This is a genomic window from Pseudomonas flexibilis (assembly GCF_000806415.1).
Taxonomy (GTDB): Bacteria; Pseudomonadota; Gammaproteobacteria; order Pseudomonadales; family Pseudomonadaceae; genus Serpens; species Serpens flexibilis.
Genome location: NZ_JTAK01000001.1, coordinates 110,348 through 218,149 on the forward strand (window position 1 = coordinate 110,348; position 107,802 = coordinate 218,149).

Here is a 107,802-nt window from a genome sequence, read left to right on the forward strand (position 1 = left end):
GCGATGAGCGTTACAGCGGCGAGCGCCAGCTACACCCGGGTTTGGGGGCGGTGCAGATGGGGCTTATCTATGTGAACCCCGAGGGCCCGAACGGCAAGCCCGATCCCAGGGCCGCGGCCATCGACATTCGCGAAACCTTTGCGCGCATGGCCATGAACGATTACGAAACCGTGGCGCTGGTGGCGGGTGGTCACTCCTTCGGCAAGACCCACGGCGCGGGCGATCCGTCCATGCTGGGGCCGGAGCCGGAAGGGGCGGTGATCGAGGATCAGGGCCTGGGCTGGCGCAGCAAGTTCCAGACCGGCATCGGCGCCGACACCATCACCTCCGGTGTGGAAGTGATCTGGAGCCAGACCCCGACGCGCTGGTCCAACTACTTCTTCGAGAACCTGTTCAATTTCGAATGGGAGCTGACCAAGAGCCCGGCGGGCTGCTTGCAGTGGGAAGCCAAGGACGCGCCGGCGATCATGCCCGACCCGTTCGACCCCAACAAGAAGCGCAAGCCGACCATGCTCACCACGGACCTGGCGCTGCGTGAGGACCCCATCTACGAGAAGATTTCCCGGCATTTTCTCCAGAACCCGGACGAGTTCGCCGACGCCTTCGCCAGGGCCTGGTTCAAGCTCACCCACCGGGACATGGGGCCGCGTGGTCGCTACCTCGGGCCGCTGGTGCCCCAGGAACAGTTGATCTGGCAGGACCCGATTCCCGAGTGCGACCACCCGCTGATGGATGAGGCGGATATCGAGGCGCTCAAGCAGAAGCTGCTGGGCCTGGGGTTCAGCGTGCCGCAGCTGGTGTCGGTCGCCTGGGCGTCGGCCGCCACGTTCCGTGGCTCGGACAAGCGCGGCGGCGCGAACGGCGCGCGGATCCGCTTCGCGCCGCAGAAGGACTGGGAAGTGAACAATCCGCCGCTGCTGGCCAGTGTGCTGCAGAAGCTGGAGCAGGTGCAGGCCGAGTTCAACGCCTCGGCAACCGGTGGCAAGAAGGTCTCCATGGCCGACCTGATCGTGCTCGCCGGCTGTGCCGCGGTGGAAAAGGCGGCGCGGGATGGCGGCGTCGATATCAAGGTGCCGTTTACCCCGGGGCGCATGGATGCCCTGGAGGAGTGGACGGACGCCAAGTCCTTCGAGGCCCTGCGCCCGGTCGCCGACGGCTTTCGCAACTACTACCACGAGGCCAACTTCATGTCCCCGGAGGAGGCGCTGGTCGACAAGGCGCAGCTGCTGCGTCTCAGCGTCCCGGAAATGACCGTGCTGGTCGGCGGCATGCGGGTACTGGGCACCAACGCCGACGGCGGTTCGGAGGGGGTGTTCACCCAGCGGGTCGGCACGCTGTCCAACGACTTCTTCGTCAACCTGCTGAACATGAAGAACGAATGGATGGCGACCGAGCACAAGAACCGCTTCCAGTGCCGGGACCGCAAGACCCACCAGCCCACCTGGACGGGAACCCGCGTGGACCTCATCTTCGGTGCCCACTCGGAGCTGCGCGCGCAGGCCGAGGTGTTCGGCTCGGCCGACGGCAATGCGTTCTTCGTGCGTGAGTTCGTGAAGGCCTGGGACAAGGTGATGAACGCCGACCGCATGGACGTCGGCCACCCCGCCGACACCTTCAGTCAGAAGCTGTCGGCGTAACCGCAGGGGCGGTCGGCGCTTTCCGGCCGGCCGCCGATGCGGCTTGCATGATGCTTCGTCTGGCGGCCGAGGGGCCGTCACTCACGAGGCGGCTGCATCAGCGGATGCCGCTGGAAGAGCACCGCGACGGTCACCGCGATCAGCGTGGCGAAGGTGCAGAAGGTGCACAGGGCGGCGCTCATGCCCCAATGGTCGGCAATCCAGCCGATGCCCATCATCGGCACCATGCTGCCGATGTAACCGATCACCAGGTAGCTGGAAAACAGGCCGGCGCGGGTATCCGGCGTGGCGATGCGGCCCACCATGTTCATGCCGGCCAGCTGGCTCAGGCCGTGGCCGATGGCGGTGAGCGCCACACCCAAGGCAAACAGACTGGCCGATCCCGCCCACAGGTTCGCCATCAGCAGAAGATTGCTCACGCCCAGTGCGACCAAACCCAGGCTGCCGCCCCAGTGGGTGGACAGGCGCCCGCTGAGAATCTGGGTAAACGCCGAGCCGAACAGGATCGCGGCGATGGCGGTGCCGCTGGCCACCGGGCCGTGCCAGGGCACCAGCTGGTCAAGGAAGAGCGGCGACAGGGACGCGTACAGGCCGAAGCTGGCGAAGGCCAGGAAGGCCAGGCAACTGGTGAGGATGAAGGCGAAGGAAGCGCTGGGGGCGGGCCAGGTCAGCCGCGGCAGGGCGTCTCGCCACTGGAAGGGCTGGCCGGCGTCATCAGGCAGTTCCAGGCGGAGGAAGATGCCCAGGGCCAGGCTGCACAGCACCAGGGTGGGCAGGTAGGTGGTGATCAGCGGATGCGGCACCCACTGCCCGAACAGGCCGCCCACCAGCGGCCCCAGGCCGAAGCCGAACACCATCACGATGCTGGTGATCATCGCCAGGCGCGGCTTGCGGTGCGCCGGCACCAGCCGGGCCAGGCCCAGCGTGGCGCTGGTGGTCAGCAGGCTGGACGCGATGCCGACCACGAAACGCCCGGCGCACAGGCTGACCAGGTCCCAGGCGGCGAGGGTGATGAGGGTGCCCAGCAGGGCGAGGATCAGCCCCAGCCGCAGCATGGGGCGAAAGCCCAGGCGATCGGGCAGGCGCCCCAGAAACAGCAGGCCACAGAGCGCGCCGGCCATGTAGATCACATAGATCAGCGAGATATCGCTGGCCTTGAGCTGCCAGGCGTCCTGGTAAAGGGCGTAGAGCGGGCTGATGAGCGCGGTGCCCATCACACCCACGACCATGGCGAAGCTGACCCAGAAGAAGGGTGAAGCCTTTACTCTCATTGGCGATCCGTGGCGGCTGATCTGTTTGCGTGCGAATTATTGTGCGCCTAATCACTGCACCGAAATAGCCAGCTTCGCGTCGCGGCCGTACGCCGTTACAGCGGCTGGCTGATGAACAACGCGTAGCTCTCGATGCCCTCGTTGGGCATCTTCAAGCCGGCGTTGGAGTAGTGGATGGCCCGCACGCCCAGGCGGGTACCGCTGGCCAGCTGCACGCCGGCGCCCAGGCGGTCTTCGAAATGGAAGCCCGAGCTCATGTTGCGGTGACCGACCCGGGTGCTGGAAAACAGCGAGACACCCACACCCGCTTCGATGAACGGGCGGGCGCCTTCGCCGGTGAACTGGTAGACGAACACCGGGCTGAAGGACAGGGTATGCGCTGCGCGGTGCTCGCCGGCTGACCAGTGGGTGTAGCCGGCATCCCAATAGCCGGTCAGGGACCCCGTTTCGCTGGCCAGCCATTGCCGGTTCCAGTCCCGGGACATGCCCAGGCGATAGGTCAGCTCGCCCTGCGCGGTGGTGCCCAGGGCAGCGGACAGGTCCAGCGCGAACGCCGACGGCGCGAGCAACGTGGTGGCCAGGGAGGCGGAGAAAAGCAGGCGGGTCATTTCGGCTCCTTCACATCGCAGCGCCGAGGCGCAAGCATGTATCACTATGCAGGTCGCTGTATCATGATGCGGAATTTAATGACCCGGATGGCCGAGCGTCAACCGCCTGCTCTGTGCCGAGGGTTTGCCGGAACGCCTGAAGGGTTATTACAGTAGGCGCCCTATCAGTACCCGTATGTGAACCAGCATGAATGTTTCCGATGAGGCCTCGGACTGCGGCCGGCAGTCTGGGATCCAGGTCATCGCACGCTCCGCAGCCATCATGCGCGCCCTCGGCGAAAACCCGCAGGGGCTCAGCCTGGCCGCCATCGCCCAGCGCGTGGGGCTGCCGCGCTCCACGGTGCAGCGCATCATCAACGCGCTGCAGGAGGAACTGCTGGTCGAGCCCATGGGACCCGCCGGCGGCTTTCGCCTGGGCCCGGCGCTGGGGCACCTGATCAACAAGACCCAGTGCGACATCATCAGCCACACCCGGCCCCTGCTGGTGGAGCTCTCCGACCAGTTGGGCGAAACGGTCTGCCTGTGCCGGCGTTCCTACGATCAGGTGCAGATCATCGAGCGCATCGTGGCCGAGCGGGAGTTGCGGGTGGTGGTACCCATCGGCGCCCATGGCCCGGCGGTGCAGACCGCCTCCGGCCAGGTGTTGCTCGCCCTGGAAGCGCCTGAATGCGTGGAAGCGCTGGTCGGCGACATGAACGTGGAGTGGCGAGCGCGACTGGGCGCCATACGCGCCCAAGGCTGGGCCAGCGGGTTCGATGAGGTGGTGCCCGGCATCAGTTCCTGCGCCATGGCGGTGGATACCTACCTGGGCATGTTTGCCATTGCGGTGGTTGCGCCGACGGTGCGGGCCCGTGATCACCAGGACGCCTTCCGCGCTGCGCTGCAGGCCTGCAAGCGCGGCATCGAGCGCGCCATAGGCCGCCAGGGCTGAGCAGCGAATCACCCCGGCGCAAGGCCGGGGTTGTCCATTACGACTTGCGCACCGTCCATTCCACCAGCTTGCCGACGATGGGACGTACCAGCAGTACGCTGCAGAACGCCACTGGCATGGTCATCGCGTACACCTTCAGCACCGTTTCCAGGTAACCCGCGCCGAGGCCGCGGTTCAGCGCGGTGATCACGCAGGTCATCACCGCAGCCATCAGGCCAGACATGTAAAAGGCGAACACATAGGGGGCAAGGCGCAGGGGAAGCTTGGGAAGTTTCATGGCGGACAGCTACAGCGTGAAAAAAGGCGCGACAGGGTAGCAGAAGCTCGCCCCGAGCCGAGCAGTCAGGGGACGTCGAAGGACGGGAGAGGCGGCAGGCGCCGATCGAAGCGCCTGCCTGGAAGGAATTACTCGATGGTCAGCTGCTGGGACGAGCCGTTCTGCTTTTTCGGCAGGCTCAGCTTCAGCACGCCGTTCTCGTAGCGTGCCTTGCACTGGCTCGTGTCAATCTCCGCCGGCAGCTGGAAGCTGCGCGACACCGAGCCGAAATAGCGTTCCGAGCGCAGTACCTTCTCGCCTTCCTTCTGCTCGTCGAGCTGCTGGACCTCGGCGCGCAGGCTGACCTGGTTGCCTTCCACGGACACCTGGATGTTGTCCTTGCTGACGCCGGGAATCTCCGCCTCGACGTTGTAGCCTTCGGCGGTCTCCTTCACGTCGACCTTGATCTGCGAGGGGGAGGGGAGCGCGTCCCCGTGCAGCGGCTGGACGAAGTAGCCGGGGGATGCGAACTCCTTGAAGAACTCATCGAACAGGTTTCCGCGTGTCATCAGTGATTTCATGCTGGAGCCTCCTCTGTCGGTGGGATGCGGCCCGCTCGCTGAACAGTCCGGGCCTGCATTCCATATGAGCCTGGTTTGGCGCAATTCAAGGGCCGATCCGACGGGCGACCCGACCCCACCAGAATGGAGTGAACCTCAGTCCAGCCCCAGCTTCTTCAGCCGGTAGCGCATCGAGCGGAAGGTCAGGCCCAGGCGCTGGGCAGCGGCGGTGCGGTTCCAGCGGGTTTCCTCCAGGGCCTGGAGGATCAGGGTGCGCTCGATGGTTTCCAGGTAGTCTTCCAGGTCGGTCACCTGGGCCAGACTGCCGCCGACGGGGTCCGTCGCGGCGGGGGCGTCGGCGAAGCGCAGGTCGCTGGCGCGGATCGCATCGGCCTCGCAGAGGGTGTAGGCGCGCTCGAGGATGTTCTCCAGTTCGCGCACGTTGCCCGGGAAGCGATAGCCGCGCAGTTTTTCCAGCGCGTCCGGATGCAGGCGCGGGGGCTGGCCGCTGCCTTCGGCCAGGCGCTGCAGCATGCTGTCGGCCAGCAGGCCGATGTCCTCGCGGCGCTCGCGCAGGGGCGGCACGCGTTGTTCGATGACGTTGAGGCGGTAGTACAGATCCTGGCGGAAACGTCCGGCGGCGACTTCGGCGGCCAGGTCCTTGTGGGTGGCGCTGAGGATACGCACGTCCACCGCGATCTCCTGCTGGCCACCCACCGGGCGCACGGCCTTTTCCTGGATGGCGCGCAGCAGCTTGACCTGCATGGCCAGCGGCAGGTCGGCCACTTCGTCGAGGAACAGGGTGCCTCCGTTGGCGGCCTGGAACAGGCCCTGTTTGTCCTCGATGGCACCGGTGAAGCTGCCCTTGCGATGGCCGAAGAATTCACTCTCCATCAGCTCGCTGGGGATGGCGCCACAGTTGACCGGCACGAACGGCCGGTCGGCCCGCGGCCCCAGGTCGTGGATCTGCCGTGCCACCAGCTCCTTGCCGCTGCCCGATTCGCCGCTGATGTACACCGGCGCCTGGCTGCGCGCGAGTTTTTCGATCTGCCGGCGCAAGGCCTTCATGGGCGGCGAATCGCCGAGCAGGCGGGTGTCCACCGGGCGCTCGGCCGGGGCGGCCTGCAGGCGAAGCGCAGTGTTCACCAGCTCGCGCAGGCGAGCCAGGTCCACCGGCTTGGTCAGGTAGTCGAAGGCACCGGCCTTGAGGGCATTGATGGCGGTGTCCAGGCTGCCGTAGGCCGTGATCATGGCTACCGGCACCTGCGGGTGACGCTGCTGGATGTACTGCACCAGCTCCATGCCGGTGCCGTCCGGCAGGCGCATGTCGGTCAGGCACAGGTCGATCCGCTCGCGGGCCAGGCAGTCGCGGGCTTCCTTGAGGTTGCGCGCACTGCAGGTGTCGAGCTTCATGCGCCCGAGGGTGATCTCGAGCAGCTCGCGGATATCGGGTTCGTCGTCGACGATCAGGGCTTTCTGGCGACTCATGGACTGGTCTGGCTCTTGTTGTTAAGGCTGGGCGTTGGCGTCCAGCTCATCTTGCGGGGATGGGCAAAGGTGATTCGGAAACAGCTACCCCCCTCGGGGCGCGGGTAGTAGGCGAGGTGGGCCTGGTTGCTCTCGCAGAGTTCGCGGGAGATGTACAGGCCCAGCCCGGTGCCCTTGCTGTCGGTGGTGAAGAAGGGTTCGAAGATGTGCAGTTGCTGGTCGCTGCCCACGCCGGGACCGTCGTCGAGCACGTCCAGCACCGGCAGGTCGCTGTCCGGATCACGGTACAGGCGCATCCACACCTGGCCCTGCGGGTTGTGCCGGGCACTGTAGCGCAGGCCATTCTGCACCAGATTACTGAGGATCTGTGTCAGTTGATGGGGATCGAAGCGGGTCTGGATGCTGCCGCTGGCGGTTTGCAGGTGCAACTGCTGTTCGGATGTAGCGCTTTGGCGGAATTCGCTGGCGAAACGGTGCAGCCAGTACTTGAGGTCCAGCAGCTGCGGCGCGGCCTGGCGGCGCCGCGACAGCTGCAGCACGTTCTCGATCACGTGGTTCATGCGCCGCGACTGGTCCTGGACGATCTGCGCCAGGCGTCGGTCGGGCGGCGGCAGCTCCTCGGATTCGAGCAGCAGTTGTGCGGCGTGGCTGATAGCGCCCAGCGGATTGCGGATCTCGTGGGCGATGCCGGCGGTCAGGCGGCCGAGGGAGACCAGTTTCATTTCCTGGGCGTGCTGGGTGATCTCGGAAATGTCCTCTATGAACACCAGGGTGTTCAGCGCCTGGCCGTGTTGCAGGCTGGCGAAGCTCGGCTGCAGGGTGCGTGCGTCCTCGCCGAGGCACAGGCTCTGCGGGCGGCGGGTGGGGTTGTAGCTCCACTGGCGAAGGCGCTCCAGCAGCTCGGGGCAGATATCCGCCAGGGGCTGGCCGGCGGCTGACTGGCCGAGCATCTGCGTGGCGGCGGGGTTGGCCAGCAGCACCTGATGCTGTGGGTCGAGCACCAGGATGCCGGTGCGCATGCGTTGCAGGATAAGACTGTTGAGCGCTTCCAGGTTGGCCACGTCGTCGGCGCGCTGGCGGGCCAGCCGTTCGCTGATCTGCAGGCGGCGGACCAGGCTTTGCACGGTGAGCGCAACGGCGAAACACAGGGCGCCCAGCGCGCCGGCCTGGATGAACTGGCTGCTGGCCGCCGGCTGGCTGAGGCTCAGCTGGAAGGTCAGGAGCACGGTGGACAGCGCGGCCACGGCGGCGATCAGCAGCCCGCTGCGGCCATTGAGCAGCAGGTTGGCGATGGCCACGGCGATGATCATCAGGCTGGCCAGGCCGCTGGGCATGCCACCGGCGGCGTAGAACAGCGCCCCCAGCAGCAGGATGTCGAGCAGCGCCAGGGCAAAGAACTGCTTGCCCCGGGCACGTTGGATCAGCAACGTGGCGACGATGTTGATGATCAGGTAGGTCCAGCTGCCGAAGCGGAACAGCCGCACGTGGGCCAGGTCCAGCAGACGGTCGTCCAGGTTGCTGGAGATCAGCAGCACCAGCAGCAACCCGACGCTCAGGCGATAGAAGTGGTACAGGCGTAGCGCCCGTTGGCCGGGGTCAAGGCCAAGCGTGACGCCAAGCGCAATCACGGCTGACGGCGATCCTGTTCCAGGTGGGCCTGGCTGCAGAACCAGCGGTCACCGTCCTGCAGCGCCTGGGACTGCGGCACATGCGTCTGGCAATGGGCGCAGCGCACCATGGGGCGGGGATCGGGAGAAGGCGGCGTCTGTTTCTGTGCGCGCAGGGCGGGACGGATGTAGCGACGCCACAGCCAGAAGGCCGCGACGAGCAGGGCAACGAACAACAACAGGCGAACCAGACCCATGAACTTTCTCGATGAACGCGGAAGGCGTGAAGTGTATCCAAGCTGAAGGTGCAGGCACAGCGGCCAATGGCCACGTTGTGCGTTGTTTCCAGGGCCGGCGTTGCGGGACAATGCCGGCCACGGCGCCGGCCGGTGCCGGGATCTTTGGATGGAGACGGCCATGAGCCAAACCCTGCGGGTCGTGATGGCCCAGCTGAACCTGCGCGTGGGTGATATCCACGGCAATGTCGAACGCATCATCGAGGCGGCAATCAGCGCCCGCGATCAGCGTCAGGCGGACGTCATCCTGTTTCCCGAGCTGACGCTGTGCGGTTATCCGCCGGAGGACCTGCTGCTGCGCTCGAGCATGCAGCTGCGCATCGAGGCGGGCCTGCGCCGTCTGCGCGACGAGGTGCGCGGCATCTACCTGGTGGTCGGTTATCCCTGGCTGGAAGACGACAAGCGCTACAACGCGGCGGCGGTGATCGCCGACGGCGAGCTGCTGGCCACCTACTACAAGCAGCAGTTGCCCAATTACCGGGTTTTCGACGAGAAGCGCTACTTCGAGCCGGGCCAAGAGGCCTGCGTGGTGGACATCAAGGGCGTGCCGGTGGCCGTCAGCATCTGCGAGGACATCTGGTTCCCGGAGCCAATGGCCCAGGCGCGCGAGGCCGGCGCGCAGCTGATGCTCAGCCTGAATGCCTCGCCGTTCCACCTCGACAAGCAGCGCGAGCGCGAGGAGATCCTCGCCCAGCGCGCCCGCGAGGGTGGCATGCCGGTGGTCTATGTGAACCAGGTGGGTGGCCAGGACGAGCTGGTGTTCGATGGCGGCAGCTGCGTGGTGGATGCCGATGGTCGCGTCTGCCAGCGCGCGCAGATGTACGAGGAATGCCTGTTCCCGGCGGACCTGCGCTGGGACGGCACCGGCGTGGCGGTGCACCAGAGCCATCCGGCGCCGCTGCCGGAGCTGGAGGCCAGCGTCTACCAGGCACTGGTGGTCGGCGTGCGCGACTACGTGGCCAAGAACGGTTTCAAGGGCGTGGTGCTGGGGCTGTCGGGCGGCATCGACTCGGCGCTGACCCTGGCGGTGGCGGTGGACGCGCTGGGCGCCGAGCGGGTCGAGGCGGTGATGATGCCCTACCACTACACCGCGCAGATGAGCCTGGAGGACGCCGAACAGCAGGCGCGCACCCTGGGCGTCACCTATCGCGTGCTGCCCATCGCGCCGATGGTCGAGGCCTTCATGGCTGGCCTGGCACCTGTGTTTGCCGGGCTGGGTCGCGACACCACCGAGGAGAACCTGCAGGCGCGTTGTCGCGGCACGCTGCTGATGGCGATCTCCAACAAGAAGGGCAGCCTGGTGTTGACCACCGGCAACAAGAGCGAGGTGGCGGTCGGTTACTGCACGCTGTACGGCGACATGGCCGGCGGTTTCGATGTGCTCAAGGACGTGCCCAAGACCCTGGTGTTCCGCCTGTGCGAGTACCGCAACAGTCTGGGGCAGGGCGAGATCATCCCGCAGCGGGTCATCGACCGGCCGCCGTCAGCGGAGCTCGCGCCCGGGCAGAAGGACGAGGATTCGCTGCCGCCCTATCCGGTGCTCGACGAGATCCTCAAGCTGTACATCGAGTACGACCTGTCGGCCAACGCCATCATCGCCGAGGGCTTCGACGCCGACACGGTGCGGCGCGTGCTGCGCCTGGTCGACCTCAACGAGTACAAGCGCCGTCAGGCCGCCGTCGGCCCGCGCATCACCCAGCGCGGCTTCGGCCGTGACCGGCGTTACCCGATCACTTCGGGGTGGCGGCTGGGGGATTAGTCGCCCAGAAGCTCGCGAATGAATTCGCTCCCACAAGGTGCCGGTTCTGTTCCTGTGGGAGCGAGGGCCTGCCGTCAGGCCCAGTTCGCCTTGTCGTTGACCACATCCAGCAGCTCGCGCAGGCGGCCGTGGTCGCGGGCGTTGAAGGTGAACACCAGGCGCGGCAGGCGGCACAGCTCGGCGTCGTCCTCGTCGGTCTGGCAACCGTCCTGCTGTTCGAAGCCGCCGCTCAGGCACAGGTCGGCGAACTCCTCGTGCAGGCGGCCCAGCGCCGCGTCGCTCAGGGCGTGGTTCATGCGCAGGATGTACTGCCCCTTGAGCCAGCGGCTGGAATGGTAGTTGCCGTAGAAACGGGCGATTTCCTCCACCGCGTCCTCGGCACTGTGCACCAGGCGCATCAGGTGCATGTCGCTGGGCAGGATGTAGCGATGCCCCAGCAGCTGGCGCTGCATGAAGCCCATGGCGTCCTGCCAGTAGGTACCGCCCGGCTCGTCGAGCAGGATCACCGGCACCAGCGGGCTCTTGCCGGTCTGGATCAGGGTGAGCACCTCCAGCGCCTCGTCCAGGGTGCCGAAGCCGCCGGGGCAGAGCACCAGTGCATCGGCTTCCTTGACGAAGAACAGCTTGCGGGTGAAGAAGAAGTGGAACGACAGCAGGTTATCGGTGCCATCCACCGTAGCGTTGGCGTGCTGCTCGAAGGGCAGGGTGATGTTCAGGCCAATGCTGTTTTCCAGCCCGGCGCCCTCATGGGCAGCGGCCATGATGCCGCCGCCGGCGCCGGTGATCACCATCAGGTCGCGCTTGGCCAGCAGCTCGCCCAGCTTCACCGCCAGGGCGTACAGCGGGTGGTCGACCGGCGTGCGCGCCGAGCCGAACACGGTGACCTTGCGGCGTCGCTTGAACTTGTCCAGCACGCTGAACGAGCGCTCCAGCTCGCGCAGCGTCTGGGCCATGATCTTGGCGTCCCAGCGGTTGCGGTCGGCCTGCGCCATGCGCATCACGGTGGTGAGCATGCCCTTGTACAGCTCCAGGTTGGGACTGGACTCGGGCACGATCAGGCGGGTCAGTTCATCCACCTTGGCACTCAGGTCGATGCCGCTGGCGCGGAACGGGCGGGACAGGTAATCGTCCGATTCGAAAGCCATTGAAACTCTCCGTTGCGAATTCGGGTGGGGCCGTTAAAGGGCGATGCGGTCGCCGGGTTCGGGAATGCTGGCCTCCCAGCCCAGGCGATGACGCAGCGCGCCCTGTAGGGCCAGCATCTTTTCCAGCTCGCCGTGCACCAGGTGCAGTTCCGGCCGCTGGCTGAAATGGCTGGCCCAGTTCAGCAGTTGCGACTGGCCGGCGTGGGCGGAGAAGCCGCCCAGGGTGTGTACCTTGGCCTTGACCATGATTTGCTGGTGCAGCAGGCGCACGCGGTCGGCGCCGTCGACGATGGCGCGACCCAGGGTGCCGCGCGCCTGGAAGCCGGTGAACACCACGTGGCATTCCGGGCGCCAGAGGTTGTGCTTGAAGTGGTGCAGGATGCGTCCGCCGTTGCACATGCCGCTGCCGGCGATGATGATCGCGCCGCTGGTCACTCGGTTGATGGCCATGGACTCCTCGGGCGTGGCCGTCGAGCGCAGGATCGGCAGCAGATCGGCGACCTTGTGCACGCCCATGCCACGCAGGCGCTCCAGTTCTACGGGGTCGAGCTGTTCGAGGTAGCGACTGTAGATGGCGTTGGCGCGGATCGCCATCGGGCTGTCGAGGAACACCGCCTGCTGCGGCAGGCGGCCTTCGTGGTAGAAGCGCCCCAGGTGGTAGATCAGGTCCTGGGTGCGGCCGATGGCGAAGGCCGGGATCAGCACGTTGCCGCCATCCTTGTGGGCCTGTTGCAGGACGCCGAGAAATTCTTCGAGCGTGTCGTCGCTGCAGCGGTGGTCGCGGTCGCCGTAGGTGGACTCCATCAGCAGCACGTCGGCCTGTTCGAGAACCGCCGGGCTGCGCATCAGCGGCGTGCAGTCGTTGCCCAGGTCGCCGGAGAACACCAGGCGCCGAGTGCGGCCCAGGTCGTTGACATCCAGCTGGACGATGGCCGAGCCGAGGATGTGGCCGGCGTCGTGAAAGGTCAGGCGCACGCCGGGCACCACCTCCTCGCTCTGCTGGTAGCTCAGCGGTCGGCACTGGCGCAGCACCTGGTCGGCGTCATCGCCGGTGTACAGCGGGGCGATGGGCTTCTGGCCGCGCCGGGCGCGCCACTTGTTCTCCCACTCGGCGTCCTTTTCCTGCAGGTGCGCGGCATCGTGCAGCATCAGCTCAAGCAGCGCGCAGCTGGCCTCGGTGGCGAAGATCGGGCCGCGATAGCCTTCCTTGGTCAGGCGCGGCAGCAGTCCGCTATGGTCGATATGGGCGTGGGAAATCACCACCGCGTCGATGTCTTTCGGACGAAAGGGAAAGGCTCGCCGGTTGTTGCTTTCCTCCTCGCGCCTGCCCTGGTGCATGCCGCACTCAAGCAGGACACGCTTGCCTTCGTGGGTTTCCAGCAGGTAGCAGGAACCGGTGACCTGCCGGATGGCGCCGAGAAAACTGAGTAAAGCCATGATGTGAACCTATTCCTTGCCTACAGGGTTACAGTCTGTGCGGAGCGAGGCCGGGCGGTCTTGATACATGTCAGCCCCTCCGGCGCGGGCGCCCCTTACACTAACCGAACTTGACGAGATGACGGAGCCTGTTGCCATGCATCAACTTCTGCCGAGCCCTGCCGAGCTGGCCGAGCATGCCCGGAACGAGCCGGAATTCGCCCGCTGGAGCGAGGGTTATGGTCCCTTCACGCACAGCGATGAAACCCGCGCAGCGGCCTTCCGGATGGCCCATCAGTTGGTGCAGGCCGGCCTGCAGCCGGACCTGGCCAGCGTATACCGGCTGCTGCAGGGCCTGGACCGGCTGAGCGCCGCCGGGCTGTGGCTGGTGGTGCACATGACCTACGCCCGCCGCGTGCGCCTGGACGGTACGCCGCTGGGCGAGGACGATTTCAAGGCGCAGCCCGAAGGCCATACCGGCGGCGCGCTGAACATGGTGCCGGCCTATGCCGGCTATCTGGGCCTGAACGCGCTGACCGGCCAGACCCGCGGCTGGATGATGGGCCAGGGCCACTGCGTGGCCGCCATCGAGGCGATAAACCTGCTGGTGGGCAACCAGCACCCCGAGCAGGCCGAGCGCTACAGCTTCGACGAGGCGGGCATGAGCCGTCTGGCTGCCGACTTCTACAGCTATGCGCAGACCCCCGAGGGCCTGCCGGGCGTGCCGCTGGGCAGCCACGTCAACCCGCACACTGCCGGCGGCATCGCCGAGGGCGGCTACCTGGGCTTTGCCGAGCTGCAGTACGCGCACATGCCGCTGCCGGGCGAGACGCTGGTGACCTTCCTCTCCGACGGCGCCGCCGAAGAGCAGCGCGGCAGCGACTGGATTCCGCGCTGGTGGCGCGCCGAGGACTGCGGCACCGCCCTGCCGGTGATGATCGCCAACGGCCGGCGCATCGAGCAGCGCACCGAGCTGGGCACCCACGAGGGCCTGGAAGGCTTCGTCCAGCACCTGCGCCGCTGCGGCTTCGACCCCATGCGCCTGGACGGCCGCGACCCGGCCGCCTTCGTCTGCACTCTGTGGGAAATGGAGCAGCGCCTGGCGCGCCGCGTGGACGAGAAGAACCGGGGCATCCTGCGCTACCCGCTGCCGATTCCCTATGCCATCGCCGAAACCACCAAGGGCTTCGGTTTCTACGGCGCGGCCAGCAACGCGGCCCACAACCTGCCGTTGCCGGGCAACCCATCCCGCGACGAAGCCGCCCGCGCGCTGTTCAACGCGCATGCCGCGCCGCTGCATGTGCCCTTCGACGAGCTGGACCAGGTCCGCGCACTGTTCGCCGCACGTGGCCAGCGCCCGCTGGAGCGCGACCACGCCCTGGCAGTGCGCCATCCGGCGACCCCGACGATCCCCGAATTGCACTACCGCGACGACACCTGTTCGCCGATGACCGCGCTGGATCGCTTCTTCGTCGACCTGACCGCCGCCAACCCGCAGCTGCGCCCGCGCGTCGGCAACCCGGACGAGCTGGCCAGCAACCGCCTGGGCGGTGTGCTCAAGGCGCTCAAGCACCGGGTCAGCGAGCCGGAAGGCGAGCTGGAGGCGGTGGACGGCAAGATCATCACCGCCCTCAACGAGGAGGCCGTGGTTTCCGCCTGCCTGGCCAACCAGGGCGGCCTGAACCTGGTGGCCAGCTACGAGGCGTTCTGCGTGAAGATGCTTGGCGCGGTGCGCCAGAGCCTGATCTATGCGCGCCAGCAGAAGGAAATCGGCCGCCCCGCCGGCTGGCTGGGCTTCCCGGTGGTGGCCACCTCGCACACTTGGGAAAACGGCAAGAACCAGCAATCGCACCAGGACACCACTTTCTGCGAGGCGCTGCTGGGCGAGATGAGCGACGTGTCCCGGGTGCTGTTCCCGGCCGACCACAACAGCGCCCTGGCGCTGCTGCCCGGCATCTATCAATCGCGTGGCCAACTGGCCTGCATGGTCATTCCCAAGCGTGACCGGCCGACCTACTTCAGTCGCGCCCAGGCCGAGCAGTTGGCCCGTGACGGCGCCATCGTCGTCGAGGAGGTTACCGGCAACGATCCGCTGCTGCTGATCGCCAATGGCAGCTACCAGCTGGGCGAGATGCTGCGCGCCTGCCAACGCCTCAAGGAAGCGGACTGCGCCTATCGGCTGGTCTATCTGCAGGAACCGGGACGCTTCCGCGCGCCCAGGGATTCCTGGGAACTGGAGGCCATGGCCGACGCCGAGCTGTTCGAGCAGCTGTTCCCGGAAAGTCACCCGCGGCGCATCCTGCTCACCCACATGCGCCCGGAAGTGGCGCGCGGGGTACTCTGGCCGCTGTTCCCGGACACCCGCCTGAGCGGCGTGCTGGGCTACCGCAACCGCGGCGGCACCTTCGACGAGCCCGGCATGCTGTTCGCCAACCGCAGCACCTGGGCCAACGTGCTGGCCTCCTGCGCCCGGGTGCTGAACATGCCGCGTACCGCACTGCTGACCAGCGAGGAAGCGGCGACCCTGGCCGGCAAGGGCGATCCGCAGGTGCTGCGCCCGAACTGATGCACGACCTGCAGGAGCGGTCAGCCGCGATGCTTTTTGGCCGCGCGGCTAACGCCCCTCCTGCCGATCGGCGCAATCCTCGGCCATGAAGCTTTCGCTGGCCACCGGCCAGTTGCTGCTGTCCTCGCTGAACTGGTAGCGCAGCACGGCGCCGTGGGACAGCAGCAGGCGGAAGTTGGCATTGGTGCAGACACTGGTCGCCAGCTGGCGCCTCACCGCGGCCGGATTGCGGCGCATCTGTTCGGCATGCGCCGGACGCACACTCAGGTGGTTGATCAGCGTGCGCCCGTCCACGGTGAAGCCCTGGTCGGTGATGTCCGGACTGATCGCCCGCGGTGTGCCCTGGTTGCTGTCGCGGGCAATGCGCTGCAAATCGCGGATCAGGCGCTCCTCCGCAGGCGTGGCGGCCAGGGCAGGCAACCACGCGGCCAGCAGCAGAACCATCAGCAGGACAGGCATCGCACAGCTCCTCGACCGGACCCGCTCATTCGACCCGGGCGGACAACGGGCGTTCGGCACCATCTGGTAGACTGCGCGCCCTTCGAACCCAGCGATAGCCGACCCCCACCCATGCATGCCGTAGCCCGACTGCGCGCCGAGCGCCTGGCGCGCAGCCTGAAACCCTTCGTCGCGCGCGGCTCGCGCATCGAGCGCTGCCCGCGCTGCCGGGTCGCCCCCGCATACTGCCTTTGTCCCTGGACGCCGCACGTCGCGACCCAGGCCGGCATGTGTCTGGTGATGCACGACATCGAGGCGCTCAAGCCGACCAACACCGGCTGGCTGATCGCCGACGTGGTGCCGGACACCTTTGCCTACGGCTGGTCGCGGGTGGATGTGGATGCACGCCTGGAAGCGTTGCTGGCCGATCCCCAGTGGCAGCCCTACGTGGTGTTCCCCGGTGAATATGCCGAGCCGGGCAGGGTGGTCGAGGCGGTGGAGCCGCAGCCCGGCAAGCGACCGCTGTTCATCCTGCTGGATGCCACCTGGACCGAGGCGCGCAAGATGTTCCGCAAGAGCCCGTATCTGGACCACCTGCCGGTGCTCAGCCTGCAGCCGGAGCAGCTGTCACGCTACCGGCTGCGCCGTTCGACGCGCGCGGAGCACCTGTGCACCGCCGAGGTGGCGGCGCTGTGCCTGGAACTGTCCGGGGATTCGGCGGCCGCCGAGGCGTTGGGCGACCACTTCGAGCTGTTCACCGAGCATTACCTGGCGGCCAAGCATCACCGGGGGGTGAACCCCGATGATGCGTTGCATCGCCGCCTGCGCGAACGCTAGCGGGCGTCGGCCGTACCGGCGATGCCTTGCTGCGGCTTATGGTGCGGCCAGAGCTGCGCCAGCAGCATGCCGGCCAGCATGATGGCGGCACCCAGGTAGCTCTTGAGGGTCAGGCTTTCATCCAGGAACAGCCAGCCGGCAATGGCGGCGAACACCGCCTCCAGTGACAGGATGATGGCCGCGTGGGAGGGAATCGCGTCCTTCTGCGCCACCACCTGCAGGGTGTAGCCGACGGCGACCGCGAAGCAGCCGCCATACAGTACGGCCGGCGCGGCGGCGACGATGGATGCCCAGACGATCGGCTCCAGCGCCAGGGCCAGCAGCAGGCTGACCACGGCGCAGACCAGGAACTGCAGGATGGACAGGCGCAGCGGGTCGTAGCGGCTGGCGAAGAAGCCCACCAGCAGCACGTGCACGCCCCAGACGAAGGCGCCGGCCAGTTGCAGCCAGTCGCCGGAGGCCACTTGGAAGTCCTCGCCTACGCTGAGCAGGAACATGCCGAACACGGCCAGCAGCGCGCCCAGCCAGATGCCCAATCCGGCGCGCTGGCCAATGAACAGGCCGAGTAGCGGGACCACGATCACGTACAGCCCGGTGATGAAGCCGGAGTTGGTCACCGAGGTGAACAGCAGGCCGACCTGCTGCAGGTTGATGCCCACAGTCAGGGCCAGGCCCATCAGCACACCGCCCAGCAACAGTGGCCGGTGTGCGAAACCCGGCCCCCGGACCTGGCCGAGCGATCGCCGTTGCAGAAGCAGCAGGGGCATCAGCACCAGCGCCCCCAGAAGGAAGCGCAGGCCGGTAAAAAGGAAGGGTCCGATGTTGTCCATGCCCACGCGCTGGGCGACGAAGGCGGTTCCCCAGATCATGGCAGTGATCAGCATCAACAAATCGGCGCGCAGGGCTTTGGATTGCATACGGACATCTCGAAAAAAAAGGCGCAAACTTTGCCGCAAAGTGTGACGCTTGACCACTCCCCCCGGGGGCGGCATGCTTCCCGCCTGCCCGAACCAGCATAAAAAATAGGGACTTGCAGTGGCTGCCTACGACATTCTCATTGCTGATGATCACCCGCTGTTCAGGAGCGCACTGCACCAGGCTCTTTCGCTCGGACTGGGTAGCGAGGCCCGGCTGGTGGAGGCGGCCAGCATTGCCGAGCTGGAAGCCCAGCTCTCGGCCAAGTCCGACTGGGATCTGGTGCTGCTCGATCTGAACATGCCCGGCGCCTATGGCTTCTCCGGTCTGGTGCTGCTCCGCGGCCAATACCCTCAGGTGCCTGTGGTGATGATTTCCGCGCAGGAGGAGGCCGCTGTGGTTGCCCGCTCGCGCGAGTTCGGCGCCAGCGGCTTCATCCCCAAGTCCAGCTCCCTGGAAACCATCCAGGAAGCCGTGCGTGCGGTCCTTGATGGCGATGTGTGGTGGCCGAACCTCGGCGAGGAGCCGGTGGCCGTCTCCGCCGAGGAGCGCGAGGCCAGCGCCGGCCTGGCGAGCCTGACGCCCCAGCAGTTCCGGGTGCTGACCATGGTCTGCGAAGGCCTGCTGAACAAGCAGATCGCCTACCAGCTCAACGTTTCCGAGGCCACGGTGAAGGCCCACGTCACCGCCATCTTCCGCAAGCTCGGCGTGCGTACCCGCACCCAGGCGGCGCTGTTGCTGCAGCAGCTGGAAACCCTGCCGGGACAGTAGTCCGGCGACTCCTCGCCTCAGGCGACCGGCGGCAGCTGAATCAGGTCGCTGCGGGTCACGCCTTCGGTCAGCTCTCGGCACTGCTCGATGAATTCGCGCATCGCCGCGCTCTGGTGCTTCTGGCGATGCCAGACGAAGCAGAACTGCCGGCGCAGGTCCAGCTCCGGCACCTCCACCGCCACCAGGCTTCCGCGCCGGAAGGCATCGCGCAGGGCCAGGCGCGAGATGCAGCCGATGCCCAGCCCGGATTCCACCGCGCGCTTGATCGCCTCGGTATGTTCCAGCTCCAGGCGCACGTTCAGATTGCCGTGCTGCTGGCGCAGCGCCCGGTCGAAGCTGGTGCGCGTCCCCGAGCCCTTTTCGCGCAGGATCCACGCCTCGCCGCGCAGGTCTTCCAGCGTGGCCTGGCCGCGGCGCGCCAGCGGGTGGCTGGGGGCGCAGAACACCACCAGCTCGTCCTCTACCCAGGGAGTGACTTCCAGGTCCGGGTGTTGGCAGTCGCCCTCGATCAGGCCGAGATCCAGCTCGAAATGGGCGACCATCTGCACGATCTGCACGGTGTTGTGCACGTGCAGGGCCGCGCGGCATTCCGGATGACGCTGCAGGAAGCGCCCGAGCAGCAGGGTGGCCAGGTAGTTGCCGACCGTCAGGGTGGCGCCCACCTCCAGCGAGCCGAAACCGGTGTTGCCGTTGAGCAGGCTCTCGATTTCCTGCGCCCGCGAGAGCAGCGCCACCGCCTGGGGCAGCAGGGTGTGGCCCAGGGCATTGAGTTTCAGGCGTTTGCCCAGGCGGTCGAACAGCTGACAGTCGAACTGGCGTTCCAGCTCGGTCAGCGAGGTGCTGGCCGCCGACTGGGACAGGGCCAGCGATTCGGCTGCACGGGACACGCTCTCGTGCTGGGCAACCGCCACGAAGACTTCCATTTGCCGCAATGTGAAGCGCATATCTATATAACCAATAAGTGTTATCTCGATAATCAATTTAACAGATATTTGTGGCGTCGCTAGAATCCCGCGCATTCCTGCCCGCCTGGCTGTCGGCATCACTTCGAGGAAGACCATGAGCAATCTGAACGTCGAGCGTGTGCTCAGTGTTCATCACTGGAACGAAACCCTGTTCAGCTTCAAGACCACCCGTGACCCCGGGTTGCGCTTCGAGAACGGCCAGTTCGTGATGATCGGCCTCGAAGTGGAGGGCCGCCCGCTGATGCGCGCCTACTCCATCGCCAGCCCCAACTACGAGGAGCAGCTGGAGTTCTTCAGCATCAAGGTGGAAAACGGCCCGCTGACCTCGCGCCTCCAGCATCTGAAGGAAGGCGACAGCATCATGATCAGCAAGAAGCCGACCGGCACCCTGGTCCTCGATGACCTGCGCCCCGGCAAGCACTTGTATCTGCTGAGCACCGGCACCGGCCTGGCGCCGTTCATGAGCGTGATCCAGGACCCGCAGACCTACGAGCGTTTCGAGAAGGTCATTCTGGTGCACGGCGTGCGCTACGTGAGCGAAGTGGCCTACGAAGACTTCATCACCCAGCAACTGCCGGAGAACGAGTACTTCGGCGATGCCGTGCGCGAGAAGCTGATCTACTACCCCACCGTGACCCGCGAGCCGTTCCGCAACCAGGGCCGCCTGACCGACCTGATGCGCAGTGGCAAGCTGTTCGCCGACATCGGCCTGCCGCCCATCAATCCGCAGGATGACCGCGCGATGATCTGTGGCAGCCCGAGCATGCTCGAGGAAACCAGCCAGGTACTGGACAGCTTCGGCCTGCAGGTTTCCCCGCGCATGGGCGAGCCCGGCGACTACCTGATCGAGCGTGCCTTCGTCGAGAAGTGACGGACCCGGCGGCCCTCGCCGAGGGCCGCTACGCCCGCCTACAGCGGGGCGCGATCCAGCGCCGAGAGCTCCACGTTCACCTCGAACAGCTTGGCGTTGATCTTCACGAAGCCTTCGGCGGCGAGCCGCTCGCGGTGTTTCTCCAGGTACATCTCCGCCGCATCCAGCGTCTCGAACAGGTAGATGCCGCCGGCCTCGCCCAGCTCGCGACTCTCCGTCCATATCTTCCACTTCAGGCCCGGCTCGACCGAGATGTTCTCCGCCATGTGGCGGAAGTCGGCGGTCATTTTCGCGCCCCAGGGGCCGGGGTAGGGAAAGTCGATCTGCAGCAGCACGGGCATGGGGACATCCTCCGGAAACGGGTTGCCCCCCAAGCGTAGTCGCTACGCCGTGGGTACCACCTCGAGCACCCGGATCAGTCCTGGTTGCGGGTAATGCCAGCGCACCTGCACGTCCCACAGGCCCACGCCGTAACGCCGTTCGGGCTGGGGCTGCTGGTAGGCGGGGCGGGGGTCCTGTGCCAGGCACTGCTCGATCAGCGCCACCAGCGGTTCCGCCAGGCGCTGCCCGTGCCATTCGGCCTGCTGGCGCGCTTCGGGCGTCCAACGCACTTCGATGGTGGCGGGCGCGTCGGCGGCAATGGCGTTCACCGCTTCGGGCCGGCTGTCGGCGTAGGGTACGTAGGGTTTGATGTCCAGCACCGGCGTGCCGTCCAGCAGGTCTATGCCGGACAGCCACAACCGCCCTGGCTCCACCTTGTCCAGTCGCACTACCGACTGACCGATGCCGTTGGGGCGGTGCGTGGCGCGCGTGGCGAACACGCCGAGGCTGCGGTTGCCGCCCAGGCGTGGCGGTCGCACCTTCAGGCGCGGCGTGTCTTCCAGTGCCTGATGGAACAGGAACAGCAGCCAGACATGGCTGACCTGTTCCAGGCCATCGACCGCTTCCGGCTGATCGAACGGCGGCAGCAGCTCCAGCACCCCGCGGGCAGCCGGCGCCAGGTGGGGCTGGCGCGGAATGGCGAATTTCTCCCGGAAGCAGGAACGCAGGATGCCGACGGGGCTGACCTGGTAGGACATGGGCGGACTCATCGCGTCGGATAGGGCGCCGCGCGACAGGCGGCGTTGCGGTAGGGTCCGGCGACCTTGCGCCAGGCTGCGCCCGGACTGGTCTGCGCACAGACCCGGTGCTCACTGGACGGGCTGGCCCAGACGTACCAGGGCGCCGGAGCAGCCTCGACGGGCGGGACCGCCAGGGCGAAGAGCAAGGGCAGGGCGAACAGCATGACGGTATCCGGTGGGTGCGACCGGGCGATGATACCAGCCGGCTCGCCCGGACCGTTCGCCCCATGCCGGGAATTCCGCGCGCCGGCGAGGCTCTGAGCTGAACCCGCCAGGCCGATCCGACCTGCGGTCATCGTTCCGAATGCCGGGAGGAGGGCGTCATGATCCTGAACCGTTTTCCGCCAGTGACCCTGGGCGATCCGGAGGAACCTGGCAAGCCGCCGTTGCCCAACCAGCCGGGGGAGCCCGGCGAGCCGACCCTGCCCGACCGCGCGCCGCCCGACCCGGTGGCCTGACAGTCCGGCGGGAGCAACTAGTCTTGTCAGGCATCCTGTCGTGCATCCACCAAGGAGATCTGCCATGACACGTTGGGTCATCACCTACAACAAGGACAACAACACCTCGACGTTGGAAATCGAAAGCCCGAACAAGCCCAGCATGGAACAGGCCGTGCGCCACACCCTGAAGATGGCCCGCCAGCGCTATGAAGAACAGGAGCCCAGTGAAGTGGATGAGGACCTGCGCGGGCCTGCCGTACTCCTGGCTGAACGCTTCGGCATCACCATAACCGGCATTACCCAGGCGTGACCCGCCGACCGGCTCCTGCCCGTGCGGGAGTCGGCCGGATGCGGGTGCGGCCACTGACGAGGAGTCGTGCATGTTCGGTCTGGATGCACTAGAGCTCGCGCGAATCCAGTTCGCGTTCACCGTGTCCTTCCACATCCTGTTCCCCGCCATCACCATCGGTCTGGCCAGCTACCTGACCGTCCTCGAGGCGCTGTGGCTGAAGACCGGACAGACCGTCTATCGCGACCTCTATCATTTCTGGCTGAAAATCTTCGCGGTGAATTTCGGCATGGGCGTGGTGTCCGGCCTGGTCATGGCTTACCAGTTCGGCACCAACTGGAGCGTCTTTTCCGACTTCGCCGGCAGCATCACCGGACCGCTGCTGACCTACGAGGTGCTGACCGCCTTCTTCCTCGAAGCCGGCTTCCTAGGCGTGATGCTGTTCGGCTGGAACCGTGTCGGGCCGGGGCTGCATTTCTTCTCGACCGCCATGGTGGCGCTGGGCACGCTGGTGTCCACCTTCTGGATCCTGGCTTCCAACAGCTGGATGCACACGCCCCAGGGCCACGAGATCGTCGATGGTCGGGTGATTCCGGTGGACTGGCTGGCGGTGATCTTCAACCCTTCGTTTCCCTACCGCCTGACCCACATGGTCATTGCCGCCTTCCTGGCCACCGCCTTCTTCGTCGGCGCCTCGGCCGCCTGGCACCTGTTGCGCGGCAACAACACCCCGGAAACCCGCACCATGCTGTCCATGGCCATGTGGATGGCACTGATCGTCGCCCCGATCCAGGCGTTGGTAGGCGACTTTCACGGCCTCAATACCCTGGAGCACCAGCCGGCCAAGATCGCCGCCATCGAGGGCAACTGGGAAAGTACGCCGGGCGAGCCCTCCGGCTTGGCGCTGATCGGCTGGCCGGACATGCAGCGCGAGGAAACCCGTTTCAAGGTCGAGGTGCCCTACCTGGGCAGCCTGATCCTGCGCCACAGCCTCAGCGAGCCGATTCCGGCGCTCAAGGACTACCCGCCCGAAGACCGCGCCAATTCCACCCTGGTGTTCTGGACGTTCCGGCTGATGGTAGGCCTCGGCGTTCTGATGATCGTTGCCGGCGTGTGGAGCCTGGTCCTGCGCCGGCGCGGGCGGCTCTACGATTCGCGTCCCTTCCTGCGCTTCGTGCTCTGGATGGGCGCGTCCGGGCTAGTGGCCATCCTGGCTGGCTGGTTCACCACGGAGGTGGGGCGCCAGCCGTGGGTCGTGCAGGGACTGCTGCGCACGGCGGATGCCGTGTCGCCCCACGGCGTGGCGCAGATGAGCCTGTCGCTTGCCCTGTTCGTCGTCATTTATTTCGCGGTGTTCGGCGTGGGCTTGCTGTACGTGCTGCGCCTGGTGGCGCGCGGCCCGGTCAGCGACACGGGTCGCCCGGCCGAGGGCGGTGGCCCCGGCCGGCCCCGCACGCCGGCGCGCCCCTTGTCGGCCGCCGACCAGGCCTTGCCGGGCGGGCGCGATCAATTGGGCGAGGGGGGCTGAATCATGGGTATCGATTACTCGCTGATCTGGGCGGTAATCATCATCTTCGGCGTGATGATGTACGTGGTGATGGACGGCTTCGACCTGGGCATCGGCATCCTCTTCCCGTTCGTACCCGGCAAGCAGGACCGCGACCTGATGATGAACACCGTGGCACCGGTCTGGGACGGCAACGAGACCTGGCTGGTCCTTGGCGGGGCGGGCCTGTTCGCGGCCTTCCCGCTGGCCTATGCGGTGGTGCTGTCGGCCTTTTATTTGCCCATCGTGTTCATGCTCATCGGTCTGATCTTTCGAGGCGTGGCCTTCGAGTTCCGTTTCAAGGCGGACGAACGGCATCGGCCTTTCTGGGACTGGGCCTTCATTGGCGGCTCGCTGACCGCGACCTTCTTCCAGGGGGTGGTACTGGGCGCCTTCATCAGTGGCTTGCCGGTGGAAAACCGCGGCTACGCCGGTGGCCCGCTGGACTGGCTGACCCCCTTCGCGGTGTTCTGCGGGCTGGGGTTGATCGCCGCCTATGCGCTGCTGGGCTGCACCTGGTTGATCATGAAGACTGGCGGCGAACTGCAGCGTCGCATGCACGACATCGGCATCCCGCTGCTGGGCGTGTTGCTGGCGGTGATCGGCATAGTAAGCCTGTGGACGCCGCTGGCCCATGGGCGCATCGCGGAGCGCTGGTTCAGCCTGCCGAACCTGTTCTGGTTCCTGCCGGTGCCAATCCTGGTGCTGTTGTGCAGCTGGGCGTTGTATCGGGCGATCCAGCGTTACGCCCACTACTCGCCGTTCCTGCTTACCCTGGCGCTGATCTTTCTGGGTTACAGCGGGCTGGGCATCAGCCTGTGGCCGAACATCATTCCGCCAGCGATCAGCATCTGGGACGCCGCCGCGCCGCCGCAAAGCCAGGGCTTCGCGCTGGTGGGCGCGCTGTTCATCCTGCCGTTCGTGCTGATCTACACCGCCTGGAGCTACTACGTGTTCCGCGGCAAGATCACGCCGGACAGTGGTTACCACTGATGACGGAGCGCGCCTGGTGGCGGCGTCTGGCCTGGCTGGCCGGCCTGTGGACGGCCAGCGTGGTGGCGCTGGCGCTGCTGGCCTGGCTGCTGCGTCTGTTGATGAGCGCGGCGGGGTTGAGTACGCCGTAGCGTGCCGGTGGCCTTAGCGGCAATCGCGCGCACTCGCCTCGCGGTACTCGAGCACTTCTTCAAGGTGGAGGCTGCCGGGGAAATCGCGGCACCAGGGACAGTCCAGCGCGGGGCCTACCGTACCGCGCACCCGGGCGAAGGCTTCTTCGCCGGGCTCATCCACCAGCTCGGCGTAACGCGTCTCCAGGCGCTCGCGCAGGGCATCGTCTGCCACGACCCACAACGGTTCCTCGGCCTGGCAGCCAATGAACACCTGCATGCGTGGGGCCATCACCAGATGACCCGCCAGCGTGTCGGCGGGCTGTTGCGGGGGCGGTGCGGCGCAACCGGCCAGCGCGCCGAGCAGCAGGGCGAGTAACGAACGTTGCATGGGCAGCTCCGTGAGGCCGGTCAGGCCGGATCAGAAGGAGAAGTTGACCCCGAAGCTCATCAGATCGACCTCATCCACCAGGTTGATCCATTCCATGCTGGCGCTGAGATTCGGTGCCAGGTGCAGATCGACCCCCAGGCCGGCGCTGAAATCGTGTTCGGACCAGGTATGCACCGGGCTGACGCGGTTGTAGATCTTGCCTTCCGCACGGGAATAACCACCGATGATGTAGGCGGAGAACTGTGGGTTGAAGGGCATGAGCAGCTTGGCGTAAGCACCGACGTAGTTGTCGATCTCGTAGGTCAGGCCGTTGATGCTGTCATCGGTCAGGCCGGTACCCAGGCGGGCTTCCAGGGCGAGGTTCTGGCTGGCCTGGAAGCCCAGCTTGTAGCCGAGGGAGGTCAGGTCGGTATGGTCGATTTCCGCGCGGGAAATCATCACCCCGCCGTAGGGGCCGATCTGGGCCTGGGCAAGGGTGGTGGCGGCGAATGTCGACAGCCCGACAGCGAATACGGCGACTTTCAAAGCGCTTTTCATAACGGCCTCATGGATAGAAAACCCGCGGATCATAGCGTGGGGCCATTAAGCGCTTCAATGAACGGCTGCCGATTCGCTCAGGTCAGCACCCGATAACGGTTCTGTACAAAGCCGAATGGATAGGATTGCGAGGCTTCCAGCTGCAGGCTGGCCGCCACACCGGAGCGTCCGAACAGCGAAACGCCATTGCCCAGCAGCATGGGCACGGTGGTGAGGGTAATGGTGTCGATGAGCCCCTGACGCAGGCAGCCGCGAATCAGCGATTCGTCGTCCAGAAAGGCGTGGCCGAAGCCCTGCTTCTCCAGTAGCCGCGCCAGCTCCCTGGGTGAACGATTGGTCAGCGACACGCTGGCCGGCACTCCGTCGGGCAGGCTCGCCCACTCCGGACACACTACGAAGACCGGCTTGTCGCCGTAGGGCCATTCGGGGAAGCACAGCGCCTGCTCCAGGGCGCGGCGCCCGAAGACCAGCGCATCCATGCCGGCAAGAAACTCCTGATAACCGCAATCTTCACCCTCCGGCACCTGGCGGGTGAGATCGAGCAGCCAGCCGATGCCGCCATGGGCATCGGCGACGTAGCCATCGAGACTGGTGGCAACAAAGACGGAAAATTTCACGATCACTCCCCGGTGGGTGGACACGCGAATCAGCGTAGCCGTCGATTCGCCAGGGAGCGTTCGCCGAAAGGCGGGGCGCATCAGGGGACCGTCGGACGGCCCCCGAGATCCATTACAGACCCAGCTTCTGCGCCACGTAGTCGGCGTCCTTGTCGCCGCGACCCGAGAGGTTGACCAGGATGTGCTGGTCCTTCGGCAGCTTCGGTGCGGCGCGCATGGCCCAGGCCACCGCGTGTGCGCTTTCCAGCGCCGGGATGATGCCCTCGGTACGCGACAAGGTCATGAAGGCGTCCAGGCATTCCTGGTCGGTGACCGATTGGTAGTCCACCCGGCCGATGTCCTTCAGGTAGCTGTGTTGCGGGCCGACGCCGGGATAATCGAGGCCGGAGGCGATGGAGTGCACGGCGGCCGGGTTGCCCTCGGCGTCTTCCAGGACGTAGCAGGCCATGCCGTGGATCTCGCCGGGCTTGCCGACCGACAGGGTGGCGGCGTGCCGACCGGGCTTGTCCACGCCTTCACCGGCCGGCTCGACGCCTACCAGATGCACGCCCTCGTCACCCAGGAAGGCGGTGAACAGGCCCATGGCGTTGGAGCCGCCGCCGACACAGGCGGCCGCATGATCGGGCAAGCGGCCATGCTTGGCGAGGAACTGCTCGCGGGCCTCGCGGCCGATGATCGACTGGAAGTCGCGGACCATCTTCGGGAACGGGTGCGGGCCAACCACCGAGCCAATGGCGTAGATGTAGTTCTGCGGGTCCTTGAGGTATTCCTCGAAGGCGCTGTCCACGGCTTCCTTGAGGGTCGCGGCGCCACGGGTCACCGGCACCAGCTTGCAGCCGAGGATCTTCATCTTGGTGACGTTGGGGTGTTCCTTCTCGATGTCCACCTGGCCCATGTGGATCTCGCACGGAATGCCCACCAGCGCGCAGGCGGTGGCCAGGGCCACGCCGTGCTGGCCGGCGCCGGTTTCGGCGATCACCTTCTTCTTGCCCATGAACTTGGCCAGCAGCGCCTCGCCCAGGCAGTGGTTGATCTTGTGCGCGCCGGTGTGGTTCAGGTCTTCGCGCTTGAGGTGGATCTGCGCGCCGCCCAGTTTTTCCGACAGGCGCCTGGCATGGAAGATCGGGCTCGGCCGGCCGACGTAGTCGGCGAACAGGCTGGCCAGTTCCTCCTGGAAGTCCGCGCGCTGGCGGATTTCCTCGTAGGCGGCGTCGATGTCGTCCATCGCCTGCTTGAGGTGCGGCGGCACCAGTTGGCCACCGTAGGGGCCGAAATAGCCGCGGGCGTCGGGCATGGGGGCGAAGCGCGAGTCTTGGGTCATTGGCAGAGGTCCAGGTTGAGGTCGTATGGGTGTGGCAGTTTATCGGGCGAGCTGCCGCGCCGGTCTGCGGCAAATCAGCATGCGGGCAACTCCTGCGCATCGGCGCTGGCGATTGCCAGGCCGCGCGGATCGTCCGGCAGTGAGCGCAGGCTGACCGGCATCCGGCTCAGCCGCTCCAGCAGCCGGCTTTCGCGGCGCAGCGGCCACCAGTCGTACAGGTACATTTCCACCGGGCGCCAGAGCGCGACCCAGCCGATCACCATCAGCCCTTCGGCGAGGGTCTGGGCCAGCAGGTTGTCGAGGACGCCGATCAGGTTGTACAGCAGCATGCACACGGCCATGAAACACAGGCCCAGCAGGGTGGTGCGGTGGGCCATGCGCAGGTGCTCGCGCAGGCGGCGCTGGCTGTTCTCGGCTTGCCAGGCGAAGTGGAAGCACACGGTGTGGCGCGCGCGTTCTGCAGTTTCGGCGGACAGCTCGTGGGAGGGCAGCCAGAGGTTCAGGGCCAGCGGTTCATGCGCCGGCAGCTCGCGGCAGGCGTCGAGGATGTAGCGTTCGGCGTCCGGGGCCAGGTCACGCCGGCTGAAGGGCGACGGATCGCGCGTATCGGCCAGCTGTTGCAGGCGATCCAGGCGCAGGTCGATCTGCCAGGTGTCGCCTTCGCGGCGATAAGGCGTGTTCATGGAGAGTTCCGGTCGGGGATCAGGGCGAATTCTACGTCGGCGGACCCCGGTCACAGCAATTCGCGGATGGTCAGAGGCAATCCTAATGCGCGCGATTGCCCATGAAAAAGCCCCGCACAGGCGGGGCTTCCTTGTAGCGGCGACGCTTAGATTCGCTCGGCCCACAGGTCGTATTCATCAGCATCGACCACCCGTACGCGCACCTTGTCGCCGGGCTTGAGGGTCGGGTCGGCGATGAACACGCTGCCATCGATTTCCGGCGCGTCGGCCCAGGAGCGCGCCACCGCGCCTTCATGATCGACCTCATCGACCAGCACCTCGATCTCGGTGCCGATCTTGCGTTGCAGGCGTGCGGCGGAGATTGCCTGCTGGTGCGCCATGAAGCGCTCCCAGCGCTCCTGCTTGACCTCGTCCGGCACCGGCTCCAGGCCCAGTTCCTCGGCTGGCGCGCCTTCCACGGGCGAGTACTGGAAGCAGCCAACACGGTCGAGCTGGGCTTCGGTCAGCCAGTCGAGCAGGTACTGGAAGTCTTCCTCGGTCTCGCCGGGGAAGCCGACGATAAAGGTGGAGCGGATGGTCAGCTCGGGGCAGATCTCGCGCCAGGCCTTGATGCGCGCCAGGGTCTTGTCCTCGAACGCCGGGCGCTTCATGGCCTTGAGCACCTTCGGGCTGGCGTGCTGGAAGGGGATATCCAGGTAGGGCAGCAGCTTGCCGGCGGCCATCAGCGGGATCACGTCGTCGACGTTCGGGTACGGGTAGACGTAATGCAGGCGCACCCACACGCCCATCGCCGAAAGCGCCTCGCACAGCTCGAGCATGCGGGTCTTCACCGGGCGGCCGTCCCAGAAGTCGGTCTTGTACTTGAGGTCCACGCCGTAGGCGCTGGTGTCCTGGGAAATCACCAGGATCTCCTTGACGCCGGCCTTGACCAGGCGCTGCGCCTCGGACAGCACATCGCCCACCGGGCGGCTGACCAGCTTGCCGCGCATGGACGGGATGATGCAGAAGCTGCAGCTGTGGTTGCAGCCTTCGGAAATCTTCAGATAGGCGTAGTGGCGCGGGGTGAGCTTGATGCCCTGCGGCGGCACCAGGTCGACGAACGGATCGTGGTCCTTCTTCGGCGGGATCACCTCGTGCACGGCATTGACCACCTGCTCGTACTGCTGCGGACCGGTGACGGCCAGCACGCTGGGGTGCACGTTGCGAATGCTGTCCTCGTTGACGCCCATGCAGCCGGTGACGATCACCTTGCCGTTCTCGGCAATCGCCTCGCCGATGGTGTCCAGCGACTCGGCCTTGGCACTGTCGATGAAGCCGCAGGTGTTGACCACCACCACGTCGGCGTCTTCGTAGGTGGGCACGATCTCGTACCCTTCCATGCGCAGCTGGGTAAGGATGCGTTCGCTATCGACGGTTGCTTTCGGGCAACCAAGGCTCACGAAGCCGACTTTGGGCGTGGAGGTGCTGGACATGCGGGTGAAACCTCTGTGGCGCTGACGGGCGCCTCTGATCAAAAAGTGCGCGATTTTAGCGGCAGGTTGGAAACCTGAACAGACGGAATCACGGTTTTTTTCCTGAGCGGCCAGGCCCATGCGGTGAATCGCGCGCAAACGAAAAAGGCCACTCGATTGAGTGGCCTTTCTGCGTGATTCTGGTTGCGGGAGCAGGATTTGAACCTACGACCTTCGGGTTATGAGCCCGACGAGCTACCAGACTGCTCCATCCCGCGCCGGCCATTCTACTTATTAATAAGAGGCTGTCAATCAATAGTTTTAAAATCAGCCGCCAACCACGTTTCCGGGTGCTGAAACGAAAAAGGCCACTCGATTTGAGTGGCCTTTCTTCGTGATTCTGGTTGCGGGAGCTGGATTTGAACCAACGACCTTCGGGTTATGAGCCCGACGAGCTACCAGACTGCTCCATCCCGCGCCGGCCATTCTACGCGCCGAAGGATGGCTGTCAACCTTTGATTGCGAAAAAGCCTTTTGCCATCAGCCTCTTGCGCGTTCGCCGGGGTGGTAGACTGCCGGCTCCACGCCACACCTGGCGGCGCTTTCGGCCCTGAATACCGTGCGCAAGATCATCCATATCGACTGCGATTGCTTCTACGCCGCCATCGAGATGCGCGACGATCCGCGCTTGGCTGGGCGGCCGCTGGCGGTGGGTGGTTCGCCGGAGCAGCGCGGCGTGGTCGCCACCTGCAACTACGAGGCGCGTGCCTGGGGCATCCATTCGGCAATGCCGATGCGCACCGCGCTCAAGCTGTGCCCGGACCTCAATGTGGTGCGCCCGCGCATGGACGCGTACCGGGAAGTGTCCCGGGAGATTCACGGCATCTTCCGTGACTACACCGAGCGGATCGAGCCGTTGTCGCTGGATGAGGCCTATCTGGATGTGTCCAGCGCGACCCATCACGGCGGGAGCGGCACCCTGATCGCTCGCGAAATCCGCCAGCGGGTCTGGGAACAGTTGCGCATCACCGTGTCCGCCGGGGTGGCGCCCAATAAGTTCCTGGCCAAGATCGCCAGCGACTGGCGCAAGCCCAACGGCTTGTTCGTGATTACTCCGGACGAGGTGGAGGCGTTCGTGGCCGAGCTGCCGGTCGGCAAGCTGCACGGCGTTGGCAAGGTGACCGCCGAGCGCCTGACACGCCTGGGTATCCGCACCTGCCGGGAGCTGCGCGAGTGGGACCGGCTGGCGCTACTGCGCGAGTTCGGCAGTTTTGGCGAGCGGCTGTGGCATCTGGCGCGCGGTATCGACGAACGCCCGGTGCAGGTGGACAGCCGTCGCCAGTCACTGAGCGTGGAGACTACCTTCGATCAGGACCTGCCGAACCTTGCGGCCTGCCTGGCCGAGCTGCCCGATCTATACGACGAGTTGCAGCGCCGGCTGACGCGCCTGGACCAGAGCTACCGGATCGGCAAGCCGTTCGTGAAGCTCAAGTTCCACGACTTCACCCAGACCACCCTCGAACAGGCCGGCGCTGGCTGGGACCCGGACAGCTACCGGTTGCTGCTCGGCCAGGCTTTCGCCCGAGGCGACAAGCCGGTGCGGCTGATCGGCCTGGGCGTGCGACTGGTGGATCTGCAGGGCGTGCAGGAGCAACTGCGCCTGTTCTAGTCGAAGGCGAAATGCTCTGCCGGCAGCTCCATGATCTTCTCCGCTGGGCTGAGCATGGCGGCGGCATGAGCCTTGGCGCGCGGCAGCAGGCGGCTGAAGTAGAAGTCGCTGGTGGCCAGCTTGGCCTGGTAGAAATCCAGCGATTCCAGCCCGCCGTCGCGCATGCGCTGGCGGGCGGCGCGCTCCTGCAGGGCCCAGGAATACGCCAGGGTCACGTAGCCGGCGTACATCAGAAAGTCGTGGCTGGCGGTGCCGACCAGGTCGCGCTGCTTGCGGGCGATCAGAGCGATGCGCAGGGTCAGCCAGTTCCATTGCGCGCAGAGCCTGAGCAGCGTCAGCGCCTTGCCGCGCATGCCCGGCTCCTCCTTGAGCAGCGTCCAGGCCAGCGCGGCGATGTCGCCGGTGAACTGGCGCACGGCCTTGCCCCGGGTCATCAGCAGCACCTTGCGACCCAGCAGGTCGAGGGCCTGGATCCCGGTGGTGCCCTCATAGAGCGTGGCGATGCGCGCGTCGCGGACGATCTGTTCCATGCCGTGCTCGCGGATGTAGCCGTGCCCGCCGTACACCTGCATGCCCAGGTTGGCGGCTTCCAGGCCCAGCTCGGTCAGGCAGCCCTTGAGGATCGGGGTGAGGAAGCCCAGCTTGTCGTCCCAGTGGGCCTGCTTGGCGCTGTCGCCGGCGAGGATGCCCTCGATCATGCGATCGGCGTACTGGGCGGCCAGGTAGACCAGCATCCGGCCGCCTTCGGCGACGGCCTTCTGGACCAGCAGCATGCGCCGCACGTCGCCGTGATGCAGCAGGGCGTCGGCGACCTGCTGTGGTTCCTTGGTGCCGGACAACGCGCGCATCGAGCGGCGCTCGCGAGCGTAGGCCAGCGCGCCCTGGTAGGCCAGCTCTGCGGTGGCCACGCCCTGGATGGCGGTGCCAATGCGCGCGCTGTTCATGAAGGTGAACATGCATTCCAGGCCCTGGTTGGGCGGGCCGACCAGGTAGCCGGTGGCGGCGTCGAAGTTCATCACGCAGGTCGCCGAGGCCTTGATGCCCATCTTCTTTTCCAGCGCGCCGCAGGTGACGCAGTTGCGCGCACCCAGGCTGCCGTCGGCATCGACCAGGAACTTGGGCACGATGAACAGGCTGATGCCGCGGGTGCCCTTGGGCGCGTCGGGCAGGCGCGCCAGCACGATGTGGATGATGTTCTCGGTCAGGTCGTGCTCGCCGCTGGAGATGAAGATCTTGGTGCCGGTCAGTGCATAGCTGCCGTCCGCGTTGGCTTCGGCGCGGGTCTTCACCTGGCCGAGGTCGGTGCCGCACTGCGGCTCGGTGAGGCACATGGTGCCGGCCCAGCGCCCCTCGGTGAGCGGCGGCAGGTAGGTGGCCTTCTGTTCATCGCTGCCGTGCATCATCAGCGTGTTCATGGCGCCCAGGGAAAGCCCCGGATACATGGCGAACGGCCAGTTGGCGGTGCCGAGCATCTCCTGCTTGATGGCGCCGAGGCTCATCGGCAGGCCCTGGCCACCGTACTCGACCGGGTGCGACAAGCCCTGCCAGCCGCCTTCCACAAAGGCCTGGTAGGCCTCCTTGAATCCCTGGGGCGTGCGGACTTCACCGTTCTCCCAATGGCAGCCTTCTTCGTCGCCGGAATGGTAGAGCGGGGCGATCACGTCCTCGCAGAGGCGGGCGCATTCGCCCAGGATCGCCTCGACCACATCGGGCGTCGCCTCGGCGCCGGCAGCCAGGGCGCCATAGTGGGCGGGGTAATCAAGCACTTCGTTGAGCAGGAAACGGGTGTCACGCAGCGGAGCTTTGTAGGCGGGCATGTTCGGTCTCGACGGGTGGAACGACGCGGCGAGTTATACGAGCGTGATGTCCGGCATGCCTTGGCTTGCGGTGCGCGGGTGCGTGGCAGATCGGTCAGAAGGTGGAGATCGCGGGAATGGCTGCGGCGGGAGAGGACGTGTCCGCGAAGGTGCACGCCGGACCGGAAAGCTCGCGAATGACTTCGTTCCCACGTTCACTCCGAGATCTGCAGCTCCCGTGCCTTGCTGTACACGTAGCGCACCTTTTCATATTCGAACGGCGAGTTGACCTGGCCGTAGCGGAAGCTGGTCTGGTAGCGCAGGTCCACCACGCGCAGGCCATAGATTTCCGGATGGCCATAACTGGCGGCTTCGCTGACGCCCAGGTAGTCGATTTCGCCTTCGACCCAGAAGTCGGCCGCCAGGCCGGCGGTGTCGCGCAGGTTGGAGGGGCCGAGGAACGGCAACACCAGGTACGGCCCGGACGGCACGCCGTAGGCGCCGAGGGTCTGGCCAAAATCTTCCCGGTGGCGCGGCAGACCCATTCGGCTGGCGACGTCCCACAGGCCGAACACGCCGAAGGTGCTGTTGAACAGCACGCGCGCGGTGATTTCCATGGAACGCTGGCCCTTCAGCTGCAGCAGGCTGTTGAACAGGTTGCCCACGTCGCCGATGTTGTTGAAGAAGTTGCTCACGCCGCTGCGTACGAAGCGGGGCGTCACCGCCTGGTAGGTGTTGACCACCGGCAGGAAGACCCACTCGTCGAAGCGCTGGTTGAAGTGATAGACCCGGCGATTCCAGGGCTCCAGCGGGTCGTAGACATCCAGGGCGAGCAGGGTGGAGCGCTCGAATTCGCGCTGGTCCAGGCCCGGGTTGAAGGTCAGCCGCTCCAGCGGTCGGGTGAAGCCGTCCTCGTCGGTGGCGAGGGTCTGCGCCTGGCTGATCGGCATGGCCAGTATGAGCAGGGTCAGCAGGGTGAAACGCTGTCGAAGCATGGGCAGTGATCCGTTACGGGCGCATGAAGTCGAGCATGGCCTGGGTGTTGACCCGGTAATTCATGTTGCCGCAGTGGCCGCCGCGCGGGTACAGCGTCAGCCGCGAGCCGAAGGTGCGGCGCAGGAAACCCAGATCGCCGGGGCCGAGAATGATGTCATCGGCGTTGTGCATCACGGCGACCTTGTCGCTGTTGCGCAGGTAGTCCTCCAGGGCATAGAGGCTCACCGCATTCACCAGCTGCGGCAGGCTGCCGCCGTCGAATCGCTTGCGCCACATCGGCACCAGTTGCTCGGCCATGTAGCAGTCGAAGTCGCAGAGCAGCGCGCGGCGGAAGAACGGAGTGATCTCGGTGCCCTCGTCGATCGGGTAGCCGGGCGGGGTGATCAGCCCGCGCCGGTTGATCAGGTCCGAGGTGAAGACGATGTCGGCGGCCGAGAAACGAAACGAGGCGCCGATCAGCATCGCCATCTCCTCGTCACTCAGGCGTTGCTGCGACTGCTGGAAGTCGAACAGCAGCGCCGCGCTCATGTCCAGGCTGCCCTTGTGCTGGAAGTAGTGGGTGAGCTTCTCGAACATGCGCTCGTAGAAGGAGGCGGCGTCACGAATATCGGCCACCTGCGTCTGCACCAGGCGGTCGAGGTTGGTCACCGAGGTGTAGAGGTTGACCGGCGGGTTGATCATCAGCACTCGCTGGAAGTTGAAGTGGCGCCGCTGTTCGTCCAGGTGGCTGACGAAGGCGGCATGCAGGCCGCCGAGGCTGTAGCCGGTCAGGTGGTAGCCGGTGACGTCAAGCTGTGGGTGGTTGGCCATCACCGCCTGCATGACCCGGTAGAGGTCATCGGCATCCTCGGCGGAAATACCCGGCGTGGCGAAGCGCGAGGCGGCGGCCATGAAGTCGTAGCTGGTCGGCGAGGACAGCTGCACCACATGGAAACCGCCCTGGTAGAAGACCTTCTTCAGCAGTTCCATGTTGCCGCTGGCGTAGTGGGCACCGGTGCCGGCAATGATGAAGATCAGCGGCGCCGGGCCGTCCTGGGTGGCGAGTCGATAGCGCAGCTTCTTCACCGCCCAGAAGTTGGCCGGCAGCTTGTACTCGCGCTCCGGGCGCAAGAGCAGGCTGTAGTCGCCCTGGCTGATCTCGTCATCCCCGGGCAGTTCCGGCCGCAGGTCCGGCGGCGTGCCGGCGATGGTGGCCTCGAACGGGTTGCTCAGCGGAAAGCCATAGGCGTCGGGGGAAAGGTCGGCGGCCGGTGCGGGGCCAGCAAGCAGGCCGAGCAGGAGGGCGAGCGGAATCAGGTGCGGCATGTTCAGTCCGGTGCGGCAGGGGAACGAGGCTTTGACAACGAAACGGCCCGCTGGGTGCGCAGTATGCCGGCGGCGCCGCACGGCAGACCAGTCGGTGCTGGCTATTCTTCAGGGCCAGGCACATTGCGGGGAGCCCACGATGAGTTCGACACGGCCGTTCGCCATCGGTGAAGCGTCAGCGCGCTATGGGGGGCTGGTGCTGGGCCTGCTGGTCTGGGTGCTGGCCTGTGGGGTACTGCGTTTCTTCTTCCTGGAAGACGAGCGCTGGCTCGGCTGGTGCGCCGAAGCGCCGTCCAGTCTCGCCTGTCGCGCGCGGGGCTGGCTGGGCTGGGCCATCCACCTGCGCGTGCTGGCGTGGCTGGCGCTGCCGCCGGCATTGCTCGGCTTCTGCCTGCCGGGTGTGCCCGGTCGTTGGCTGGCCGGCCTGGCCCTTGTGCCGGCACTGGGCGGCCTGGTGCTGTATGCCGTCACGCCGGCGTCCTTCGCCACGCTGCTGGCCCTGCTGCGCCTGGTGCGCGACGAGCGCCTCAGTGACGCCAGAACGCGTGGGTGAACAGCACCAGCACGGTGATGATTTCCAGACGCCCCAGCAGCATGCCCAGCGACAGCAGCCACTTGGCGGCATCCGGCAGGCTGGCGAAATTGCCGGCCGGGCCGATGATCGGACCCAACCCCGGACCGACGTTGCACACCGCGGTGGCGGCGCCGGTCAGCGCGGTCAGCGGGTCCAGGCCCAGCAGCGCCAGGCCGAGGGCGACCACGCCGATGGTGATGGTGAAGAAGAATGAGAAGGTCAGGATCGAGCGGACGATTTCCTCGTCCAGCGGATGGCCGTTGTACTTCTGCTGGATCACCGCACGGGGGTGGATCAACTGCTGGATGTTGGCGCGCAGCAGTGCGAAGGCCACCTGGAAGCGGAAGATCTTCAGCCCGCCAGTGGAGGAGCCGGAGCAGCCGCCGATGAAGGTCAGGTAGAAGAACGCCATGATGGCGAAGTCGCCCCACTGGCTGTAATCGCCCAGGGCGTAACCGGTGGTGGTGATGATGGAGACGGTGTTTACCGAGGCCAGGCGCAACGCATCGTTCCAGGCGTAATCGGAGTTCAGCCACAGCCAGCCGCTAAACAGCAGGCAGGCGGCGACCAGCAGCTTGAGAAAGCCGCGAACCTGCTGATCGCGCAGCAGCGCCTTGTAATTGCCGCGCAGGGTGGACACATACAGCATGAAGGGCAGACTGCCGAGGACCATGAGCACCACCGCGACCCAGTGCGAGGCGGGCGGGAAGGCGGCCAGCGAGGCGTCCGAGGTGGAGAAGCCGGCGGTAGCCACCGAGGTCATGGCGTGGTTCACGGCATCGAACCAGCCCATGCCGGCCAGGTGGAAAGCCAGCGTGCCAAGCAGCGTGAACAGCAGGTACACCCCGACGATGTACTTGGCCACCATGTGCGAACGCGGCAGCACCTTTTCCGACCAGTCCGAGGACTCGGTCTGGAACAGGCGCATGCCACCGACGCGCAGCAGCGGCAGGATCGCTACCGCCATGGCGATGAAGCCGATGCCGCCCAGCCATTGCAGCAGCGAGCGCCACAGCAGCAGGCCGGGCGAGGCATCGTCCAGGCCGGTGAGAACCGTGCCGCCGGTGGTGGTAATGCCCGACATGCTCTCGAAGAAGGCGTCGGTGTAGCTCAGGTCGCGGATCATCAGCATTGGCAACGCGGCGAACAGTGCTACCACCAGCCAGCTCGCGGTGGTCAGCAGGTACATGTCGCGCGGACGCAGATGCGCCTCGGCCGGGCGGCCGGGCAGCACCAGGGCCAGGCCGGTGCCGAAAGTGATCAGACTCGACCAGAGAAACGCCTCCAGCTCATCGGTGCGCCCGTACCAGAGCTGGGCGAACAAAGGCAGCAGCATGCTGGCGGCCAGGGTGATGAGGAAGATCCCGAGAATGAAACCGATGATGCGCAGTGTCGGCAGGGCCATGGGGTGGCTCGGACGGGAAAAGGAGGGGCGCATTCTAACCTTGTGAACCCGCCTGTAAACCGAGCGGTGAGGGCTGACGAAATTCTTTCGCAGCCCTCTTCACAGCCGGAATGCGATGCATAGAATAGCCGCCCAGCGCCGGCTGCTCTGCCGGTTTCCGAGTCTGCTCCCCATGTCTCAAGAGAACCCCTGCCTCACGTGCGGCGCTTGCTGCGCGTACTTTCGTGTGTCCTTCTACTGGGGCGAATGCCGTTCCGCCGGCGGCAGCGTGCCAGATGATCGGGTCGTGCAGATTTCCCCCTATCACGCCGCCATGATCGGCACCGACGCCAAGCCGGCGCGCTGCGTGGCGCTGCTCGGCGATGTCGGCTGCTCGGTGCGCTGCACCATGTACGAACAGCGCTCCAGCACCTGCCGCGAGTTCGAAGCCTCGTGGGCCAATGGTCAGCACAACCCGAACTGCGATACCGCCCGCGCCGCCCATGGCCTGCCGCCCGTGACGCCCCCGCTGCAGCCGGACCTGTCCCCCGATCGCGTCGCCTGAGCGGGCGCGGCGCGCGCGACATCCCCTTTCTGGCGCCTGGGCCACTAGAATGGCTGCCTGTATCGATTCTGGAGGTGGCCCATGGAGGCTCTTGACGCTCTGCTGACCCGCGTGTCCGTGCCGCGGTTGCATGACCCGGCGCCGGACGCGGCGCAGCGCCAGCTGCTGTTCCGCGCGGCGTTGCGCGCCCCCGACCATGGCCAGTTGCGGCCCTGGCGGTTCCTGACCATCGAAGGGGCCGCCCGCGAGCGCCTGGGTGAGCTGTTCGCCCAGGCGGTGTCGGCCAGCGGCGCCAAGCCGGAGATGCTCGCCAAGGCCCGCGCCATGCCGCTGCGCGCGCCGCTGCTGGTGGTCGTCATCGCCTCGCCGAAGACACACTTCAAGGTGCCGGAGAGCGAGCAGTTGCTCTCCGCCGGCTGTGCCGCCCATGGCATCGTGATCGCCGCCCATGCGCTGGGCCTCGGGGCGATCTGGCGCAGCGGCGATCTTTCCCACGACCCCCTCGTCAAGGCCGGCCTGGGCGTCGGCGCGAAGGAACAGATCGTCGGCTTCATCTACCTGGGGCGTGCCGAAGGCGAACGCCGCACCCCGCAGGAGCTGGATCCCGGCGACTTCGTGACCGCCTGGCAGGGCTGATCGCAGGGGCAGAACCCGTCCGGGGTGGTCCGGTCTCAACAGTTCCGGCAGCGCCATGCTGTCCTGAACCGTCGGAGGGCACCCATGATCAATTCCCGCTACCAAGACTGCGTCCAGGCCTGCACCCGGTGTGCCGAGGCCTGCGAACATTGCGCCACCTCCTGCCTGCGCGAGGAGGATGTGAAGATGATGGCCCGCTGCATCCAGCTGGATCGCGATTGTGCGGACCTGTGTCGGCTGTGCGCCGTGCTGATGATGCGGGACAGCGAGCAGGCCGCAGCGCTGTGTCGGGTGTGCGCCGAAGCCTGCCGCGCCTGCGCCAGCGAATGTGCCGGTCACGAACACGACCATTGCCAGGCCTGCGCTAAGGCGTGCACGGCCTGCGCCGAGGCCTGCGAGCGCATGGCGGCATAGGGTGGCATGCGTTCGTAGGGTGGACAGCGTTTTTCTGTCCACCGCTTGTGTGCGGGCTGCTTGGTGGACAAGAAACGCGTTGTCCACCCTACAGAAAATGAAAAAGCCGGACCCAAGGGTCCGGCTTTTCGTTACGCCACAGCCGCTTAGAAGCGGTAGGTCAGCTGGGCTGCCAGGCCGTGGGCGGAGTTTTCGTACTCGGCGTTGTAGCCGGCCTGGTTCACCTCACCCTTGTCTTCCTTCAGGTAGGAGTAGGCCAGGTCGAGGGTCATGTCGCGGTTGATGTTCCAGCCGGCGCCCAGGGACAGGATGGTGCGATCCGATACCGGAATACGAGTGGTGCGGTGCTCGTCGTTGGTCGGCGACTCGTCGAGTGCCAGGCCGGCGCGCAGCACCCACTGCGGGTTCAGCTGGTAGGAGGTGCCGACGGCGAACGACCAGGTATCGCTCCACTTCAGTGGTTCTTCGACGCGACCGACGACACCCGCCTGGACGGGGTTGCTGGTCTGGTTCTCGATCACCAGGCTTTCCAGGCGACTCCAGCGGGTCCAGGTGGCGCCACCGTACAGGGTCCACTGGTCGTCCAGGCGGTAGGTCACCGAGGTGTCCACCGACTCCGGCATGGTGATGTCCACGGCGGCATCGTAGGTGGTGTTCAGCGAGCCGAGGGCAGGGGTGGCAGCGGTAATGCCGCTGACCTTGGTATCGCCTTCCAGGTTGTACTTGACCTTGGAGTGGTAGGTCAGGCCCCAGCTCAGTCGCTCGGTGACATCCACCAGTACGCCGAGGTTGTAGCCATAGGAGACATCGTCGCCTTCCACATCGGAATGGCCGTCCGGCAGACCAGCCAGTAGCGGATCGAGCTTGCCCATCGGGATGGAGCGGGTCAGCTTGCCGTAGATGCGGCTGATCACCAGGCCACCACCCACCGACACCTGGTCGTTGATCTTGTAGCTGAGGGTCGGCTGCAGGTTGACCACTTCAACTTCGCTGTTCAGGCCGTGGTAGCGGCCCATGTGGCCGTTCTCGTAGTCGCTGATGACCGCGAACGGCACGTACAGGCCGAGACCGAAGTGCAGCTTGTCGTTGATCGGGGTGACGTAGTAGCCGAACGGCACGGTGGCGAAGGGCACCATGTCGCCATCGGTGCTGCCGGTGCCGCCGGTCGCTTCGATATCGGTGAGTGCATGGATGAACGCCAGGCCACCGCTGACCTCGCGACGCTCAAGCTTGGACATGCCGGCCGGGTTGCCGGCCACGATGCTGGCGTCCAGGACATTGGAGGAACGGCCGGCGAAGGCGGTTCCCATGCCGCTGGCGCTGTGCTCGTTGATGGCCAGTCCGTTTGCCAGTGCCTGGCTCGACAGGGCGCCAATCGCCAGAGCCAGTGTTGTTTTTATCCAGGCTTGTTTCATCGGTAACTCCGGTTTTTCAAGTTGAAGCGAGCGGGCGACGCTAACAGGAAGAATCCCCCCGTTCTAGGTGCAAACCGCTCTGTATCGCGGCTTTCGCAGGTTTTATGCGTGCCGTGAATGGGTTGCGATAAAGCATGCTAAAAAAACCGGGTTACCAATGTAACTATTTGTTCTCTAAGGAAATATAGGGTCCCTGAGTGACTGTTCAGTCACCTCTGGCCACCGGGCGTGCCGGATCGGTGATCCACTCGCTCCAGGAGCCGGCATACAGCGGCGCCAGCGGCAGGCCGGCGAGGCTCAGGGCGAACAGGTTATGGCAGGCGGTAACGCCCGAGCCGCAATAGGCCACCAGTTGTTCGGGGTTGCGTCCCGCCAGCAGGTTTTCGAAGCGCTGGCGCAACTGTTCGGGCGGCAGAAAGCGTCCGTCGGCGCCCAGATTGTCGGTGAAGGGAGCGCAGCGGGCGCCGGGGATGTGGCCGGCGACCGGGTCCAGCGGCTCCACCTCGCCGCGAAAGCGCGGCAGGGCACGGGCATCGATCAGGGTCAGGCCAGGCTCCGCCAGACGCCGGCCCAGTTGATCGGCCTCCACGACCAGGCAGGCGTCCGGGCGAGCGGTGAAGTCCCCGCGTGCCGGTTCGGTGACCTGCGCGGTTACCGGCAGGCCGGCGGCCTGCCAGGCCTGGAAGCCGCCGTCGAGCAGGAACACGCCGTCACGCTTGCCGAGCCACGCCAGCAGCCACCAGGCCCGCGCCGCGAAGGCGCCGGGGCCGTCGTCGTAGAGCACGATGGTGCTGTCCTGATCCACGCCCCAGGCGCGCAGGGCCTCCTGCAGGCGGGCGGGGTCCGGCAGCGGGTGGCGACCGGTCACCCCCTTGATGATCGGGCCGGACAGGTCCCGCTCCAGGTCGGCGAACTGGGCCCCGGGCACATGCCCCGCGGCGTAGCGGGTACGACCGTAGGCGGGGTCGTCGAGGGCGAAACGGCAGTCCAGGATGCGCAACTCCGGCGCCGACAGGCGTTCGGCAAGTTGGGGCGCAGTCAGCAGGCGGGCAAAGGACATGGGTGGCTCCTGTGTCGCGAAGGGCAGGGCAGGCATCATAAGGTGGCTGTCATATTTCGCCAGTCGCCTGGCATAGACCCGTCAGAGAAATGGGAGCGTTCATGTCTAATCTGGCTGTCATCACCGAGAGCGCCACGCTGGCACGCCGCGTGGGGGTTGTCCTGGGCAGTGTGCTGCTGACCGCCTATCACTGCTGCGTCATCCTGATGCGCGCCGCCGTGGGCCGGCTGCGCCGCGAGCACATCGACCGTTATGCGCGCAGCTGGGCCCGGGTGCTGCTGCGCATGGCGCGCATCGACATTCGCGTGCAGGGGCAGGCGCCGGATTTCTCCGACGGCCGCCGCTACATCATTCTCTGCAACCATTCCAGCCACTACGACATCCCGGTGAGCTTCGCCCACCTGCCAGGCTCGATCCGCATGCTGGCCAAGAAGGAACTGTTCTCCATTCCGCTGTTCGGCCAGACCCTGCGCGCCGGTGAATTCCCTTCCATCAATCGCGGCAACCGCCACCAGGCCGTGCGCGACCTGCAGAACGCGCGTCGTCTGATGGAAAGCGGCATCGTGCTGTGGGCCGCTCCGGAAGGCACCCGTTCGGCCGATGGCCGGCTGCTGCCCTTCAAGAAGGGCTGCTTCCACCTGGCGCTGGACACCGATGCGGTCATCGTGCCGCTGGCGATCCGCGGCATTCACCAGGTGCTGCCGGCACGTACCTGGAGGCTGAACCTGGGCATGCCGGTGGAGGTGGAAATCGGCGAGCCCATCGACGCCAGCCAGTATTCCGTGGAGCGCCTGCCCGAGCTGATGGCCGAAACCCGCGCGCGCCTGCAGGCCATGCTCGACAAGGGCGTCGCCCCGGCCGGGACGGTCAGCGAGGAGCTGACCCTGGCCTGAACCCGTTTCCCGGTTCTGTCGGCCGGCGTGCAGCCGGCCCCGCCGGGCGTGCCGCCGTCCCGAGCGAGCCGTATTTGCGACGCCGCGCGCAAAACGCGACGCGCTGTATACTGCGCGCCCGCAATCGACGTGCCGGCAATCGAGGAGACCCGCGTGGCCATCGACATTCACTGGATCCGCGACGACGCCGAGCTGGCGCAGCAGTGCGCCGCCTGGCGCGCGCAGCCTTTCGTGGTGCTGGATACCGAGTTCATGCGGGTCGACACCTTCTATCCGATCGCCGGCCTGGTGCAGGTCGGTGATGGCCGGCAGGCCGCGCTGATCGATCCGCTGTGCATCCGCGACTGGTCACCGTTCGCCGCGCTGCTGGATGATCCCGCGGTGGTCAAGGTGCTGCATGCCTGCAGCGAGGACCTGGAAGTGTTCCAGCGCCTGACCGGCACCCTGCCGCAGCCGTTGTTCGACACACAACTGGCGGCGGCCTACCTCAACCTGGGCTTTTCCATGGGCTACTCGCGCCTGGTGCAGGCGCTGCTGGGCGTGGAGCTGCCCAAGGGCGAAACTCGCTCCGACTGGTTGCAGCGCCCGCTAAGCGACATGCAGGTGCGCTACGCCGCCGAGGATGTGCAGCACCTGGTCGAGGTCTATCGCGCGCTGGACGAACGGCTCAGCGCGGAAAAGCGTGGCTGGCTGCTGGAGGATGGCGCCGAGCTGGTCGCCAACCTGCGCCGCGAGGTCGACCCGGACGAGATGTATCGCGACGGCAAGCTGGCCTGGAAGCTGTCCCGCCAGCAACTGGCGGTGTACCGGGCCCTGTACGCCTGGCGCGAGCGTGAGGCGCGCCGTCGCGATGTGCCGCGCAACCGCATCCTGCGCGAGGCCTCGCTGTGGCCGCTGGCGCGCTACCAGCCCGCGGAGCTGGGCGCGCTGTCGCGCATTGAAGACATGCATCCGCGCACTGTGCGCCAGGATGGCGAAACCCTCCTGCAGCTGATCCGCCAGGCGGCGGCGCTGCCGCCCGACGCCTGGCCGCAGCCGGTGGACGAACCGCTGCCGCTGGAAGTCGGTCGCCTGCTCAAGAAGCTGCGCGCGGTTGGCCAGGCCGAGGCGGCGCGCCTGGACATGGCGCCCGAGCTGATGCTGCGCAAGAAATCCCTGGAAGCCCTGCTGCGCAGTGGCTACCCCAACGGCCCCTATGAATTGCCGGACAACCTGCGCGGCTGGCGCCGTGAACGCCTCGGACAGGCGTTGCTCGAGGCGTTGTCCGCTCCCGGAGAATCGGCATGAAACGCATCTGTTCCATCTACAAGAGCCCGCGCAAGCGCGAGATGTACCTCTACGTATTGAAAAGCGACGCCTTGGCGCGAGTGCCGGAAGGTCTGCTCGCCGCCTTCGGCACGCCGCAGCTGGCCTTCGATCTGGTACTGCACCCCGAGCGCCAGCTGGCCCGCGAGGACATCCACCAGGTGCTGGAGAACCTCGACAAGCAGGGCTACCACCTGCAGATGCCGCCGCCCGATCTGGACGATGACTACATCGAGCATCTGCCCGACGAACTGCTGCGCATGAACGATCCGCTGTAAGCGAAGGGCTCCTTTCGGAGCTGGCATGTGCAAATCAATATGCTATCGTCGCGCCACTAAGTGACGAAATCGACGTTTTTCGGGGCGGCCGGGGTGGGCCGTCTCGTCGGTGTGCGCCACCGTCCACTTTCCGACAGCCTGTAGCGCAAGCAAAACTCTCGCTCAATCAATGACTTGGCCCTTGGCACTGATGTTGCTATGTCTGGGCTCTGTGATGTGGGGCGTCAAATCTATGCCGCCAGTAAGAGGAAATGACACATGAGTCAGGGTGTGCAGTTCAATCGTTTGCTGATGGACATGCGTTCCATGCAGGCGGACGCCATGGCCCGTTTCAAGCCGGCACAGCCCGAGGCGCCGGCCAACGGCATGCCGAGCTTCGCCGATCTGCTGGGGCAGGCGGTCAACAAGGTGAGCCAGACCCAGAGCTCCGCCAACCAGCTCGCCACCGCCTTCGAAATGGGCCAGGGCGGGGTGGACCTGACTGATGTGATGATTGCCTCGCAGAAGGCCTCGGTGTCCTTCCAGGCCATGACCCAGGTGCGTAACAAGCTGGTGCAGGCCTACCAGGACATCATGCAGATGTCGATCTAAGGACGGATGATCCATGTCTGACGCTGTAGCGAAGGTTCCCGCCCATTCCAACGAGGCGGAAGCCCCGGCCAAGAAGCCGCCGCTGTTCGGGCTCGCCTTCCTGGAAAACCTTTCCGAAATGTCCATGCTGCGCCAGGTGGGCCTGCTGGTCGGGCTGGCCGCCAGCGTGGCCATCGGCTTCGCCGTGGTGCTCTGGTCCCAGCAGCCGGACTACCGCCCCCTGTACGGCAACCTCAACGGTATGGACGTCAGCCAGGTGGTCGATGTCCTCAACACCGCCGGCATCCACTACACCGTCGAACCCAATTCCGGCGCCCTGCTGGTCAAGGCCCAGGACATGGCCCAGGCGCGCCTGAAACTGGCCACCGCCGGCGTGGCGCCACGCGACAACAGCGTGGGCTTCGAGATCCTCGACCGCGAGCAGAGCCTGGGCACCAGCCAGTTCATGGAAGCGGCGCGTTACCGCCGTGGTCTGGAAGGCGAGCTGGGGCGCACCATCGCCAGCCTCAACGGCGTCAAATCGGCGCGCGTGCACCTGGCCATTCCGAAGAGCTCGGTGTTCGTGCGCGACGAGCGCAAGCCCAGCGCTTCGGTGCTGCTGGAGCTATTCCAGGGACGCAACCTGGAGCCCGGCCAGGTCCAGGCGATCATCAACCTGGTGGCTACCAGCGTGCCGGAGCTGAACAAGTCCCAGGTCACCGTGGTGGACCAGAAGGGCAACCTGCTCTCCGATCAGCAGGAGCTGTCCGAGCTGACCGTCGCCGGCCGCCAGTTCGAGTACAGCCGCCGGGTGGAAACCCTGCTGACCCAGCGCGTGCACAACATCCTGCGTCCGGTGCTGGGCAACGAGCGCTACAAGGCGGAAGTCTCTGCCGACGTGGATTTCAACGCCGTCGAGTCCACCACCGAGACCTTCAACCCCGACCAGCCCGCGCTGCGCAGCGAGCAGGCCGTCAAGGAACAACGCCAGAGCAGCCTGCCGCCGCAAGGTGTTCCGGGCGCGCTGAGCAACCAGCCGCCGGCCCCGGGCGCCGCGCCCGAACAGCTGGGCTTCGGCGCCGCGAATGTCGGCGCGATTCCGCCCGGCCAGCCGCTGCTGGACGCCAACGGCCAGCAGATCATGGATCCGGCCACCGGCACGCCGATGCTGGCGCCGTATCCGGCCGACAAGCGCGAGCAGGCGACCCGCAACTACGAGCTGGATCGCTCCATCAGCTACACCCGCCAGCAGCAGGGCCGCGTTCGCCGCTTGTCCATCGCCGTGGTGGTGGACGACCAGCAGGTCGTCGATCCGCAGTCCGGTACCGTCACCTACCAGCCCTGGAGTGCCGAGGACCTGGCGCGCTTCACCCGCCTGGTGCAGGACGCGGTGGGCTTCGATGCCAGCCGTGGCGACAGCGTCAGCGTGGTCAACACGCCCTTCGTCGCCGACCGTGGCGAAGTGTTCGAGGAGATCCCGTTCTACGCGCAGCCCTGGTTCTGGGACATCGCCAAACAGATCATCGGCGCGCTGTTCATCCTCGCGTTGGTGTTCGGCGTGCTGCGTCCGCTGCTCAACAACATCACCGGCAACAAGAAGGGCGAAGGCAAGGATCTGGTGCCGTTCGAGCGCGACCTGCAGCCGTTGTCCTCCGAGCTGGATGAAGACCAACTGAGCCTGAGCGGTTCGGCCCAGCAGATCATGCTGGCCAACCCCAATGACGGATTCGAAGCCCAGCTGAACGCCATCAAGAACCTGGTGGCGGAAAACCCGGCCCGCGTTGCCGAAGTCGTCAAAGAATGGATCAACGGGGACGAGTGACCGTGAGCAAACTGAGCAAAGTCGACAAGGCCGGCATCCTGCTGCTCTCCCTGGGCGAGACCGACGCCGCGCAGGTACTGCGTCATCTGGGCCCCAAGGAAGTGCAGAAGGTCGGTGTGGCCATGGCCCACCTGGGCAACGTGCACCGCGAGCAGGTCGAGGAAGTCCTCAGCGAATTCATCGTCATGGTCGGCGAGCAGACCGGCCTGGGCGTGGGTACCGACGGCTACATCCGCAAGATGCTCACCCAGGCCCTGGGCGAGGACAAGGCGGGCAGCCTGATCGACCGCATCCTGCTGGGCGGCAGCACCAGCGGCCTGGACAGCCTGAAGTGGATGGAGCCGCGCGCCGTGGCCGACGTGATCCGCTACGAACACCCGCAGATCCAGGCCATCGTGGTGGCCTACCTGGACGCCGACCAGGCCAGCGAGGTGCTCAGCCACTTCCCGCACAAGGCGCGCCTGGACATCCTGCTGCGCGTGTCCTCGCTGAACACCGTGCAACCGGCGGCGCTCAAGGAGCTCAACACCATCCTCGAGAAGCAGTTCTCCGGCAACACCAACACCAGTCGCGCCACCCTGGGCGGCGTGAAGCGTGCCGCCGACATCATGAACTACCTGGACAGCACCATCGAAGGCCCGCTGATGGATGCCATCCGCGAGCTGGACGAGGAGCTGGCGCTGGAGATCGAAGACCTGATGTTCGTCTTCGAGAACCTGGCCGACATCGACGACCGTGGCATCCAGGCGCTGCTGCGCGAGATCTCCTCCGACGTGCTCACCCTGGCCCTCAAGGGCGCCGACGAGAACGTCAAGGAGAAGATCTTCAAGAACATGTCCAAGCGCGCTGGCGAGCTGCTGCGCGACGACTTGGAAAGCCTCGGCCCGGTGCGCGTCAGCGATGTCGAGACGGCGCAGAAGGAAATCCTCGGCATCGCGCGTCGCATGGCCGAAGCCGGCGAAATCGTCATCGGCCCGAAGGGCGCCGAAGAAATGATCTGATCCCGCTTGCCGGGATAGCCAGACCCCTGGCGGGGCGAGAGTCGAGTCACCATGCAGAATGGCCAAGGCGAATACGAAAGCGATCTGATCCGCGCCAGCGACCTGCCGCCGTTCGAGCGCTGGCTGCTGCCCAGCTTCGATCCGCTCAAACCGGCGCCCGCGCCGGAGCCGCTGCCCGAAGTGGAGCCGGAGCCGGAAGTCCAGGCCAGCATCGAGGAAGTGCCGGTCGAGGCGGTGCAGCCGATCACCCTCGAAGAGCTGGAGGCCATCCGTCAGGAGGCCTACAACGAAGGCTTTTCCACGGGCGAGAAGGACGGCTTCCACGCCGGCCAGTTGCGCGCCCGCCAGGAGGCGGAGGCCCGCCTGAACGAGCAGCTGGCGCGCCTGGAACAGTTGATGGGTCACCTGCTGGAGCCCATCGCCGAGCAGGACCAGGCGCTGGAGCTGGCGCTGGTCGACCTGGTCGCCCATGTCAGCCGCGAGGTCATCCAGCGCGAGCTGCGCACCGATTCCAGCCAGCTGCAACTGATCCTCTCCGAAGCGCTCGGCCTGCTGCCCATGGGCGCCGGCAGCCTGCGCATCCACGTCAATCCCCAGGACTTCGAGCTGGTCAAGGCGCTGCGCGAACGCCACGAGGAAAGCTGGAAGATCATCGAGGACGCCAGCCTGCAGCCGGGCGGCTGCCGCGTGGAAAGCCAGAACAGTCTGGTCGATGCCACCGTGGAAACCCGCCTCAAGCAGGCGCTGGCGCAGCTGTTCGAGCACAAGCGCGAGCAACGCCTGCATCCGCCGGCGCCCGACCTGATCGTCGAGCTGCCCGGCGGGGAGCAAGCCGATGCGCCTTGAGCGCACCACCTTGGCCCGCCGCCTGGCCGGCTACCAGCAGGCGGTCAGCCTGCCCAGTCGTCCGGTGGTCGAAGGGCGCCTGCTGCGCATGGTCGGCCTGACCCTGGAAGCCGAAGGCCTCAGTGCGGCTGTGGGCAGCCGCTGCCTGGTGATGAACGGCGACCGCCATCATCCGCTGGAGATCGAAGCCGAAGTCATGGGCTTCGCCGGCAGCAAGACCTACCTGATGCCCGTTGGCAGTCTGGCCGGTATCGCCCCGGGCGCCCGCGTGGTGCCACTGGCCGACAGCGGCCGCCTGCCCATGGGTATGAGCATGCTTGGCCGGGTGTTGGACGGCACCGGCAAGCCACTGGACGGCAAGGGCCGCATGCGCGCCGAGGACTGGGTGCCGCTGGTCGCGCCGGCGATCAACCCGCTGCGCCGCCATCCCATCGACCAGCCGCTGGACGTCGGTATTCGCAGCATCAACGGCCTGCTCACCGTTGGACGCGGGCAGCGCCTGGGCCTGTTCGCCGGCACCGGCGTGGGCAAGTCAGTGCTGCTGGGCATGATGACCCGCTTCACCCAGGCCGACATCATCGTGGTTGGGTTGATCGGCGAGCGGGGCCGCGAGGTGAAGGAATTCATTGAGCACATCCTCGGCGAGGAAGGTCTCAAGCGCTCCGTGGTAGTCGCCTCGCCGGCCGACGAGGCGCCGCTGATGCGCCTGCGCGCCGCCCAGTACTGCACACGCATCGCCGAGTATTTCCGCGACCAGGGCAAGAACGTCCTGTTGCTGATGGACTCGCTGACCCGCTATGCCCAGGCCCAGCGCGAGATCGCCCTGGCCATCGGCGAGCCGCCGGCCACCAAGGGTTACCCGCCCTCGGTGTTCGCCAAGTTGCCGGCGCTGGTCGAGCGCGCCGGTAACGCGGAGCAGGGCGGCGGTTCGATCACTGCCTTCTACACCGTGCTGTCCGAAGGGGATGACCAGCAGGACCCGATCGCCGACGCGGCGCGCGGCGTGCTCGACGGCCATATCGTGCTGTCGCGCCGCCTGGCCGAGGAGGGGCACTACCCGGCCATCGACATCGAAGCGTCGATCAGCCGGGTGATGCCGCAGGTGGTCACGCCGGAGCATCTGCAGCTGGCGCAGCGCTTCAAGCGCTTCTGGTCGCGCTACCAGCAGAGCCGCGACCTGCTCAGCGTCGGCGCCTACGTGCCCGGCGGCGATCCGGAAACCGACCTGGCCATTGCCAAGCAGCAGCAGATGGCCCACTACCTGCGACAGGGCCTTAACGAAGGTGGCCAGCAGCTGGGGCAGAACGCCGCGCAACTGGCGGCCGTCTTCCAGTGACCCTGTACTGAGCGCGGCCACCGGCAATGAGTGATCGGCGCATCCAGCGGCTGGCGCCCGTGGTGGACCTGGCCACACGGGCGGAACGTGATGCCGCGCGCGTGCTGGGGCAAGCCCAGCAAAAGCTGTTGCAAAGCGAGAATCAGCTTCGCGATCTGCAGCGCTATCTCAGCGATTATCAGCAGCAGTGGCTGACCTCCGGTCGCCAGGGTGTCTCCGGCCAGTGGATGGTCAACTACCAGCGCTTTCTCGGCCAACTGGATACCGCCATCGAGCAGCAAGGGCGCAGTGTCGAGTGGAACCGCGACAACCTGCGCAAGGCGCGTGAGCGCTGGCAGCAGTGCCACATGCGACTGGAAGGGCTGCGCAAACTGGTGCAGCGCTATCAGGACGAGGCGCGGCGGGTAGCCGACGCGCGCGAGCAGAAGCAGTTCGATGAACTGGCGCAGCGGATGCTCGTTCGTCGGGAAGACTGACCTGCGTCTGGAGGCAGCGTTCGCAGGCCGCGCATAATGGCGCAGTGACACATCCGGCTAAGGACAAGCAGATGTACGGACGATCGCATATCGACAGCGCGGTGCTGCAAAGCCTGCAGGATGTCATGGCCGAGGACTACCCGGCCCTTCTCGATGCTTACCTGGCCGATTCCGAGGAACGCCTGCATTCCCTGCGCCAGGCCCTGCGCGGTGGCAACGCCGAAGCGCTGAGCAAGGCGGCGCACAGCTTCAAGGGCAGCTGCAGCAACATGGGCGCGGTGACGCTGGCCCAGCTCTGCCTGGAGCTGGAGCGTGCCGGCCGTGACGCTGCCCTGGAGCAGGCCGCCGGTCTGCTGCGTCAGGTCGAGCAGGAGCTCTCCGTGGTGCGCGTGCTGGTCCGCGCCGAACGCCGCCGCTTCGCCTGACGCCTCCCCCGCACAGCTGCCTGGACGGCTTTTCTTGGATTGGCCCGCTGCTTGCACTCTGCCTGGCACTACTAGATTTCAGCGGAGTCAGCCATGAGCCTTGGTGCCGATTTCCTTCTGCCGAAGGTGTCTTCGGTGCACGCCGACCAGAATCTGCGCAGCTCGCCAAAAGAAGCGGGCCAGAGCGGTTTCTCCGGGATTCTTGCACGAGCACGCGAAGGCGGCGAAGCGGTCGCCGGCGAAGAAGCCAGCAGCCTTGGTGGGCACACCCAGGCCGCGAACGATCAGTCGTCGCTGGCCGCCGATGAGCAAGCCGTTGCCGTCCTCGGCAACGAATTGCCGGGCAGCGGACTGCCGCCCGAGGAAGAGCTGACGTTGGCCGCCGAGCCCGAAGCGGTATCCCTGGAGTCGCTGATGCTGTTCGGGCGGGACAGTGCAGCGCCGGCGTCGGATACGCCTGTTGCCGCCGCCGAAGCGCAAGCCGTGGATGAGTCTGCCGCTGCGGTCCTGGGTGCCGACGCGACGGCTTCGCCCGATGCGCAGGCGGATATTGCCGAACAGACGCTGGCGGTGGCCAATCCGATGGCGCCTGCCAGCGCCGCGGCCTCGCAGACGGCCGGCGTTGCCCAGGCAGCCGCCAGCGCCCTGGGCGCACGGCAGATGCAGCCGACTCTGGCCGAGACCCGTGCGCGCCAGGCAGCCCTGCCCGAGCTGCACCTTGCCAAAACCGAGACGCTCTCCGAAGCGCTTCCCGAAGGGGGGCTCGCCGCCGACGACGAGCAGGACTTCACCGAGTTACTGCGCAGCAGCCTGAGCGCGGCGGCGGGCAGTTCCGCGCAGCACGCGGCCGAAGGCCCCGACAGTCCAGTCAATCCTTTGACTCAGGCCGTGCAGCAGGCCAGCGCGGCGCAGCGTGAGGTGGCCGCCAATGCCCTGCAGCAACCACTGTCCATGCGCCAGCCCGGCATGAGCGAGGCGGTGGTGGAGCGCGTCATGTGGTTGTCCAGCCAGAACCTGCGTAGCGCGGAGATCCAGCTGGATCCCGCCGAGCTGGGTCGCCTCGAGATCCGCATCAGCCTGAACCAGGAGCAGACCCAGATCAGCTTCGCCAGTCCGCACGCCTCGGTGCGCGAGGCGCTGGAAGGGCAGATGCACCGGCTGCGAGAGATGTTCAACCAGCAGGGGCTGGGGCAGTTCGACGTCAACGTGTCCGACCAGTCCCTGGCCCGTGGCGAGCGCCAGGCCGATGAGCGCGGCGCTTATGGCCTGGCCGGTGGAGGAGCCGAGGCGGAAGAGGGCCTGGAAGCCGAAAGCCTGATCGCGACCACGCCGCTGGAGAGTGGTCGTGGCCTGGTGGATTTCTACGCCTGAGGCAAGGGAAACGTCGCGGCTGAAGCCCCTCCTGCATGAGGGCTGAAGCCGCTCCTGCCAGCAGCGCAGCGCCGCGAGGCTCGTCGGGTCAGGCAATCGACTGGCATAAGACTTGCTGAATCGCTGGCTTGACTGTTGTAGCGCCGCAAGGTGACGGATATTTGGCATGGCAAAGTCTTTCAGGCTTGAGAACAAGAAGCTCCTCCTCATCATTCTCGGGGTGCTGACCCTCCTGCTGGCGATGGTCGCCGCGGTGGGCATTACCTGGTACGTCCTTACCTCCTCCAACGCGTCTACCAGCCCGGATACCAAGCCGCTGTTCGTGAGCCGCGACCGCGGCGCGGTGTACGAAGAGCTCAAGGAACCCTTCGTCGTCAACTACAACGCCAATGGCCGCGCCCGCTACCTGCAGGTGAGCGTTTCCCTGCTCGGGCGCGACAAGAAGAGCATGGATGCGCTGCGCGAGCACCAGCCGCTGCTGCGCAACGAGCTGGTCATGCTGCTTTCCGCGCAGAGCTTCGAGGCCATGCTCACCGCGCCCGGCAAGGAAGCGGTGCGCGTCCAGGCCACCGAGCGCGTCCAGGAGATCGCTCGCAACCTGCTGGGCCAGCCGGTCGTCGAGCAGGTGCTGTTCACCAATTTCGTTTTGCAGTAGGACCCTTCCATGGCCACAGACCTGCTGTCACAGGATGAGATCGACGCGCTGCTGCACGGCGTCGATGACGGACTCGTCTCCGTCGAGGAAACCGCCAGCCCCAACGGGGTCAAGAGCTACGACCTGACCAGCCAGGACCGCATCGTCCGCGGTCGCATGCCAACCCTGGAAATGGTCAACGAGCGCTTCGCCCGCTACACCCGCGTCAGCATGTTCAACCTGCTGCGTCGCTCCGCCGACGTCGCCGTCGGTGGCGTGCAGGTGATGAAGTTCGGCGAGTACGTGCATTCGCTGTACGTGCCCACCAGCCTCAACCTGGTGAAGATGCGCCCGCTGCGCGGCGTGGCGCTGTTCATCCTCGATTCGCGACTGGTGTTCAAGCTGGTTGACAACTTCTTCGGCGGCGACGGCCGTCACGCCAAGATCGAAGGCCGCGAGTTCACCCCCACCGAGCTGCGTGTGGTGCGCATGGTGCTCGACCAGGCGTTCGTCGACCTCAAGGAAGCCTGGAACGCGCTGATGGAGGTGGACTTCGAGTACCTCAATTCCGAGGTCAACCCGGCCATCGCCAACATCGTCAGTCCCAGCGAAGTGGTGGTGGTCTCCACCTTCCACATCGAACTGGACGGCGGCGGCGGGGACCTGCACGTGACCCTGCCGTACTCGATGCTCGAGCCGATCCGCGAGATGCTCGACGCCGGCTTCAAGTCCGATGTCGGCGACCAGGATGAGCGCTGGTCCAAGGCCCTGCGCGAGGACATCTTGGACGTACAGGTGCCGCTGGACGCCATCGTGGCGCGTCGCCAGCTGCGCGTGCGCGACATCCTCTACATGCAGCCCGGGGACGTGATTCCCGTCGAGCTGCCTGAGCAGATGCTGCTCAAGGCCAACGGCGTGCCGACCTTCGAAGTGAAGCTCGGCTCCCACAAGGACATGCTGGCCCTGCAGGTAATGGGGCCGCTGGAACGCAATCGCTGAGGCAACTCTTTTCCGCTCGGACCTTCCGCCGCGTGCGGAACGTTCGGCCAGACAGTCAGCTGAGGACACGCAATGTCAAACAACACCCCGAAGTCTCCCGAGGAACAGGCCGCCGAATGGGCCGCCGCCCTGGAAGAGGGTGACAACCAGAACGCGATCGACGAGCTGCTGGCCGAAGGCCCGGCGCGCGCGCCCATGGAACAGTTCCCCACGCCGGCCAAGGGCGAGCCGGTGCACGGCCTGGAAGGCCCGAACCTGGACGTGATCCTGGATATCCCGGTGACCATTTCCATGGAAGTGGGCAACACCAGCATCAGCATTCGCAACCTGCTGCAGCTCAACCAGGGCTCGGTGATCGAGCTGGACCGCCTCGCCGGCGAGCCGCTGGACGTGCTGGTCAACGGCACCCTGATCGCACACGGCGAAGTGGTGGTGGTCAACGAGAAGTTCGGTATCCGCCTGACCGACGTGATCAGCCCCACCGAGCGCATCCGGAAGCTGCGCTGATGCGCCGCCTGATCCTGGCGCCGCTGCTGCTGGCCGGCGAAGCCGTCGCCGCCACGCCGGGACCGTCCACCGAGGGCATGGTCGACCAGCTGGTCCAGCTGGTGCTCGGCCTGGGCCTGGTGGTCGGCCTGATCTTCGGCCTGGCCTGGCTGCTGCGGCGCATGCAGAACCAGGCCGGGCCGCGCGGCAACCAGGCCATCCAGCTGCTGGCCAGCCAGTCGCTGGGCACCCGCGAGCGGCTGCTGCTGGTGCAGGTCGGCGAGGAACAGGTGCTGCTCGGCCTCACCGCCGGCCGCATCACCCCGCTGCATGTGCTCAAGCAGCCCGTGGTGCTGCCCGCCACGAATACCGCCACCCCGGAATTTGCCCGCCGCCTGCAGGACCTGCTCGGCCGCGACAAGACCCCGCCCGCCGAGCACTGACCCGATGAACGCGACCGCCCTTGCCCCGTTGATGTTCGCCCGCGCCTGGCTGGTGCTGGCGGGCGTGCTGCTGTGGCTGCTGGCCGGCCCGGCCATGGCGCAGCAGGCGGCCGGCGATCCGTTGGGCATCAAGGCCATCACCCTGACCACCAACCCGGACGGCGAGCAGGAGTACTCGGTCAGCCTGCAGATCCTGCTGATCATGACGGCGCTGAGCTTCATCCCGGCGTTCGTCATGCTGATGACCAGCTTCACGCGGATCATCATCGTGTTCTCCATCCTGCGTCAGGCGCTGGGCCTACAGTCCACGCCGTCCAACCAGATCCTGCTCGGCCTGGCGCTGTTCCTCACGCTGTTCATCATGGCGCCGGTGTTCGAGAAGGTGAACGAACAGGCGCTGCAGCCGTATCTGAACGAGCAGATCGGCGCCCGTGAAGCCATCAGCCGCGCCGAGGTGCCGCTCAAGGACTTCATGCTGGCGCAGACTCGTGAGAGCGACCTGGACCTGTTCATGCGGCTGTCCAAGCGCACCGACATCGCCACCCCGGCCGACACGCCGCTGACCATCCTGGTGCCGGCGTTCGTCACCTCCGAGCTGAAGACCGCCTTCCAGATCGGCTTCATGATCTTCATCCCGTTCCTGATCATCGACCTGGTGGTGGCCAGTATCCTGATGGCCATGGGTATGATGATGCTCTCGCCGCTGATCATCTCGCTGCCGTTCAAGATCATGCTGTTCGTGCTCATCGATGGCTGGAGCCTGATCATGGGCACCCTGGCCGCCAGTTTCGGGACGTTATAGCCATGACCCCTGAAGTCGCCGTCGACCTGTTCCGCAGCGCCCTGTGGCTGACCGCCGTGACGGTGGCCATCCTGGTGGTGCCCAGCCTGATCGCCGGTCTGATCGTCGCGGTGTTCCAGGCCGCCACGCAGATCAACGAGCAGACCCTGAGCTTCCTGCCACGCCTGATGGTGATGCTGGTGACGCTGATGTGGGCCGGCCCCTGGCTGGTGCGCCAGTGGCTGGAGTACACCGAGACGCTGGTGCACAACATCCCGTTTGTCATTGGGTGATGCGTAGTGCTTGAGCTGACCGACGCACAGATCGGCGGCTGGGTCAGTGCCTTCCTGCTGCCGCTGTTCCGCATTGGCGCACTGCTGATGGTCATGCCGGTGTTCGGCGGCAACCTGGTGCCGGTGCGCGTGCGCCTGTACCTGGCGCTTGCCATCACCCTGCTGCTGTCGCCCAATCTGCCGCCGATGCCCGAGGTGGATGCGCTTAACCTGCGCATGATGCTGCTGATCGCTGAGCAGATCCTCATCGGCGCGGTGCTCGGCTTCCTCCTGCAGCTGTTCTTCCAGATCTTCGTGGTGCTCGGCCAGTTCGTCTCCATGCAGATGGGCCTGGGCTACGCCTCGATGATGGACCCGGCCATGGGCGTTTCGGTGCCGCTGCTCGGCCAGTTCCTGCTCAACATGGCGACCCTGATGTTCCTGGCCATGAACGGCCACCTGGTGGTGTTCGAGGTGCTGGCCGAGAGCTTCATTACCCTGCCGGTGGGCAGCGGCTTCCTGGTCGAACACTACCGCGAGATCGCCGGCAAGCTCACCTGGGTGCTCGGCGCCGCGGTGCTGATCGCCCTGCCGGCGGTCACCGCACTGCTGGTGATCAACATGGCCTTCGGCGTCATGGCCCGCGCCGCGCCGCAGCTGAACATCTTCGCCATCGGTTTCCCGCTCACCCTGGTGATGGGCATGATCATCTTCTGGCTCAGCCAGGCCGACATCCTGGCGCATTTCCAGGCGCTCACCGTCGAGGCCCTGCAACTGCTGCGCGACTTCGCGCACGCGAGGTAATCCATGGCCGAGAACGAAAACGGCGCGGACAAGAGCGAACAGCCCACAGAGAAACGGCTCAGTGACGCCCGCAAGAAAGGTCAGATAGCCCGTTCCAAGGAACTCAACACCCTGGTGGTGATGCTGGCCGGCGCCGGCGGCCTGATGGCGTTCGGCGCCAGCCTGGGGCTGGGCATCCTGGATGTGATGAACGGCAGCTTCAGCGTCCGCCGCGACAGCCTCTACCACACCGACAGCATGGTCCTGCTGCTGCTCACCGCCGGCGAGCATGCGCTGATGTCCTTGCTGCCGCTGCTGATCCTGCTGCTGCTGGCCTCGATCGTCGGCCCGGTGATGCTCGGCGGCTTCCTGTTCTCGACCGAATCGCTGATGCCCAAGTTCAGCCGCATGAACCCCTTGTCCGGCCTCAAGCGCATGTTCTCCAAGACGTCGCTGGTGGAGCTGTTCAAGGCGATCGGCAAGTTCCTGGTGGTGCTGGCGGTGGCGCTGGTGGTGCTCAACCTCTACCAGGACGACATTCTGGCCCTGGCCCACCAGCCGCTGGAGGCCGCCATCCTCAACACCATCCTGATCGTCGGCTGGTGCGCGCTGTGGTTGTCCCTGGGGCTGATCTTCATCGCCCTGATCGACGTGCCGTACCAGATCTGGGACCACACCCAGAAGATGATGATGACCAAGCAGGAAGTGCGCGACGAATACAAGGACAGCGAAGGCAAGCCGGAAGTGAAGTCGCGCATCCGCCAGCTGCAGCGCGAGATCTCCCAGCGCCGCATGATGGCCGAAGTGCCCAAGGCCGACGTGATCATCACCAACCCGACGCACTTCGCCGTGGCCCTCAAGTACGACGAATCCCAGGCCGGCGCGCCGCTGCTGCTGGCCAAGGGCGTCGACCAGATCGCCCTGAAGATTCGCGAGATCGGTAACGAGCACAAGGTGACCGTGGTGGAATCCCCGGCCCTGGCGCGAGCGGTGTACTACTCCACCGAGCTGGAACAGGAGATTCCCGCCGGACTCTACATGGCCGTGGCCCAGGTGCTGGCCTACGTCTACCAGATCCGCCAGCACCAGGCAGGGCAGGGCAAGAAGCCCGGCCCGCTGCCCGACCTGCCCATTCCGGACGAGCTGCGCCGGGACAATTGAGGCATGACAAACCGCCGGCGGCTGGGTAACATTCCGCCCGCCGCGCAACCCGGCACCCCTCCCGCGTCCCCTTAGTTCAACGGATAGAATAAGCCCCTCCTAAGGGCTAGATGCTGGTTCGATTCCAGCAGGGGACGCCATCAGCTCTTCCGCTGACTTCCACCGACTTCCGCTCAACCGCTCTAAATCGCTGCTTTCAAGCAAAAAAGCGAATTTATGGGTTTCAGATTTCCAGTCGCTTCCAGAAATTGATCACCGGGGCTCATAGACCAGGCGGTTCGGCTTCCTCAGAACAAACCCGCGCGTGCCGCAGTCCGATGGAAGGCTTTCGAATCAGAAGTGCAGCAGTCTCTGGCAAAACCCTGAACCTGGACTGACGCATGCGCACTGTGTCTAACACCCTTATCGAGCTGAGCCGGCGCCCCTTCGTGCGCAATGTGTTGGCCGTGGTCACCGGGACCGCCACTGCCCAGGCGATCACCATCGCCTTTGCGCCGGTGATCACCCGCCTGTACGGGCCCGAGTCATTTGGGCAACTGGGGGCGTTCATGGCTCTCCTGAATGTTCTGGCCCCGATAGCCGCTCTCACCTATCCCATTGCGATTGTGCTCCCCAAGAAGGATGAGGACGCGCTGGCGATTGCCAAGTTGTCGGTATTGCTGGCCTTGAGCGTCACGGTGCTGGTTGCGCTCGCCTTGTTTTTCTCGGCGGAGCAACTGGCCGGGTCACTCGGCTTGCAGGCCATCGCCGATTTCCTGATGTTGATTCCCGTGGCCATGTTCTTCGCCGCCTGCATGCAGGTGGCTGAGCAATGGCTTATTCGCAAGGGCAAGTTCTCGGTCACGGCGCGTGTGGCGATCATTCAGTCACTACTGCTGAATGTGGGTAAGGCGGGCCTCGGCGTTTTCTACGCAGGGGCCGGTGTGCTGGTGGGCCTGGCCGTCGCGGGGCGCGTGCTGCATGCCGCGATGCTCGCAGCCGGGGCGGGGCTGTTCTCGGGCCGTTCAGGCGGCAGAACAACACTGACGGAGCTGTTGGGCTGCGCTCGTATCCATGCCGACTTTCCATTGTTCCGAGCGCCGCAAGTCCTGCTGAACGCGCTGTCGCAAAGTTTGCCCATCGTGCTGCTGGCCAGCCTGTTCGGACCGGCGTCGGCGGGTTTCTACACCTTGGCCAGAACCGTCATGGCGGTACCTTCCATGCTGATTGGCAAATCGGTCAGCGATGTCTTCTATCCGAAGTTCACCGAGGCCGCCCATGCGGGCAAGCCGCTTGCGGGGCTGATATACAAGGCAACGGCAGCGCTGGCTGTGGTCGGGGTCTGTCCTTTCCTGCTTGTGGTGTTGCTGGGTCCCTGGTTGTTCGCGCTGGTGTTTGGCAGCGAATGGCGGGTTGCGGGGGAGTACGGCCAATGGCTGGCTTGCTGGCTGTTCTTTGGATTCATCAATCGGCCCAGTGTCGCGGCCATCGCGGCGTTGTCGTTGCAGAAATCTTTCCTGCTCTATGAGATCGCGCTCGTGGTCATTCGGGTCGTGGCGATCTATGCCGGCTTCTTCGTGTTTGAGAGCGACCGGGTTGCCGTGGCTGCCTTCAGCCTGACAGGGGCGATCATGAACGTGCTGCTGATCAGCGCCACGATCATGGCCTGCTCCAGGAAATCCGCAGCCGGCGGACTCGTGCAAGGTGCAACGGGATGATGGGTCGACTGCTGAACAGGCTTATCGAGCATTCGCCGGATTGCATTTTCTATCGCGCCCGCTATTGGCAGCACCACGGGCGCTTGTGTGATTTTCAAAATCCTCGATATTTCTCCGAAAAGATATTCCACAGGATGCGCTATCCGCACCCTGCCTATTCTTATCTGGCGGACAAGTTTGCGGTGAGGAATTATCTCGCTGCGACGGTGGGCGAGCAGTATCTGGTGCCGGTATATCTCGTTTGCGAAGACGTTTGCGCCGAAACGTTCGAAGGATTGCCAACGGCATTTGTCATGAAGGCCAATCACAGTGCTGGCCAGGTGAAAATCGTTCATTGCAAGGACCAGGAAAATCCGGAGACGCTGGCCCGTCTGGCCAGGCATTGGCTCGCCTCGGACTTTTCGACGCGCTACCGAGAAAAGCATTACAGAGACATCAAGCCAGCGATTCTCTTTGAACAGCCGCTGCTCACCGACGGCCAACCGCCGGACGACTACAAATTCAATGTATTCAATCCGGGTGACGGGGCTGAGCCTTTTGTTTTCATACAGCATATACACGGGCGTTTGGCAAATCCCACGCAAGGCCTCTATCTGGAGGACTGGAGCGTGGCCTCGTTTCTGCGCAGGGGTAAAAATGCCAGCGCCGAACCCGTTGCCAAGCCTACGTGGCTCGAGGAGATGTTGCGTATTGCAAAGCACCTCGCGGCCCCCTTTGGCTATCTGCGGGTCGATTTCTATATTCATCAAGGGAGGGTTTACATCGGCGAGCTCACTTTCACCCCAGCCGCGGGCTCGTATCGCTTTGAACCGGCGGAATGGGATGAGTGGCTGGGTAGGCAGTTTGGATGGCCGGAAAAACCCAGGCTGCCGCCTTTACATCAAGGGACCGCGTTCCGGGGCGAGTGCTTATGATGACTTTCGAATCAAAAAGCCCATGAAAGATCCTCTGGTTTCGATTTTGATCCCGGCATTCAATGCGGAGCGATATGTTTCCCCCTGTGTGGAAAGTGTGCTCTCGCAGGAATATGGAAAACTCGAAGTCATCGTGGTGGACGATGGATCCAGCGACGGAACTCTGGAAGCGCTTTCCAAATATAAGAATATAAAAGTTATCACGCAGTCTAACCAGGGCGCTTGCGCTGCACGCAACCAGGCACTGGGCGCGGCAAGGGGGACGTATATAAAGTTTCTGGATGCAGACGATTTTCTGCATCCAGGCGCTATACGCTCACAAGTGGACGTGATCCTGCGGCTGAATTCAAGTTCCATCGTGTATGGTGACTACAGCATCCTGCGAGAAGGCGCAGTAAAAACTGTCAGCAATGTTGTCATACAGCAAGACAGCGAGCAGTTGGCGCAGTTGGTCATGGCCAATCTCATGACGTCTACACCGCTGCATAGAAAAACCCTGCTGGATAAGGTTGGCGGATTCGATGTCAGGTTCAAGAGTAGCCAGGAATGGAATCTGCACGTCCGTCTTGCTGCCTTGGGCACCCAGTTCGTCTATCACCCCCAGGAAATATATATGCACCGTGTGCATTTCTCGGAAGATCGCATCAGTATCAAAAGGAGAAAGTCCCCCAGTCGCCTGGAATATGAAAAGCAGAAGATGCTGATGACGCTGCATTCGGTAGAGCAACATGCCTCGGCAAAAAGCCGTGCGGCGTTTGCTGCACGCCTGTGGGATATAGGCCGTGAGGCCCTGCGGGAAGGGCGGGAAGACTTGGCGAGCGAGTGTTTCGATCTGGCCAGGCAACTGTCGATAAGCGACCTAAAACTGTTCTGGCCGACCTTGTATAAAATCAATCACCGCCTGTTTGGTGTCAGGGGCGCCGAGAAACTCAGCCAGCTCACCCTGCGCTTCAAAAAAAGCCTGTTCTATTGAGCCAGGGGGGATGCCGGACAACTTGATATTGGACACCCGACATGTTGGCCGGGGCTGGGAACATGTTGGGCGAGCTGGTTCCTTCTGAAGAACCTGCTCATTTCGCTGGGAGCGCTGCTGCCCCACTGAAACGGACGACCGGCCTGTCGCGGCGCTGCTTTGCGGCGCGACCTCCGCCATTCGTCGCGCTAGGCGCTGGGAAGTGCCCAAGGCACACTGGATGGCAGCTTTTTCCCATCCGTTGTCGTTATTGGAGCACGCATGAAGTCCGCACCCAAGGTCACCGCCGTCCGCTTCACCAGTGCCGCTTATAAAGGGTCACTGATGGCCTTTCTGGGCGTGCTGTTTCTGCTCAACTCCCTGGCGTTGCTGGTTGGCGTGATGAGTTCTCTGGTGCCGGTAATCGTTCAGGGCGCATTGCTGTGGCTGATCGTCGGCAACCACCGCAAGGTTCGTCTGTTGGTGCAGGTATGGTGCGGCGTGCTGGTGATCTCCGGGCTTTACGGTGTGGTGTCCCGGCTGCTGGCGCCCGAGTTCAACGGCGTCGCGATGGGCAAGGATTTCCTGGTGGGAGTGTTTGCCGCCTACTTCCTGGTTTATGCGAGCCGGTACATCGAAGACGTGAAGGTGTAGACGCGAGACGGAGCGGCAGCTTTGCCACGCTGTTTGCGTCAGGGTTGTTTCGCAAAAGGTAAGCTCGGTCTGTAACCAGGGATGGTGTAGATACATGGCTCGTTCTTTCCCCGTTCGCTCGCAGTGCCGGTTCGATACCACGGGCGAGCGCCGTTTCGCCGAGCGGCTGGATAAGCTGCTCGAAGACGATTACCTGTGCTGGTACAACGTGCCGATTGGCCCGAAAGTTCGCTATCCGGACTTCGTGGTGCTGCATCCGCGGCGTGGCGTGCTGGTGCTGGAGGTCAAGGACTGGAAGTTGTCCACCATTCAGTCCGCCGACAAGAGCAGCGTGGTGCTGCTGACCCACGAGGGCATCAGACGCGCCAGCAACCCGCTCACGCAGGCCCGTGTCTATGCGCTGGAGCTGCAGGTTCTGCTGAAATCCGACCCCTTGCTGCGCCAGGGCGCGAAAGCGCCGAGGCCGGGGGAGCTGATCATGCCCTGGGGCTGGGGCGTGGCGCTGACCAACATCACCCGGCGCCAGTTCGAGCAGACGGACCTGGGCGAGGTACTCAATCCGCAGCAGGTGATCTGTCAGGACGAGATGACCGCGTCGGTGGATGCCGAAGCATTCCAGCAGCGCCTGTGGGGCATGTTTCCCCAGGTGTTTCCCTGTGCGCTCAGCCTGCCGCAGATCGACCGAGTGCGTTTTCACTTGTTCCCGGAAATCCGCGTCAGTGCCCAGCCGGGGCAGTTCGGCCTGTTCGGGCCTGGGGAGGCGGAGCTGCCCAGCCTGATCAAGGTGATGGACTTCCAGCAGGAGCAACTGGCGCGCTCGCTGGGGGATGGGCATCGGGTGATCCACGGGGCGGCGGGCAGCGGCAAGACGATGATCCTCGGCTACCGCTGCGCACATCTGGCCAAGGCCACTGTTAAGCCGATTCTGGTGCTCTGTTTCAACCGCTCGCTGGCCGGGCGGTTGCGCCAGGTTATGGTTGAGAAAGGACTCGGCGAGAAGGTTTCGGTACAGCACTTCCATGGCTGGTGCAAGGAAATGCTCACCGCCTACAACGTCGGGCTGCCGGCCGGAAATCGCAACGTCAATGTCTATCTGGCGGCGCTTGTGGAAAAGACCATGGAGGCCGTGGAGCGGGGATTGATCCCCCGTGCGCAGTACGCGGCGGTGATGATCGACGAGGGCCACGACTTCGAGCCGGACTGGTTCCGGCTGGTAGTGCAGATGGTCGACCCGAGCAGCAATTCCCTGCTGGTGCTCTACGATGACGCCCAGTCGATCTACCGGAGCAAGAAGCAGGGGCTGGACTTCAGCTTCGCCAGTGTCGGTGTCCAGGCTCAGGGACGCACCACGGTGCTCAAGCTCAATTACCGCAACACCCTGGAGGTGCTGACGGTGGCGCGTGCCTTTGCCGACGATCTGTTGTGCGGACGCGAAGCCGGCGATGACGGCGTGCCGATCATCACCCCGCAAAGCGCGGGTCGGCGCGGTGCGTTTCCGGAGCTGATCGCGTGTGCCGGAGATCGGGAGGAGGGGGAGCTGATCGTGGCGCGGCTGCGCGATGAGCAGGCTGCGGGCCGGTCGCTGAGCGACATGGCCATTCTCTATCGCTACACGCGGCAGGCGGCCGTTCTTGAGCAGGTGCTGGAGCGGGCCAACATTCCCTTTGCTTCCGGTGCGGACAACGGCCTGGCGCGTGATGAGCTGTTCGGGTCCCAGGACAGCGTGAAGATTGTCAGTATGCACTCCAGCAAGGGCCTGGAATTCGGCCTGGTGGTCATTCCGATGCTGGGCCAGATGCCCGACTCGAGGAAGCCTGAAGCCGACGAGGCTCGCTTGTTGTATGTGGCCATGACGCGTGCCATCGACCGGTTGCTGATGACGTATCAGCAGCCTTCGGAGTTTACCCAGCGGGTGCAGAGGGCTATCAGCGGGGTAACGAGCGAGTTGGGTGAGGTGCTGGAGACCACCTGAGCAGGGCCGCTGCTCAGGCACAGTCTGGATACGGGCACCCGGGCAGCTGGACAGGCGTTGAGCGAGCGGTGGTGGGTTACTACCAAAAGCCCTACGCCAGGTGCACCGCTTCAGGGCGCATCGCCGCCGGGCTCCTGAACGGCTGCGGTGCTGCGCCTCGCCGGGCTGTCTTGGCATGTGTGATACGGGCTCCTAGAATCTCGCCACATTCACTCTTCGAGGTATTGCTCCCATGCGCCATTGATGCCGCCGTCGACAGGACGGCCGTTGAACCGCCCCGTTCCTGGCATCTCCGGAGGTCGCATGACGAGTCCCTTTCTTGCGCTGGAAAGCGTTTCCCACGTTCTGCCGGACGGCAGAACGCTCTTCTCCAATCTGTGCGAACAGTTCGACGCCCGCCCGACGGGGTTGGTCGGACGCAATGGCGTGGGCAAGACGGTCCTGGCGCGCATCCTGGCCGGCCAGTTGCAGCCCAGCGCCGGGCGCTGTGTGGCTTCCGGTCGCGTGCATTATCTGGCTCAGCAGGTGGCGGCACCGGAGGCCACGGTGGCCGATCTGGTCGGTATGCGGGAAACACTGGAGGCCCTGGCGCGCATCGAGACGGGCAGTTGCGCGGCCGAGGATTTCGAGGCGGTGGGCGAGCGCTGGGATGTGCGTGAGCGATTGCGGCACGAGCTGGAGCGCAATGGCCTCGGCTATCTGGACGCTGCGACGCCCGCCACCGCGCTCAGCGGCGGCGAGGCCATGCGCGTCGCGCTGATCGGTGCGCTGCTCTCGGAGGCGGACTTCCTGATCCTCGACGAGCCCAGCAACCACCTGGATCGGCCAAACCGACAGGCGCTGATCGGGCAGTTGCAGCGCTGGTCGCGCGGTTTGCTGGTGGTCAGCCATGACCGGGAGCTGCTGAACGCGATGCAGCACATCGTGGAGCTGTCAGCGCTAGGCCTGCGCAGCTACGGCGGCAACTACGACTTCTACGCCCAGGCCAAGGCCCGGGAGCGCCAGAGCGCAATTGAAAGCCTTGAGCAGGCCAAGACGCAGCGCCGCCGTGAGGAACAGACCTTGCGCGAACAGCGCGAACGCCAGGAACGCCGTCAGGCTCGCGGCAACCGGCAGGGCAGGGAAGCCAACCAGGCGAAGATCCTGCTGGATCGCCAGAAGGAACGCAGCGAAGCGTCGGCGGGCAAGCTGCGCCAGCAGCAGGCGGCCGCCCGAGAACAGCTTGCCCGGCGTGTGCGCGAGGCCGCGCGGCAGGTGGAGGACGAGACGGTCGTCGTGCTGCATGCCGTGCCGGTCCCCCAGGCGGCGCAACGGCGGGTGGCGGAGTTGGAAACAGTAACGCTGCCGTTCGTTGCGGCCGCCACCCGTCACATCAGCCTGACGATCACCGGACTGCAGCGGATCGGTGTGTTGGGGCCCAACGGTTGTGGCAAGTCCACGCTGCTCAAGGTGCTCGCCGGGCAGTTCGAACCCCTGGCAGGAAGCTGCAAGATCGCGGCGCAGAGGGTTTATCTGGATCAGCGGCTGGCCACCCTCGACCCGCAACGCCCGGTGCTCGATCAGCTGCGTTCGGCCAACCGCGTGGCCAGCGAAAGCGCACTGCGCATGTGGCTGGCGCAGCTTGGCCTGGATGCGCAGCGGGTGACGATGCCCAGCGGGACGCTCAGCGGCGGGGAACGCCTGAAGGCGGCGTTGGCCTGCGCGCTGTACGCCGAACCGGCGGCGCAGCTGCTGCTGCTCGATGAGCCGAGCAACCATCTGGACCTGGCCTCGACGCAGGCGCTGGAAGCCATGCTGCGCGGCTACGCCGGTGCGCTGCTGGTCGTTTCCCACGATGAGGTTTTCCTGGAAGGGCTGGCGCTGACCCATCGCCTGGAAGCCACCGAGCAGGGCTGGGTGCTGGGGTTCTGGTGAAGCGGAGCAGGGGAGGTTACCGCTGCGTAAACCGCATAAGCTAGCTGCCTCCATTTGCATCAGCGCATACGAGACCCAGCATGCATATCATCAGCGTCACCCCAAACGAAGTGGGGCTTGTGGCCCCGTTGTTCGACCAGTACCGGGTCTTCTACCGGCAGCCCAGCGATCCGGCGCTGGCCCAGGCATTCATCGCCGAGCGGGTGGCCAACCGCGAGTCGGTAATCTTCCTCGCCCTGCAAGACGGCGAGCCCGTGGGCTTCACCCAGCTGTACCCGAGCTTCTCGTCGGTCTCGGCGCGGCGCACCTGGATTCTCAACGACCTGTACGTGGTTCCGTCCTGCCGCGGGCAGGGAGTGGGCAGCGCATTGCTGGAACGGGCCAGGGCCCATGCGCAGGCGACCGGCGCCAAGGGCCTCGGTTTGCAGACGGCAGTGGACAACCTCAACGCCCAGCGGCTGTACGAGGCGCTGGGTTATCGGCGGGAGGAGGGGTTCTACAGCTATTTTCTTGCCGTGTAAGCCGGCCAGGCTGCGCGGCCAATCCGCTACGCCCCCTCCGCCCCGCGCTTGCGGAAGAACAGCGTGATCTGCCCGACCTCGACGCCGAACTTGGTCATGAACGAGCGATTGGCCAGGGTGTGTTCGTCGATCAGGTACATCCAGTCGTCCAGCTTCACGTCGTAGACGCTGTCGCCCACCGGCAGGCGCAGGGTGTAGCGCAGGCGCAGGGCGTTGCCGGCGACCTGCAGGTGGCCTTCGCCGACCACGTCGTGGGCGGTGCCGCGCCAGTGATCGGGGCCGTCCGGGGTGAAGGTCCACACGCGGCGGTCGGTGCTGCCGTCGCTGAAGGTGAAGTCCTCTTCGAGGATCAGTTGCTCGCCGCGCGAGTAGCCGTTGATCGCCACGCTGAAACGCTTGACCACCTCGCCCGAGCGTTTCTGGAACATGCCCCAGGCGTCCACCCGGCCGGTGAAGTACTGGCGCAGGTCGAGGGGCGGGGTCTGGTCGCGGTAGTGGTCCACCTCCACGGCGCAGCCGGCCAGGGCGACGGCAAGGGACAACAGCAGGGCAAGGCGCTTGAACATGGCGGTCTCCGGTCAGGGGCGGGCGTCGCCCAGCAGGCGGGCGCGCAGTTCGGGGTTGCGGGTGCGCGGGTCGAGCCAGATGGCGAAGAACGCGCGGGCGAATTCCGGGTCGGCGATCTCGTGCTGCAGGCGTGTGCCGGCATAGAAGCGCGCGCCCTGGTCCGGCAGGTGTACGCCGATGATGCGCTCGCCGGGCTGCACATCGACGAACGCCCGCCGCATCTGCGCCTGCCAGCGCTGCAGCTGGGCGGCATTGATGGCATCGCCATTCAGGCGACGGATTTCCTTGAGGCTGGCCTCGACCAGGTCGTCGCGCTCGATGCTGCGGTGATAGGTGAGTTCCAGGGCGAACGGCGCATCGGCGCGAAACGGCTCGGTGGGACTCCACAGCCGCGCGGTGTAGATGCGGAAGCCGAACAGTCGCAGGTCGCCACCGCCGATCAGACGCGCCTCGGGCAAGGCGTCCTGCCAGCTGGCCTGTGCGGCGCCGGCGAGCAGCAGCAGGCTGAGCGCACAGGAATGGGCGATGTGGCGCAGTGCAGAGAGCGTGATCATCTTGGGAGCCCGCAGCAGTCGATACCTGCCCATAAATCTATACGAATACTTAAAAATGTACAGGTTTTGCGATGACCAGCAGGCGATGAACAGCTGTGCGCATTGACGCTGCCGTCCGGGATCACTACCCTGCGCGCCAGCTTCAGGTGCCCCCGTTCGCGGGGGTGAAACAGGGAAGCCGGTGCGCCACGCTCTGACCGTGGCAATTCCGGCGCTGCCCCCGCAACGGTAGGCGAGTCTAGAAACCGCAGTTGGCCACTGTGCTCCGGCATGGGAAGGCGCGGTATTCGGGAACCCCCACGGGTTCCGCTCGCAAGCCCGGAGACCGGCCTGGCGCATTTCCACGGCAGTGCGGCGGGCGCTGGGCTGATGGGCGTGCCCTGGCGCGCGTCCGCATCTTTCGTTCTCCGTCTGTGGTCGTCGACCTTGAGTCGTGCGGGTAGGCACGACGGAGTTCATCCCTTGATTCGCAAGCCTGTTGATCGTCCGGCCGCCGGTGTGCTGCTGGGCGTCGTTTCGCTTTACCTTTCTCTTTCCTGTGTGTCCCTGGCGCTGGCCGCCGAGCCGCTGCTGCTGGCCGAGTCGGTGGTGACCGCCACCCGCACCGAGCAGGCGACGGTAGCGATCGCCTCCAGCAGCGTCATCACCCGCGAGGACATCGAGCGCCAGCAGCCGCGCGACGTGCCGGAGCTGCTGCGCAGCCTGGCCGGCGTCAACGTGTGGAGCAACGGCGGCAGGGGCAAGGCCACCACCGTGTCGCTGCGCGGCACCCACGACAAGCACCTGCTGGTGCTGGTCGACGGCATCAAGATCGGCTCCGCCACCTCCGGCAGCGCGGCGTTGCAGAACATCCCGGTCGAGCAGATCGAGCGCATCGAAGTGGTGCGCGGCCCGCGCTCCAGCCTGTATGGCTCGGAGGCCATGGGTGGGGTGATTCAGATCTTCACCCGCCAGGCCCAAGAAGTCGGGTTCACGCCGGGTTTCGCCGTCAGCGCCGGCAGCCGCTCCACCTACCGGGGTAGCGCCGGACTGCAGGGCAGCAACGGACCGGGCTGGTTCAGCCTCGGGCTGGTGAGCGAGTCCACGGACGGCATCAACGCCCGCAGTTTCCGGCCGGCCGCGCCGGCCGCCTACGAGCCGGACGCCGACGGTTTCCGCGAACACTCGGCGTCGCTGCGTGGCGGCTACCGCTTCGCCGGTGGACTGGAGCTGGACGCCAACTGGCTGCAGAGCGAAAACCGCAGCGAGTTCGACAGCCGCAACACGCGCGGCACCTCCGGTTTCGACGCCTACAGCGAAGGCGATCTGCAGGTGCTGGGGTTGCGCGCGCGCTTCACGCCGCTGGCGGCCTGGAACGTCACCCTGCAAGGCGGGCACAGCGAGGACCGCAGCGAGAACTTCCAGGACGATCGCCTGTACTCCCGCTTCGACACCCTGCGCGACAGCCTCGCCTGGCAGAACGATATCCGCCTGGGCGCCGGTCAACTGCTCAGCCTGGGGCTGGACTACCAGCGCGACCGCATCGACACCACCAGCCGGTACGCCGAGGACTCGCGCTTCAATCGCGGGGTGTTCGCGCAGTACCAGGCGCGCTTCGGCCGCCACGGCCTGCAGGCCGCGCTGCGCCACGACCGCGACGAGTTCTTCGGCGGTCACGGCACCGGCAGCCTGGCCTGGCGCTATGCGCTCAGCGACGCGCTGAGCCTCAGCGCCTCTTACGGCACCGCCTTTCGCGCACCGACCTTCAACGATCTCTACTATCCGGCCAGCGCGTCGACCGCCGGCAACCCGGATGTGCAGCCGGAAACCTCGCAGAGCTACGAGCTGGGCCTGGAAGGCGGCCAGGCGTGGGGCGAGTGGAGCCTGCATGCCTTCGAGAACCAGATCGACGACCTGATCGAGTGGCAGGGCCGCAGCCCGATGCGCCCCACCAACATCAGCAGTGCGCGGATACGCGGACTGGAGGCCTTTGCCGGCACCGAGCTGTGGGGCTGGCGGCTGACCGGCAACCTCACCCTGCTCGACCCCCGCGACCTCAGCCCGGAGAACCGCGGCCACCTGCTGCCGCGTCGCGCCAAGCGCAGCCTGAACCTGGACCTGGAGCGCCGCTTCGGCGCCTTCGGGGTGGGCGCCGGGGTGTTCGCCAACAGCTACCGCTTCGATGCCGAGGAAAACAGCGACGACCAGCGCCTGCCCGGCTATGCGCTGGTCGATCTGCGCGCCGACTACCACCTCAGTGCCGAGTGGAAGGCACAGGTGAAGGTCAGCAACCTGCTCGACCGCGACTACCAGACCGCCCAGACCTACGAGCAGCCGGGCCGTGCCGTGCTGTTCAGCGTGCGCTACCAGGCGCTTTGACCCCATCCCAACCTGGCCCGGGTTTGCCGGGCCTTCAACAAGGAGTAGCGAGATGCCCCATCTGTCGCCCCGTGTCCAACTCATCGTGGGCCTGGCCCTGGCCGCCTTGCTGGCCATGACCCGCGGTCACCACTTCGCCAGCGTGGAAAGCCTGCCCAGCGCCTCCTGGGCGGTGTTCTTCCTGGCTGGTGTGTTCGTGCGTTCGCGCTGGGCGTTCCCGGCGCTGTTTCTGGAAGCAGTGGCGCTGGACTTCGGCGCCCTGTGGAGCGGCGCGGTAAGCGACTGGTGCCTCTCGCCGGCCTACTGGATGCTGGTGCCGGCCTACGGCGCGCTGTGGTTCGGCGGCCGGCTGTTCGCCAGCCGCGCGCAGCGGGGCGTGCGGCAACTGCTGTGGCTGGCGCTGTGTGTGGCCGGTAGCGCCCTGGTCGCCCATCTGGTTTCCAGCGGCGGCTTCTACTACTTCTCCGGTCGCTACCCTGAACCGACCTTTGCCGGGCTGATCGAGCGCCTGACGATCTACTACCCGCGCTACCTGTCCACCCTGGCGATGTACGTCAGCTTCGCGGCGGTGCTCTACGTGGCGCTGTCCACCGGCATGCGCGGCGTGGCGCGGCGGGCCGCATGATGGGCGAGTCCGCCGAACGCGATGCCCGCCACCAGGCGCGCATGCAGCGCAAGAAGGCAGTGGTCGACGAGAAGATCGCCGCCGCCCGCGACGAGTACGGCCTGCTGCTGGTGCACACCGGCAACGGCAAGGGCAAGAGCAGCTCGGCCTTCGGCATGGTCGCCCGCGCCCTGGGTCACGGGCTGAAGGTCGGCGTGGTGCAGTTCATCAAGGGTGCGGCGAGTACCGGCGAGGAGGCGTTCTTCCGGCGCTTCCCCGAACAGGTGCGCTACCACGTGATGGGCGAGGGCTTCACCTGGGAAACCCAGGACCGCCAGCGCGACATCGCCCGGGCCGCTGAGGCCTGGGCGGTGGCCCGCGCGTTGCTGGCCGATCCGGACATCGCCCTGGTGGTGCTCGATGAGCTGAACATCGCCCTCAAGTACGGCTACCTGGAACTGGACGCGGTGCTGGCCGACATCCAGGCGCGACCCGCGATGCAGCACGTGGTGGTCACCGGGCGCGGCGCGCCGCCGGGGCTGGTCGAGGCCGCCGACACGGTGACCGAGATGGCGCTGGTCAAGCACGCCTTCCAGGCCGGGGTGAAGGCGCAGCAGGGGATCGAGTTTTGAATGCCCGTCGCTGCCCGGCCCTGCTGATCGCCGCCCCCGCCTCGGGGCAAGGCAAGACCACCGTCACCGGCGCGCTGGCGCGCCTGCATCGTCGCGCCGGCCGCCGCGTAAGGGTGTTCAAGTGCGGGCCGGATTTCCTCGACCCGATGATCCACGAGCGCGCCAGCGGCGCGCCGGTCTACCAGCTCGACCTGTGGATGGTCGGCGAAGCGGAGTCGCGGCGTCTGCTCTGGGAGGCGGCCGGCGAGGCCGATCTGATCCTCATCGAGGGGGTGATGGGCCTGTTCGACGGCGCGCCCTCGGCCGCCGACCTGGCGCGGCGTTTCGGCGTGCCGGTGCTGGCGGTGATCGATGGCAGCGCCATGGCGCAGACCTTCGGCGCGCTGGCCCACGGCCTGGCCAGCTTCCAGCCGGACCTGCCGTTCGCCGGGGTGATGGCCAACCGGATCGGCAGCCCGCGCCACGCCGAGATCCTGCGCGACAGCCTGCCGGCCGGGCTCACCTGGTACGGCGCGCTGCCGCGCAGTGCCGCGCTGGAGCTGCCCAGCCGCCACCTCGGGCTGGTGCAGGCGGCGGAGCTGGCCGATCTGGACCAGCGCCTGGACGCCGCTGCCGAGGCCATCGCCGCCACCGCCGGGGCGCAATTGCCCGCGCCGGTGGTGTTCGTCGCGCCGGTCACGCAGGCGCTGGAGCCCCTGCTGGCCGGGGTGCGTATCGGCGTGGCGCGCGACGCCGCCTTCGGCTTCCTCTACCAGGCGAACCTCGATCTGCTGCGCGCGTTGGGCGCCGAGCTGGCGTTTTTCTCGCCGCTGGCTGACGCCACGCTGCCGGCGGTGGACAGCCTGTACCTGCCTGGCGGCTACCCCGAACTGCACCTGGCGCAACTGGCCGGCAACCCCAGCATGCTGGACGCCATCCGCGCCCACCACGCGGCCGGCAAGCCGATCCTCGCCGAGTGCGGCGGCATGCTCTACCTGCTCGAACGGCTGACCGACCGGCACGGCGCCAGCGCCAGGCTGGCCGGCCTGCTGCCAGGCCAGGCGACCCTGCAGCCGAAACTGGCGGCACTGGCCCTGCAGGCGGCGGCGCTGCCGGAGGGCACCTTGCGCGGGCACACCTTCCATCACTCCGTGCTGGATTGCGCGCTGGCGCCGCTGGCGCGCGGCGAGTGCCCGAACTACCGGCGCACCGCCGAGGCGGTCTATCGCCTCGGCCGGCTGACCGCCTCCTACATCCACTTCTACCTGCCGTCCGACCCGCAGGCGGCAGCCGGGTTGCTGCGGCCATGAGCCTGCTGCTCGGCGCGCTGGCCGGGGTGGCGCTGGATGCCCGCTTCGGCGAGGTGCGGCGCTGGCATCCGCTGGTGGGCTTCGGCCGGCTGGCGCAGTGGCTGGAAGGCCGGCTGAACGGCGCGGGCGGGCGCGGCGGGCGGGCGCACGGGGTGCTCGGCTGGTGTCTGGCGGTGCTGCCGCCGGTGCTGCTGGCCGGCTGGCTCGGTACGCGGTTCGGCGGGTGGTGGGATGCGCTGGCGCTGTATTTCGCCCTCGGCCTGAACAGCCTGGCGCAGCACGCCCTGCCGGTGGCGCAGGCACTGCGCCTGGGACAGCTGGACGAGGCGCGGCGGCGGGTTGGCTACCTGGTCAGCCGCGACACTACCCAACTGGACGCCGCCGGCGTGGCCCGCGCTGGCACCGAGTCGGTGCTGGAGAACGGTTCGGACGCGGTATTCGCCGCGCTGTTCTGGTTCCTGGTCGGCGGTGCGCCGGGGGTGGTGCTCTACCGGCTGGCCAACACGCTGGATGCCATGTGGGGCTACCGCAACGCGCGTTTCGAGCGCTTCGGCTGGGCCGCGGCGCGCATCGACGATGCGCTCAACTACGTGCCGGCACGGCTGGTGGCGATCACCTATGCGCTGCTCGGTGACACCCGCCGGGCGCTGCGCTGCTGGCGCCGTCAGGCGCCGCAGTGGGACAGCCCCAACGCCGGCCCGGTGATGGCCGCCGGCGCCGGTGCGCTGGGCCTCAGCCTGGGCGGCGCGGCGAGCTACCACGGGTGCGAGGAACAACGCCCACGCCTCGGCGAGGGGCCGCCGGCGCGGGCGCGAGACATCGAACGTGCGCTGAACCGCGTCTACGCCGGGGTGCTGCTGTGGCTGGCGCTGCTGTTGGCCGTCGGAGGCGTGCTCCATGCTTGAGCACGGCGGACGGCTGCGCCAGGCCGCGCGGCACCATGGCATTCCGCTGGCGGACTGGCTGGACCTGTCCACCGGACTGGCGCCGCAGGCCTGGCCGCTGGGCGAGCTGCCGGCCGACGCCTGGGCGCGCCTGCCGGAGGACGACGACGGCCTGGCGGAGACCGCCGCCGCCTGTTACGGCGCCGCGCGCGCCCTGCCGGTGGCCGGCAGCCAGGCGGCCATCCAGGCGCTGCCGGGCCTGCGCGCCGCGTGCCGGGTCGGCGTGCTCGAGCCCTGCTACGGCGAACATGCCCACGCCTGGGCCGGGCACGATCTGCACCGGCTCGCCGCCGAGGACATCGAGGCCCGCCTCGACGCACTGGAAGTGCTGGTGCTGGCCAATCCCAACAACCCCAGCGGCCAGGTGTTCGCCCCGGCGCAGCTGCTCGACTGGCACGCGCGACTGGCGAAGCGAGGCGGCTGGCTGCTGGTCGACGAGGCGTTCGTCGACTGCACGCCGGAGCTGAGCCTGGCCGCCCAAAGCCAGCGGCCGGGGCTGATCGTGCTGCGCTCGTTCGGCAAGTTCTTCGGCCTAGCCGGCATTCGCCTCGGCTTCGTGCTGGCCGAGGCGACCCTGCTGGACCGCCTGCGGGCGCGGCTCGGCCCCTGGACGGTCAGCGGCCCGGCGCGGGTGCTGGGCGTGCAGGCACTCGACGCGGCGCAGGCCGATGCGCGCCGGCAGCGGGCCGCCGCGTTGCGCGCGCAGGGCGACCGGCTGGCGGCGTTGCTTGGCCACCACGGCTGGCCGCCGAGTGGCGGCTGCGCGCTGTTCCAGTGGGTCCGCACGGCGCGCGCTGCGAAACTGCACGCGTTTCTGGCCCGGCGGGGCATTCTCGTTCGCCACTTCGCTCAACCGGCCAGCCTGCGTTTCGGCCTGCCGCCCGACGAGCCCGGCTGGCAACGCCTCGAAACCGCCTTGAAGGAGTTCTCCCGATGCCCACCCTGATGGTGCAGGGCACCACGTCCGATGCCGGCAAAAGCACCCTGGTGACCGCATTGTGCCGCTGGCTGGCGCGCCAGGGCGTGGCGGTGGCGCCGTTCAAGCCACAGAACATGGCGCTCAACAGCGCGGTGACCGTCGACGGTGGCGAGATAGGCCGCGCCCAGGCGGTGCAGGCCCAGGCCTGTGGGCTGGCGCCGCACAGCGACATGAACCCGGTGCTGCTCAAGCCCACCACCGACATGGGCGCGCAGGTGATCATCCACGGCCGCGCGGTGGGCAACATGCACGCGGTGGCCTACCACGACTACAAGCGTATCGCCCGCCAGACGGTGCTGGCGTCACACCGCCGGCTGTGCGACGCCTACCCGGTGGTGTTGGTGGAGGGGGCGGGCTCGCCGGCGGAAATCAACCTGCGCGCCGGCGACATCGCCAACATGGGGTTCGCCGAGGCGGTGGACTGCCCGGTGATCCTGGTCGCCGACATCGACCGCGGCGGGGTGTTCGCCCATCTGGTCGGCACCCTGGCGCTGCTTTCGCCGGGCGAGCAGGCGCGCGTGCAGGGCTTCGTCATCAACCGCTTTCGCGGCGACCTCGGCCTGCTGCAACCGGGCCTGGACTGGCTGGAGCGGCACACCGGCAAACCGGTGCTGGGCGTGCTGCCGTACCTGATGGATCTGCACCTGGAAGCCGAGGACGCGGTGGACGCACGCCAGGCCGACAAGGCCGAGGAGCCGCTGCGCGTGGTGGTGCCGGCGCTGCCGCGCCTGAGCAACCACACCGATGTCGACCCGCTGCGCCTGCACCCGCAGGTGGACGTGCGCTTCGTCGGTCCCGGCCAGCCGATCCCGCCGGCCGACCTGATGATCCTCCCCGGCTCGAAGAGCGTACGCGCCGACCTGGCGTTCCTGCGCGCCCACGGCTGGGAGGCGGCGATCCAGCGCCACCTGCGCTACGGCGGCAAGCTGCTGGGCATCTGCGGCGGCCTGCAGATGCTTGGCACGCGCATCGACGACCCGTTGGGCCTGGAAGGGGAGCCAGGTTCCAGCGCCGGCCTCGGCCTGCTGGACTTCGCCACGGTGCTGGAGGCGGACAAGCAGTTGCGCAACGTGCGCGGCGTGCTGGCGCTGGAACAGGCTGAAATCACGGGCTACGAAATCCATGCCGGGGTCAGCCACGGCCCGGCGCTACGGCGGCCGGCCGTGCGGCTGGACGACGGCCGCCCGGACGGTGCGCTGAGCGCCGACGGGCAGATCATGGCCACCTACCTGCACGGCCTGTTCGAGCAGCCAGCGGCCTGTGCTGCGCTGCTGCGCTGGGCCGGGCTGTCTCAGGTGCAGGCGGTGGATTACCCGGCGCTGCGCGAGCGCGATATCGAGCGCCTGGCCGATCTGGTCGAGGCGCACCTGGACACCGACCGGCTGCGGGCGCTGTGTGGGTTGAGGCATGTGTAGCGTGAGGAAACGAACCGGAATTCAAGGTGGAAAAGACCTGCGGTCGTTTTCCACCCAGCCCAGGATTTCACCCATCGAGAGGCTTGACGATGCTTGAACTGATTCTCGGCGGCGCCCGCTCCGGCAAGAGTCGGCTGGCCGAACAGCGCGCCGCCGGCAGCGGCCTGGCCGTGACCTACGTCGCCACCGGCCAGACGCTGGACGGCGAGATGGCCGCGCGCGTCGCCCATCATCGCGCGCGCCGGCCGGAGCACTGGGGGCTGGTGGAGGAGCCGCTGGCGCTGGCCCGGGTGCTGCGCGAGCAGGCGGCGCCGGACGGCTGCCTGCTGGTCGACTGCCTGACCCTGTGGCTCACCAATCTGCTGATGCTGGACGACCCTGCGCGCCTGGCCGTCGAGCGCCAGGCGTTGCTGGAAACCCTGCCGGAGCTGCCGGGGCGGATCATCCTGGTCAGCAACGAAACCGGCCTGGGGGTGGTGCCGCTGGGCGAACTGACCCGCCGCTACGTCGACGAGGCCGGCTGGCTGCACCAGGCGCTGGCCGCCGCCTGCCAGCGCGTCACCTTCACGGTGGCCGGTCTGCCGATGGAGCTCAAGGGCGACTGAAAGTGTGCCGCTGACAGCAAAACCGGCCGTCAGACACCAAGCACTGATTATAAAGTGCCATCATCCTCTCTAAGATGCATACCCGTCGCGGCCGGACCGGCCGCGTACCCAGCCCCGAAGGGCTTCTCTACCCACGATTTCTAAGGAGAACGACAGATGTCGGACGCAGTGGCAGCGCCGCAGGACGCACGGATCGAGGGCGCAACCGCCCGCCGGCAGGCGCGCAACCTGCCTTTTCAATTCAATGGCAACGGATTCGAGTTCTTCCGCATCTGGATCGTCAACATCCTGCTGTCCATCGTCACCCTGGGCATCTATTCGGCCTGGGCCAAGGTGCGCACCCAGCGCTACTTCTACGGCAACACCCGGCTGGATGACAGCAGCTTCGAGTACCTGGCCAATCCGGTGGCGATCCTCAAGGGCCGCGTGATCGCCTTCGCCTGCCTGGTGGCCTACAGCGTGGCGAACCAGGTGTCGGTGACCCTCGGCCTGGTGGCGCTGGCGCTGTTCCTGCTGGCGCTACCGTGGATGCTGGTGCGCGGCCTGAGCTTCCGTAACCACAACAGCGCCTGGCGCGGAGTGCGTTTCGGCTTCGATGGCACCTACGGTGGCGCGGCGATGGCCTTCGTGGTCTGGCCGCTGCTGGGCGCGCTGACCCTGGGCCTGCTGATTCCGCTGGCCGTGCATCGCCAGCAGCGCTTCATCGCCGACAACAGCCGCTTCGGCACCACGCGCTTCGAGCTGAAAGTGGGCGTCGGCCCCTTCTACATGGCGTTCCTGGTGGTGCTGGCCATCGCCATCATCGGCGGCCTGCTGGGCGTTCTGCTGGGCACCGCCGTGCCACTGCTGATGCCGGTGCTGATGACGGCGGCCTACCTGGTGCTGTTCGCCTTCATCAGCGTGCGCCTGACCAACCTGACCTACGGCAACCTGCATCTGGGCGCCAATCGCCTGCAGTCGCGCTATGACCTGGGCAGCTACCTGCTGCTGATGCTCGGCAACCTGCTCGGCCTGGTGCTGACCCTCGGCCTGTTCTACCCGTGGGCCAAGGTGCGCAACGCCCGCTACGCAGCCGAGCACATGAGCCTGCAGGCGGGTGATGACCTGGAAGGCTTCGTTGCCGCGCGTCAGCAGGAAGTCTCGTCGCTGGGCGGCGAGATGGGCGAGCTGTTCGACGTGGGCGTCGGCCTGTGAGTGGTTCGGCCAGCCCGCCGATCCTCGGTAGCTACTATGCGGGCTCGTCCCGTCCGACCCCGGCTCGCCTGCTGGTGGAGGAGGGCGCGGTGCAGGTACGCGATGGCGATCAACTGCTGGCCGGGCCCGTGCCGCTGGATGCGGTGGCGATCAGCTCGCGGCTGGGCAATACCCCGCGCATGCTGCGCTTCGCCGACGGCGGCAGTTTCGAGACGGCCGATAACGCGGCTGTCGATCGCCTGCTGAGCGGCAGCGGCCGGCGGCACGGACTGGTGCACCGGCTGGAATCCAGCCTGCGCTACGTGCTGCTCGGTGTGCTGGTGACGGTGCTGTTCGTCTGGGGCGGGGTGCGCTACGGCATTCCGGCGCTGGCCGAGGGGGTGGCCTTTGCGCTCCCCGAATCGGTCAGCCGCCAGGTGGGCCAGGGCGTGCTGGACGTGCTCGACCAGCAGGTGCTGTTTCCCAGCGAGCTGGCCGAGGATGAGCGGGCCCGCCTGCGCGAGCGCTTCGCACCGCTGCTGCAGCGTGACGGTGCGCCGATCCGCCTGGAATTCCGCAGGGCCGCCGAGCAGATCGGCGCCAACGCCTTCGCCCTGCCGTCGGGCACGGTGGTGTTCACAGATCAGTTGGTGACGCTGGCCGGGCACGACGAGGAACTGCTGGCGGTGCTGGCCCACGAAATCGGCCACGTCGAGCGCCGCCATGGGCTGCGCCAGGCGCTGCAGGGTTCGGCCCTTGGCCTGGTGGTGATGACCGTGACGGGGGACCTGTCCTCGGTGTCGTCGCTGGTCGCCGCGATCCCGGTGCTGCTCACCCAGCTCGGCTATTCCCGCGACTTCGAGCACGAGGCCGACCGCTTCGCCGCCGAGCTGCTGGCCGAGCAGGGCATCGACGCCCGGCGTCTCGGCGAGATCCTGGCGCGCCTGGAGCGCGCCGCGCGTACTTGCCCGCCCGACGAGGAACCCTGCCCGCAGGAGGCGGGCGGCTGGACGCGCTACCTGTCCACCCACCCGCCGACCGCAGAGCGCCGGCGCCTGCTGGGCGATTTCTGAGGAGACGTGCCGGCCGGGGTAATCCGGCCGGTCTCGCCGGTCACTGCGCTGGCTGGGCGGGTGTATTACCCCGGTACTGCTGGTGCAGCATCATCTGGTCCATCATCTGCTGCTGCATTTCCAGGCGCCTGTCCATCATGTACTGGCGCTGGGCCTGCTGTTCGGGCGTAAGGTTCGAATATCCCTGCCAGCCCATCCGGTGGCCGGCCCCCATCATGGGGCCGCCCATTCTTCCAGGGCCGCCCATTCCGCGCATCGTCTGCATGTTCTGGTGCAGGGTGTTCCAGTGTTCCTGAAGGAGCCGCTGGCGCTCGTTCGGGTCCTGGGTCTGCTGGATCTTCTCCATCTGGGCCTGCATTTTCTGCAGGTTCTCCTGCATGCGGTCCATCTGTTTGTCGAACTCGCCGATGTCCGGGGCGTTCGCGGCTGGCTGCTGCGCCTGGGGAGCTGCGTCCTGGGCAGGGGCCGGGTCTGCGGCGGCGACCCAGGCCGGTGATAGCGACGTGGCGATCAAGAGTAAGGCCTGAGGGATGTTGTTCATGTCGAGCGACCTGTGTGGTGTGGGTTGGGCAATGCGACGGTGAACCGCACGCATTGATTCGACCCTGAAAACGCCAGGCCGTGCACCATCGGTCGATTCGGCAATGCCCGGCCGCTGTGCCGGCGTGCATGGCGCGCGGGCCGGCGGCGGCCTATGGTGAGCCCATCGCCGATTGGCGCCAGACGAGTTTCTGCTCATGTCGTCCTCCCTGTCCGTTTCCCTGGACCCGCGCCTGGCGGGTGTCGAAGCCGTGGAATGCGTTACCCCGGATCTCAATGGGGTTCCGCGCGGCAAGGTCATGACCCCGGAAGGCTTCCTGGAAGGCCGGCGGCTGCAGATGGCGCGCGGCGTGCTGTTCCAGTGCGTGATGGGCGGCTACCCGCCGCCGCGTTACTACGGCGGCGACGATGGCGACATGGTGCTGGCGCCAGACCTGAGCCAGCTGCACCGCCTGCCCTGGACCGCCCAGCCGCGCGCGCTGGTGATCTGCGATGCCGAGGAACCGGACGGCACGCCCTGCCCGCTGTCCAGCCGCAGCCTGTTGCGTCGGGTGCTGGATGACTATGCCGCAGAGGGCCTGTCCCCCGTGGTGGCCAGCGAACTGGAGTTCTTCCTGTTCCAGCCCAATCCCGATCCATTGCGGCCGTTCGTGCCCCCGTGCGGCCTGGACGGCCGGCCTTCCGGCGCGGCGGCGGCGTTCAGCGTGGGCGCCAACCACAGTCAGCAGGCCTATTTCGATGAGGTGTACGCCGCCATGCGCGCCTTCGGGCTGCCGCGCGATACCTTCCTGCACGAGATGGGCGCCAGCCAGTTCGAGATCAACCTGCTGCACGGCGACGCCTTGCAGGTGGCCGACCAGACCTTCCTGTTCAAGCACCTGCTGCGGGAGATCGCGCTGCGACACGGGCTGATCGCGGTGTGCATGGCCAAGCCGCTGGCCGAGACGCCGGGCAGCTCCATGCACCTGCACCAGAGCGTGGTGCGCCGCGACGATGGTACGAACCTGTTCAGTGACGAGGAGGGCAACGAGACCCCGGCCTTCCGGCATTTCATTGGCGGCTTGCAGGCCGCGCTGGGTGAGCTCACGTTGCTGTTCGCGCCCTATGTGAATTCCTATCAGCGCCTGTTCCATCCCTTCGCCTCGCCCAACAACGCCTGCTGGGGCTACGACAACCGCGCCGCCGGGCTGCGCATTCCGCTCAGCGAGGCGTCGGCGCGAAGGGTGGAGAACCGCTTGCCGGGCGCCGACGCCAATCCCTACCTGGTGATCGCCGCCAGCCTGGCGGCGGGGCTGCGCGGCATGCGCCTGGGTCTGGAGCCGACGCCACCGGCGCGGGGCGCCTTCGAGGCGCCGCCGGCCTTGCAGCTGCCGTTCACCCTGTCGGCGGCGCTGGAGCGCCTGCGGCACAGCGTGCTGGCGCGCGAGCTGTGCGGGGCGGATTTCATTGAGTGCTATGCCGCGGCCAAGCTGATGGAGCTGGGCAGCTATTACGACGAGATCACGCCGTGGGAAAGGCGCCATCTGGCGCCCTGGGTGTGAGGTAAAGCGCCGCGTGGCGCTTTACTCGTCTTCGAAGTCCAGACGGCGGCTTTCGCGCTGCAACTGGAACACGTAGCGCTCGATCTGGCGCTGTTCGTAGCCGCTGATCTCGTAGAAGCGCAAGCCGACCATGCTGGATTCGCGGCTGCGGTCGAAATACAGGTGGCGCAGCTCTACGGCCACCACCAGAGTGGCGTCCGGCAGGGCGATGCTCAGGCGTTCGTAGACGGTGCCGCTCTGCAGGTAATCGGTGAGGTTGCCGGGGAATTGCACCTTGCAGCCGGTGGCGGAGATGTCCAGCAGCTTGCCCACCAGCGAAGGCGACAGCTTGCTGCCGGCCAGGTTGACGTTGGGCGACTGGGTGCGCTTGAGCGGTGCGCGGTAGGCGTCGCGGCGCTGGTGGTACTCCAGTTCGTCGGGCAGGTCGATCCAGAAGCACGGCGTCCCTTCGAGACTGCCGCGCTTGACCCGGTAGTTGCGACTGGTCCAGGCCATGCGCACGCCTTCGTGGTAGCCCTCGGCGGAGAAGGTCTGGCCGTCAAGCAGGTGGCGTTCGCTTTCCAGGGGCAGCACTTCGTCGAGCGCCATCAACTTGCGTTCGCGGTCCACCGCCAGCAGCACGGTGTAGCCGTGGCGGGTCACCGGCAGTTCATCGAAGGAGATGTTGACCCGTTCCTTGTGGGTGGCCAGGGTGCGCAGATGGCCGGCCACTTCGATGGGCTCCCTGTAGGTGACGGGCCCCTGGTCGGGCTTTTCTTCGATGTTGAATTTCGACACTGTCCGCGTACTCCAAAACCAATCCTGCGGGACGCCGTGCTACGGGGTGGGTCAGGCCTGGGAAAGGGGACGCTGACGGGCGATGCTGGCGGCGCTTTGACCGAGGCGATTGTACAGCCCTGCGGCGTCGTTTTTGCCACGCACCACCATCAGCAGTCCTTCGACATTGGTCTGGCCGTTCTGGATCAGGCGGCCGTTGCGCTGATTGAGCCCCTGGCAGCTGTCCAGCAGCTCGGCGAGTTGCGTGGCGGCCTCCAGCAACGCTTCGCCGTCGGAGGAGCGGGCGGCCAGCGTTTCCAGGCCGGCGCGATCGGCGCTCAGGCCGCTGGCGCGCAGCAGGTCGCTGCGCTGGTGACGCTGCCGGTCCAGCTCGTCGAGCAGGCGGGTCTTATCACCCAGCAGGCTTTCCAGCACGGCCAGTTCGCAATGACAGAGTGCGTGATGCTCGCTTTCCAGCAGTTCGAGCAGGCGTTGCGCCTGCTCGATATCCGCACGGAAGCTGTTCAGAAGTTGGGCGACGGGCATGAGCACCTCAGGAAGACGTGGCGTCCGCTACTCCCGGTGAGGCGTGTCAGCGTTGCGATTCGAAGGCGAGCAGCTTGCCGGCCAGGCGCTGGCTGTCCACCTGGTAGCTGCCGTCGGCGATGGACTGGCGCAGGCGTTCGACTCGCGCGGCGTCGACTTCGGGCTGTTCGCGCAGCTGATCGGTGATCTGCTGCAAATGCTGGACTTCCGCGCTGAAACGCACGGATTCGCCGCTCTCGGCCGCAGGCGCGACGCTGGCGGTTTCGCTGATCGGGGCAGTGGGCTGCGCAGGGTTGCTGCGGGTAATGCCGGCCGGCGCGGAGGCGCTGTTCGGCCGCTGAAAATCGATAACCATGATGTGCTACCTCGAACGGAGCAGTGGACGCTTGCCACTAGTTTCGGCCGTTCGCGTCAGAACTTTAACGCCTGTTGTCGGCTTTTTGCGTTTCGGCTCACAGTTTCTGACGGTGGGCGCGTCGCATGTGAGACTAGAGGTCCACGACCACCTGTCCCGGCCCGCTGATGCGCGCCTTGATGATGCGCTGCGAGCTCAGGTTGCGAACCCGCACCTGCTCGCCGATGGCGCCTTCCTGGAGGGCTTCGCCGGGCATGCGCACGGACAGCGCCGCGCCGCCGGCACTGATTACCACATGATCGCCCTTGCGTACCACCGGCGCGCGTTCCAGATGGTTGGGGGTGAGCACCTGATCGATGCTCACCGGGCGGGTCAGCTTGCTGCCAAGGGCTTGCTCGGGCTCGGTCAGGTAGCCCTGGGTGAGGGTGCCCACGTCGCGCTCGCGCCAGTCGATGTCCTGGGCCTCGAGGATGGCGCCGCGCGCCAGCGGACGCTGGGCAACCACCACCTGGCGGAACAGGCGCACCTGCGCCGGCACGAACAGGCTCCAGGTCGAACTGCCCTGGCAGCCAACGCGCACGGTGACCCGGCCCACCGGCTGGGCCGGGCTTTCCAGGCTGGCCACCAGCGGCTGATCGCAGGCCGGCATGCGCAAGCGCGAGTCGAGGCGGTTGACCTGGATCTCGTAGCGTCCGCCGATACTGGCCCGTTGCAAATAGTTCGCTACCTGTTCCTCAAGAAATGCCTCGGTGGCGCCGATAAGGTGCTCAGGTAAGGTTTGCGCCGCCGCGCCGGCGACGGCGGGGATTTGCAGGGCGGCCGTGGTCGCCAGGGCAAGGCCCAGGCCACGCAGGCGTCGGAAAACTGTCGTTATCAGGATCATGTTCGCGAAGTAGCAAGGGACGTGCCGGCGCTTTGTCGGCGTGGCTTGCGACAGGCGCGCCGGGCCGGGCGACGTCCCGGCGTTCAGGTCCCATTTTCAAGAAGGAGTCCGGCATGGCCGGTGTACTGGATTCGGTAAACCAACGGACTCAGCTGGTCGGACAGAATCGTCTGGAACTGTTGCTGTTCCGGCTGGACGGTTCGCAGCTGTATGGCATCAACGTTTTCAAGGTCAAGGAAATCCTGCCCTGCCCGCGCCTGAGCAACATGCCCAAGTCGAGCAGCGTGGTGTGCGGCGTGGCCAACATTCGTGGCGGCACCATCCCGATCCTGGACATGGCCCTGGCCACCGGGCGGCGCCCGCTGGCCGACCGCCAGAACAGTTTCGTGATCATTGCCGAGTACAACACCCGTGTGCTGGGTTTCCTGGTGCGTTCGGTGGAGCGCATCGTCAACCTCTACTGGGACGAGATCCATCAGCCGCCCAAGGGCACCGGCCGCGAGCACTACCTGACCGCGGTGACCCGCGTGGACAACGTGCTGGTGGAGATCATCGACGTCGAGAAGATCCTCGCCGAGACGGTGCCCAGTCGCACGCAGATCGAGCAGCCGGTGTCCGCCGATATCCAGGCCCGCGCGCTCAGCAAGCACGTGCTGGTGGTGGATGACTCTTCGGTGGCGCGCAAGCAGATCCTGCGCTGCCTGGAGGGCGTCGGCGTGGAGGTCACCGCCCTGTGCGACGGGCGCCAGGCCCTGCAGTTCCTGCAGAAGATGGCCGACGAAGGACGCCGTCCGGAAGACGAGCTGCTGATGGTCATCTCCGATATCGAAATGCCGGAAATGGACGGGTACACTCTGACCGCCGAGATTCGCCAGGACCCGCGCATGCAGGGCTTGCACGTGCTGCTGCACACCTCGCTTTCCGGCGTGTTCAACCAGGCCATGGTGCAGAAGGTGGGGGCGGACGATTTTCTCTCCAAGTTCCGTCCCGACGAGCTGGCCGACCGGGTGATCGCCCGAATCGAAGCACGAGACTGATGGCCGTTCGTTCAGGCTCGGCGTACTTATTTATGGTTAAGGCGGGTTAGGTGTCTTCAGGTAATTTGGATTTCGAGCTGTTCCGGGATTTCCTGGAAAAGACCAGCGGCATTCAATTGGGCAGCAACAAGCAGTATCTGGTGTCCAGTCGCCTCAACCGGTTGATGGAGCAGCGCGGCATCAAGACGCTCACCGAGCTGGTGCAGCGCATCCAGGCACAGCCGCGTGGCGGACTTCGCGAGGAAGTGGTGGACGCGATGACTACCAACGAAACGTTGTGGTTCCGCGATGGCTACCCCTTCGAGGTGCTCAAGAGCCGCGTGCTGCCGGAGCTGCTCAAGGCCTCGCCCACGCTGCGCCCGCGCATCTGGTCGGCGGCCTGTTCCTCGGGCCAGGAACCCTACTCGCTGTCGATGACCATCGACGAATTCGAGCGGGCCAACCCGGGCATGTTGCGCATGGGCGCGCAGATCGTCGCCACCGAGCTTTCCGGGGCGATGCTGGCTGCCTGTCGGGCAGGTGTCTACGATGGCCTGGCCATGGCGCGCGGCCTGTCGCCGGAGCGTCGCGAGCGCTATTTCGACCAGGTGGCGCCGGGCCAGTGGTCGATCAAGCCCGCCGTGCGCAACCGGGTCGAGTTGCGTGCGCTGAACCTGCTGGACAGCTATGCCGCGTTGGGCAAGTTCGACATCGTGTTCTGTCGCAACGTGCTGATCTACTTCTCCGCCGACATCAAGCGCGACATCCTCACCCGTATCCATGCCACCCTCAAGCCGGGCGGCTACCTGTTCCTCGGGGCTTCCGAGGCGCTCAACGGGCTGTCCGACCTGTACCAGATGGTGCAGTGCAACCCGGGCATCATCTACAAGGCGCGCTAGACGCCTTGCCAAGCGGCGGCGCGCTTCCGTAAGGTGCGCGCCTCGTCATTGCACAGTGATATCCATGCCTACTCGTCATCTCTGGGCCGCCGCTGGTCTTCTGCTTTCCAGCCTGCTGTGGGCGGGCAACGCCCTGATCGGCCGTGCAATCGCCGGGGAAATCCCGCCGCTGACCCTGTCGTTCTGGCGCTGGCTGGTGGCGCTATGCATCCTGCTGCCGTTCGTGGCCGGCACGTTGTGGCAGCACCGCGCGACCCTGCGCCGGGCGGGCTGGCGCCTGCCGGTGATCGCCGCGCTGGGCATCGGGGCGTACAACTCGCTGCTCTACACGGCGGCCAAGAGCACCACGGCGATCAACATCACGCTGCTCAATACCTGCATCCCGCTGGCCACCTTCCTGTTCGCCGGGCTGCTGCTCAAGGAATGGCCCAAGCGCCGTGCCTGGCTGGGCATGGGCATCGCCGTGGCCGGACTGCTGGTGCTGATCAGCCAGGCCAGTCTGGCCAATCTGCTGGGCCTGTCCTTCAACCCCGGTGACCTGGTGATGATCCTCGCCGTGCTGGCCTGGGCGTTGTACACCGTGCTGCTGCGCCTGTGGGCACCCTCGCTGCCGCTGCCGCCGCTGGCCCTGCTGGGTGCGTTCGTGTTGATCGGCGTGCCGGTGATCCTGCCGTTCTATCTGCTGGAATTCAGCCAGCTGGGCGGTTTCGAGCTGAACGGGCGCACGCTGGGCGCCATCCTCTACACCGCCATCCCGGCCTCGCTGATCGCCTACCTCACCTGGAACCAGGGGGTGAAGATCCTCGGTGCTGCCAAGGCCTCGCTGGCGCTGTACACGATGCCGGTGTTCGCTGCGGTGCTGGCCTACCTGCTGCTGGGTGAAACCTTGCAGGGATTCCACTGGGTCGGTGGGGCGCTGATCTTCGGTGGCCTGCTGTTCGCGACCCGTCCGGGGCGCTGAGCCCAGGGTTCGGGCTCTTGACTTCAGTCAGCGCGGCTCGACGTATCGTTATATACGCTGGTATATAGCGATTACTTCTCCGGAGAGTCCGTATGCGCCTTTTCCTGAAACAGCTGATGGCCGGCATCCTGCTGGCCGGCCTCGGCGGTCTCGTGCAAGCCGCCGAGCTGACCGTCTCCGCCGCCTCCAGCCTGACCAACGCCTTCCGGGAGATTGCCCGCGACTACCAGGCCGCCCATACGGACGTGAAGGTGCAGCTGAACTTCGGCGGCTCCGGGGCGCTGCTGCAGCAGATCGCCAAGGGCGCGCCGGTCGACCTGTTCGCCTCCGCCGACCAGGAAACCATGGACCGGGCCGAGCGGCAGGGGCTGATCGCCAGCGACACGCGCCAGGACTTCGCCCGCAACGCCCTGGTGCTGATCGTGCCGCACGACAGTGTGCTGCCGCTGACGCGCCTGGCCGACCTCACCCGGCCGGGCATCGAGCGCATCGCCATCGGCAACCCGGCCAGCGTGCCGGTCGGCCGCTACAGCCGCCAGGCGCTGGAGTCCGAACAGCTGTGGGAGGTGCTGCAGTCCCGGCTGATCAACACCCAGAACGTGCGCCAGGCGCTGGACTATGTGGCGCGCGGGGAAGTGCAGGCCGGTTTCGTGTACGCCACCGACGCTGCGGTGATGCCGGACACGGTGCGGGTGGCCTTCGCGGTGCCGCTGGCGGCAACCATCAGCTACCCCATTGCCGTGACGCGCGATGCCGCCCAGGCGGACGAGGCGCGTCGCTTCCTCGCCTACCTGCGCTCGCCGGCCGGCCAGGCGCTGCTGGCCCGCCACGGTTTCCAGGTGCCCTGACATGGACGCGATCTGGGCCGCCCTGGCGCTGTCGCTGAAAGTTGCCGGCTGGGCCACCGCCATCAGCCTGGTGCTGGGCGTGGCTGTTGGCTATCTGCTGGCGCGCGGGCGCTTTCCCGGTCGCGACCTGTTGGACACCCTGCTGACCCTGCCGATGGTCATGCCGCCCACCGTGCTCGGCTACTACCTGCTGGTGTTGCTGGGGCGACGCAGTACCTTCGGCGCCTGGCTGCACGACAGCTTCGGCATCAACCTGATCTTCACCTGGCAGGGCGCGGTGATCGCCGCCGCAGTGGTGGCCTTTCCGCTGGTGTTCAAGCCGGCGCGAGCCGCCTTCGAGGCGGTGGACGGCCAGCTGGAGCAGGCCGCGCGCGTGCTTGGCGTGCGCGAGCTGGGGGTGTTCTTCCGTGTCACCCTGCCGCTGGCCTGGCGCGGCATCATGGCCGGCGTGCTGCTGGCCTTCGCCCGCGCGCTGGGCGAGTTCGGCGCCACGCTGATGGTCGCCGGCAGCATTCCCGGCAAGACCCAGACGCTGTCCATCGCCGTGTATGAAGCCGTGCAGGCCGGCCAGGATGACACCGCCAACCTGCTGGTGCTGATCACCTCGGCGCTGTGCATCGGCGTGCTGCTGCTTGCCGGTCGCCTGGCCCCCGGACGCATCGCCAATCGCTGAGGAATCGCCCGTGCAGCTCGATCTGGATATCCGCAAGACCCTGCGCGCCGCTGATCGCCGCTTCGACCTTGAGGTTGGCCTGCGCAGTGACAGCCAGCGGCTGGTGATTCTCGGCCCCTCCGGCTCGGGCAAGAGCCTGCTGCTCAAGGCCATCGCCGGGCTGATGCGTCCCGATCAGGGCCACATCCGCCTGGGAGGCACCACGCTGTTCGACCAGGCCGCGCGCATCGACCTGCCACCGCAGCGCCGCGAGGTGGCCTACCTGTTCCAGGACTACGCGCTGTTCCCGCACCTCAACGTGCGCCAGAACATCGCCTTCGGCCTGCGGCGCGGGCTGCTCAACCCGCGCCCGCGCAACCGCGAGCCGGCCGTCGAGCACTGGCTGGATGCTTTCCAGTTGCGTGCGGTGGCCGAGCAACTGCCGGCGCAGCTGTCCGGCGGGCAGCGCCAGCGCACCGCGCTGGCCCGCGCGCTGGTTGCCGAACCCCGGGCGCTGCTGCTGGACGAGCCCTTTTCCGCCCTCGACCCGTTGCTGCGCGCGCACATGCGCCGTGAGCTGGACGAGCTGCAACGACGCCTGCGGGTGCCGATGCTGCTGATCACCCACGACCCGGAGGACGCCGAGGTGTTCGGCGACCAGGTGCTGTATCTGCGCGAGGGGTTGATCGAACAGGCCGGGACGCATTCCGCGGCCGGCTATGCCGCTCAGTACAGGGAGCAGCCATGACGGGGAACGACAAGAGCCTTGAGCTGCATGGCTCGCTCTGGCTGACCGTGGGCGGCGAGCGCTTCGGGGGCGAACAGCGCATCGCGCTGTTGGCCAGCATCGCCGAGTGCGGCTCGATTTCCCAGGCCGCCAAGGCCATCGGCATGAGCTACAAGGCGGCCTGGGACGCCATAGACAGCATGAACAACCTGGCCGGCGAAGCGCTGGTCGAGCGCCTGGCCGGCGGCAAGGGAGGCGGTGGCACACGCCTGACGTCCCGCGGCGCGCAACTGGTGGCGAACTTCCGGGCCATCGAGGAGGAACATCGACGCTTCGTCGAACAACTCGGCCGCCAGGCCGACGATTATTTGCTGCTGCGGAGAATCAGCATGAAGACCAGTGCGCGCAACCAGTTCCTCGGCACCGTCACCCGGGTGCAGATCGGCGCGGTCAATGACGAAGTCGAGCTGGCCATCGCCGGAGACCAGCGGCTGGTGGCCATCGTGACCCGCGAAAGCTGCGAGTCCCTCGGCCTGCGGCCGGGCGTGCAGGTCTACGCGCTGGTGAAATCCTCGTCGGTGATCCTGCTGGCTGACGACGAGCCGGTGCGCGTCTCGGCGCGCAACCAGTTGAGCGGCACGGTGGTCCGGGTGCTGCCTGGGGCGGTGAATGCCGAGGTGGTGCTGGAGCTGCCTGGCGGAGCGCACCTGGCGGCGGTGGTCACCCAGGCCAGCTGCGACGCCCTGCAGCTGGCTCCGGGGCGTCGGGTGATGGCTATCTTCAAGGCGTCCAGTGTGATCCTGGCGCTGCCGGCCTGAGGTGCTTCAGCGGCCGGGTGCCCATTGCCCGCCCCAGACATTGCAGCCTTGGGGCAGGGTATCGAGGTCATCGGTCGTGCGCGCGTAGTAGTAGGCGTCCCGGCCGCTTTTCATGAAGTTCTTGCAGATGCCCTGCGCCGGCAGCTCGCATTGCGCCATGTAAGTCACGGTTCCCGGGTTGCCACCCAGCGCGGCGGAGGTCTTTGCCAGCTCGCTGCAGGAGCGACGGAACGCGGTTTCGTCCGTTTCCGTTCGTCCGGCCTGCATGCAGTCCTTGGAGTAGAGGGTTTGACCCAGCAGATTGAAGTTGCCTTCGATCATGCAGGCCCGCTGCGTGAATCCTTCGTTGGCCAGGGCTGCGCTGCTCAGGAGGGCGGACAGGCAGGAAATGAGCGCGGCTCTTTTCATGGTGCGTACTCGTGGACTGGATATGGCGTCGCACTCTAGAGCAGTTGCCTGCGTACGCCTGAGACGCGGTCGGGCTTTCTGCTCCGCGACGGCTGAAACGCTGATTTGACGAGAGACCCCATGACGTACCGGATCGATTCATTGCCCGCGCTGCAATTCCCGCTCCTCGACAAGTTCTACCGGGCGCAGCGCAGCCACATGCGTGTCGCCCGGGCGGAGGTCGCCTGGGTCGCCCGCGAGCAGGAAATCATCGCCGGCGTCTGCCTGACGCCGGTTGCCGCCGGCCATTGGCTGACCAGTCTGCTGGTCGCCCCGCAGGCCCGGCAGCGCGGCGTGGCAGCCGCGCTATTGGCTCGGGTGCGGGCCGACACGGCGGGGCCGATCTGGCTGTTCTGCCATCCCGAACTGGAGGGTTTCTATCGGGGCCGGGGGTATCAGGCGTGTACGGCACTGCCCGAGGACCTGGCGAAGCGGCTGGAGCGCTACGGAAGAACCAAGTCGCTGCTGGCCATGGTGAATGACGGCGAGGCGTCGAGCCGCGTTGCGAGCTGAACGGAACGCGTCACGGAAGGCGCGGCATTTCGGCACGCTCAAACCATCGCTCCGGGCAGCACAGGTGAACCCTGCACGCCATTTGCCCTCCACTGGATACGGCTGCTCGACCCTCGGGAGAAAGGTGCTCAGGCAAGCGATTCATGCAGTCGGAGGGCAAACGCGATGCGGCTTTCTCTCGGCTCCGGAGGACTGACATGCTCAAGTTCCTGACAAGCGCCATCGGCATCATCTTCCTGATCGGCCTGATCGTGGTGATCGGCATCCTGATGCTCATCTTCTGAACCGGTATCGGGTTTGCCAGGGACGGCAGCCAAGGAGGCTGGGAGAAGCGGGTGGATCGTGCCGGCAGCTGCAGCCGGAAGACAAAAACAAGAAAGCCCGCGTTAAGCGGGCTTCTTGAATATGGTGGCTACACCGGGACTTGAACCTGGGACATCAGCATTATGAATGCTGCGCTCTAACCAACTGAGCTATGTAGCCGGAATGGCGCGCATTATTCCTATCGGGCGGAAGCCTGTCAACACCTTTCCCTGAAAAAAATCTCGTTGCTTTCAAGTGCTTAGCGAGCGCGCGCGTGAGCGCCCGCAGGCCGGCGTGTGGCTGACGCCACCGGCCATTACTTTGATACCATTGCGCGCCGGCCTTCGCTCAACGCTCTGGGTTGCGAATCGCCAGAGGTGGCAAAGGGATGGCCTGTCAGTGGTATATTTCGCGCGTTTTTTTCTCAGCGGGCCGGATCATGGATCTATTGGAAGTACATCATCTTGCGCGCAGCACCCATCAGGGAGCGAAGCTTCATGCCCAACTGGAAGGGCGGTTGTTCAGGGTCAGCGCCGGCGTCGTCACTCTGCACACCGACCAGGGCATGTGGGTGGTGCCGCCGGGCTACATGGCCTGGGTGCCGCCCATGCAGCTGCACCTGCCGGTCAGCCATGGCGACATGCGCGGGCTGCGGCTGAACTTCGCGGAAGCCTGGAGCCGTGGGCAGATGCCGGCGCAGCCCCGGGTGATTCGCCAGAGCCAGCTGCTGGTGTCGCTGCTGGACGAGATGCCTCTGGATCCGAGCCTGAACACCATCTATCTGCAGGTCTTCGCCGACGCCTTCGCCCGCAAGCCGGCGCAGGACCTGTTCCTGCCGGTTCCACAGGATGAGCGGCTGCGCCAGATCACCCAGGGGTTGTTCGACAAGCCGGACAGCGATGCCGATCTGGATGACTGGGTCGAGATCATCGGCATGCCGCGCCGGACGCTGACCCGTCGCTTCCAGAAGGAAACCGGCCTGAGCTTCGCCCAATGGCGCCAGCAACTGCGACTGATGCTGGCCATGGAGCAGTTGGCCGCCGGCGAACCGGTTGCCGAGGTTGCTCCCCGTGTCGGCTATCAGAGCGTCAGCGCCTTCATTCAGGTGTTCCGCCGTGCCCTGGGCGAAACGCCCAAGAGCATGTTTGCAGCATGATGCGACAGACTGCCGGATAGCCAAGCCGGCAGGTTGCCATTTCTCCTTCTCCATCTAGGCTTACGGCGCTCTATCCTGCCGGTTCCAAGAGAACCGGCGGGGTAGCGGCTGCCCGGCATTCCCTTTCTTTCTCTGCCGGGCACCTCAGTCAGCATGTGTAAGGAGACCATCATGACTGCTGTCTTTCGCAACATTGACGAACTGCTGGCCGCCGAGGGCCGGGAACTGGGCCATACCGAGTGGCTGGAGATGACCCAGGAGCGGGTCAACCTGTTCGCCGAAGCCACCGGGGATCACCAGTGGATCCATGTCGACCCCGAGCGCGCCGCCAGAACGCCGTTCGGAGGCTGCATCGCCCACGGCTACCTCACGCTGTCGCTGGCCAGCCTGTTCATCAATCAGCTGATGCGGGTGGAAAACCTGGCCATGGGCGTCAACTACGGCTGTGACAAGGTGCGCTTCCCGGCGCCGGTGAAGGTGGGCAGTCGGGTGCGCGGCCAAGCCGTGGTGCAGAAGGCCGAACGCATCGGCGACGCCGTGCAGCTGGCGGTGCGCGTGACCGTGGAAGTCGAGGGGCAGGATAAGCCCGGCTGCGTGGCCGACACCCTGGCGCGTTTCGTCTTCATGCCGGCCCGCTGACCCGCGCCAGCAGCCGCAGCAGATCGTCACAGCGCCTGGCCACCTGCTGGCGATCTTCCTCGTCGTTCAGGCACTCGCCGGCGCGTCGGGCAACGCGCCGCCCATGTCTGGCGAGGCAGTCCCGCTGTTGCGGGCTGCGCAGGGCTGGGGCCACCACGGCGAGGGTATCCAGCAGTTTCAGGCTCACCGCCACACTCGAACAGCCGTATTCCCGGATCGGGTCGAATGCCGCATCGGCCACGGCACAAAAGGTGAGCGGCGGGGCAATCAGCCGCAGCGTTCCGTCGCCGTCCAGCCGCTGCGGCGCCGGTGGCTGCCGGCCGGCGACCTGCACCAGGCCGATCCCCAGCCGATCCAGGCAGGCCATGGCGGTAAACGGGTCGTTGATGCCCGGCGACAGGGCGCGCACCGCGATTTCCACCAGTTGGTTGACCACGAACAGCAGGTCCTGCCCGGCGGTGCGCTGATTGCCCAGCACGAACGCGGCGTTGACCGCATCGGTCAGTGACGCCGCGTCAGCGCTGGGTGGTTGAACCCACAGCAGCGGCTGTCCCGTGATCAGGTGCTCGCCGGGGCGACAGGCGAGGCGCAGGACCAGGTCGTGCTGGCGGGCCAGTGCCAGCAGCGCCTCCAGGTCAATGAACTGCAGGTAGCCCGAGTGCTGCGCCGGTACCGGCACGCCCTTCTCCGCCGCAGGTTCTGCCGATAGAGGGGCGGGAGTGCCGGCGGGTTCGGGAAACAGCTGCTCGATACCGGCGCAGAGCTCCTGGCTGAGGCGGGCGATGATTTCGTTGGCCTGGATGGCGACCGAGACGTGGTGAATGAAGTAGATCAGCACGCCCAGGCTGAAAACCGCTAGCAGCACACCGAGGGTGACGGACAGGTGCGGTACGAAGGCCTCCACCCCCTCGGCGTGGCGGATGGTGCGCAGCACCAGCAGGCAGTACAGGAACGTGGCCACGAAGATGCCCAGCACCAGTTGGTAGGTGGTGTCGCGCATGAAGTTGCGCAGCAGGCGCGGGCCGAACTGGGACGAGGCGAGGGACAGGGTCACCAGGGTCATGGAAAAGACGATGCCGACGATGGTGATCATCGAGCCGGCGATGGTGCCCAGCACCGTGCTGGCGCCCTCGGCGCCGCCGGTGAACAGCCAGCCGTCGGCACGCAGGGCGCGAAGGGTGTCGCCACGGTCCAGGGCGGTGGTGGCGAGTGCCAGCCCGACCGCAGCGCAGGCCATGAGAATGGGCAGGAACCAGAAGCTGGAGCGCATCCGGTTCCAGTAACTGAACAGCTGTGCTTTCACGCCGGAGACCGTACTCTGAGCATCCACTGCATCGGAGTGTGCAAGCGCGACGGTGTTCCGCAGGGGGACGACCCGGCAGCCTGGAATTTCCCCTTGCGCTGCGATCAAAGGAAAGTCTGTAGGAACCTACACGAGGAGAGCGAGATGGAAACGCAGGAGCTGCATCGCGGGCGGTTGATCGACCATATCCAACTGGTGGTGAGGGACCTGCCCGCCAGCCAGGTGTTCTACCAGGCCGTCTGCGCCGCCCTGGAGATTCCCATGGGAGGGGTGGGGGAGGGCTACTTCTGGATCGACGAGCTGTTCGTCTCGACGGCCGACAGCCCGGCGGCGCTGGGGCAACTGACTGGGCGCCATCACCTGGCCTTCCAGGCGAAGAGTCCGACCATGGTCGATGCCTTCCACAAGGTCGCCCTGGCCAGCGGTGGCACCGACAACGGGGCGCCCGGCGAGCGCGAGTACCACCCGGGTTACTACGCCGCCTTCGTCCTCGACCCCGACGGCAACAACATCGAAGCCGTGTACCACGGGCCGGCGCAGCGCAGCGCGGAGTCGGTGCTGATCTCGTTCTGAAGAAGGTGGCCGCCCTCACTTCACCCGGCACTAGGCAGAGGACGCCGGGTGGACAGGGCAGTGCGCCATCCGTTCGCCTCAGTCAACGCAATGGGGCTGTTGTCCAACCTGCTTATTCCACCGTGCAGACCGCTCTGGCCTGGTGGCGCGAGCTCGCCGACAATGCCGCTACCCTCTCATCCTTGCAGGCATGCAATGTACAACCGATATGGAAAACTCGCCTCCTGGGTTTACAACCTGGACAAGCCGGTAGGTCGGTCATTCGGTGACCTGGAGTTTTATCGCCATCGCCTCGAACAATGCGATGGCCCTATTCTGGAGCCTGCCGTCGGCAACGGGCGCATTTACGTCCCCTTGCTGGAAGCTGGCTTCCCAATCGAGGGCTTCGATGCTTCCAGTGAGATGCTCGGTTATTGCGATGCAGCGTGCCGCAAGCGAGATCTACCGGCGGCGTTGACCCGGCAGACATTTGAGAACTTCTCCTACGACAAGCGCTTTGGCGCCATCATCATCCCGGCAGGGTCGTTTCAATTGCTTACCGAAAGCGCTTCAGCCACTTCTGTGCTGGAGCGATTGCATTATCACCTCGCACCCAGCGGTCGTTTGATCATCGATCTTGACCCGATATGCAGCTTTCTCGAACCCTCAGCAGCCTCTACATCTGTTCGAACCTGGGTGACTGAAGAAGGCGATCTGCTGACGTTGACCGATCAGCGGGTTGAGACTCGCTATCTCGCCCAGACGACCCTTTCCCACCTTCGCTACGAGCACTGGCGTGATGGCCGCTTGCTACGAACTGAGCTCGATCTGTTCAAGCTGCGCTGGTGGGGCGTTGAGGAGTTCGCTCTTGCGCTGCGTGCTGCGGGCTTTGTGGATATTGAGATTTCGGGCAACTACCAGCACGGCCAGGGACCGCTTGAGGGCCAGACGATAATCAGCTTCGAGGCGAGGCGCGCGGCGTTTTGAGGTTGCCACGATGGCCATGACCGTCAACTTGTCTCGGCCGTAACCAGCGACTTTCTTGCGGCTGTTTCATGGGGGGCTTTGCACCGTTTTCAGTGTGTCAAAGTCCTCCGCCGAAACGATATTGCCAAACAATGCCTACGGCATCGTATTGACTGCCCGTACGGGTAAAAGCGCCATTACTGGCGAACAGTTTCAGCGAATGGTTCCGACTCAACGGCAGCGTGAGCGTGCCACCGTAGCGTGTATTTTCCTGAAAGTCGCGGTTGCTGGCCCCGTCGATTGAGGTACTTCCACCCGCGAAATAGGTCATGTCCAGTGCTGCCCAAATACCATTGCTGAAGGAATAGATAATATGACCTTGGACTTGATAAATAGGGTCCTGAGAAACCGTGCGATTTCCGAGGAAATCATCATTGTCGGTGAAAAAAGTTCCTGCGCCAGACAATTCCAGTGTTAATGCGCCCAGACGCTTGGAAATCCCCAGCTCGGGTTTGAATGACCAGCGATTGTTGCCGAGGTTTATGAGCCTGTCCGAATCGTATTGGCCCAGCGGCGCCGTGATCGCCAGGCTGGCGCCAATAATCAAATCCTGTTGATACCGGGCGAACTCATTCAGGGGCAGAGCTGGGGCGCCATATAGGTTAACCGAGAAGCGAAACCTTGGATCGATAAGTCCCGTGACATAGCGCTCTACGGGCTCGCCGTCAAAAAGAGCAGTGCCCTGCAGTTTTGCCTGGGGGACAACAATATCGAACTTTCCGGAGCGACCCCACACGTCCAGGGATCTGGCATAGGCAAACACGATTGTGTCGATATCGATCTTGCCATCTTCGAGCGGTACCGAAGGGTTGGCGGTCACGCTGCCCTCAGTCTTGCTGTAACCCATGAGCAGGAAATTAATCCCGACAGGTGTATTGGCGTAAGACCTGGGCTCGAGATCTTCTGCTTCTGCTCCGTAGGCGACTAACATGAGCGACGCGCATAGTAGATATCTCATCCGCTTGCTTCCTACGCCCTGAGATTTTCCTCAGCGTTGTTTTTGAATGTAGAGCATCTCTATGCGCCTGGCCGCTACCACCACAGCAGCCGGTAGCATGACTGCTCCTGACGGCAGGCTCGGCTTTCTGCCACCTGCCTATTTTGCAGGTGCATAAGAAAAAACCCCTTGCAGCCAATGACTGCAAGGGGTTCGGTGTCCACCAAGGTCCGCTGAGAGCCAGCGCAATCCTCAAACGTTGAAGCGGAAGTGCATCACGTCGCCGTCCTTGACGATGTAGTCCTTGCCTTCCAGGCGCCATTTGCCGGCTTCCTTGGCGCCGGCCTCGCCCTTGTACTGGATGAAGTCGTCGTAGGCGATGACTTCGGCGCGGATGAAGCCCTTCTCGAAGTCGGTGTGGATCACGCCGGCGGCCTGCGGGGCGGTGGCGCCGACCTTGACGGTCCAGGCGCGTACTTCCTTCACCCCGGCGGTGAAGTAGGTCTGCAGGTTGAGCAGCTGGTAGCCGGCGCGGATCACGCGGTTCAGACCCGGCTCCTCCATGCCCATGGACTCGAGGAACATCATCTTTTCCTCGTCATCGTCCAGCTCGGCGATTTCCGCCTCGATCTTGTTGCACACCGGCACCACGATGGCGCCTTCTTCCTCGGCGATGGCCTTCACCACGTCCAGGTGCGGGTTGTTCTCGAAGCCGTCCTCGGCGACGTTGGCGATGTACATCACCGGCTTGCTGGTCAGCAGGTGGAAGCCGCGGACGATGCGCTTCTGCTCGTCGTCCATGTGCTTCATCAGGCTGCGGGCCGGCTTGCCCTCGCTGAAGTGCGGGATGAGCTTTTCCAGGATGGCCTTCTGCGCCAGGGCTTCCTTGTCGCCGCCCTTGGCGTTGCGGGCGACCTTCTGCAGTTGCTTCTCGCAGCTGTCCAGGTCGGCGAAGATCAGTTCCAGGTCGATGATCTCGATGTCGCGCTTGGGATCCACGCTGTTGGCCACGTGGATGACGTTCTCATCCTCGAAGCAGCGCACCACGTGGGCGATGGCGTCGGTCTCGCGGATGTTGGCCAGGAACTTGTTGCCCAGGCCCTCACCCTTGGAGGCGCCGGCGACCAGACCGGCGATGTCGACGAATTCCATGGTGGTCGGCAGCACGCGCTCGGGCTTGACGATCGCCGCCAGGGCATCCAGGCGGGCATCGGGCATCGGCACGATGCCGCTGTTGGGCTCGATGGTGCAGAACGGGAAGTTCTCCGCGGCGATGCCGGACTTGGTCAGGGCGTTGAACAGGGTGGACTTGCCGACGTTGGGCAGGCCGACGATGCCGCAATTGAATCCCATGGTGTATCCCTCGCGAATCGAAAAGGGGAGTGATCAGGCTTTCTGGCTGTGCAGCGTCTGCATGGCCTTGGTCCAGTCGCCAGCCAGGATCTCTGGAACAACGCCCAGGGCGTGGTCGATGCTCTTGTCCAGCAGCTCCTGCTCGCTGCGCGGCGCGCGGCTGAGCACGAAGCCGGACACCAGGCTGGCGTGGCCGGGATGGCCGATGCCCAGGCGCAGACGATGAAAACCGTTGTTGTTGCCGAGCTGGGCGATGATGTCGCGCAGTCCGTTGTGCCCGCCGTGTCCGCCGCCTTTCTTGAGCTTCGCGACGCCGGGGGGCATGTCGAGTTCGTCGTGGGCCACCAGGATCGCATCGGGCTCGATGCGGTAGAACCGGGCCAGCGCGGCGACGGCCTGTCCGCTGCGGTTCATGTAGGTGGTGGGGATGAGCAGACGAACGTCCTGACCCTGATGGGTGAACTTGCCCACCAGGCCGAAATACTTCTTGTCGAGAACCAGGCGCACGCCCTTGGCGTCGGCAAGGCGCTCAACGAAAAGGGCCCCTGCGTTATGCCGGGTCTGGTCGTATTCGGGGCCTGGATTACCCAGGCCGACGATCAGTTGTACGGCAGTCACGTCAGGGGCCCTTCCTTAAGCGGCTGCCGCGCAACGCGCGGCAGCGCCAGTTGCATTACTCGGCGCGCGAGGCGTGGATGTTGGCCACGGCCAGGTTGTTGCCGTGGGCCAGGGCCACCAGTTGAACGCCCTTCGGCAGCTTCAGGTCGGACAGGTGCAGAATCTGGCCGACTTCGACGTTGCTCAGGTCAACTTCGATGAACTCCGGCAGGTCCTTGGCTTCGCAGGACACTTCCACTTCGCTGATCACGTGGGACACTTCGCCGCCTTGCTGCTTCACGCCCACCGAGTTTTCGGCGTTGATGAAGTGCAGGGGAACGCTGGTGGTCATCTTCTGGCCGGCAACGACGCGCACGAAGTCGGCGTGCAGCACGAAGCTCTTGGCCGGGTGACGCTGCAGGGCCTTGATGACCACGTCTTCGGCCTTGCCGTCGATGGTCAGGCTGATGACGCTGCTGAAGGTGGCTTCGTTTTCCAGCGCCTTGGCGAAGTCCTTGGCCAGCAGGCTGATGGATTGCGGAGCCTTGTCGCCGCCGTAGACAACGGCGGGAACCAGGTTGGCGTTACGACGCAGGCGGCGGCTCGCACCTTTCCCCAGGTCGGAACGCGCTTCGGCATTCAGGGTGATCTTGGTCATGTTGTATCTCCAGATATACGTGTCGCCCGCACGCTTGCGACCAGCGTTTGGGCGACTCGGAAAAGCCCCGCGTCAGGCGGGGCGTTTGTGTTCAGCGCGATAGCTGGCGGCAGGGCCGTCAGCTGCGAAACATTGCGCTGATCGATTCTTCGTTGCTGATGCGGCGTACCGCTTCGGCGACCACCGGGGCGATGTCCAGCTGGCGAATGCGCGGGCACGCCTGCGCCGCCGGGGACAGCGGGATGGTGTTGGTGACCACCACTTCGTCGAGCGCGGAGCCTTCGATGTTCTCGATGGCGCGGCCGGACAGCACGGGGTGGGTGCAATAGGCATAGACGCGTTCGGCGCCGTGGTCCTTGAGGGCCTTGGCGGCCAGGCACAGGGTGCCGGCGGTATCGACCATGTCGTCGACCAGCACGCAGGTGCGGCCTTCGACATCGCCGATGATGTGCATGACTTCGGACACGTTGGCCTTGGGGCGACGCTTGTCGATGATCGCCAGGTCCACACCCAGGCTCTTGGCCACGGCGCGCGCACGCACCACGCCACCGATATCCGGGGACACGATCAGCAGGTTCTCGAAGCGCTGGTCTTCGATATCGTCCACCAGGGTGGGCGAGCCGTAGATGTTGTCCACGGGGATATCGAAGAAGCCCTGGATCTGGTCGGCGTGCAGGTCAACGGTGAGCACACGGTTGACGCCGACGTTGGCCAGCATGTCGGCCACCACCTTTGCGCTGATCGCCACGCGGGCGGAGCGGGGGCGGCGATCCTGACGGGCATAGCCGAAGTAGGGGATCACGGCGGTGATGCGCGACGCGGAGGAGCGGCGGAAGGCGTCGGCCATTACCACCAGCTCCATCAGGTTGTCGTTGGTGGGCGCACAGGTCGGCTGAATCAGGAAGACGTCCTTGCCGCGAACATTTTCATTGATTTCAACGCTGATCTCGCCGTCGGAGAACTTGCCTACGGCAACGTCGCCGAGCGGGATGTGCAATTGCTGAACGACGCGACGCGCCAGATCGGGGTTGGCGTTCCCCGTGAAGACCATCATCTTGGACACGCGCAGTACCTGCCTGGATTGGGTCCGATGAAATTGAAAAGCCGTTCAAAAAGGCGTGCTTTTTGAACAGCTCTGGAATATGGCAGGGGCGGCTGGATTCGAACCAACGCATGGCAGGATCAAAACCTGCTGCCTTACCGCTTGGCGACGCCCCTGTAGGGTTTTACTCGAATGTTCTGACCGGAACTCGCAACCCGTGAGGGTTAATGGCAGGGGCGGCTGGATTCGAACCAACGCATGGCAGGATCAAAACCTGCTGCCTTACCGCTTGGCGACGCCCCTGTATCGAATTCCCGAAATCAGGCATTCACTTCCTGTCCAAGTTCTCCAGCGCGCGGTGCAGCGGAGACCGGTTGCAACCGCGAGCGATGAAGCTCGGCAGAGTGGCTGGAAGTTGGCGCGAGACTTTAGCAGCCTCATCGCGATTTGGGAAGCTCCCAAACACACAAGCTCCAGTGCCGGTCATGCGTGCCTGAACAAAATTGTTCAACCACTTCAAAGCGTTACGAACTTCGCTGTAGCGCTTCTCAACCACCGGCTGACAGTCGTTATGACCGCCCCCCTCAGGAAGGCTGCGAACTCTAATGGCCGGAGTATCACGTGTCAACTCCGGGTCGGAAAAAATTTCTGCTGTACTAACAGACACTTGCGGCGCAACGACCAGGTACCAGGGTTCCTCCGGGGTAACCGGGGTGAGCTTTTCACCTACCCCTTCGGCGAACGCCGCGCGACCGCGCACGAAGACCGGTACATCCGCACCCAGGGTGAGGCCCAGCTCGGCCAGGCGGTCCTCGCTCCAGTCCAGCCCCCAGAGGTGATTGAGGCCCACCAGCGTGGTGGCGGCATCCGAACTGCCGCCGCCGATGCCGCCGCCCATGGGCAGGCGCTTGTCCAGCCAGATATCGGCGCCCAGACGCGTGCCGGACTGCTCCTGCAGACGCCGTGCGGCGCGGACGATCAGGTTGCTGTCGTGGGGTACGCCGGGAATGTCGGTATGCAGGCGGATCTGCCCGTCCTCGCGGCAACGGAAACCGAGTTCGTCGCCATGGTCGAGAAACTGGAAGAGTGTCTGCAGCTCGTGATAACCGTCCGGGCGGCGGCCGAGGATATGCAGGAACAGGTTGAGCTTGGCCGGGGCGGGCAGGATCAGTTGGGCGTCATGCATGGGGTTGGTTCGGTTCGGGGAGTCATTTCTCTCTCCCTCGTGGGGAGAGAGGGGGTGTCGGCGCTAGCGGCCCAGCAGGCGCGGACGCCAGTCCTTGATAACCAAGGTGATTTCCAGGTCCTTGCCGTACAGCTTCATGCGCGAGGGCAGGGCGAAGCCGTCCTGCTCCAGGTAATCGAGATAGTCCACCCGCCAGTCCTCCTGGGTCAGTCTCGCCAGGCGGCTGTCGGCGTCTAGCGTCAGCTGGCTGCGGCTGTCGGGTTCGGGGAGGCCGCGTATCCACCAGAGCAGGTGGGAGACGGGCAACTGCCAGCCGAGCTGTTGTTCCAGCAGCGCCTCCGGCGATTCGGCGCTGTAGCGCCCCTGATTGGCGATTTCCAGCTCGGTGGCGCCGGGGCGACCGATCAGGCGGCTGGCGCCCTGGCCCAGCGGGCCGGAGAGGCGGATGTCGAAATACGACTGGCGCTGCAGCCACTGCAGAGTAGCGCTGCCGGAATCCTCAGGCGTCTTTAGGCCGAGCTTGCCGGTGATCTGCCAGCCGTCGATCTGGCTGATCTGCACCTTGTGGGCCTGCCACTGGGCAGGGTTGCCCTGGCCTTCCATGAGTTCGCGAGGCTGCTTGGCGGCGCAGCCGGCAAGCAGGGTGAGGATGGCAAGCAGAGTCGTCAGGCGTTTCATGGCGTCAGGGCTTCTCCGATCCGGTCAGGCGTTGCAGCGTGCGCAGCAGGGTGGTGTTCTCCGGGTCGCTCTTGAGCGCCTCGGCCCACACCTTGCGTGCCTCGCGCTGCTTGCCGCGCACCCAGAGCACTTCACCCAGGTGTGCGGCGATTTCTGCGTCGGGCATCTTGTCCATGGCCAGGCGAAGCAGGCGCTCGGCCTCTGCCAGGTTGCCCATGCGGTAGTTCACCCAGCCCAGACTATCGATGACCGCCGCGTCGTCCGGACTCAGTTGATAGGCCTGCTCGATCAGGCGGCGGGCTTCCTCGTAGCGGTTGGTGCGATCGGCCAGCGTGTAGCCCAGGGCGTTGAGGGCCATGGCGTTGTCCGGTTCCTGTTCGAGGATGAAGCGCAGGTCGCGCTCCAGTTGCGCCAGGTCACCGCGCTTCTCGGCCAGCATGGCCCGGCTGTAGAGCAGGTTGAGGTCGCCGGGATATTCGGCGAGGGCCTGGTCGATCAGGCGGCTGGCGCGTTGCGGCTGGTTGTTGCGCCCCCAGGCTTCGGCTTCGATCAGGTAGAGCTGCACCGCGTATTCCGGATAGCTGGCGCGGGCTTCGCGCAGCAGGCGCGCCGCCTCGCTGCCTTGCTGGCGTTCGAACAGCAGCGTGCTCTGGCGCGCCAGCGCGGGCAGGTACTCATTGCCCGGCTCGATCTGGGCATAGGCCTCCAGAGCCTCCTCGGGTTCGCCGAGCTCCTCGTAGACGCGCCCCAGATGCAGCAGAGCAGCGTTGCGATGAGCGTCGCGTTCGAGCAGCTCTTCCAGCAATTCACGGGCACCCTGCCAGTCTTCGATTTCCATGCTGACCAGGGCCAGGGAGAAGCGCAGGTCGTCGTCTTCCGGGTGCTGCTCCAGCAGTTCCGAGAACGCCTTGTGCGCCTCGGGTAGCTTGCGCTGGTCGACCAGCAGGCGTGCCTCGGCCAGGCGCAGGCGCTTGTCGTCCGGGTGCTGGCGGATGCCCTTGTGCAGCAGCGGCAGGGCTTCGTCGCCGCGATCCAGGCTCTGCAACAGCCGGGCGCGCAGCAGCAGGGCGCCGACGTCACCCTTGCGCAGCGCCGGGTGGTCGAGCAGCGCCAGAGCCTCTTCGGGCTTGCCGTCCTGCTGCAGCAGCAGGGCCTGGCCGAACAGCAGCTGGGCGTTGTCCGGGTACTTCTGCAGCAACTGATCGAAGCTGGTCATCAGCCCGGCGCGGGTGTCCGGGTCGGTCTCCGCCGCGGACAGCGCGAGGAAGTCGAAGTGCGGATTGCCCTTGTGGCGCAGGATGTTCTCCATGTGCACGAGGGATTGCTCGAAGCGCCCGGCACGGGCCAGCTGGATGGCTGCGGCGCGCTGTGCCTCGATATTGCTCGGGTCGCTGTCAGCCCAGATGAGTGCGCTGTCGAGGGCCGCCTGGGTGGCGCCCAGGTACTCGGAGATGCGGTAGGCGCGCTCGGCCACGCCGGGGTCGCGGGTGGCATGGGCTTCGCGCAGGTAGTTGGCCAAGGCGATGTCGAAGCGGCCGCGCTGGCCGGCCAGTTCGGCGGTCAGCAGCGCAAACAGGGTGTCCGGCGTGAACGAGGCATATTCCACCGGCTCGGGTGCGGCGGCGGTTTCAGGCTCGGTGCTGCGCGAGGCGGAGGGCAGTGTCTGGCAGCCCAGGAGCATGAGGCCGGCCAACAGCGTGACGAATATCTTCATGGAGGGGTAACTCACCTGCTTTGCGCCATCATGACACAGGCCTGCCGGCAAGCCCATCGGCGGGGCAGGGTGGATGGGAGTTGTTCAAACACGGGCGACATAGGAGAATTGCGCGCTTCCCTGATCCGACCTAAGACGTGCATGGCCTTCCTCGCCCTTGGTATCAACCACAAGACCGCTTCCGTGGACATCCGCGAGCGGGTGGCGTTCACGCCCGAGCAGATGGTCGAGGCGCTCCAGCAGCTCTGCAGCGTGACGCCGAGCAGTGAAGCGGCGATTCTCTCGACCTGCAACCGCAGCGAGTTGTATCTGCACCAGGACTGCCTGCAGGCCGACCGGGTCCTGCAATGGCTGGCCGATTACCACCGCCTGAGCCTAGACGAGCTGCGCCAGTGTGCCTACGTGCATGCCGACGAGCAGGCCGTGCGCCACATGATGCGCGTGGCGTCCGGGCTGGATTCGCTGGTGCTCGGCGAGCCGCAGATCCTCGGCCAGATGAAATCCGCCTACGCGGTGGCCCGTGAGGCGGGCACCATCGGCCCGCTGCTGGGTCGCCTGTTCCAGGCCACCTTCAGCACCGCCAAGACCGTCCGCACCGACACCGCCATCGGCGAGAACCCGGTGTCCGTGGCCTTTGCCGCCGTCAGCCTGGCGAAGCAGATCTTCAGTCGGCTGGAGAACAGCCAGGCGCTGCTGATCGGCGCCGGCGAAACCATCACCCTGGTCGCCCGCCACCTGCACGAGCAGGGCGTCAAGCGCATCGTGGTGGCCAACCGTACCCTGGAGCGCGCCCGCACCCTGGCCGACGAGCTCGGCGCCCGCGCGGTGCTGCTCTCCGAGATTCCCGATGAGCTGGTCCACAGCGACATCGTCATCAGTTCCACCGCCAGCCAGCTGCCGATCCTCGGCAAGGGCGCCGTCGAGCGCGCGCTGAAGCTGCGCAAGCACAAGCCGATGTTCATGGTCGACATCGCCGTGCCGCGCGACATCGAGCCGCAGGTCGGCGAGCTGGAGGACGTATACCTCTACACCGTGGACGACCTCCACGAGGTGGTGGAGGAAAACCTCAAGAGCCGCCAAGGCGCGGCGCGCGCCGCCGAGGATCTGGTATCGCTGGGCGCCGACGAGTTCATGGCCCGTCTGCGCGAACTGGCCGCCGTGGACGTCCTCAAGGCCTACCGGCAGCAGGCCGAGCGCCTGCGCGACGAGGAACTGGCCAAGGCCCAGCGCCTGCTGCAGAACGGCGGCAGCGCCGAAGACGTGCTCGCCCAGCTGGCCCGCGGCCTGACCAACAAGCTGCTGCACGCGCCGAGCGTGCAGCTCAAGCGGCTCAGTGCCGACGGTCGCCTGGATGCGCTGGCCGTGGCCCAGGAGCTGTTTGCCCTCGACGAGACGAAGAAATGAAGGCATCCCTTCTGAAGAAGCTGGAAGGGCTTCAGGACCGCTACGAAGAGCTCACCGCGCTGCTCGGCGACGCCGAAGTGATCGGCAACCAGAACCAGTTCCGCGCCTATTCCAAGGAATACGCCGAGGTGGAGCCGGTGATCCTCGCCTACCGGGATTTCTGCAAGGTGCAGTCCGACCTGGATGGCGCGCGGGAAATGCTCAAGGACAGCGATCCGGAGCTGCGCGCGATGGCCGAGGAAGAGGTCGAGCAGGCGCGCGCCGAGCTGGAGACACTGGAGGATCGCCTGCAGCGCATGCTGTTGCCGCGCGACCCCAACGACAGCCGCAACGTGTTCCTGGAAGTGCGCGCCGGCACCGGCGGCGACGAGGCGGCGATCTTTGCTGGCGACCTGTTCCGCATGTATTCGCGCTATGCCGAGAAGCAGGGCTGGCGCATCGAAATCCTCTCCGAGAACCCCGGCGAGCACGGCGGCTACAAGGAAATCATCACCCGCGTCGAGGGTGACGACGTGTACGCCAAGCTCAAGTTCGAGTCTGGCGCGCACCGCGTGCAGCGCGTGCCGGAAACCGAATCCCAGGGCCGCATCCATACCTCGGCTTGCACCGTGGCGGTTCTGCCCGAGCCGGATGAGCAGGCGGCCATCGAGATCAACCCGGCGGATTTGCGCGTCGACACCTACCGCTCCTCCGGCGCCGGCGGCCAGCACGTCAACAAGACCGAATCGGCGATCCGCATCACCCACCTGCCTACCGGCATCGTGGTCGAGTGCCAGGAAGAGCGTTCGCAGCACAAGAACCGCGCCAAGGCCATGGCCTGGCTGGCGGCCAAGCTGCAGGACCAGCAGGACGCCGCCGCCCACAAGGAAATTTCCGACACCCGCAAGCTGCTGGTGGGTTCGGGCGACCGTTCCGAGCGCATCCGCACCTATAACTTCCCGCAGGGCCGGGTCACCGACCACCGCATCAACCTGACCCTGTATTCCCTGGGCGAAGTGATGGCCGGCGCGGTCGAACAGGTGATCGAGCCGCTGCGTCAGGAATTCCAGGCCGACCAGCTGGCGGCGCTGGGGGATTAAGCACGGCGCTTTTGTGGCAGCGGACTTGTCCGCGATGCGGTGAGCACCGAAGCCAAAAGCTCGCGAATGAATTCGCTCCCACAGAGCGGCCACGGCCGCAGAGGAGTTTTCCTGTCGAATGCCCACCCTCCAATCCCTGCTCGAAGCCGCCGATCTGCCCGACTCGCCCAGCCCGCGCCTGGACGCCGAGCTGCTGCTCGCCCATGTGCTGGGCAAGCCGCGCAGCTTCCTGCGCACCTGGCCGGAACACAAACCCGACGCCGAGCAATACGCGGCCTTCGAACGCCTGCTGCAACGCCGCCGCGCTGGCGAGCCGGTGGCCTACCTGCTGGGACGCCAGGGTTTCTGGAGCCTCGATCTGGAAGTCTCCCCCGACACGCTGATTCCCCGCCCCGACACCGAGCTGCTGGTGGAAACCGCCCTGCAACTGGCGCCGGCCACGCCGCTGGAGGTGCTCGACCTGGGCACCGGCACCGGCGCCATCGCCCTGGCCCTGGCCGCCGAGCGGCCGGCCTGGCGGGTGACCGGCGTGGATCGCGTCGACGCGGCCGTGGCGCTGGCTGCTCGCAATGGCCAGCGCCTGGGCCTGTCCAACGCGCGCTTCCAGCTCAGCCACTGGTTCGATGGCCTGGACGAGCAGCGCTTTGCGCTGATCGTCAGCAATCCGCCCTACATCGCCGCCGCCGACCGCCACCTGGGCGAGGGCGACGTGCGCTTCGAGCCGGCCAGCGCGCTGGTGGCCGGGGCGGACGGGCTGGACGACATTCGCTCGATCATCGCGCTGGCGCCCCGGCACCTGCTGCCCGGTGGCTGGCTGCTGCTGGAGCACGGCTACGATCAGGCCGAGGCGGTGCGCGCGCTGCTCAGCGCCGCCGGCTTCACCCGGGTGGAAAGCCGCCGCGACCTGGGCAATCACCAACGCATCAGTCTGGGTTGCTGGGAGGCTGAATGACCGAATTGAACGACCAGGAACTGCTGCGCTACAGCCGGCAGATTCTCCTCAGGCAGATCGATATCGAGGGCCAGCTGCGCCTCAAGCAAGGGCGGGTGCTGATCGTCGGCCTCGGCGGGCTGGGCTCGCCGGTGGCGTTGTACCTGGCCGCCGCCGGGGTGGGCGAGCTGCACCTGGCGGACTTCGACCAGGTGGACCTGACCAACCTGCAGCGCCAGATCATCCACGACAGCCACAGCCTGGGCGTCGCCAAGGTCGACTCGGCCATCGCCCGGCTGACCGCGCTCAACCCTGAGGTGCGTCTGGTGGCGCATCGCGCCGCGCTGGATGCCGATTCGCTGGCCGCCGCCGTGGCAGCGGTGGACGTGGTGGTGGACTGCTGCGACAACTTCGCCACCCGCGAGGCGGTCAATGCCGCCTGCGTGTCGGCCGGCACGCCGCTGGTCTCCGGCGCGGCGATCCGCCTGGAAGGGCAACTGGCGGTGTTCGATCCGCGCGGCGCCGACAGTCCCTGCTACCACTGCCTGTACGGCCATGGCAGCGAGGCGGAACTGACCTGCAGCGAGGCCGGCGTGATCGGTCCGCTGGTCGGCCTGGTCGGCAGCCTGCAGGCGCTGGAAGCCCTCAAGCTGCTGGCCGGCTTCGGCGAGCCGCTGATTGGCCGACTGCTGCTGATCGACGCGCTGGGCAGCCGCTTCCGCGAGCTGAAGGTGCGCCGCGATCCGGCCTGTGCGGTGTGCGGAGGACGGCATGGCCAGTGAGGCGCCAGTCGGCGTGTTCGACTCCGGGGTCGGCGGCATATCGGTGCTGCGCGAGATCCAGGCGCGCCTGCCCAACGAGTCGCTGCTTTACGTGGCGGACAGCGGCTTCGTGCCCTACGGCGAGAAAAGCCCGGAGTTCATCCGCGCGCGCAGCCGCGCCATTACCGAGTTCCTGCTCGACCAAGGCTGCAAGGCGCTGGTGGTGGCCTGTAACACCGCCACCGCGGCGGCGGTCGCCGAACTGCGCGGAACCTGGCCCGAGTTGCCCATCGTCGGCATGGAGCCGGCGGTCAAGCCAGCGGCCAGCGCTACGCGCAGTGGCGCGGTGGGGGTGCTGGCCACCACCGGCACGCTGAAGAGCGCCAAGTTCGCCGCGCTGCTGGACCGCTTCGCCCACGATGTGCGGGTGGTCACCCAGCCCTGTCCGGGCCTGGTGGAATGCGTGGAAAGCGGCGCGTTGCAGAGCGAGGAAACCCGCGCGCTGCTGCAGGGCTACGTGGCCCCGCTGCTGGAGGCCGGCTGCGACACGCTGATCCTCGGTTGCACCCACTATCCCTTCCTCAAGCCGCTGCTGCGCCAGCTGGTGCCCGAGTCGGTGAGCCTGATCGATA

At 66.1% G+C, this 107,802-nt stretch carries 116 protein-coding genes, 6 tRNA genes and 1 riboswitch (2 of these 123 only partly in view); of the genes, 73 read left to right on the forward strand and 49 right to left on the reverse strand.

Translation table 11 applies throughout. The features are described from left to right. Positions 1–1,637 carry the 3' portion of a catalase/peroxidase HPI gene (gene katG / locus PT85_RS00530; RefSeq protein WP_039605658.1) on the forward strand. 595 nt of this gene lie to the left of the window's left edge, so the window shows 1,637 of its 2,232 coding nt (coding positions 596–2,232); its start codon lies off the left edge, out of view; its stop codon occupies positions 1,635–1,637. A gap of 77 nt (positions 1,638–1,714) precedes the next feature. Here the strand turns inward: katG and PT85_RS00535 are convergent, their stop codons facing one another. Together PT85_RS00535 and PT85_RS00540 are read right to left on the reverse strand one after the other, a co-directional pair. Beyond that, positions 1,715–2,908, reverse strand: a complete 1,194-nt coding sequence (locus PT85_RS00535; RefSeq protein ID WP_052237570.1) for an MFS transporter — start codon at positions 2,906–2,908, stop codon at positions 1,715–1,717. 95 nt (positions 2,909–3,003) lie between these two features. Further along, on the reverse strand, positions 3,004–3,516 hold the full coding sequence (locus PT85_RS00540; RefSeq protein ID WP_027590050.1) for an acyloxyacyl hydrolase: 513 nt from the start codon (positions 3,514–3,516) through the stop codon (positions 3,004–3,006). Between the two features lie 187 nt (positions 3,517–3,703). On the opposite strand from PT85_RS00540, the gene PT85_RS00545 reads away from it, so the two are divergent. Beyond that, on the forward strand, positions 3,704–4,447 hold the full coding sequence (locus PT85_RS00545) for an IclR family transcriptional regulator (protein WP_027590049.1): 744 nt from the start codon (positions 3,704–3,706) through the stop codon (positions 4,445–4,447). A gap of 37 nt (positions 4,448–4,484) precedes the next feature. Here the strand turns inward: PT85_RS00545 and PT85_RS00550 are convergent, their stop codons facing one another. From PT85_RS00550 to PT85_RS00570, 5 genes are all read right to left on the reverse strand, one after another. After that, on the reverse strand, positions 4,485–4,724 hold the full coding sequence (locus PT85_RS00550; RefSeq protein WP_037008699.1) for a DUF2798 domain-containing protein: 240 nt from the start codon (positions 4,722–4,724) through the stop codon (positions 4,485–4,487). Between the two features lie 128 nt (positions 4,725–4,852). Then, positions 4,853–5,284 carry an Hsp20/alpha crystallin family protein gene (locus tag PT85_RS00555; protein ID WP_027590047.1) on the reverse strand — a complete coding sequence of 144 codons (432 nt, stop codon included), beginning with the start codon at positions 5,282–5,284 and terminating at the stop codon, positions 4,853–4,855. Positions 5,285–5,419: 135 nt separating this feature from the next. Continuing rightward, positions 5,420–6,751, reverse strand: a complete 1,332-nt coding sequence (locus PT85_RS00560) for a sigma-54-dependent transcriptional regulator (RefSeq protein ID WP_039559938.1) — start codon at positions 6,749–6,751, stop codon at positions 5,420–5,422. Next, on the reverse strand, positions 6,748–8,379 hold the full coding sequence (locus PT85_RS00565; RefSeq protein WP_052199690.1) for a sensor histidine kinase: 1,632 nt from the start codon (positions 8,377–8,379) through the stop codon (positions 6,748–6,750). Before PT85_RS00565 ends, PT85_RS00560 begins: the two co-directional genes overlap by 4 nt. Beyond that, positions 8,376–8,615, reverse strand: coding sequence for a PP0621 family protein (locus PT85_RS00570; protein ID WP_039605659.1), 240 nt, complete (start codon positions 8,613–8,615; stop codon positions 8,376–8,378). Before PT85_RS00570 ends, PT85_RS00565 begins: the two co-directional genes overlap by 4 nt. A gap of 160 nt (positions 8,616–8,775) precedes the next feature. Here PT85_RS00570 and PT85_RS00575 point away from each other — a divergent pair, with 160 nt between their 5' ends. Further along, positions 8,776–10,413, forward strand: a complete 1,638-nt coding sequence (locus PT85_RS00575) for an NAD+ synthase (protein ID WP_039559941.1) — start codon at positions 8,776–8,778, stop codon at positions 10,411–10,413. A 74-nt stretch (positions 10,414–10,487) separates the two neighbouring features. Here the strand turns inward: PT85_RS00575 and PT85_RS00580 are convergent, their stop codons facing one another. Further along, on the reverse strand, positions 10,488–11,558 hold the full coding sequence (locus PT85_RS00580; protein WP_027590043.1) for an LOG family protein: 1,071 nt from the start codon (positions 11,556–11,558) through the stop codon (positions 10,488–10,490). A 33-nt stretch (positions 11,559–11,591) separates the two neighbouring features. Then, positions 11,592–12,995, reverse strand: a complete 1,404-nt coding sequence (locus tag PT85_RS00585; RefSeq protein ID WP_027590042.1) for an MBL fold metallo-hydrolase RNA specificity domain-containing protein — start codon at positions 12,993–12,995, stop codon at positions 11,592–11,594. 136 nt (positions 12,996–13,131) lie between these two features. On the opposite strand from PT85_RS00585, the gene PT85_RS00590 reads away from it, so the two are divergent. Continuing rightward, positions 13,132–15,540, forward strand: a complete 2,409-nt coding sequence (locus PT85_RS00590; protein ID WP_039605660.1) for a phosphoketolase family protein — start codon at positions 13,132–13,134, stop codon at positions 15,538–15,540. Positions 15,541–15,588: 48 nt separating this feature from the next. Here the strand turns inward: PT85_RS00590 and PT85_RS00595 are convergent, their stop codons facing one another. Next, positions 15,589–15,999: a PA3611 family quorum-sensing-regulated virulence factor gene (locus PT85_RS00595; RefSeq protein WP_039605661.1), complete on the reverse strand. Its 411-nt coding sequence runs from the start codon at positions 15,997–15,999 to the stop codon at positions 15,589–15,591. Positions 16,000–16,110: 111 nt separating this feature from the next. Between PT85_RS00595 and PT85_RS00600 the strand changes: the two genes are divergently transcribed. Continuing rightward, entirely contained in the window at positions 16,111–16,815 is a 705-nt protein-coding gene (locus PT85_RS00600) for a tRNA-uridine aminocarboxypropyltransferase (protein ID WP_039605662.1), read from the forward strand. On the opposite strand, the gene PT85_RS00605 is transcribed toward PT85_RS00600, so the two are convergent. After that, on the reverse strand, positions 16,812–17,732 hold the full coding sequence (locus tag PT85_RS00605; RefSeq protein WP_039605663.1) for a DMT family transporter: 921 nt from the start codon (positions 17,730–17,732) through the stop codon (positions 16,812–16,814). The two genes, PT85_RS00600 and PT85_RS00605, sit on opposite strands and share 4 nt — an antisense overlap. Before the next feature lie 118 nt (positions 17,733–17,850). Between PT85_RS00605 and erdR the strand changes: the two genes are divergently transcribed. Further along, a complete protein-coding gene (erdR, locus tag PT85_RS00610) occupies positions 17,851–18,501 on the forward strand; it encodes a response regulator transcription factor ErdR (RefSeq protein WP_027590037.1) in 651 nt (216 codons plus the stop codon). A gap of 17 nt (positions 18,502–18,518) precedes the next feature. Here erdR and PT85_RS00615 read toward each other — a convergent pair whose 3' ends face one another. Continuing rightward, positions 18,519–19,445, reverse strand: a complete 927-nt coding sequence (locus PT85_RS00615) for a LysR family transcriptional regulator (protein ID WP_039605664.1) — start codon at positions 19,443–19,445, stop codon at positions 18,519–18,521. A 115-nt stretch (positions 19,446–19,560) separates the two neighbouring features. Here PT85_RS00615 and fpr point away from each other — a divergent pair, with 115 nt between their 5' ends. Then, the gene (gene fpr, locus PT85_RS00620; RefSeq protein WP_027590035.1) at positions 19,561–20,337 is read left to right on the forward strand and encodes a ferredoxin-NADP reductase; all 777 of its coding nucleotides are present in this window, start codon (positions 19,561–19,563) and stop codon (positions 20,335–20,337) included. Between the two features lie 38 nt (positions 20,338–20,375). Here the strand turns inward: fpr and PT85_RS00625 are convergent, their stop codons facing one another. Genes PT85_RS00625 through PT85_RS00635 form a run of 3 tightly spaced genes read right to left on the reverse strand, consistent with a single transcriptional unit; the run spans position 20,376 to position 21,622 of the window. Beyond that, positions 20,376–20,678, reverse strand: coding sequence for a monooxygenase (locus PT85_RS00625; RefSeq protein ID WP_027590034.1), 303 nt, complete (start codon positions 20,676–20,678; stop codon positions 20,376–20,378). A gap of 42 nt (positions 20,679–20,720) precedes the next feature. Continuing rightward, the gene (tsaA, locus tag PT85_RS00630; RefSeq protein WP_027590033.1) at positions 20,721–21,416 is read right to left on the reverse strand and encodes a tRNA (N6-threonylcarbamoyladenosine(37)-N6)-methyltransferase TrmO; all 696 of its coding nucleotides are present in this window, start codon (positions 21,414–21,416) and stop codon (positions 20,721–20,723) included. Between the two features lie 8 nt (positions 21,417–21,424). Beyond that, positions 21,425–21,622, reverse strand: coding sequence for a hypothetical protein (locus PT85_RS00635; RefSeq protein ID WP_027590032.1), 198 nt, complete (start codon positions 21,620–21,622; stop codon positions 21,425–21,427). 159 nt (positions 21,623–21,781) lie between these two features. On the opposite strand from PT85_RS00635, the gene PT85_RS18340 reads away from it, so the two are divergent. The 5 genes from PT85_RS18340 (at position 21,782) to PT85_RS17605 (ending at position 24,857) form a co-directional block, all read left to right on the forward strand. Then, positions 21,782–21,916 (forward strand): hypothetical protein, encoded by a 135-nt coding sequence (locus PT85_RS18340; RefSeq protein WP_256214718.1) that lies wholly within the window; start codon positions 21,782–21,784, stop codon positions 21,914–21,916. Between the two features lie 64 nt (positions 21,917–21,980). After that, the gene (locus PT85_RS00640) at positions 21,981–22,208 is read left to right on the forward strand and encodes a hypothetical protein (protein ID WP_027590031.1); all 228 of its coding nucleotides are present in this window, start codon (positions 21,981–21,983) and stop codon (positions 22,206–22,208) included. A gap of 70 nt (positions 22,209–22,278) precedes the next feature. Beyond that, on the forward strand, positions 22,279–23,715 hold the full coding sequence (locus tag PT85_RS00645) for a cytochrome ubiquinol oxidase subunit I (protein ID WP_039559946.1): 1,437 nt from the start codon (positions 22,279–22,281) through the stop codon (positions 23,713–23,715). Positions 23,716–23,718: 3 nt separating this feature from the next. Beyond that, entirely contained in the window at positions 23,719–24,726 is a 1,008-nt protein-coding gene (cydB, locus tag PT85_RS00650) for a cytochrome d ubiquinol oxidase subunit II (RefSeq protein WP_039605665.1), read from the forward strand. Further along, positions 24,726–24,857, forward strand: coding sequence for a DUF2474 family protein (locus tag PT85_RS17605; protein ID WP_074467549.1), 132 nt, complete (start codon positions 24,726–24,728; stop codon positions 24,855–24,857). Before cydB ends, PT85_RS17605 begins: the two co-directional genes overlap by 1 nt. Before the next feature lie 13 nt (positions 24,858–24,870). Here PT85_RS17605 and PT85_RS00655 read toward each other — a convergent pair whose 3' ends face one another. The 8 genes from PT85_RS00655 to PT85_RS00690 form a co-directional block, all read right to left on the reverse strand. Then, positions 24,871–25,227, reverse strand: coding sequence for a hypothetical protein (locus PT85_RS00655; protein ID WP_234702651.1), 357 nt, complete (start codon positions 25,225–25,227; stop codon positions 24,871–24,873). 30 nt (positions 25,228–25,257) lie between these two features. Beyond that, a complete protein-coding gene (locus PT85_RS00660) occupies positions 25,258–25,764 on the reverse strand; it encodes an outer membrane protein (protein WP_027591856.1) in 507 nt (168 codons plus the stop codon). 77 nt (positions 25,765–25,841) lie between these two features. Then, positions 25,842–26,381, reverse strand: coding sequence for a dihydrofolate reductase family protein (locus PT85_RS00665; protein WP_052237571.1), 540 nt, complete (start codon positions 26,379–26,381; stop codon positions 25,842–25,844). A gap of 112 nt (positions 26,382–26,493) precedes the next feature. Beyond that, entirely contained in the window at positions 26,494–27,702 is a 1,209-nt protein-coding gene (trpB, locus tag PT85_RS00670; protein WP_027591858.1) for a tryptophan synthase subunit beta, read from the reverse strand. A 74-nt stretch (positions 27,703–27,776) separates the two neighbouring features. Then, positions 27,777–28,385: a hypothetical protein gene (locus PT85_RS00675; RefSeq protein WP_039605667.1), complete on the reverse strand. Its 609-nt coding sequence runs from the start codon at positions 28,383–28,385 to the stop codon at positions 27,777–27,779. 146 nt (positions 28,386–28,531) lie between these two features. Beyond that, positions 28,532–29,857 (reverse strand): 30S ribosomal protein S12 methylthiotransferase RimO, encoded by a 1,326-nt coding sequence (gene rimO, locus PT85_RS00680; protein WP_027591860.1) that lies wholly within the window; start codon positions 29,855–29,857, stop codon positions 28,532–28,534. 180 nt (positions 29,858–30,037) lie between these two features. Continuing rightward, a tRNA-Met gene (locus tag PT85_RS00685) sits at positions 30,038–30,114 on the reverse strand. A gap of 123 nt (positions 30,115–30,237) precedes the next feature. Next, positions 30,238–30,314, reverse strand: a tRNA-Met gene (locus tag PT85_RS00690). Between the two features lie 141 nt (positions 30,315–30,455). Between PT85_RS00690 and dinB the strand changes: the two genes are divergently transcribed. Beyond that, positions 30,456–31,505, forward strand: a complete 1,050-nt coding sequence (gene dinB / locus PT85_RS00695; RefSeq protein ID WP_027589924.1) for a DNA polymerase IV — start codon at positions 30,456–30,458, stop codon at positions 31,503–31,505. Here the strand turns inward: dinB and PT85_RS00700 are convergent. The 3 genes from PT85_RS00700 to PT85_RS00710 all read right to left on the reverse strand — a co-directional run bounded on the left by PT85_RS00700 (position 31,502) and on the right by PT85_RS00710 (position 35,602). Continuing rightward, a complete protein-coding gene (locus tag PT85_RS00700) occupies positions 31,502–33,322 on the reverse strand; it encodes an acyl-CoA dehydrogenase C-terminal domain-containing protein (protein WP_039605668.1) in 1,821 nt (606 codons plus the stop codon). The two genes, dinB and PT85_RS00700, sit on opposite strands and share 4 nt — an antisense overlap. A 194-nt stretch (positions 33,323–33,516) precedes the next feature. Further along, positions 33,517–34,251: an MlaA family lipoprotein gene (locus PT85_RS00705; RefSeq protein WP_051587366.1), complete on the reverse strand. Its 735-nt coding sequence runs from the start codon at positions 34,249–34,251 to the stop codon at positions 33,517–33,519. Positions 34,252–34,309: 58 nt separating this feature from the next. Continuing rightward, positions 34,310–35,602, reverse strand: coding sequence for a serine/threonine protein kinase (locus PT85_RS00710; RefSeq protein WP_039560008.1), 1,293 nt, complete (start codon positions 35,600–35,602; stop codon positions 34,310–34,312). 139 nt (positions 35,603–35,741) lie between these two features. Between PT85_RS00710 and PT85_RS00715 the strand changes: the two genes are divergently transcribed. Then, positions 35,742–36,155 (forward strand): hypothetical protein, encoded by a 414-nt coding sequence (locus PT85_RS00715; RefSeq protein ID WP_052199694.1) that lies wholly within the window; start codon positions 35,742–35,744, stop codon positions 36,153–36,155. On the opposite strand, the gene PT85_RS00720 is transcribed toward PT85_RS00715, so the two are convergent. Further along, the gene (locus PT85_RS00720; RefSeq protein ID WP_039560010.1) at positions 36,130–37,581 is read right to left on the reverse strand and encodes a TrkH family potassium uptake protein; all 1,452 of its coding nucleotides are present in this window, start codon (positions 37,579–37,581) and stop codon (positions 36,130–36,132) included. The two genes, PT85_RS00715 and PT85_RS00720, sit on opposite strands and share 26 nt — an antisense overlap. A gap of 172 nt (positions 37,582–37,753) precedes the next feature. Between PT85_RS00720 and PT85_RS00725 the strand changes: the two genes are divergently transcribed. The 3 genes from PT85_RS00725 (at position 37,754) to PT85_RS00735 (ending at position 39,175) form a co-directional block, all read left to right on the forward strand. Continuing rightward, positions 37,754–38,125 carry a YkgJ family cysteine cluster protein gene (locus PT85_RS00725; RefSeq protein ID WP_039560011.1) on the forward strand — a complete coding sequence of 124 codons (372 nt, stop codon included), beginning with the start codon at positions 37,754–37,756 and terminating at the stop codon, positions 38,123–38,125. 81 nt (positions 38,126–38,206) lie between these two features. Next, complete coding sequence (locus PT85_RS00730) at positions 38,207–38,761, forward strand: nitroreductase family protein (RefSeq protein WP_027590880.1); 555 nt, start codon at positions 38,207–38,209, stop codon at positions 38,759–38,761. Between the two features lie 84 nt (positions 38,762–38,845). Next, a complete protein-coding gene (locus tag PT85_RS00735) occupies positions 38,846–39,175 on the forward strand; it encodes a four-helix bundle copper-binding protein (protein WP_039560012.1) in 330 nt (109 codons plus the stop codon). Positions 39,176–39,321: 146 nt separating this feature from the next. Here PT85_RS00735 and PT85_RS00740 read toward each other — a convergent pair whose 3' ends face one another. Further along, positions 39,322–40,590, reverse strand: coding sequence for an OmpP1/FadL family transporter (locus PT85_RS00740; protein WP_039605669.1), 1,269 nt, complete (start codon positions 40,588–40,590; stop codon positions 39,322–39,324). A gap of 205 nt (positions 40,591–40,795) precedes the next feature. Next, complete coding sequence (locus tag PT85_RS00745; protein ID WP_039605670.1) at positions 40,796–41,650, reverse strand: sulfurtransferase; 855 nt, start codon at positions 41,648–41,650, stop codon at positions 40,796–40,798. Positions 41,651–41,751: 101 nt separating this feature from the next. On the opposite strand from PT85_RS00745, the gene PT85_RS00750 reads away from it, so the two are divergent. From PT85_RS00750 to PT85_RS00880, 27 genes are all read left to right on the forward strand, one after another. Beyond that, complete coding sequence (locus PT85_RS00750) at positions 41,752–42,543, forward strand: lysophospholipid acyltransferase family protein (protein WP_037009137.1); 792 nt, start codon at positions 41,752–41,754, stop codon at positions 42,541–42,543. 153 nt (positions 42,544–42,696) lie between these two features. Beyond that, complete coding sequence (gene rnd / locus PT85_RS00755; RefSeq protein ID WP_027590876.1) at positions 42,697–43,830, forward strand: ribonuclease D; 1,134 nt, start codon at positions 42,697–42,699, stop codon at positions 43,828–43,830. Further along, positions 43,827–44,126 (forward strand): YcgL domain-containing protein, encoded by a 300-nt coding sequence (locus tag PT85_RS00760; protein WP_027590875.1) that lies wholly within the window; start codon positions 43,827–43,829, stop codon positions 44,124–44,126. Before rnd ends, PT85_RS00760 begins: the two co-directional genes overlap by 4 nt. 258 nt (positions 44,127–44,384) lie before the next feature. Further along, a complete protein-coding gene (gene fliE, locus PT85_RS00765; protein WP_027590874.1) occupies positions 44,385–44,717 on the forward strand; it encodes a flagellar hook-basal body complex protein FliE in 333 nt (110 codons plus the stop codon). A 13-nt stretch (positions 44,718–44,730) separates the two neighbouring features. Beyond that, positions 44,731–46,518: a flagellar basal-body MS-ring/collar protein FliF gene (gene fliF, locus PT85_RS00770; RefSeq protein ID WP_039605671.1), complete on the forward strand. Its 1,788-nt coding sequence runs from the start codon at positions 44,731–44,733 to the stop codon at positions 46,516–46,518. After that, on the forward strand, positions 46,497–47,519 hold the full coding sequence (fliG, locus tag PT85_RS00775; protein WP_039560017.1) for a flagellar motor switch protein FliG: 1,023 nt from the start codon (positions 46,497–46,499) through the stop codon (positions 47,517–47,519). The genes fliF and fliG overlap by 22 nt, the downstream gene beginning before the upstream one ends. Before the next feature lie 51 nt (positions 47,520–47,570). Next, complete coding sequence (gene fliH / locus PT85_RS00780; protein ID WP_039605672.1) at positions 47,571–48,365, forward strand: flagellar assembly protein FliH; 795 nt, start codon at positions 47,571–47,573, stop codon at positions 48,363–48,365. Continuing rightward, the gene (fliI, locus tag PT85_RS00785; protein WP_027590870.1) at positions 48,355–49,701 is read left to right on the forward strand and encodes a flagellar protein export ATPase FliI; all 1,347 of its coding nucleotides are present in this window, start codon (positions 48,355–48,357) and stop codon (positions 49,699–49,701) included. Before fliH ends, fliI begins: the two co-directional genes overlap by 11 nt. Positions 49,702–49,727: 26 nt before the next feature. After that, positions 49,728–50,177, forward strand: coding sequence for a flagellar export protein FliJ (fliJ, locus tag PT85_RS00790; protein ID WP_027590869.1), 450 nt, complete (start codon positions 49,728–49,730; stop codon positions 50,175–50,177). 71 nt (positions 50,178–50,248) lie between these two features. Continuing rightward, entirely contained in the window at positions 50,249–50,602 is a 354-nt protein-coding gene (locus PT85_RS00795) for an Hpt domain-containing protein (protein ID WP_027590868.1), read from the forward strand. 93 nt (positions 50,603–50,695) lie between these two features. After that, on the forward strand, positions 50,696–51,973 hold the full coding sequence (locus PT85_RS00800; RefSeq protein WP_052237572.1) for a flagellar hook-length control protein FliK: 1,278 nt from the start codon (positions 50,696–50,698) through the stop codon (positions 51,971–51,973). A 166-nt stretch (positions 51,974–52,139) separates the two neighbouring features. Beyond that, entirely contained in the window at positions 52,140–52,628 is a 489-nt protein-coding gene (locus PT85_RS00805; RefSeq protein WP_027590867.1) for a flagellar basal body-associated FliL family protein, read from the forward strand. A 9-nt stretch (positions 52,629–52,637) separates the two neighbouring features. After that, positions 52,638–53,606 carry a flagellar motor switch protein FliM gene (fliM, locus tag PT85_RS00810; protein ID WP_039560020.1) on the forward strand — a complete coding sequence of 323 codons (969 nt, stop codon included), beginning with the start codon at positions 52,638–52,640 and terminating at the stop codon, positions 53,604–53,606. A gap of 72 nt (positions 53,607–53,678) precedes the next feature. After that, entirely contained in the window at positions 53,679–54,113 is a 435-nt protein-coding gene (gene fliN / locus PT85_RS00815) for a flagellar motor switch protein FliN (protein ID WP_027590865.1), read from the forward strand. Beyond that, entirely contained in the window at positions 54,113–54,535 is a 423-nt protein-coding gene (gene fliO / locus PT85_RS00820; protein ID WP_027590864.1) for a flagellar biosynthetic protein FliO, read from the forward strand. The genes fliN and fliO overlap by 1 nt, the downstream gene beginning before the upstream one ends. 31 nt (positions 54,536–54,566) lie before the next feature. Next, a complete protein-coding gene (gene fliP / locus PT85_RS00825) occupies positions 54,567–55,337 on the forward strand; it encodes a flagellar type III secretion system pore protein FliP (protein ID WP_082013027.1) in 771 nt (256 codons plus the stop codon). A gap of 2 nt (positions 55,338–55,339) precedes the next feature. Beyond that, positions 55,340–55,609, forward strand: coding sequence for a flagellar biosynthesis protein FliQ (fliQ, locus tag PT85_RS00830; protein WP_027590862.1), 270 nt, complete (start codon positions 55,340–55,342; stop codon positions 55,607–55,609). A 6-nt stretch (positions 55,610–55,615) separates the two neighbouring features. Continuing rightward, positions 55,616–56,392 carry a flagellar biosynthetic protein FliR gene (gene fliR, locus PT85_RS00835; protein ID WP_027590861.1) on the forward strand — a complete coding sequence of 259 codons (777 nt, stop codon included), beginning with the start codon at positions 55,616–55,618 and terminating at the stop codon, positions 56,390–56,392. A 3-nt stretch (positions 56,393–56,395) separates the two neighbouring features. After that, the gene (gene flhB / locus PT85_RS00840) at positions 56,396–57,532 is read left to right on the forward strand and encodes a flagellar biosynthesis protein FlhB (protein WP_027590860.1); all 1,137 of its coding nucleotides are present in this window, start codon (positions 56,396–56,398) and stop codon (positions 57,530–57,532) included. 65 nt (positions 57,533–57,597) lie between these two features. After that, positions 57,598–57,672, forward strand: a tRNA-Arg gene (locus PT85_RS00845). 240 nt (positions 57,673–57,912) lie between these two features. Continuing rightward, positions 57,913–59,229: a lipopolysaccharide biosynthesis protein gene (locus PT85_RS00850; protein WP_039605673.1), complete on the forward strand. Its 1,317-nt coding sequence runs from the start codon at positions 57,913–57,915 to the stop codon at positions 59,227–59,229. Then, complete coding sequence (locus PT85_RS00855) at positions 59,229–60,143, forward strand: ATP-grasp fold amidoligase family protein (RefSeq protein ID WP_175444375.1); 915 nt, start codon at positions 59,229–59,231, stop codon at positions 60,141–60,143. Before PT85_RS00850 ends, PT85_RS00855 begins: the two co-directional genes overlap by 1 nt. Positions 60,144–60,165: 22 nt before the next feature. Then, positions 60,166–61,116 (forward strand): glycosyltransferase family 2 protein, encoded by a 951-nt coding sequence (locus tag PT85_RS00860; protein ID WP_052237574.1) that lies wholly within the window; start codon positions 60,166–60,168, stop codon positions 61,114–61,116. 261 nt (positions 61,117–61,377) lie between these two features. Continuing rightward, on the forward strand, positions 61,378–61,749 hold the full coding sequence (locus PT85_RS00865; protein WP_039605674.1) for a hypothetical protein: 372 nt from the start codon (positions 61,378–61,380) through the stop codon (positions 61,747–61,749). Between the two features lie 94 nt (positions 61,750–61,843). Next, positions 61,844–63,721 carry a DEAD/DEAH box helicase gene (locus PT85_RS00870; RefSeq protein WP_039605675.1) on the forward strand — a complete coding sequence of 626 codons (1,878 nt, stop codon included), beginning with the start codon at positions 61,844–61,846 and terminating at the stop codon, positions 63,719–63,721. 303 nt (positions 63,722–64,024) lie between these two features. Further along, positions 64,025–65,635: an ABC-F family ATP-binding cassette domain-containing protein gene (locus PT85_RS00875; protein WP_039605676.1), complete on the forward strand. Its 1,611-nt coding sequence runs from the start codon at positions 64,025–64,027 to the stop codon at positions 65,633–65,635. 80 nt (positions 65,636–65,715) lie between these two features. Then, positions 65,716–66,156 (forward strand): GNAT family N-acetyltransferase, encoded by a 441-nt coding sequence (locus PT85_RS00880; protein WP_039560026.1) that lies wholly within the window; start codon positions 65,716–65,718, stop codon positions 66,154–66,156. Positions 66,157–66,182: 26 nt separating this feature from the next. Here the strand turns inward: PT85_RS00880 and PT85_RS00885 are convergent, their stop codons facing one another. Then, positions 66,183–66,722: a DUF3833 domain-containing protein gene (locus PT85_RS00885; RefSeq protein WP_039560028.1), complete on the reverse strand. Its 540-nt coding sequence runs from the start codon at positions 66,720–66,722 to the stop codon at positions 66,183–66,185. A 12-nt stretch (positions 66,723–66,734) separates the two neighbouring features. Then, on the reverse strand, positions 66,735–67,277 hold the full coding sequence (locus PT85_RS00890) for a chalcone isomerase family protein (RefSeq protein WP_052237575.1): 543 nt from the start codon (positions 67,275–67,277) through the stop codon (positions 66,735–66,737). A gap of 127 nt (positions 67,278–67,404) precedes the next feature. After that, positions 67,405–67,625, forward strand: a riboswitch (cobalamin riboswitch). 114 nt (positions 67,626–67,739) lie between these two features. On the opposite strand from PT85_RS00890, the gene btuB reads away from it, so the two are divergent. From btuB to PT85_RS00940, 10 genes are all read left to right on the forward strand, one after another. Beyond that, positions 67,740–69,635 (forward strand): TonB-dependent vitamin B12 receptor, encoded by a 1,896-nt coding sequence (btuB, locus tag PT85_RS00895; RefSeq protein ID WP_039605677.1) that lies wholly within the window; start codon positions 67,740–67,742, stop codon positions 69,633–69,635. Between the two features lie 52 nt (positions 69,636–69,687). Next, the gene (locus PT85_RS00900; protein WP_039605678.1) at positions 69,688–70,260 is read left to right on the forward strand and encodes a hypothetical protein; all 573 of its coding nucleotides are present in this window, start codon (positions 69,688–69,690) and stop codon (positions 70,258–70,260) included. Further along, the gene (cobO, locus tag PT85_RS00905) at positions 70,260–70,871 is read left to right on the forward strand and encodes a cob(I)yrinic acid a,c-diamide adenosyltransferase (RefSeq protein WP_039605956.1); all 612 of its coding nucleotides are present in this window, start codon (positions 70,260–70,262) and stop codon (positions 70,869–70,871) included. The genes PT85_RS00900 and cobO overlap by 1 nt, the downstream gene beginning before the upstream one ends. After that, positions 70,868–72,160, forward strand: a complete 1,293-nt coding sequence (locus PT85_RS00910) for a cobyrinate a,c-diamide synthase (protein WP_039605679.1) — start codon at positions 70,868–70,870, stop codon at positions 72,158–72,160. The genes cobO and PT85_RS00910 overlap by 4 nt, the downstream gene beginning before the upstream one ends. Beyond that, positions 72,157–73,065: an adenosylcobinamide-phosphate synthase CbiB gene (gene cbiB / locus PT85_RS00915; protein ID WP_039605680.1), complete on the forward strand. Its 909-nt coding sequence runs from the start codon at positions 72,157–72,159 to the stop codon at positions 73,063–73,065. Before PT85_RS00910 ends, cbiB begins: the two co-directional genes overlap by 4 nt. Further along, positions 73,058–74,050 carry a threonine-phosphate decarboxylase CobD gene (gene cobD / locus PT85_RS00920; protein ID WP_039605681.1) on the forward strand — a complete coding sequence of 331 codons (993 nt, stop codon included), beginning with the start codon at positions 73,058–73,060 and terminating at the stop codon, positions 74,048–74,050. The genes cbiB and cobD overlap by 8 nt, the downstream gene beginning before the upstream one ends. Continuing rightward, a complete protein-coding gene (locus PT85_RS00925; RefSeq protein WP_039605682.1) occupies positions 74,038–75,498 on the forward strand; it encodes a cobyric acid synthase in 1,461 nt (486 codons plus the stop codon). The genes cobD and PT85_RS00925 overlap by 13 nt, the downstream gene beginning before the upstream one ends. Before the next feature lie 89 nt (positions 75,499–75,587). After that, a complete protein-coding gene (cobU, locus tag PT85_RS00930; RefSeq protein WP_039560036.1) occupies positions 75,588–76,103 on the forward strand; it encodes a bifunctional adenosylcobinamide kinase/adenosylcobinamide-phosphate guanylyltransferase in 516 nt (171 codons plus the stop codon). A 156-nt stretch (positions 76,104–76,259) separates the two neighbouring features. After that, complete coding sequence (locus PT85_RS00935) at positions 76,260–77,297, forward strand: YjgN family protein (protein ID WP_027591184.1); 1,038 nt, start codon at positions 76,260–76,262, stop codon at positions 77,295–77,297. Then, positions 77,294–78,349 (forward strand): M48 family metallopeptidase, encoded by a 1,056-nt coding sequence (locus PT85_RS00940; protein WP_197058158.1) that lies wholly within the window; start codon positions 77,294–77,296, stop codon positions 78,347–78,349. Before PT85_RS00935 ends, PT85_RS00940 begins: the two co-directional genes overlap by 4 nt. A gap of 40 nt (positions 78,350–78,389) precedes the next feature. Here the strand turns inward: PT85_RS00940 and PT85_RS00945 are convergent, their stop codons facing one another. Further along, positions 78,390–78,890: a hypothetical protein gene (locus PT85_RS00945; RefSeq protein WP_052199700.1), complete on the reverse strand. Its 501-nt coding sequence runs from the start codon at positions 78,888–78,890 to the stop codon at positions 78,390–78,392. Positions 78,891–79,086: 196 nt separating this feature from the next. Here PT85_RS00945 and PT85_RS00950 point away from each other — a divergent pair, with 196 nt between their 5' ends. Further along, complete coding sequence (locus PT85_RS00950; protein ID WP_039560037.1) at positions 79,087–80,430, forward strand: glutamine synthetase family protein; 1,344 nt, start codon at positions 79,087–79,089, stop codon at positions 80,428–80,430. Between the two features lie 21 nt (positions 80,431–80,451). Here PT85_RS00950 and PT85_RS00955 read toward each other — a convergent pair whose 3' ends face one another. The 4 genes from PT85_RS00955 to flgA all read right to left on the reverse strand — a co-directional run bounded on the left by PT85_RS00955 (position 80,452) and on the right by flgA (position 82,970). After that, entirely contained in the window at positions 80,452–81,207 is a 756-nt protein-coding gene (locus PT85_RS00955) for a flagellar brake protein (protein ID WP_027591188.1), read from the reverse strand. Between the two features lie 51 nt (positions 81,208–81,258). Then, positions 81,259–81,732: a flagella synthesis protein FlgN gene (locus PT85_RS00960; protein WP_027591189.1), complete on the reverse strand. Its 474-nt coding sequence runs from the start codon at positions 81,730–81,732 to the stop codon at positions 81,259–81,261. 46 nt (positions 81,733–81,778) lie between these two features. Beyond that, on the reverse strand, positions 81,779–82,087 hold the full coding sequence (gene flgM, locus PT85_RS00965) for a flagellar biosynthesis anti-sigma factor FlgM (protein ID WP_027591190.1): 309 nt from the start codon (positions 82,085–82,087) through the stop codon (positions 81,779–81,781). A 133-nt stretch (positions 82,088–82,220) separates the two neighbouring features. Next, complete coding sequence (gene flgA / locus PT85_RS00970; RefSeq protein ID WP_039605683.1) at positions 82,221–82,970, reverse strand: flagellar basal body P-ring formation chaperone FlgA; 750 nt, start codon at positions 82,968–82,970, stop codon at positions 82,221–82,223. A gap of 113 nt (positions 82,971–83,083) precedes the next feature. Between flgA and PT85_RS00975 the strand changes: the two genes are divergently transcribed. The 7 genes from PT85_RS00975 (at position 83,084) to PT85_RS01005 (ending at position 88,891) form a co-directional block, all read left to right on the forward strand. Further along, positions 83,084–84,007, forward strand: a complete 924-nt coding sequence (locus tag PT85_RS00975; protein ID WP_027591192.1) for a chemotaxis protein CheV — start codon at positions 83,084–83,086, stop codon at positions 84,005–84,007. A 50-nt stretch (positions 84,008–84,057) separates the two neighbouring features. Continuing rightward, positions 84,058–84,885, forward strand: a complete 828-nt coding sequence (locus PT85_RS00980) for a CheR family methyltransferase (protein ID WP_027591193.1) — start codon at positions 84,058–84,060, stop codon at positions 84,883–84,885. A gap of 64 nt (positions 84,886–84,949) precedes the next feature. Continuing rightward, positions 84,950–85,846: a DMT family transporter gene (locus PT85_RS00985; protein ID WP_039605684.1), complete on the forward strand. Its 897-nt coding sequence runs from the start codon at positions 84,950–84,952 to the stop codon at positions 85,844–85,846. Between the two features lie 92 nt (positions 85,847–85,938). Further along, complete coding sequence (gene modA, locus PT85_RS00990; protein ID WP_027591195.1) at positions 85,939–86,694, forward strand: molybdate ABC transporter substrate-binding protein; 756 nt, start codon at positions 85,939–85,941, stop codon at positions 86,692–86,694. A 1-nt stretch (position 86,695) separates the two neighbouring features. After that, positions 86,696–87,367, forward strand: coding sequence for a molybdate ABC transporter permease subunit (gene modB / locus PT85_RS00995; protein WP_027591196.1), 672 nt, complete (start codon positions 86,696–86,698; stop codon positions 87,365–87,367). Between the two features lie 10 nt (positions 87,368–87,377). Beyond that, a complete protein-coding gene (locus PT85_RS01000) occupies positions 87,378–88,094 on the forward strand; it encodes a sulfate/molybdate ABC transporter ATP-binding protein (protein WP_039605685.1) in 717 nt (238 codons plus the stop codon). Beyond that, positions 88,091–88,891 carry a TOBE domain-containing protein gene (locus tag PT85_RS01005; protein ID WP_039560040.1) on the forward strand — a complete coding sequence of 267 codons (801 nt, stop codon included), beginning with the start codon at positions 88,091–88,093 and terminating at the stop codon, positions 88,889–88,891. Before PT85_RS01000 ends, PT85_RS01005 begins: the two co-directional genes overlap by 4 nt. 6 nt (positions 88,892–88,897) lie before the next feature. On the opposite strand, the gene PT85_RS01010 is transcribed toward PT85_RS01005, so the two are convergent. Further along, the gene (locus tag PT85_RS01010) at positions 88,898–89,299 is read right to left on the reverse strand and encodes a hypothetical protein (protein ID WP_051587485.1); all 402 of its coding nucleotides are present in this window, start codon (positions 89,297–89,299) and stop codon (positions 88,898–88,900) included. A gap of 120 nt (positions 89,300–89,419) precedes the next feature. Here PT85_RS01010 and PT85_RS01015 point away from each other — a divergent pair, with 120 nt between their 5' ends. Next, positions 89,420–89,851: a GNAT family N-acetyltransferase gene (locus PT85_RS01015; RefSeq protein ID WP_052237576.1), complete on the forward strand. Its 432-nt coding sequence runs from the start codon at positions 89,420–89,422 to the stop codon at positions 89,849–89,851. Positions 89,852–89,994: 143 nt separating this feature from the next. Further along, positions 89,995–90,135, forward strand: coding sequence for a small membrane protein YohP (locus tag PT85_RS17895; protein WP_155956152.1), 141 nt, complete (start codon positions 89,995–89,997; stop codon positions 90,133–90,135). Between the two features lie 122 nt (positions 90,136–90,257). On the opposite strand, the gene PT85_RS01020 is transcribed toward PT85_RS17895, so the two are convergent. Further along, positions 90,258–90,334, reverse strand: a tRNA-Met gene (locus PT85_RS01020). Between the two features lie 337 nt (positions 90,335–90,671). Here PT85_RS01020 and PT85_RS01025 point away from each other — a divergent pair. Further along, positions 90,672–91,310, forward strand: coding sequence for an AraC family transcriptional regulator (locus PT85_RS01025; protein ID WP_051587487.1), 639 nt, complete (start codon positions 90,672–90,674; stop codon positions 91,308–91,310). 171 nt (positions 91,311–91,481) lie between these two features. After that, a complete protein-coding gene (locus PT85_RS01030) occupies positions 91,482–91,949 on the forward strand; it encodes a MaoC family dehydratase (RefSeq protein ID WP_027591200.1) in 468 nt (155 codons plus the stop codon). Here the strand turns inward: PT85_RS01030 and PT85_RS01035 are convergent. After that, positions 91,933–93,252, reverse strand: coding sequence for a DUF2254 domain-containing protein (locus tag PT85_RS01035; protein WP_039605686.1), 1,320 nt, complete (start codon positions 93,250–93,252; stop codon positions 91,933–91,935). The two genes, PT85_RS01030 and PT85_RS01035, sit on opposite strands and share 17 nt — an antisense overlap. 144 nt (positions 93,253–93,396) lie before the next feature. Between PT85_RS01035 and PT85_RS01040 the strand changes: the two genes are divergently transcribed. Together PT85_RS01040 and PT85_RS01045 are read left to right on the forward strand one after the other, a co-directional pair. Beyond that, on the forward strand, positions 93,397–93,825 hold the full coding sequence (locus tag PT85_RS01040; RefSeq protein ID WP_039605687.1) for a VOC family protein: 429 nt from the start codon (positions 93,397–93,399) through the stop codon (positions 93,823–93,825). A gap of 195 nt (positions 93,826–94,020) precedes the next feature. Further along, positions 94,021–94,791: a methyltransferase domain-containing protein gene (locus PT85_RS01045; protein ID WP_027591203.1), complete on the forward strand. Its 771-nt coding sequence runs from the start codon at positions 94,021–94,023 to the stop codon at positions 94,789–94,791. Between the two features lie 97 nt (positions 94,792–94,888). Here PT85_RS01045 and PT85_RS01050 read toward each other — a convergent pair whose 3' ends face one another. The 10 genes from PT85_RS01050 to PT85_RS01095 form a co-directional block, all read right to left on the reverse strand. Then, on the reverse strand, positions 94,889–95,761 hold the full coding sequence (locus PT85_RS01050; RefSeq protein WP_234702652.1) for a transporter: 873 nt from the start codon (positions 95,759–95,761) through the stop codon (positions 94,889–94,891). Positions 95,762–96,019: 258 nt separating this feature from the next. Further along, positions 96,020–97,120, reverse strand: a complete 1,101-nt coding sequence (ychF, locus tag PT85_RS01055; protein WP_027591205.1) for a redox-regulated ATPase YchF — start codon at positions 97,118–97,120, stop codon at positions 96,020–96,022. A 33-nt stretch (positions 97,121–97,153) separates the two neighbouring features. Next, positions 97,154–97,738: an aminoacyl-tRNA hydrolase gene (gene pth / locus PT85_RS01060; RefSeq protein WP_027591206.1), complete on the reverse strand. Its 585-nt coding sequence runs from the start codon at positions 97,736–97,738 to the stop codon at positions 97,154–97,156. Positions 97,739–97,793: 55 nt separating this feature from the next. Next, entirely contained in the window at positions 97,794–98,375 is a 582-nt protein-coding gene (locus PT85_RS01065; RefSeq protein ID WP_039605688.1) for a 50S ribosomal protein L25/general stress protein Ctc, read from the reverse strand. Positions 98,376–98,493: 118 nt separating this feature from the next. Further along, positions 98,494–99,438: a ribose-phosphate pyrophosphokinase gene (locus PT85_RS01070; RefSeq protein ID WP_027591208.1), complete on the reverse strand. Its 945-nt coding sequence runs from the start codon at positions 99,436–99,438 to the stop codon at positions 98,494–98,496. 80 nt (positions 99,439–99,518) lie between these two features. Continuing rightward, positions 99,519–99,593 (reverse strand) — tRNA-Gln (locus tag PT85_RS01075). 52 nt (positions 99,594–99,645) lie between these two features. After that, positions 99,646–99,720, reverse strand: a tRNA-Gln gene (locus PT85_RS01080). A gap of 25 nt (positions 99,721–99,745) precedes the next feature. Then, positions 99,746–100,603 (reverse strand): 4-(cytidine 5'-diphospho)-2-C-methyl-D-erythritol kinase, encoded by an 858-nt coding sequence (gene ispE / locus PT85_RS01085; RefSeq protein WP_039560047.1) that lies wholly within the window; start codon positions 100,601–100,603, stop codon positions 99,746–99,748. Positions 100,604–100,666: 63 nt separating this feature from the next. Next, complete coding sequence (gene lolB, locus PT85_RS01090) at positions 100,667–101,281, reverse strand: lipoprotein insertase outer membrane protein LolB (RefSeq protein ID WP_027591802.1); 615 nt, start codon at positions 101,279–101,281, stop codon at positions 100,667–100,669. Positions 101,282–101,285: 4 nt separating this feature from the next. Next, positions 101,286–102,995, reverse strand: coding sequence for a tetratricopeptide repeat protein (locus tag PT85_RS01095; protein ID WP_039605689.1), 1,710 nt, complete (start codon positions 102,993–102,995; stop codon positions 101,286–101,288). A 141-nt stretch (positions 102,996–103,136) separates the two neighbouring features. On the opposite strand from PT85_RS01095, the gene hemA reads away from it, so the two are divergent. The 5 genes from hemA to murI all read left to right on the forward strand — a co-directional run. After that, entirely contained in the window at positions 103,137–104,399 is a 1,263-nt protein-coding gene (gene hemA / locus PT85_RS01100) for a glutamyl-tRNA reductase (protein ID WP_027591804.1), read from the forward strand. Then, the gene (gene prfA, locus PT85_RS01105) at positions 104,396–105,478 is read left to right on the forward strand and encodes a peptide chain release factor 1 (RefSeq protein WP_027591805.1); all 1,083 of its coding nucleotides are present in this window, start codon (positions 104,396–104,398) and stop codon (positions 105,476–105,478) included. Before hemA ends, prfA begins: the two co-directional genes overlap by 4 nt. 118 nt (positions 105,479–105,596) lie before the next feature. Then, positions 105,597–106,430 (forward strand): peptide chain release factor N(5)-glutamine methyltransferase, encoded by an 834-nt coding sequence (gene prmC, locus PT85_RS01110; RefSeq protein WP_039605690.1) that lies wholly within the window; start codon positions 105,597–105,599, stop codon positions 106,428–106,430. Then, the gene (locus PT85_RS01115) at positions 106,427–107,191 is read left to right on the forward strand and encodes a molybdopterin-synthase adenylyltransferase MoeB (RefSeq protein WP_039605691.1); all 765 of its coding nucleotides are present in this window, start codon (positions 106,427–106,429) and stop codon (positions 107,189–107,191) included. The genes prmC and PT85_RS01115 overlap by 4 nt, the downstream gene beginning before the upstream one ends. Continuing rightward, positions 107,181–107,802: the 5' portion of a glutamate racemase gene (gene murI, locus PT85_RS01120; RefSeq protein ID WP_039560052.1), read on the forward strand. The gene runs 188 nt beyond the window's last position; the window shows 622 of its 810 coding nt (coding positions 1–622); its start codon is at positions 107,181–107,183; the stop codon falls past the right edge of the window. The genes PT85_RS01115 and murI overlap by 11 nt, the downstream gene beginning before the upstream one ends.

What these genes read in the sequence shown, in the direction of transcription:
- PT85_RS00535 (WP_052237570.1), bottom strand. Translation starts at nt 2,908, where the DNA reads ATGAGAGTAAAGGCTTCACCCTTCTTCTGGGTCAGCTTCGCCATGGTC.
- PT85_RS00540 (WP_027590050.1), bottom strand. Translation starts at nt 3,516, where the DNA reads ATGACCCGCCTGCTTTTCTCCGCCTCCCTGGCCACCACGTTGCTCGCG.
- PT85_RS00545 (WP_027590049.1), top strand. Translation starts at nt 3,704, where the DNA reads ATGAATGTTTCCGATGAGGCCTCGGACTGCGGCCGGCAGTCTGGGATC.
- PT85_RS00550 (WP_037008699.1), bottom strand. Translation starts at nt 4,724, where the DNA reads ATGAAACTTCCCAAGCTTCCCCTGCGCCTTGCCCCCTATGTGTTCGCC.
- PT85_RS00555 (WP_027590047.1), bottom strand. Translation starts at nt 5,284, where the DNA reads ATGAAATCACTGATGACACGCGGAAACCTGTTCGATGAGTTCTTCAAG.
- PT85_RS00560 (WP_039559938.1), bottom strand. Translation starts at nt 6,751, where the DNA reads ATGAGTCGCCAGAAAGCCCTGATCGTCGACGACGAACCCGATATCCGC.
- PT85_RS00570 (WP_039605659.1), bottom strand. Translation starts at nt 8,615, where the DNA reads ATGGGTCTGGTTCGCCTGTTGTTGTTCGTTGCCCTGCTCGTCGCGGCC.
- PT85_RS00575 (WP_039559941.1), top strand. Translation starts at nt 8,776, where the DNA reads ATGAGCCAAACCCTGCGGGTCGTGATGGCCCAGCTGAACCTGCGCGTG.
- PT85_RS00580 (WP_027590043.1), bottom strand. Translation starts at nt 11,558, where the DNA reads ATGGCTTTCGAATCGGACGATTACCTGTCCCGCCCGTTCCGCGCCAGC.
- PT85_RS00585 (WP_027590042.1), bottom strand. Translation starts at nt 12,995, where the DNA reads ATGGCTTTACTCAGTTTTCTCGGCGCCATCCGGCAGGTCACCGGTTCC.
- PT85_RS00590 (WP_039605660.1), top strand. Translation starts at nt 13,132, where the DNA reads ATGCATCAACTTCTGCCGAGCCCTGCCGAGCTGGCCGAGCATGCCCGG.
- PT85_RS00595 (WP_039605661.1), bottom strand. Translation starts at nt 15,999, where the DNA reads ATGCCTGTCCTGCTGATGGTTCTGCTGCTGGCCGCGTGGTTGCCTGCC.
- PT85_RS00600 (WP_039605662.1), top strand. Translation starts at nt 16,111, where the DNA reads ATGCATGCCGTAGCCCGACTGCGCGCCGAGCGCCTGGCGCGCAGCCTG.
- PT85_RS00605 (WP_039605663.1), bottom strand. Translation starts at nt 17,732, where the DNA reads ATGCAATCCAAAGCCCTGCGCGCCGATTTGTTGATGCTGATCACTGCC.
- PT85_RS00615 (WP_039605664.1), bottom strand. Translation starts at nt 19,445, where the DNA reads ATGCGCTTCACATTGCGGCAAATGGAAGTCTTCGTGGCGGTTGCCCAG.
- fpr (WP_027590035.1), top strand. Translation starts at nt 19,561, where the DNA reads ATGAGCAATCTGAACGTCGAGCGTGTGCTCAGTGTTCATCACTGGAAC.
- PT85_RS00625 (WP_027590034.1), bottom strand. Translation starts at nt 20,678, where the DNA reads ATGCCCGTGCTGCTGCAGATCGACTTTCCCTACCCCGGCCCCTGGGGC.
- tsaA (WP_027590033.1), bottom strand. Translation starts at nt 21,416, where the DNA reads ATGTCCTACCAGGTCAGCCCCGTCGGCATCCTGCGTTCCTGCTTCCGG.
- PT85_RS00635 (WP_027590032.1), bottom strand. Translation starts at nt 21,622, where the DNA reads ATGCTGTTCGCCCTGCCCTTGCTCTTCGCCCTGGCGGTCCCGCCCGTC.
- PT85_RS18340 (WP_256214718.1), top strand. Translation starts at nt 21,782, where the DNA reads ATGATCCTGAACCGTTTTCCGCCAGTGACCCTGGGCGATCCGGAGGAA.
- PT85_RS00640 (WP_027590031.1), top strand. Translation starts at nt 21,981, where the DNA reads ATGACACGTTGGGTCATCACCTACAACAAGGACAACAACACCTCGACG.
- PT85_RS00645 (WP_039559946.1), top strand. Translation starts at nt 22,279, where the DNA reads ATGTTCGGTCTGGATGCACTAGAGCTCGCGCGAATCCAGTTCGCGTTC.
- cydB (WP_039605665.1), top strand. Translation starts at nt 23,719, where the DNA reads ATGGGTATCGATTACTCGCTGATCTGGGCGGTAATCATCATCTTCGGC.
- PT85_RS17605 (WP_074467549.1), top strand. Translation starts at nt 24,726, where the DNA reads ATGACGGAGCGCGCCTGGTGGCGGCGTCTGGCCTGGCTGGCCGGCCTG.
- PT85_RS00655 (WP_234702651.1), bottom strand. Translation starts at nt 25,227, where the DNA reads ATGCAACGTTCGTTACTCGCCCTGCTGCTCGGCGCGCTGGCCGGTTGC.
- PT85_RS00660 (WP_027591856.1), bottom strand. Translation starts at nt 25,764, where the DNA reads ATGAAAAGCGCTTTGAAAGTCGCCGTATTCGCTGTCGGGCTGTCGACA.
- trpB (WP_027591858.1), bottom strand. Translation starts at nt 27,702, where the DNA reads ATGACCCAAGACTCGCGCTTCGCCCCCATGCCCGACGCCCGCGGCTAT.
- PT85_RS00675 (WP_039605667.1), bottom strand. Translation starts at nt 28,385, where the DNA reads ATGAACACGCCTTATCGCCGCGAAGGCGACACCTGGCAGATCGACCTG.
- rimO (WP_027591860.1), bottom strand. Translation starts at nt 29,857, where the DNA reads ATGTCCAGCACCTCCACGCCCAAAGTCGGCTTCGTGAGCCTTGGTTGC.
- PT85_RS00700 (WP_039605668.1), bottom strand. Translation starts at nt 33,322, where the DNA reads ATGCCCGCCTACAAAGCTCCGCTGCGTGACACCCGTTTCCTGCTCAAC.
- PT85_RS00705 (WP_051587366.1), bottom strand. Translation starts at nt 34,251, where the DNA reads ATGCCGATCAGCCAGGCGCAGACCCTCGCCACCGACGAGGACGGCTTC.
- PT85_RS00710 (WP_039560008.1), bottom strand. Translation starts at nt 35,602, where the DNA reads ATGCCGCACCTGATTCCGCTCGCCCTCCTGCTCGGCCTGCTTGCTGGC.
- PT85_RS00715 (WP_052199694.1), top strand. Translation starts at nt 35,742, where the DNA reads ATGAGTTCGACACGGCCGTTCGCCATCGGTGAAGCGTCAGCGCGCTAT.
- PT85_RS00720 (WP_039560010.1), bottom strand. Translation starts at nt 37,581, where the DNA reads ATGGCCCTGCCGACACTGCGCATCATCGGTTTCATTCTCGGGATCTTC.
- PT85_RS00725 (WP_039560011.1), top strand. Translation starts at nt 37,754, where the DNA reads ATGTCTCAAGAGAACCCCTGCCTCACGTGCGGCGCTTGCTGCGCGTAC.
- PT85_RS00730 (WP_027590880.1), top strand. Translation starts at nt 38,207, where the DNA reads ATGGAGGCTCTTGACGCTCTGCTGACCCGCGTGTCCGTGCCGCGGTTG.
- PT85_RS00735 (WP_039560012.1), top strand. Translation starts at nt 38,846, where the DNA reads ATGATCAATTCCCGCTACCAAGACTGCGTCCAGGCCTGCACCCGGTGT.
- PT85_RS00740 (WP_039605669.1), bottom strand. Translation starts at nt 40,590, where the DNA reads ATGAAACAAGCCTGGATAAAAACAACACTGGCTCTGGCGATTGGCGCC.
- PT85_RS00745 (WP_039605670.1), bottom strand. Translation starts at nt 41,650, where the DNA reads ATGTCCTTTGCCCGCCTGCTGACTGCGCCCCAACTTGCCGAACGCCTG.
- PT85_RS00750 (WP_037009137.1), top strand. Translation starts at nt 41,752, where the DNA reads ATGTCTAATCTGGCTGTCATCACCGAGAGCGCCACGCTGGCACGCCGC.
- PT85_RS00760 (WP_027590875.1), top strand. Translation starts at nt 43,827, where the DNA reads ATGAAACGCATCTGTTCCATCTACAAGAGCCCGCGCAAGCGCGAGATG.
- fliE (WP_027590874.1), top strand. Translation starts at nt 44,385, where the DNA reads ATGAGTCAGGGTGTGCAGTTCAATCGTTTGCTGATGGACATGCGTTCC.
- fliF (WP_039605671.1), top strand. Translation starts at nt 44,731, where the DNA reads ATGTCTGACGCTGTAGCGAAGGTTCCCGCCCATTCCAACGAGGCGGAA.
- fliG (WP_039560017.1), top strand. Translation starts at nt 46,497, where the DNA reads ATGGATCAACGGGGACGAGTGACCGTGAGCAAACTGAGCAAAGTCGAC.
- fliH (WP_039605672.1), top strand. Translation starts at nt 47,571, where the DNA reads ATGCAGAATGGCCAAGGCGAATACGAAAGCGATCTGATCCGCGCCAGC.
- fliI (WP_027590870.1), top strand. Translation starts at nt 48,355, where the DNA reads ATGCGCCTTGAGCGCACCACCTTGGCCCGCCGCCTGGCCGGCTACCAG.
- fliJ (WP_027590869.1), top strand. Translation starts at nt 49,728, where the DNA reads ATGAGTGATCGGCGCATCCAGCGGCTGGCGCCCGTGGTGGACCTGGCC.
- PT85_RS00795 (WP_027590868.1), top strand. Translation starts at nt 50,249, where the DNA reads ATGTACGGACGATCGCATATCGACAGCGCGGTGCTGCAAAGCCTGCAG.
- PT85_RS00800 (WP_052237572.1), top strand. Translation starts at nt 50,696, where the DNA reads ATGAGCCTTGGTGCCGATTTCCTTCTGCCGAAGGTGTCTTCGGTGCAC.
- PT85_RS00805 (WP_027590867.1), top strand. Translation starts at nt 52,140, where the DNA reads ATGGCAAAGTCTTTCAGGCTTGAGAACAAGAAGCTCCTCCTCATCATT.
- fliM (WP_039560020.1), top strand. Translation starts at nt 52,638, where the DNA reads ATGGCCACAGACCTGCTGTCACAGGATGAGATCGACGCGCTGCTGCAC.
- fliN (WP_027590865.1), top strand. Translation starts at nt 53,679, where the DNA reads ATGTCAAACAACACCCCGAAGTCTCCCGAGGAACAGGCCGCCGAATGG.
- fliO (WP_027590864.1), top strand. Translation starts at nt 54,113, where the DNA reads ATGCGCCGCCTGATCCTGGCGCCGCTGCTGCTGGCCGGCGAAGCCGTC.
- fliP (WP_082013027.1), top strand. Translation starts at nt 54,567, where the DNA reads ATGTTCGCCCGCGCCTGGCTGGTGCTGGCGGGCGTGCTGCTGTGGCTG.
- fliQ (WP_027590862.1), top strand. Translation starts at nt 55,340, where the DNA reads ATGACCCCTGAAGTCGCCGTCGACCTGTTCCGCAGCGCCCTGTGGCTG.
- flhB (WP_027590860.1), top strand. Translation starts at nt 56,396, where the DNA reads ATGGCCGAGAACGAAAACGGCGCGGACAAGAGCGAACAGCCCACAGAG.
- PT85_RS00850 (WP_039605673.1), top strand. Translation starts at nt 57,913, where the DNA reads ATGCGCACTGTGTCTAACACCCTTATCGAGCTGAGCCGGCGCCCCTTC.
- PT85_RS00855 (WP_175444375.1), top strand. Translation starts at nt 59,229, where the DNA reads ATGGGTCGACTGCTGAACAGGCTTATCGAGCATTCGCCGGATTGCATT.
- PT85_RS00860 (WP_052237574.1), top strand. Translation starts at nt 60,166, where the DNA reads ATGAAAGATCCTCTGGTTTCGATTTTGATCCCGGCATTCAATGCGGAG.
- PT85_RS00865 (WP_039605674.1), top strand. Translation starts at nt 61,378, where the DNA reads ATGAAGTCCGCACCCAAGGTCACCGCCGTCCGCTTCACCAGTGCCGCT.
- PT85_RS00870 (WP_039605675.1), top strand. Translation starts at nt 61,844, where the DNA reads ATGGCTCGTTCTTTCCCCGTTCGCTCGCAGTGCCGGTTCGATACCACG.
- PT85_RS00875 (WP_039605676.1), top strand. Translation starts at nt 64,025, where the DNA reads ATGACGAGTCCCTTTCTTGCGCTGGAAAGCGTTTCCCACGTTCTGCCG.
- PT85_RS00880 (WP_039560026.1), top strand. Translation starts at nt 65,716, where the DNA reads ATGCATATCATCAGCGTCACCCCAAACGAAGTGGGGCTTGTGGCCCCG.
- PT85_RS00885 (WP_039560028.1), bottom strand. Translation starts at nt 66,722, where the DNA reads ATGTTCAAGCGCCTTGCCCTGCTGTTGTCCCTTGCCGTCGCCCTGGCC.
- PT85_RS00890 (WP_052237575.1), bottom strand. Translation starts at nt 67,277, where the DNA reads ATGATCACGCTCTCTGCACTGCGCCACATCGCCCATTCCTGTGCGCTC.
- PT85_RS00900 (WP_039605678.1), top strand. Translation starts at nt 69,688, where the DNA reads ATGCCCCATCTGTCGCCCCGTGTCCAACTCATCGTGGGCCTGGCCCTG.
- cobO (WP_039605956.1), top strand. Translation starts at nt 70,260, where the DNA reads ATGGGCGAGTCCGCCGAACGCGATGCCCGCCACCAGGCGCGCATGCAG.
- cbiB (WP_039605680.1), top strand. Translation starts at nt 72,157, where the DNA reads ATGAGCCTGCTGCTCGGCGCGCTGGCCGGGGTGGCGCTGGATGCCCGC.
- cobD (WP_039605681.1), top strand. Translation starts at nt 73,058, where the DNA reads ATGCTTGAGCACGGCGGACGGCTGCGCCAGGCCGCGCGGCACCATGGC.
- PT85_RS00925 (WP_039605682.1), top strand. Translation starts at nt 74,038, where the DNA reads ATGCCCACCCTGATGGTGCAGGGCACCACGTCCGATGCCGGCAAAAGC.
- cobU (WP_039560036.1), top strand. Translation starts at nt 75,588, where the DNA reads ATGCTTGAACTGATTCTCGGCGGCGCCCGCTCCGGCAAGAGTCGGCTG.
- PT85_RS00935 (WP_027591184.1), top strand. Translation starts at nt 76,260, where the DNA reads ATGTCGGACGCAGTGGCAGCGCCGCAGGACGCACGGATCGAGGGCGCA.
- PT85_RS00945 (WP_052199700.1), bottom strand. Translation starts at nt 78,890, where the DNA reads ATGAACAACATCCCTCAGGCCTTACTCTTGATCGCCACGTCGCTATCA.
- PT85_RS00950 (WP_039560037.1), top strand. Translation starts at nt 79,087, where the DNA reads ATGTCGTCCTCCCTGTCCGTTTCCCTGGACCCGCGCCTGGCGGGTGTC.
- PT85_RS00960 (WP_027591189.1), bottom strand. Translation starts at nt 81,732, where the DNA reads ATGCCCGTCGCCCAACTTCTGAACAGCTTCCGTGCGGATATCGAGCAG.
- flgM (WP_027591190.1), bottom strand. Translation starts at nt 82,087, where the DNA reads ATGGTTATCGATTTTCAGCGGCCGAACAGCGCCTCCGCGCCGGCCGGC.
- flgA (WP_039605683.1), bottom strand. Translation starts at nt 82,970, where the DNA reads ATGATCCTGATAACGACAGTTTTCCGACGCCTGCGTGGCCTGGGCCTT.
- PT85_RS00975 (WP_027591192.1), top strand. Translation starts at nt 83,084, where the DNA reads ATGGCCGGTGTACTGGATTCGGTAAACCAACGGACTCAGCTGGTCGGA.
- PT85_RS00985 (WP_039605684.1), top strand. Translation starts at nt 84,950, where the DNA reads ATGCCTACTCGTCATCTCTGGGCCGCCGCTGGTCTTCTGCTTTCCAGC.
- modA (WP_027591195.1), top strand. Translation starts at nt 85,939, where the DNA reads ATGCGCCTTTTCCTGAAACAGCTGATGGCCGGCATCCTGCTGGCCGGC.
- modB (WP_027591196.1), top strand. Translation starts at nt 86,696, where the DNA reads ATGGACGCGATCTGGGCCGCCCTGGCGCTGTCGCTGAAAGTTGCCGGC.
- PT85_RS01005 (WP_039560040.1), top strand. Translation starts at nt 88,091, where the DNA reads ATGACGGGGAACGACAAGAGCCTTGAGCTGCATGGCTCGCTCTGGCTG.
- PT85_RS01010 (WP_051587485.1), bottom strand. Translation starts at nt 89,299, where the DNA reads ATGAAAAGAGCCGCGCTCATTTCCTGCCTGTCCGCCCTCCTGAGCAGC.
- PT85_RS01015 (WP_052237576.1), top strand. Translation starts at nt 89,420, where the DNA reads ATGACGTACCGGATCGATTCATTGCCCGCGCTGCAATTCCCGCTCCTC.
- PT85_RS17895 (WP_155956152.1), top strand. Translation starts at nt 89,995, where the DNA reads ATGCAGTCGGAGGGCAAACGCGATGCGGCTTTCTCTCGGCTCCGGAGG.
- PT85_RS01030 (WP_027591200.1), top strand. Translation starts at nt 91,482, where the DNA reads ATGACTGCTGTCTTTCGCAACATTGACGAACTGCTGGCCGCCGAGGGC.
- PT85_RS01040 (WP_039605687.1), top strand. Translation starts at nt 93,397, where the DNA reads ATGGAAACGCAGGAGCTGCATCGCGGGCGGTTGATCGACCATATCCAA.
- PT85_RS01045 (WP_027591203.1), top strand. Translation starts at nt 94,021, where the DNA reads ATGTACAACCGATATGGAAAACTCGCCTCCTGGGTTTACAACCTGGAC.
- PT85_RS01050 (WP_234702652.1), bottom strand. Translation starts at nt 95,761, where the DNA reads ATGTTAGTCGCCTACGGAGCAGAAGCAGAAGATCTCGAGCCCAGGTCT.
- ychF (WP_027591205.1), bottom strand. Translation starts at nt 97,120, where the DNA reads ATGGGATTCAATTGCGGCATCGTCGGCCTGCCCAACGTCGGCAAGTCC.
- PT85_RS01065 (WP_039605688.1), bottom strand. Translation starts at nt 98,375, where the DNA reads ATGACCAAGATCACCCTGAATGCCGAAGCGCGTTCCGACCTGGGGAAA.
- ispE (WP_039560047.1), bottom strand. Translation starts at nt 100,603, where the DNA reads ATGCATGACGCCCAACTGATCCTGCCCGCCCCGGCCAAGCTCAACCTG.
- lolB (WP_027591802.1), bottom strand. Translation starts at nt 101,281, where the DNA reads ATGAAACGCCTGACGACTCTGCTTGCCATCCTCACCCTGCTTGCCGGC.
- PT85_RS01095 (WP_039605689.1), bottom strand. Translation starts at nt 102,995, where the DNA reads ATGAAGATATTCGTCACGCTGTTGGCCGGCCTCATGCTCCTGGGCTGC.
- hemA (WP_027591804.1), top strand. Translation starts at nt 103,137, where the DNA reads ATGGCCTTCCTCGCCCTTGGTATCAACCACAAGACCGCTTCCGTGGAC.
- prfA (WP_027591805.1), top strand. Translation starts at nt 104,396, where the DNA reads ATGAAGGCATCCCTTCTGAAGAAGCTGGAAGGGCTTCAGGACCGCTAC.
- prmC (WP_039605690.1), top strand. Translation starts at nt 105,597, where the DNA reads ATGCCCACCCTCCAATCCCTGCTCGAAGCCGCCGATCTGCCCGACTCG.
- PT85_RS01115 (WP_039605691.1), top strand. Translation starts at nt 106,427, where the DNA reads ATGACCGAATTGAACGACCAGGAACTGCTGCGCTACAGCCGGCAGATT.